91 protein-coding genes, 3 tRNA genes and 2 pseudogenes (2 of these 96 only partly in view) are annotated in these 115,343 nt (G+C 65.0%); 59 read left to right on the top strand and 37 right to left on the bottom strand.

The genetic code is table 11. From position 1 onward, the window contains the following. The 3 genes in view from KF833_03095 to KF833_03085 are tightly spaced (at most 17 nt apart) and all read right to left on the bottom strand, a layout consistent with a single transcriptional unit that may run on beyond the window. A protein-coding gene (locus KF833_03095; GenBank protein ID MBX3744270.1) for a hypothetical protein crosses the window boundary here: on the bottom strand, positions 1-168 show its 5' portion. 123 nt of this gene lie to the left of the window's left edge; the window shows 168 of its 291 coding nt (coding positions 1-168); the start codon lies at positions 166-168; the stop codon falls past the left edge of the window. A gap of 17 nt (positions 169-185) precedes the next feature. After that, entirely contained in the window at positions 186-581 is a 396-nt protein-coding gene (locus tag KF833_03090; GenBank protein ID MBX3744269.1) for a phage holin family protein, read from the bottom strand. Beyond that, positions 578-886, bottom strand: a complete 309-nt coding sequence (locus tag KF833_03085) for a DUF883 family protein (GenBank protein ID MBX3744268.1) — start codon at positions 884-886, stop codon at positions 578-580. Before KF833_03085 ends, KF833_03090 begins: the two co-directional genes overlap by 4 nt. On the opposite strand from KF833_03085, the gene KF833_03080 reads away from it, so the two are divergent. From KF833_03080 to KF833_03060, 5 genes and pseudogenes are all read left to right on the top strand, one after another. Next, positions 885-2,582 (top strand): sugar ABC transporter ATP-binding protein, encoded by a 1,698-nt coding sequence (locus KF833_03080; GenBank protein ID MBX3744267.1) that lies wholly within the window; start codon positions 885-887, stop codon positions 2,580-2,582. The genes KF833_03085 and KF833_03080 overlap by 2 nt on opposite strands. Then, positions 2,582-3,511, top strand: coding sequence for an ABC transporter permease (locus KF833_03075; GenBank protein ID MBX3744266.1), 930 nt, complete (start codon positions 2,582-2,584; stop codon positions 3,509-3,511). Before KF833_03080 ends, KF833_03075 begins: the two co-directional genes overlap by 1 nt. Positions 3,512-3,513: 2 nt before the next feature. Next, positions 3,514-5,543 (top strand): annotated as a pseudogene (locus KF833_03070) (substrate-binding domain-containing protein). A 103-nt stretch (positions 5,544-5,646) separates the two neighbouring features. Next, complete coding sequence (locus KF833_03065) at positions 5,647-7,059, top strand: TonB-dependent receptor (protein ID MBX3744265.1); 1,413 nt, start codon at positions 5,647-5,649, stop codon at positions 7,057-7,059. A gap of 405 nt (positions 7,060-7,464) precedes the next feature. Beyond that, positions 7,465-8,289, top strand: coding sequence for an alpha/beta hydrolase (locus tag KF833_03060; GenBank protein MBX3744264.1), 825 nt, complete (start codon positions 7,465-7,467; stop codon positions 8,287-8,289). Between the two features lie 309 nt (positions 8,290-8,598). Here the strand turns inward: KF833_03060 and KF833_03055 are convergent, their stop codons facing one another. Continuing rightward, positions 8,599-9,774, bottom strand: a complete 1,176-nt coding sequence (locus KF833_03055) for a hypothetical protein (GenBank protein MBX3744263.1) — start codon at positions 9,772-9,774, stop codon at positions 8,599-8,601. Between the two features lie 841 nt (positions 9,775-10,615). Continuing rightward, positions 10,616-10,690 (bottom strand) — tRNA-Val (locus tag KF833_03050). Between the two features lie 455 nt (positions 10,691-11,145). On the opposite strand from KF833_03050, the gene KF833_03045 reads away from it, so the two are divergent. Beyond that, positions 11,146-11,382: a hypothetical protein gene (locus KF833_03045; protein MBX3744262.1), complete on the top strand. Its 237-nt coding sequence runs from the start codon at positions 11,146-11,148 to the stop codon at positions 11,380-11,382. A 63-nt stretch (positions 11,383-11,445) separates the two neighbouring features. Here KF833_03045 and KF833_03040 read toward each other — a convergent pair whose 3' ends face one another. Beyond that, the gene (locus tag KF833_03040; protein MBX3744261.1) at positions 11,446-15,018 is read right to left on the bottom strand and encodes a c-type cytochrome; all 3,573 of its coding nucleotides are present in this window, start codon (positions 15,016-15,018) and stop codon (positions 11,446-11,448) included. Positions 15,019-15,036: 18 nt separating this feature from the next. Beyond that, positions 15,037-15,744, bottom strand: coding sequence for a hypothetical protein (locus KF833_03035; protein MBX3744260.1), 708 nt, complete (start codon positions 15,742-15,744; stop codon positions 15,037-15,039). A 700-nt stretch (positions 15,745-16,444) separates the two neighbouring features. Here KF833_03035 and KF833_03030 point away from each other — a divergent pair. The 3 genes from KF833_03030 to KF833_03020 all read left to right on the top strand — a co-directional run bounded on the left by KF833_03030 (position 16,445) and on the right by KF833_03020 (position 18,586). Then, positions 16,445-16,750, top strand: a complete 306-nt coding sequence (locus KF833_03030; GenBank protein MBX3744259.1) for an antibiotic biosynthesis monooxygenase — start codon at positions 16,445-16,447, stop codon at positions 16,748-16,750. Continuing rightward, on the top strand, positions 16,734-17,927 hold the full coding sequence (locus tag KF833_03025; protein MBX3744258.1) for an iron-containing alcohol dehydrogenase: 1,194 nt from the start codon (positions 16,734-16,736) through the stop codon (positions 17,925-17,927). The genes KF833_03030 and KF833_03025 overlap by 17 nt, the downstream gene beginning before the upstream one ends. A gap of 146 nt (positions 17,928-18,073) precedes the next feature. After that, positions 18,074-18,586: an N-acetyltransferase gene (locus KF833_03020; protein MBX3744257.1), complete on the top strand. Its 513-nt coding sequence runs from the start codon at positions 18,074-18,076 to the stop codon at positions 18,584-18,586. Between the two features lie 22 nt (positions 18,587-18,608). Here KF833_03020 and KF833_03015 read toward each other — a convergent pair whose 3' ends face one another. Next, complete coding sequence (locus tag KF833_03015; GenBank protein MBX3744256.1) at positions 18,609-21,254, bottom strand: S8 family serine peptidase; 2,646 nt, start codon at positions 21,252-21,254, stop codon at positions 18,609-18,611. A gap of 83 nt (positions 21,255-21,337) precedes the next feature. On the opposite strand from KF833_03015, the gene KF833_03010 reads away from it, so the two are divergent. The 5 genes from KF833_03010 (at position 21,338) to KF833_02990 (ending at position 24,852) form a co-directional block, all read left to right on the top strand. Next, positions 21,338-22,024 (top strand): hypothetical protein, encoded by a 687-nt coding sequence (locus KF833_03010; GenBank protein MBX3744255.1) that lies wholly within the window; start codon positions 21,338-21,340, stop codon positions 22,022-22,024. 24 nt (positions 22,025-22,048) lie between these two features. After that, positions 22,049-22,540 carry a hypothetical protein gene (locus tag KF833_03005; GenBank protein ID MBX3744254.1) on the top strand — a complete coding sequence of 164 codons (492 nt, stop codon included), beginning with the start codon at positions 22,049-22,051 and terminating at the stop codon, positions 22,538-22,540. 1 nt (position 22,541) lies between these two features. After that, positions 22,542-23,450, top strand: a complete 909-nt coding sequence (locus KF833_03000) for a diacylglycerol kinase family lipid kinase (GenBank protein ID MBX3744253.1) — start codon at positions 22,542-22,544, stop codon at positions 23,448-23,450. Positions 23,451-23,542: 92 nt separating this feature from the next. After that, complete coding sequence (locus KF833_02995) at positions 23,543-24,286, top strand: RluA family pseudouridine synthase (GenBank protein MBX3744252.1); 744 nt, start codon at positions 23,543-23,545, stop codon at positions 24,284-24,286. Next, positions 24,283-24,852, top strand: coding sequence for a hypothetical protein (locus tag KF833_02990; GenBank protein MBX3744251.1), 570 nt, complete (start codon positions 24,283-24,285; stop codon positions 24,850-24,852). Before KF833_02995 ends, KF833_02990 begins: the two co-directional genes overlap by 4 nt. A gap of 61 nt (positions 24,853-24,913) precedes the next feature. Here KF833_02990 and KF833_02985 read toward each other — a convergent pair whose 3' ends face one another. Together KF833_02985 and KF833_02980 are read right to left on the bottom strand one after the other, a co-directional pair. Beyond that, on the bottom strand, positions 24,914-26,908 hold the full coding sequence (locus KF833_02985) for an AAA family ATPase (GenBank protein MBX3744250.1): 1,995 nt from the start codon (positions 26,906-26,908) through the stop codon (positions 24,914-24,916). A gap of 70 nt (positions 26,909-26,978) precedes the next feature. Then, positions 26,979-28,271: an L-rhamnose isomerase gene (locus KF833_02980; protein MBX3744249.1), complete on the bottom strand. Its 1,293-nt coding sequence runs from the start codon at positions 28,269-28,271 to the stop codon at positions 26,979-26,981. Positions 28,272-28,767: 496 nt separating this feature from the next. Between KF833_02980 and KF833_02975 the strand changes: the two genes are divergently transcribed. Then, entirely contained in the window at positions 28,768-31,218 is a 2,451-nt protein-coding gene (locus KF833_02975; protein ID MBX3744248.1) for a peptide-binding protein, read from the top strand. A 28-nt stretch (positions 31,219-31,246) separates the two neighbouring features. Here KF833_02975 and KF833_02970 read toward each other — a convergent pair whose 3' ends face one another. Next, positions 31,247-31,996 carry an exopolysaccharide biosynthesis protein gene (locus KF833_02970; GenBank protein MBX3744247.1) on the bottom strand — a complete coding sequence of 250 codons (750 nt, stop codon included), beginning with the start codon at positions 31,994-31,996 and terminating at the stop codon, positions 31,247-31,249. 127 nt (positions 31,997-32,123) lie between these two features. Next, complete coding sequence (locus KF833_02965; GenBank protein ID MBX3744246.1) at positions 32,124-32,357, bottom strand: ferredoxin; 234 nt, start codon at positions 32,355-32,357, stop codon at positions 32,124-32,126. A gap of 187 nt (positions 32,358-32,544) precedes the next feature. On the opposite strand from KF833_02965, the gene KF833_02960 reads away from it, so the two are divergent. The 5 genes from KF833_02960 to nadD all read left to right on the top strand — a co-directional run bounded on the left by KF833_02960 (position 32,545) and on the right by nadD (position 43,040). Beyond that, entirely contained in the window at positions 32,545-34,617 is a 2,073-nt protein-coding gene (locus tag KF833_02960; protein ID MBX3744245.1) for a transketolase, read from the top strand. Positions 34,618-34,629: 12 nt separating this feature from the next. Next, positions 34,630-35,655: a response regulator gene (locus KF833_02955; protein ID MBX3744244.1), complete on the top strand. Its 1,026-nt coding sequence runs from the start codon at positions 34,630-34,632 to the stop codon at positions 35,653-35,655. Positions 35,656-35,671: 16 nt separating this feature from the next. Then, positions 35,672-40,102, top strand: coding sequence for a PAS domain S-box protein (locus KF833_02950; GenBank protein MBX3744243.1), 4,431 nt, complete (start codon positions 35,672-35,674; stop codon positions 40,100-40,102). A 176-nt stretch (positions 40,103-40,278) separates the two neighbouring features. Continuing rightward, positions 40,279-42,444, top strand: a complete 2,166-nt coding sequence (gene ppk1, locus KF833_02945) for a polyphosphate kinase 1 (GenBank protein ID MBX3744242.1) — start codon at positions 40,279-40,281, stop codon at positions 42,442-42,444. Further along, the gene (gene nadD, locus KF833_02940; protein MBX3744241.1) at positions 42,441-43,040 is read left to right on the top strand and encodes a nicotinate (nicotinamide) nucleotide adenylyltransferase; all 600 of its coding nucleotides are present in this window, start codon (positions 42,441-42,443) and stop codon (positions 43,038-43,040) included. Before ppk1 ends, nadD begins: the two co-directional genes overlap by 4 nt. A gap of 149 nt (positions 43,041-43,189) precedes the next feature. Here the strand turns inward: nadD and KF833_02935 are convergent, their stop codons facing one another. The 3 genes from KF833_02935 to lepA form a co-directional block, all read right to left on the bottom strand. Beyond that, entirely contained in the window at positions 43,190-43,648 is a 459-nt protein-coding gene (locus tag KF833_02935) for an acetolactate synthase (GenBank protein ID MBX3744240.1), read from the bottom strand. A 740-nt stretch (positions 43,649-44,388) separates the two neighbouring features. Then, positions 44,389-45,735, bottom strand: a complete 1,347-nt coding sequence (lepB, locus tag KF833_02930; GenBank protein ID MBX3744239.1) for a signal peptidase I — start codon at positions 45,733-45,735, stop codon at positions 44,389-44,391. 13 nt (positions 45,736-45,748) lie between these two features. Then, the gene (gene lepA, locus KF833_02925) at positions 45,749-47,539 is read right to left on the bottom strand and encodes a translation elongation factor 4 (GenBank protein MBX3744238.1); all 1,791 of its coding nucleotides are present in this window, start codon (positions 47,537-47,539) and stop codon (positions 45,749-45,751) included. A gap of 247 nt (positions 47,540-47,786) precedes the next feature. Between lepA and KF833_02920 the strand changes: the two genes are divergently transcribed. Next, positions 47,787-48,563 carry a type II secretion system protein gene (locus KF833_02920; GenBank protein ID MBX3744237.1) on the top strand — a complete coding sequence of 259 codons (777 nt, stop codon included), beginning with the start codon at positions 47,787-47,789 and terminating at the stop codon, positions 48,561-48,563. 24 nt (positions 48,564-48,587) lie between these two features. Here KF833_02920 and KF833_02915 read toward each other — a convergent pair whose 3' ends face one another. Further along, the gene (locus KF833_02915; GenBank protein ID MBX3744236.1) at positions 48,588-49,433 is read right to left on the bottom strand and encodes a type II secretion system protein; all 846 of its coding nucleotides are present in this window, start codon (positions 49,431-49,433) and stop codon (positions 48,588-48,590) included. 298 nt (positions 49,434-49,731) lie between these two features. Between KF833_02915 and KF833_02910 the strand changes: the two genes are divergently transcribed. From KF833_02910 to ispH, 3 genes are all read left to right on the top strand, one after another. Then, positions 49,732-50,367, top strand: coding sequence for a hypothetical protein (locus tag KF833_02910; GenBank protein ID MBX3744235.1), 636 nt, complete (start codon positions 49,732-49,734; stop codon positions 50,365-50,367). Continuing rightward, the gene (locus KF833_02905; protein MBX3744234.1) at positions 50,364-50,678 is read left to right on the top strand and encodes a transcriptional regulator; all 315 of its coding nucleotides are present in this window, start codon (positions 50,364-50,366) and stop codon (positions 50,676-50,678) included. Before KF833_02910 ends, KF833_02905 begins: the two co-directional genes overlap by 4 nt. A gap of 83 nt (positions 50,679-50,761) precedes the next feature. Beyond that, positions 50,762-51,661 (top strand): 4-hydroxy-3-methylbut-2-enyl diphosphate reductase, encoded by a 900-nt coding sequence (gene ispH / locus KF833_02900; protein MBX3744233.1) that lies wholly within the window; start codon positions 50,762-50,764, stop codon positions 51,659-51,661. A 590-nt stretch (positions 51,662-52,251) separates the two neighbouring features. Here ispH and KF833_02895 read toward each other — a convergent pair. Further along, positions 52,252-54,066 (bottom strand): ABC transporter ATP-binding protein, encoded by a 1,815-nt coding sequence (locus tag KF833_02895; protein MBX3744232.1) that lies wholly within the window; start codon positions 54,064-54,066, stop codon positions 52,252-52,254. A gap of 110 nt (positions 54,067-54,176) precedes the next feature. Here KF833_02895 and KF833_02890 point away from each other — a divergent pair, with 110 nt between their 5' ends. Together KF833_02890 and KF833_02885 are read left to right on the top strand one after the other, a co-directional pair. Next, entirely contained in the window at positions 54,177-56,726 is a 2,550-nt protein-coding gene (locus tag KF833_02890) for a HEAT repeat domain-containing protein (GenBank protein ID MBX3744231.1), read from the top strand. A gap of 31 nt (positions 56,727-56,757) precedes the next feature. Beyond that, positions 56,758-57,357 carry a hypothetical protein gene (locus tag KF833_02885; protein ID MBX3744230.1) on the top strand — a complete coding sequence of 200 codons (600 nt, stop codon included), beginning with the start codon at positions 56,758-56,760 and terminating at the stop codon, positions 57,355-57,357. A gap of 159 nt (positions 57,358-57,516) precedes the next feature. Here KF833_02885 and KF833_02880 read toward each other — a convergent pair whose 3' ends face one another. From KF833_02880 to KF833_02865, 4 genes are all read right to left on the bottom strand, one after another. After that, entirely contained in the window at positions 57,517-59,265 is a 1,749-nt protein-coding gene (locus KF833_02880; GenBank protein ID MBX3744229.1) for an RDD family protein, read from the bottom strand. 16 nt (positions 59,266-59,281) lie between these two features. Continuing rightward, positions 59,282-59,773, bottom strand: a complete 492-nt coding sequence (locus KF833_02875) for a hypothetical protein (GenBank protein ID MBX3744228.1) — start codon at positions 59,771-59,773, stop codon at positions 59,282-59,284. Between the two features lie 11 nt (positions 59,774-59,784). Further along, a complete protein-coding gene (locus KF833_02870) occupies positions 59,785-60,324 on the bottom strand; it encodes a sigma-70 family RNA polymerase sigma factor (protein MBX3744227.1) in 540 nt (179 codons plus the stop codon). Positions 60,325-60,450: 126 nt separating this feature from the next. Continuing rightward, positions 60,451-63,078 (bottom strand): hypothetical protein, encoded by a 2,628-nt coding sequence (locus KF833_02865; GenBank protein ID MBX3744226.1) that lies wholly within the window; start codon positions 63,076-63,078, stop codon positions 60,451-60,453. A 467-nt stretch (positions 63,079-63,545) separates the two neighbouring features. Between KF833_02865 and KF833_02860 the strand changes: the two are divergent. The 7 genes and pseudogenes from KF833_02860 (at position 63,546) to KF833_02830 (ending at position 66,640) form a co-directional block, all read left to right on the top strand. Further along, a pseudogene (locus KF833_02860) lies at positions 63,546-63,632 on the top strand (LysM domain-containing protein). 762 nt (positions 63,633-64,394) lie between these two features. Beyond that, positions 64,395-64,964: a HipA domain-containing protein gene (locus KF833_02855; GenBank protein ID MBX3744225.1), complete on the top strand. Its 570-nt coding sequence runs from the start codon at positions 64,395-64,397 to the stop codon at positions 64,962-64,964. A 90-nt stretch (positions 64,965-65,054) separates the two neighbouring features. Then, positions 65,055-65,131: transfer RNA gene (locus KF833_02850), tRNA-Met, on the top strand. Between the two features lie 54 nt (positions 65,132-65,185). Continuing rightward, a complete protein-coding gene (locus KF833_02845) occupies positions 65,186-65,725 on the top strand; it encodes a zeta toxin family protein (protein MBX3744224.1) in 540 nt (179 codons plus the stop codon). A gap of 341 nt (positions 65,726-66,066) precedes the next feature. Beyond that, entirely contained in the window at positions 66,067-66,303 is a 237-nt protein-coding gene (locus KF833_02840) for a hypothetical protein (protein ID MBX3744223.1), read from the top strand. 9 nt (positions 66,304-66,312) lie between these two features. Further along, positions 66,313-66,573 carry a hypothetical protein gene (locus KF833_02835; GenBank protein MBX3744222.1) on the top strand — a complete coding sequence of 87 codons (261 nt, stop codon included), beginning with the start codon at positions 66,313-66,315 and terminating at the stop codon, positions 66,571-66,573. Next, positions 66,564-66,640, top strand: a tRNA-Leu gene (locus KF833_02830). Before KF833_02835 ends, KF833_02830 begins: the two co-directional genes overlap by 10 nt. A 317-nt stretch (positions 66,641-66,957) precedes the next feature. Here KF833_02830 and KF833_02825 read toward each other — a convergent pair. Together KF833_02825 and KF833_02820 are read right to left on the bottom strand one after the other, a co-directional pair. After that, a complete protein-coding gene (locus KF833_02825) occupies positions 66,958-67,740 on the bottom strand; it encodes a hypothetical protein (GenBank protein ID MBX3744221.1) in 783 nt (260 codons plus the stop codon). A gap of 476 nt (positions 67,741-68,216) precedes the next feature. Then, positions 68,217-68,768: a sigma-70 family RNA polymerase sigma factor gene (locus KF833_02820; GenBank protein MBX3744220.1), complete on the bottom strand. Its 552-nt coding sequence runs from the start codon at positions 68,766-68,768 to the stop codon at positions 68,217-68,219. A 358-nt stretch (positions 68,769-69,126) separates the two neighbouring features. On the opposite strand from KF833_02820, the gene cadA (KF833_02815) reads away from it, so the two are divergent. The 9 genes from cadA (KF833_02815) to KF833_02775 all read left to right on the top strand — a co-directional run bounded on the left by cadA (KF833_02815) (position 69,127) and on the right by KF833_02775 (position 79,690). Beyond that, complete coding sequence (cadA, locus tag KF833_02815; GenBank protein MBX3744219.1) at positions 69,127-71,286, top strand: cadmium-translocating P-type ATPase; 2,160 nt, start codon at positions 69,127-69,129, stop codon at positions 71,284-71,286. A gap of 198 nt (positions 71,287-71,484) precedes the next feature. Then, complete coding sequence (locus tag KF833_02810; GenBank protein ID MBX3744218.1) at positions 71,485-72,462, top strand: LamG domain-containing protein; 978 nt, start codon at positions 71,485-71,487, stop codon at positions 72,460-72,462. 233 nt (positions 72,463-72,695) lie between these two features. Beyond that, positions 72,696-74,138 carry a multicopper oxidase domain-containing protein gene (locus tag KF833_02805; protein MBX3744217.1) on the top strand — a complete coding sequence of 481 codons (1,443 nt, stop codon included), beginning with the start codon at positions 72,696-72,698 and terminating at the stop codon, positions 74,136-74,138. Positions 74,139-74,293: 155 nt separating this feature from the next. Then, positions 74,294-74,713: a hypothetical protein gene (locus KF833_02800; protein MBX3744216.1), complete on the top strand. Its 420-nt coding sequence runs from the start codon at positions 74,294-74,296 to the stop codon at positions 74,711-74,713. A 299-nt stretch (positions 74,714-75,012) separates the two neighbouring features. Then, positions 75,013-75,840 carry an aspartyl protease family protein gene (locus KF833_02795; GenBank protein MBX3744215.1) on the top strand — a complete coding sequence of 276 codons (828 nt, stop codon included), beginning with the start codon at positions 75,013-75,015 and terminating at the stop codon, positions 75,838-75,840. 936 nt (positions 75,841-76,776) lie between these two features. After that, on the top strand, positions 76,777-77,271 hold the full coding sequence (locus KF833_02790) for a hypothetical protein (protein MBX3744214.1): 495 nt from the start codon (positions 76,777-76,779) through the stop codon (positions 77,269-77,271). A 13-nt stretch (positions 77,272-77,284) separates the two neighbouring features. Next, entirely contained in the window at positions 77,285-77,878 is a 594-nt protein-coding gene (locus KF833_02785; protein ID MBX3744213.1) for an RNA polymerase sigma factor, read from the top strand. 110 nt (positions 77,879-77,988) lie between these two features. After that, positions 77,989-78,519: a hypothetical protein gene (locus KF833_02780; protein ID MBX3744212.1), complete on the top strand. Its 531-nt coding sequence runs from the start codon at positions 77,989-77,991 to the stop codon at positions 78,517-78,519. A 574-nt stretch (positions 78,520-79,093) separates the two neighbouring features. Next, positions 79,094-79,690, top strand: a complete 597-nt coding sequence (locus tag KF833_02775) for a DUF3347 domain-containing protein (GenBank protein ID MBX3744211.1) — start codon at positions 79,094-79,096, stop codon at positions 79,688-79,690. Positions 79,691-79,865: 175 nt separating this feature from the next. Here KF833_02775 and KF833_02770 read toward each other — a convergent pair whose 3' ends face one another. After that, positions 79,866-80,198: a hypothetical protein gene (locus KF833_02770; protein MBX3744210.1), complete on the bottom strand. Its 333-nt coding sequence runs from the start codon at positions 80,196-80,198 to the stop codon at positions 79,866-79,868. A gap of 640 nt (positions 80,199-80,838) precedes the next feature. Here KF833_02770 and KF833_02765 point away from each other — a divergent pair. The 7 genes from KF833_02765 to KF833_02735 all read left to right on the top strand — a co-directional run bounded on the left by KF833_02765 (position 80,839) and on the right by KF833_02735 (position 92,256). Then, complete coding sequence (locus KF833_02765; GenBank protein MBX3744209.1) at positions 80,839-81,141, top strand: glycogen-binding domain-containing protein; 303 nt, start codon at positions 80,839-80,841, stop codon at positions 81,139-81,141. Between the two features lie 1,594 nt (positions 81,142-82,735). Then, on the top strand, positions 82,736-83,971 hold the full coding sequence (locus KF833_02760) for a redoxin domain-containing protein (GenBank protein ID MBX3744208.1): 1,236 nt from the start codon (positions 82,736-82,738) through the stop codon (positions 83,969-83,971). A 630-nt stretch (positions 83,972-84,601) separates the two neighbouring features. Then, positions 84,602-85,777, top strand: coding sequence for a TolC family protein (locus tag KF833_02755; GenBank protein MBX3744207.1), 1,176 nt, complete (start codon positions 84,602-84,604; stop codon positions 85,775-85,777). 47 nt (positions 85,778-85,824) lie between these two features. Next, positions 85,825-87,270, top strand: a complete 1,446-nt coding sequence (locus KF833_02750; protein ID MBX3744206.1) for an efflux RND transporter periplasmic adaptor subunit — start codon at positions 85,825-85,827, stop codon at positions 87,268-87,270. Positions 87,271-87,341: 71 nt separating this feature from the next. Beyond that, positions 87,342-90,755 (top strand): efflux RND transporter permease subunit, encoded by a 3,414-nt coding sequence (locus tag KF833_02745; protein ID MBX3744205.1) that lies wholly within the window; start codon positions 87,342-87,344, stop codon positions 90,753-90,755. A 438-nt stretch (positions 90,756-91,193) separates the two neighbouring features. After that, the gene (locus KF833_02740; GenBank protein MBX3744204.1) at positions 91,194-91,733 is read left to right on the top strand and encodes an RNA polymerase sigma factor; all 540 of its coding nucleotides are present in this window, start codon (positions 91,194-91,196) and stop codon (positions 91,731-91,733) included. Positions 91,734-92,013: 280 nt separating this feature from the next. Further along, positions 92,014-92,256: a hypothetical protein gene (locus tag KF833_02735; protein ID MBX3744203.1), complete on the top strand. Its 243-nt coding sequence runs from the start codon at positions 92,014-92,016 to the stop codon at positions 92,254-92,256. Positions 92,257-92,287: 31 nt separating this feature from the next. Here KF833_02735 and KF833_02730 read toward each other — a convergent pair whose 3' ends face one another. The 10 genes from KF833_02730 to KF833_02685 all read right to left on the bottom strand — a co-directional run bounded on the left by KF833_02730 (position 92,288) and on the right by KF833_02685 (position 99,957). After that, positions 92,288-92,743 (bottom strand): hypothetical protein, encoded by a 456-nt coding sequence (locus KF833_02730; protein ID MBX3744202.1) that lies wholly within the window; start codon positions 92,741-92,743, stop codon positions 92,288-92,290. 414 nt (positions 92,744-93,157) lie between these two features. Continuing rightward, positions 93,158-93,571, bottom strand: coding sequence for a hypothetical protein (locus KF833_02725; protein ID MBX3744201.1), 414 nt, complete (start codon positions 93,569-93,571; stop codon positions 93,158-93,160). A 111-nt stretch (positions 93,572-93,682) separates the two neighbouring features. Continuing rightward, entirely contained in the window at positions 93,683-94,381 is a 699-nt protein-coding gene (locus tag KF833_02720) for a JAB domain-containing protein (protein ID MBX3744200.1), read from the bottom strand. A gap of 282 nt (positions 94,382-94,663) precedes the next feature. Continuing rightward, on the bottom strand, positions 94,664-95,305 hold the full coding sequence (locus KF833_02715; protein MBX3744199.1) for a hypothetical protein: 642 nt from the start codon (positions 95,303-95,305) through the stop codon (positions 94,664-94,666). A 385-nt stretch (positions 95,306-95,690) separates the two neighbouring features. Beyond that, positions 95,691-96,041 (bottom strand): hypothetical protein, encoded by a 351-nt coding sequence (locus KF833_02710; GenBank protein MBX3744198.1) that lies wholly within the window; start codon positions 96,039-96,041, stop codon positions 95,691-95,693. A gap of 110 nt (positions 96,042-96,151) precedes the next feature. Then, on the bottom strand, positions 96,152-96,355 hold the full coding sequence (locus KF833_02705) for a hypothetical protein (protein ID MBX3744197.1): 204 nt from the start codon (positions 96,353-96,355) through the stop codon (positions 96,152-96,154). After that, a complete protein-coding gene (locus KF833_02700) occupies positions 96,352-96,786 on the bottom strand; it encodes a primase C-terminal domain-containing protein (protein ID MBX3744196.1) in 435 nt (144 codons plus the stop codon). Before KF833_02700 ends, KF833_02705 begins: the two co-directional genes overlap by 4 nt. Before the next feature lie 136 nt (positions 96,787-96,922). Then, entirely contained in the window at positions 96,923-98,851 is a 1,929-nt protein-coding gene (locus KF833_02695; protein MBX3744195.1) for a hypothetical protein, read from the bottom strand. A 301-nt stretch (positions 98,852-99,152) separates the two neighbouring features. Further along, a complete protein-coding gene (locus tag KF833_02690) occupies positions 99,153-99,449 on the bottom strand; it encodes a hypothetical protein (protein MBX3744194.1) in 297 nt (98 codons plus the stop codon). A 157-nt stretch (positions 99,450-99,606) separates the two neighbouring features. After that, the gene (locus KF833_02685; protein MBX3744193.1) at positions 99,607-99,957 is read right to left on the bottom strand and encodes a helix-turn-helix domain-containing protein; all 351 of its coding nucleotides are present in this window, start codon (positions 99,955-99,957) and stop codon (positions 99,607-99,609) included. Between the two features lie 746 nt (positions 99,958-100,703). Here KF833_02685 and KF833_02680 point away from each other — a divergent pair. The 10 genes from KF833_02680 (at position 100,704) to cadA (KF833_02635) (ending at position 111,148) form a co-directional block, all read left to right on the top strand. Beyond that, positions 100,704-101,024, top strand: a complete 321-nt coding sequence (locus KF833_02680) for a hypothetical protein (protein ID MBX3744192.1) — start codon at positions 100,704-100,706, stop codon at positions 101,022-101,024. Positions 101,025-101,596: 572 nt separating this feature from the next. Further along, entirely contained in the window at positions 101,597-102,937 is a 1,341-nt protein-coding gene (locus tag KF833_02675) for a TolC family protein (GenBank protein ID MBX3744191.1), read from the top strand. Beyond that, the gene (locus KF833_02670; protein ID MBX3744190.1) at positions 102,934-103,740 is read left to right on the top strand and encodes an efflux RND transporter periplasmic adaptor subunit; all 807 of its coding nucleotides are present in this window, start codon (positions 102,934-102,936) and stop codon (positions 103,738-103,740) included. The genes KF833_02675 and KF833_02670 overlap by 4 nt, the downstream gene beginning before the upstream one ends. Positions 103,741-103,953: 213 nt before the next feature. After that, complete coding sequence (locus KF833_02665) at positions 103,954-104,193, top strand: hypothetical protein (GenBank protein ID MBX3744189.1); 240 nt, start codon at positions 103,954-103,956, stop codon at positions 104,191-104,193. A gap of 7 nt (positions 104,194-104,200) precedes the next feature. Further along, on the top strand, positions 104,201-107,407 hold the full coding sequence (locus tag KF833_02660) for an efflux RND transporter permease subunit (protein MBX3744188.1): 3,207 nt from the start codon (positions 104,201-104,203) through the stop codon (positions 107,405-107,407). Between the two features lie 7 nt (positions 107,408-107,414). Further along, positions 107,415-107,762, top strand: a complete 348-nt coding sequence (locus tag KF833_02655) for a YnfA family protein (protein ID MBX3744187.1) — start codon at positions 107,415-107,417, stop codon at positions 107,760-107,762. Between the two features lie 15 nt (positions 107,763-107,777). Further along, positions 107,778-108,233, top strand: coding sequence for a hypothetical protein (locus KF833_02650; protein ID MBX3744186.1), 456 nt, complete (start codon positions 107,778-107,780; stop codon positions 108,231-108,233). Between the two features lie 156 nt (positions 108,234-108,389). Continuing rightward, positions 108,390-108,638 carry a hypothetical protein gene (locus tag KF833_02645; GenBank protein MBX3744185.1) on the top strand — a complete coding sequence of 83 codons (249 nt, stop codon included), beginning with the start codon at positions 108,390-108,392 and terminating at the stop codon, positions 108,636-108,638. Positions 108,639-108,654: 16 nt separating this feature from the next. Beyond that, the gene (locus KF833_02640) at positions 108,655-108,927 is read left to right on the top strand and encodes a hypothetical protein (protein ID MBX3744184.1); all 273 of its coding nucleotides are present in this window, start codon (positions 108,655-108,657) and stop codon (positions 108,925-108,927) included. Continuing rightward, a complete protein-coding gene (gene cadA, locus KF833_02635) occupies positions 108,920-111,148 on the top strand; it encodes a cadmium-translocating P-type ATPase (protein MBX3744183.1) in 2,229 nt (742 codons plus the stop codon). Before KF833_02640 ends, cadA (KF833_02635) begins: the two co-directional genes overlap by 8 nt. Positions 111,149-111,388: 240 nt before the next feature. Here the strand turns inward: cadA (KF833_02635) and KF833_02630 are convergent, their stop codons facing one another. The 3 genes from KF833_02630 to KF833_02620 form a co-directional block, all read right to left on the bottom strand. Continuing rightward, positions 111,389-113,116 (bottom strand): hypothetical protein, encoded by a 1,728-nt coding sequence (locus tag KF833_02630; protein MBX3744182.1) that lies wholly within the window; start codon positions 113,114-113,116, stop codon positions 111,389-111,391. A gap of 254 nt (positions 113,117-113,370) precedes the next feature. Then, positions 113,371-113,817 carry a hypothetical protein gene (locus KF833_02625; protein MBX3744181.1) on the bottom strand — a complete coding sequence of 149 codons (447 nt, stop codon included), beginning with the start codon at positions 113,815-113,817 and terminating at the stop codon, positions 113,371-113,373. Next, on the bottom strand, positions 113,814-115,343 hold the 3' portion of the coding sequence (locus KF833_02620) for an efflux RND transporter permease subunit (GenBank protein ID MBX3744180.1). 1,659 nt of this gene lie beyond the right edge of the window; the window shows 1,530 of its 3,189 coding nt (coding positions 1,660-3,189); its start codon lies off the right edge, out of view; its stop codon occupies positions 113,814-113,816. The genes KF833_02625 and KF833_02620 overlap by 4 nt, the downstream gene beginning before the upstream one ends.

The raw sequence follows: 115,343 nt of genomic DNA, 5'->3' as shown, positions 1-115,343 counted from the left end.
CCGCAGCGCCCTCACAAGCGCCACCCCGACCAGCGGCGCCGCCAGCACCATCCACGGCACCGCCCGTCGCACCCCCTCGACGCGCCCGTGCCAACGCTCGCGGCATCGCCCCACCTCCGCCCCCAACTCGCGCCGGTCGAGTTCGCAGCGCGCCCTCAGCAGGTTCATCTCCAGTTCCCGCGGTCTCACTTCAACCCCTCCAGCCATTCCTTGTCCCGCTTCAGTTCCGACACCGTCGCCGCAAAGGGCGCCGATCGCCCCCGCAACAGGCGGCGCACCCTGAGAAAGGCCCATCCCGCCACGCCCCCATAACCCACTCCCGTCGCCAGCGCCCCCCAGGGCCGCCATTCCGGCGGTAATGCCAGCACCAGTCCCACCGTCAGGATCACCACCGCCAGCGCCCCGAAAACCGCCCCCACCGACAGCAGCACAATCAACTCCGTCGCCGCCCTCCGTTCCTCCGCCAACTCAAATCCCAAAAGCTCCAGGCGGGTGGCGACCAGTTGCGCCACCCGCTTCGCGATGAGCCGCCACGTACCGTCTTCCGGTCCGCCGGCTGAACCTGCAGGCCGGGGATTCACCGCCGGTTGTTCAACAGCACCCCCAGCAGCACCCCCACCCCAAACGCCGCCCCAACGCTGGTCAACGGATGCTCCCGGATCGCGCTCTCCACCTCCCGCGCCGCGTCTCCCGCCCGACCCTCGAACTGTTCGCAGGTCGATTTCGCCCGCCGCAAGGCATCCTCCAGCCGGGCCCGGGCTTCCTTCCCCTTCTCGTTCAAATCGTCGGCCCCCGCCCGCAACACTTCCTGTCCGTCTCGTATGACCGTCCGGAGATCCTCCAACAGACGCTCCGCCGCTTCCCGGGTAAGTGATGATGGTGTCATGGTTCTATCCTCTCCTCTCTCATGTGCGATTGTCGGGCTCACCGCAAGTCCCTGTCCCCGACTATCGAGCCTGCCCCAACCCTGTCAATCGACCTCGGTCAAAGGACTGGCCACTTCCGCCCCGCCCCCGCTTTACTCCCCCCGCCGCCCGCCCGACGTGAGCGCACCCATCCTCCAACTCGACGCCATCACCAAGTCCTTCGGCGCCGTCCGCGCCCTCCAGGGCGTCTCCTTCGATCTCCTGCCCGGCGAAGTCCATGCCCTCCTCGGCGAAAATGGCGCGGGCAAGTCCACCCTCATCAAAATCGTCACCGGTGCCCACGCCCCGGACCAGGGCTCCCTCACCGTCCTGGGCCACGCCGTCCGCCACCTCTCCCCCGCCGCCGCCCACCGCCTCGGCATCGCCTGCATCTATCAGCAACCCGCCCTCTTCGCCGACCTCACCGTCGCCGAAAACATCGCCCTCCGCCTCGAACCCGTCCGCCCCTTCCACCGCGTCCGCTGGTCCGCTCACCGTCACCGCGCCCGGGCCCTCCTCGACCGCATCGGGGCCCACATCCCCCCGGAGGCCGAGGTCCGCACCCTCTCCATGCCCGAACAGCAGCTCGTCGAGATGGCCTGCGTCGTCGGCTCCAATGCCCGTATCGTCATCATGGACGAACCCAGCGCCTGCCTCACCCGCCGTGAACAGGACCGCCTCTTCGCCATCGTCCGCCAACTCCGCTCCGACGGCGTCGGCATCGTCTATATCTCCCATCGCCTCGAGGAAATCTTCGCCCTCGCCAACCGCGTCACCGTCCTCCGCGATGGCCGCTCGGTCGGCACCCGCCCCATCCCGCGACCCGACCTCCCCGCCCCCGCCCCCGAAACCCCGCCCGTATCCGAATCCGAACTGATCGGCCTCATGGTCGGACGCGAATGGTCCCACCTCTTCCCCCCGCCGGAAGGCGTCCCCGGTGACGTCGTGCTCAGCCTCCGCAAGGTCTCCTGCCCCGCCGCCGGCCTCCACGACATCGACCTCGATCTCCGCGCCGGCGAAATCCTCGGCCTCGCCGGCCTCATCGGCGCCGGCCGCACCGAACTCGCCCGCACCCTCTTCGGCCTCACCCCGGTCGGGTCCGGTCGGATCCTCCTCCAGGGTCAGCCCGTCCGCCTTCGTTCCCCCATCGATGCCGTGGCCCACGGCATCGCCTGCGTCCCCGAAGACCGCCGCCGCCACGGAGTCATCCTCGACCTCCCCGTCGCCCACAACCTCACCCTCGCCATCCATCCCCGCATCTTCCCCGGCACCTGGATCCGTCGCACCGCCGAACGTCACCTCGCCCTCGAGTCCATCCGCCATCTCGCCATCCGCACCTCCGGTCCCGATGCCCCGGTCGCCACCCTCAGCGGCGGCAACCAGCAGAAGGTCGCCCTCGGACGCTGGCTCGCCACCCGCCCGAAAATCCTCATCCTCGACGAACCCACCCAGGGCGTGGACGTCGGAGCCAAGTCCGAAATCCACCGCCTCATCCGCCAGCTCGCCCGTGACGGTCTCGCCGTCCTCATGATCTCCAGCGATCTCCCCGAAATCCTCGGCATGAGCGACCGCATCGCCGTCATGCGCGCCGGCCGCCTCGTCGCCAACCTCCCCGCGCAATCCTCCGCCCACGACGTCATGGCGGCCGCGCTCGGCCAGACCGGAGGCAACCCGTGATCCAGCGTCACTTCCGCGAACTCTCCGTCGCCGCCGCGCTCCTCGCCCTCCTGAGCGCCCTCGCCATCTGGGCCCCGAACTTCTTCGAACCCCAGCCCCTCCTCTCCCGCCTCGCCGCCGCCGCCCCACGCCTCCTCATCGCCTGCGGGGTCGCCCTCGTCCTCATCACCCGCCAGATCGACATCTCCGTCGGCTCCCTCTTCGCCGTCTGCGGCACCGTCGCCGCCCTCGCCGCCGCCGCCGGCTCGCCCCTCCCCTTCGCTATCCTCGCCGCCCTCGCCGTCGGTGCCCTCGGCGGCGCTCTCAACGGCCTCCTCGTCGCCGCCCTCGGCCTTCCCTCGATCGTGGTCACCCTCGCCATGATGGTCACCCTCCGCGAAGCCCTTCGCCTCGGCCGCCAGGGCGTCTTCATCAATCTCCCCGACGGCGCCCAGTGGTTCGGCCTCCCCATGGTCCACGGCCAGATCCTCATCGGCACCCTCGCCCTCGCCGTCCTCGTCGCCCTCGCCCTCGCCCTCCGTCACCTCGCCGCCGGGCGCCACCTCTATGCCGTCGGCTCCGATGCCGAAGCCGCCCGCCTCGCAGGGCTCCGCCCGCGCCTCGTCACCTTCACCACCTTCGTCCTCCTCGGCACCCTCACCGGCCTCGCCGCCGTCCTCCACGCCGTCCAGTCCCCCCAGGTCGATCCCGCCGCCGGACGCGGACTCGAACTCGAAGCCATCGCCGCCGCCGTCGTCGGCGGCGTCGCCGTCACCGGCGGACGCGGGAACCTCTGGGGCGTCCTCGCCGGCCTCCTCCTCCTCACCTGCGTCACCCCCGCCCTCACCTACCTCGGGGTCAAACCCCACTGGGACCGCGCCAGCCAGGGCGCCATCATTCTCCTCGCCGTCGCCGCCGACGGACTCCGCCAACGCCGTTCCCGCCCCTGACCATGGCCCCCCGCATCCGCCTCCCCGGCCTCCGCCTCCTGGGCTCCCATGAAGCCATCCTGCTCGGCGTGCTCCTCCTCGAAGTGCTCTTCTTCTCCTCCTTCGGCCGCAACTTCGCCACCCCCGACAACACCGCCAACATCGTCCGCCATTCGGTCGAAATCGGACTCCTCGCCCTCGTGGTCATGCCCATCATCCTCACCGGCGGCATCGACCTCTCCCTCGGCTCCCTCCTCGGCCTCTCCGCCGTCATCTTCGGCAAACTCTGGCGCGATGCCGGGCTCGACTGGCCCGTCGCCGCCGTCTGCACCATCGGCTTCGGCGCCCTCGCCGGCGCCTTCAATGCCACCCTCATCACCGCCCTCCGACTCCCGCCCCTCATCGTCACCCTCGGCACCTTCTCCCTCTTCCGCGGTCTCGCCGAAGCCCTCACCCGCGGCACCGACGCCTTCACCAACTTCCCGGAATCGTTTCTCTTCCTCGGCACCGGCCGCATCGCCGGCGTTCCCGTCCAGGCCTGGATCTTCCTCGCCGTCGCCGTCGCCATCACCCTCCTCGTCCACCAGACCACCCTCGGCCGGTCCTTCCGCGCCATCGGCTTCGCCCCCGAAGGCGCCCGCTGCGCCGGCCTCCCCGTCCGACGTCACCTCGTCCTCGCCTATACCCTCGCCGGCGCGGTCGCCGCCCTCGCCGCCATCACCTACACCGCCCGCCTCGGCACCGCCAAGGCCGACGCCGGCACCGGCTACGAACTCGCCGCCATCACCGCCGTCGTCCTCGGCGGCACCAGCATCTTCGGCGGAACCGGCTCCGTCCCCGGCACCCTCCTCGGCGTCGCCGCCATCGCCGTCCTCGGCAACGGCCTCTCCCGCCTCCCCGCCACCATGAGCCATGCCAGCGAACTCGCCGGCCTCTGCACCGGACTCCTCCTCCTCCTCGCCCTCGGCCTCCCGGCCCTCCGTCGCATCCCGGCCTTGCGCCGGCGCCCGCCCTCCGCCCAAGCTCCCTCCAGTTCCCCGTCATGAGCTCCCGACTCCTGCCCTTCCTTCTCACCCTCCCGTTCCTCGCCTGGCTGACCGCCGGCTGCGGCCCCTCCGACACCCCGGCCACCTCCTCCGGACAACCCCGCCTCACCGTCGCCCTCATGCCCAAATCCAAGGGCAATGCCTACTTCGTCTCCTGCCGCCAGGGCGCCGAACGCGCCGCCCGCGAACTCGGGGTCGAACTCATCTTCGATGGCCCCGTCAATCCCGACCCCGCCAAACAAAACGAAATCATCGAAAACTGGATCACGCTCGGCGTCGATGTCATCGCCGCCGCCTGCGAAAACCGCGACGGCATCTCCACCGCCCTCCGCAAAGCCCGCGCCCGCGGCATCCACGTCGTCACCTACGACTCCGACGCCCAGCCCGACGCCCGCTCCTTCTTCGTCAACCAGGCCACCCCCGAAGGCATCGCCCACACCCTCATGGACGAAGCCGCCCGCCTGATCGGTCCTTCCGGCGAATTCGCCATCATCACCGCCTCCCTCACCGCCGCCAACATGAACGAGTGGCAGAAACACATCGAGGCCCGCCGCGCCGACCGCTATCCCGATCTCAAAATGGTCGCCCTCCGTCCCTGCGACGACCTCAAGGACAAGGCCCAGGCCGAGGCCACCACCCTCCTCTCCGCCTACCCCAACCTCAACCTCATCATGGCCATCTGCTCCCCCGCCGTCCCCGGCGCCGCCGAGGCCGTCAAACAGGCCGGCAAGGCCGGACGCGTCAAGGTCATCGGCCTCGGCCTCCCCAGCGAAAACCGCCGCTACGTCAAGGAAGGCGTCACCGACGCCGTCATCCTCTGGAAAACCCAGGACCTCGGCTACCTCACCGTCCATGCCGCCGTCGCCCTCGCCCGCGGCACCCTCCAGCCCGGCGCCTCCTCCTTCCAGGCCGGCAACCTCGGAGAATTCACCGTCGCCGGCGACCAGATCCTCCTCGGCACCCCCTTCATCTTCCACCGCGATAACATCGATCAATTCGATTTCTGATCCGCCTCTTCCGCCCGATCCCCCCCCCGTTTCACCTTTCCCACCCCCGCATCCCGGCCGGATAATCCGCGCCGTGGAGAAGCTGCTCGACTCGATCGTCTGCCTGTCCGAACCCGGCTCCGGTGAGGCCCTCGGCGCCCACCAGAAGGCCCTCCAGATCAATCTCGACCCCACCAAGTACGGCGCCTTCGCGGAAATCGGCGCCGGCCAGGAGGTCGCCCGCTGGTTCTTCCGCGTCGGCGGCGCCTCCGGCACCATCGCCAAAAGCATCTCCGCCTACGACATGACGGTCAGCGATGCCATCTACGGCCCCACCGACCGCTACGTCTCCCGCTCCCGCCTCCAGCAGATGCTCGACCACGAGTACGCCCTCCTCGTGGAACGGCTCCGCCACAAACGCGGCGATTCCACCCGCTTCTTCGTCTTCGCCGACACCGTCGCCGCCCAAAGCTACCGGCACCGCGACGAATGCCACGGCTGGCTCGGTGTCCGCTTCCAGCATGCCCCCGGCAGCGACCCCTCCGACGTCATCGTCCACATCCGCCTCCTCGACCGCGAAAACCTTCCCCAGCAGGAAGCCCTCGGCAGCATCGGCGTCAACCTCATCTACGCCGCCCTCAACCTCCATCACGACCTCGAATCCTTCCTCCGCTCCCTCGCCGACGATCTCGGCCACCAGCGGGTCGAAGTGGACATGGCCAAGTTCGCCGGCCCGGCCTTCCCCGGCTTCGACAACCGCCTCGTCAGCCTCAAGCTCGTCCAGCTCGGCCTCACCCACGCCGCCATGTTCACCGCCGCCGGCGACGTCGTGCAGGCCTCCGAAGTCCTCTACAAAAAGAACATCCTCGTCGAACGCGGCTCCTTCCGCCCCCCCACCCTCGCCACCCTCGACATGCTGCGCTGCGCCCAGGCCCAGTTCGTCCAGGAACCCGGCGTCGATGGCACCGACCTCCTCGTCCTCATGGAGATGACCCTCCACAACCTCATCGACGACGGCACCATCCATCCCCGCGACTTCCTCGACCGCGTCGATCTCCTCGGCACCCTCGGCAAAACCGTCCTCATCTCCAACTACGGCGAATTTCATCGCCTCGCCTCCTATCTCTTCCGCTACACCAAACGCCGCATCGGCATCGTCATGGGCCTCCCCAGCCTCCGCGAAATCTTCGACGAGAAATACTACCAGGACCTCGAAGGCGGCATCCTCGAATCCTTCGGCCGCCTCTTCAAAAACGAACTCAAACTCTACGTCTATCCCTTCCAGGACCCCGCCACCCGCTCCGTCATCACCGCCGGCAATCTCCGCGTCGAACCCCACCTCCGCCATCTCTACGCCTATCTCCTCGAAAACCATTTCATCCAGAGCCTCCGCGAATTCCGTCCCGAATGCCTCCCCGTCTTCTCCCGCGACGTCCTCGCCCGCCTCCGCGCCAACCACCCCGGCTGGGAGGATCTCCTCCCCCCCCAGGTCGCCGAACTCATCAAGGAACGCCGCCTTCTTGGCTACGCTCCCTGATCCCAGGACCCTCCTCCCATCCCCCTCGTACCCGTCCCCAGCCCCAAGGGCGGGACTCGTCCTCTCGAACCCAACACCGACACACCTCAGCCGCCCCAGACGCCCTTGAGCCCCAACCCCGTTCAACCACGCATGGAGACCCAGGACCGGTTGGACACCCTGCGCCAGGCCGATCCCGCCGGCCGGGTCAACTCCCTGAAGGCACCCGGAGCATGGAACGAGGATTGAACGTCACACGCCATGGACGCTGTTGACATCATCGTGTTACCCAACCTCCCGATGCTTGCGCTCATCATGGCCGCGCTTCAGCTTCTCCTCGCGGCGTTGTGTCGTGAATGGGTCAAGGCGGACCTCCCGCGGAGGCTTTCCTGACGACAACAAACCCTGCAAAACCAATACATTCCAATGAGCACATTCACCACCAGGGACGGCACTGAAATCTACTACAAGGACTGGGGTTCAGGTCAGCCGGTCGTATTCAGTCACGGCTGGCCCCTGAGTTCCGACAGTTGGGATTCGCAGATGTACTTCCTCGCATCGAGTGGCTATCGGTGCATCGCCCATGATCGCCGCGGGCACGGCAGGTCGGGCCAGCCCTGGGAAGGCAACGACATGGACACCTACGCTGACGACCTGGCCGAACTGGTGGAACGACTGGGCTTGCAGGAGGCGGTGCACGTCGGCTTCTCAACCGGAGGCGGCGAAGTCGCCCGCTACATCGGCCGTCACGGCACCAAGCGCGTGGCAAAAGCCGTGCTCGTGAGCGCCGTGACACCGATCATGGTCAGGACGGAGTCCAACCCTGACGGGGTTCCCATGGAGGTCTTCGACGGCTTGCGCAGCGCCCATCTCAAGGATCGCTCCCAATTCTTCAAGGATGTTCCCAGCGGTCCGTTCTTCGGATTCAACCGCGACGGGGCCAAGGTCTCCCAAGGCATGATCGACAGTTGGTGGATGCAGGGCATGATGGGGGGCTTCAAGAACACCTACGACTGTATCAAGGCGTTCTCGGAGACGGATCTCACCGGGGACTTGAGGAAGTTTGACGTGCCGACGCTGATCATCCATGGCACAGACGACCAGATCGTCCCCATTGAGACGACCGGCCGCGCGGCCGCGAAACTGATTTCCAACGCCAGGTTCATCGAGTATTCCGGCGCTCCTCACGGCATCACGGATACCCACAAGGATCAGCTCAACCGGGACCTCCTGGAATTTCTCAGGGCCTGACAGCACTCGATCACACCAGTTCTACGAAACGCCTGCCAATCAGCGCAGGTACCGGCAAGAAGCTCCGAATCCCTACGGTGCCTCCCGGAGTTGTGGGTGGGGAGGCCGTGAATCGGAGGGACAAGCTCCGCCAGTCCTCAACCCAACGCTCCACACCGTTGCGGGCCGGTGGATCTTCGGGACCCTGCCGGACACCCGACGACGCAAGCCGCTTACCAGGAGAGTATTGGAGCTCAACCAAGCCCCATTCATACCAGACAGCGTTTGCCCTCAAGATCTCCCCCGCATAGGCCTCCTCGATCAGGCCCATCACCGGACGGATTCGGCGCTTGGGCCCTTCCATGCACCTTCAACAAATTCGAGATCGGAAGTGAGCCGCAAGGAAAGCCGTCCATACGGATGCGTTGTTTCCATCTCCAGGCCAAGCTGCCCATCCTCCAGACACTTGACGCTGATCGGGCCCACATCTCCCGGCTTCTTCTCGATACCGACAGGCATCGGACCTACGACATCCCAAATATCAACCACCCGGGTGCGTTCCAGAGTGCCGGTCAACGCATCGTTCTCGATCCGCGTCATCCACTCGCGAAACACGTGGACGACGTCCCGTGTCAGAGGAACGCGCATGCTGCTGTGGCAGGCGAGCAAAATCCCGGAGTCGTCCACCATGAACCCAACCAATTGGTCGTCGTGGAGCACGATGTCCGTACCTGACGGTCCGCACCAAATCCGTCCTCCTTCAGTGGAGACCAACATGAACTGCCGTTCCCGACCGTCCTTGCACCTCTCGAAAATCTTGTTGGCGTGTCTCACGTTCCCCTTGATCGCACCTTTTTCCGACTTCACCGCCAAGACAGCAGGTGGCCCCCAGGTTGATGCTCTGCGCCCTCTTGGTTTACCCGCATCCACGCCAAGAACGACTGCCTCCACTCCGTCGATCGAAACCTTCCATAAACGCCATTCCTTGTCGAAGGTGACGCTCAACGGTACTTTTGTCACCGGCTCCAGCGCCACGGAGACATCCGTCTCATTCGCCTTGATCGATGTTATCGATGCCAGCGCCGGGAAGAATGGACGGGCATCGAGTCCCACCAAGACTTCCCTTCCAAATAGCAACGATAAATCCACACCGACATCGTCATGGCTATCGTCGGGCAGCAGCGACTTGACGGAAGCCGCGAATCGGTCGGCAATCGTATCGAGGTCGGAACCTGTCGACACAGCATCACCGCTGAATCGTACACCGAGTGCCCGGCCGAGAGTACGGAAGCCGACGATACGCTCTCCGATGACGTAATAGGCATGGTAATCAGGACCTATCCACACTGCTCCGGTTCTCGGATTCCAGATCCGCCGGACTTGAACGGCAGGACGACCGGAACCTTCCAGCGCCAGGGACGCACTTTGAGATACCAGATCCTCCCAAGGCCGCTCCGCGCCGACGGATGGCACACGAATTTGCATTGCATCCGTCCAGGGCGTCATCACGGGCCGGGTGTCGCTGTATCCGCTGGAACACCAACTCACAATGCCCAGGCACGCGCTCCAGTAAAGGCAGGTCAATCTTGACGTCTTCACGATTTCAATCTGTGTTTTTGCCAATCATCCAACCGGAGTGCCCCTGCGACAGTGGCAACCCTTCCGTCTGTGGCTCCACCCCATCGTTGAGAAAGAGCCGGAAGTTGAAACCACCGCATGCTGGCACGATGCATGGCGTACGCCGCCCTAAAACCATTGTCAAGAACTGCCTGCCTTACCCTTGCGTGCACGGTGCATCCCCAAGTTGTCGGTACCGAGCCAGCGAACCGGAGGGACGAGCTCCGCGAGTCCACAACCCGGCGCTCCACACCGTTGCGGCCTCGTGGAACTCGCCCCTCCGAGGCGACGCTGCGCGAAGTTCGCACCTCTCCCCCAAGCTCGATTCGAGACGGAACACCGAACCCGGCTGCCATCGGAACTGGAGCCCATCGGACGTGCGGGTGACGCTGGGTCGGGGCGCAACATCACCTTGCTCGTCGATCACTGCCTTGAGGGCCGGCGACGGGCCACTGGTTTGGATCTCCCGGCCATCGTACGCCCGCAAGAGATCCCAGCAGTCCAGGCCGCGAGCGCCACAAGCCTGGTGGAAGCGGACCAACTCATCGCGGGTGGAGGTTGGGAGCGACAACCAGACCGCGCCTGCCGTTTCGACCTGCTCCCGCAACCGCGCCGCCTCGACTTCCGCCTCCTTCCGGGTGGCAAAGAACGTCCACACCCCAAGGAAACGACTGCAGCTACAAGTCGTTGATGGTAAGGTGGATCTGACTGACCAGGAAGACCTTGAGGATGGTGCGCGCTTAAGGATTCGAACCTTAGACCCCTTCCGTGTGAAGGAAGTGCTCTACCACTGAGCTAAGCGCGCAGAACCCCTCGTTAGGCACCTGCATCCCATTTGGTGCCAGCGCCTTTGGAGCGACCGGGCGCCTAAACTCGCCGTCCAGCGGCCGGGCTGCAAGCGCAAAGTCGCCCCTTGGTTTCAAGGTTTCAATCCGTGCATCCCGGAGTTGTGGGTGCGGGGGCCGCGAATCGGAGGGACGAGCTCCGCGAGTCCTCAACCCAACGCTCCACACTGTTGAGGCTTCATGGAACTCGGCACTCCGAAGCGACGCTTCGCGACGTTCGCACCTCTCCCCACGACTCCGGGATGCACCGCGTTTCAAGCCCGGTTGGGTACACGCTTCAGCGTGAGCCTCCCAAACCACCCGAACACACTAAAGCGTGCACACCAAACGAAGTGCCGCCAACCCTGTGCCCCCGAGTCCCCGGTTTCACGCCTTAATGGCTTTCGCTGTCGATAGCCCGGACTATGCTGACCCCATGGAATCGCCCGCCACCCCGGATGAGCTTGTTCCCTCGGCCAGTTTTGCCCTGCGTCACGAAGCCGAACGCGCCCAGCAGGTCCTCGCCGCCTGCGGCATCCCGAGTGAAATCCGCGGGGATGATGCCGCCGGGTGGGCTCCACACATCGGCCTGGCCACAGGAGGCATCGGCCTGTGGGTGCAACGAGGCCGATTGGAGGAAGCCCGGCGCGTTCTGGCCACGGCAGCTGAGTAAGTCCAGGAACCGGATCTCCGGGCTGTCCTGCATAAAGCCCTCCGAACCACCGGTCGCTGTGCGCTAGGGTTGGCCGCGCTGCGCAAGCAGGTAGGCCAGCAGATGATGGAAATCCTCCTCGGACAACGCCTCGGCATAATTCGACGGCATCAAAGACACTCCGGACTCCCGCCGTTCCGTGACCTCCGCCTTCGGCATCGTGAACTCCAGGCCCGCCGAATTGGCCAGCACCAGCAGCGCTCCCTCCTCCCGTCGGAACAATCCCGTCACCACGTCCCCGTCCCGCAAGGTCAGCGACGTCGTCCAGAAGGCGTGATCGACGTTCCGGTTCGGCGCCAGGATGTCCTCGATCAATCGTTCCACTCCGCGCGTTCCAATCCCGGACAATTGCGGTCCGACGAGGCCGCCCTGCCCCTCGAGCTGGTGGCACGCCGCACAGGCCATGCCGTACACATCCCGACCCCGCGACAGATCCGTCCGGGCACGCAGGAATTCCGCCCGCCGCGCCTCAAGAAGGCGATCCACTTCGGCATCCTCGTCCGGGAGTTCCGACAACAACCGGTCCATGGTCCGTTGCACGTCGCCGCTGGCGACCCGGCGCAACCGGTCCCGCAGGCGGTTGTCCTGGAGCAGACCGGCGGGGGCCAGGCCATCCTCCATCCAGGCCACCAACCGGGCTGTCGCGGAGGCCTCGACCGCAGCCACTCCCGCAATCGCCAACTGAAATCGGCGCGGCGCATCCTTCCAAACCGAAAGTACAAACGCCTCCCGTGCGGCCCCATCCCCGCTCAAAACCGCATCAGCCAATCCTGCCCGCCAGTCGTAAGGCTGGGTGCCGTCGGCCATCAGATCGAGTGCCGCCCGTTCCAGCGGGCCGGAGAGGAAACGCCGCGCCGCCGCCGCCCGCGCCGCAGGGTCGGAATTGCGATCCCGCATGAGCGCCCCAATGGGACCATCAAGCGCCCCGGCCTCGACCACGTTGGCCAGCTCGGCGGCAGCCACCTGCCGGGATACCACCTGAGCCGGCGCCACCTCCGGCCACGGCACCGTCGCTGGCTCCAACCGTCCCCACGCCAGCCAGGCAAACGCGCCTCCGTTGTCGCCATCCACCACTTCGAGGACCACCGGCTTCCCGGCGTGCGCTGTCAGGTTCCACTCGATCCGGCGCGCCGTGTCGTTCCGTGGCGGGGCGGCCTCGGCCAGAATCTCCCCGCTCCCCGCGGCCACAAGTCGCACCCGGTTCCGTCCCCGCGCCGGTTCACCGGGCGGACCGTCATGCCCGGCGAGGTAAAATGACAGACGCGCGGGCGCCGCGAACGGCCGGGAACGCAGCACCCCGGTCAGCGCCTCGCCCCGCGGGTGGCTGGAAAGCAACCGTGCGGTCTGCCCGTCGTCGCAGGGACGCTCCTGAAAATCCCACGGGTTCGCCGACGGCAGGGCGCCCTCGACCGGGACGTTCACCCAACCGCCCGAGCCACGCACCGAATCCAGCAACTGCCCCGCGAGTTCCTCTCCCCATGCCCGCATGGTCGGCCCCAGTGGACCCCCGCGCTGCGCCAACCCCTGTTGCACCGAGCGGAACAACCCCAGCCGGTAATCCACATCGTCCCCCATCCGCCGCCGCACCAGGGTGACCAACGCTTCCCCGTCCTCCGCCCCCGCATGCCGTGCCGCATGGGTCAGCGCCGTCCGCACCCAGGCCGCGTCGCCACCCGCAAAATCGCCACGGCGGATCAGGAACCGGGCCGCCAGTTCGGACGGGACCGCCACGCTGACATCCAGCAACGCCGCCCGATCCGCCTCCGACCATTCGGCATCCAGGACGCGCGTCATCACCTCGTCCCGGGCTAGCAATTCGCGAAGCGTCCGCCGCACTGTGTACAACAGGTGCGGATCGTCCGTTCCCACCCGGTGCCGAAGATCCAGAATGGGACGCACCAGCCGGAACCGCGGACGCCAGCCCAGGGCTTCCGCCGCCACGCGCTGCACCACCGGACTCGGATCCCCCAGCGCGGCAATCGTCAGGTCCACCACCGCCCGCGTCACCGGATGCGCCAGCGGTGGGTTCGGAGGCGTCGCCGCCATCCATCGCGCGCGCTCCGACACGATCCGGAAGGCGTGGATCCGGACAGCCTCCTCCGCGTGCCGGCCCGCCTGGATCAGCGCCTCGTTGTCGAGTCCGCCCAACCGGTGCAACAGCCACAGCACATGGCTAAGCTGATGCCCATCCGCCGGATTCCGCCGCGCCGCCTCCAACCGGGCCAGCGCCCGATGCCCGAACCGGTCCTCCACTTCGTGCATCGCCAGCAACCGCCGGGTCAGGCTGGACGACGCCATCTCCCGGAGGAGGCCCTCGATCGAATCCTCCAACGCCGGAGACCGCAATGGCACTCCGGTCGGCACCACCCGCCAGATCCTGCCCCGCTCGCGGTCCCGTCCCGGATGATCCAGCGGCACCTCGTAGTGCCCGATGATCCGGTTGTAGAAATCGGCGATGTACATCGCCCCGTCCGGTCCAAACGTGGTGTCCACCGGCCGGAACCAGGGGTCGCGGCTGATTACGAAATCCGGCTCCGGCCGCGCCACCCGCGCGGAACCCCGCGGCACCGCCTTGTCCCGGTACACCCGGCTGGTCATGACGTCCCCGATGAACAGACTGTCCCGGTACGCCTCGGGCCAGAGCCCTTCCGCGGAGTACGACACCCCGTCGATGGCCGTCGATCCACGGATCCGCTCCATCATGCTGGGGGCGAAGCCAAGACCGTCATGGGGCTTGCCGAAGCTCGGGTAATAGGCGCCCGGGAGCAGCATGTAGATGGGCTCACTGTGGCAATCGCTCGAGTAAAGATTCCCTTCCGGATCCCACGCCATGCCGAAGGGATTCACCTGGCCCCACGAGAAGCCCTCGATCCGCGACCCGTCCAGCCGGACTCGATAGGTGTTGCCGGACTGCATCCGGATCGTGTGCCCGTCGCGCCCCGCGACGCGCGAGTCGTTGTTGAATCCGTGGGTCGCATACATCCACCCATCGAATCCCCGTCGAAAGCTCGCCTGGTTCCCGTGCGTGTCCCGGGTGTAATCGAACGGTCCGTACAACCGCTCACGCCGGTCCGCCTTCCCATCCCCGTCCACATCTTCGAACAGCCATACGTGCGGAATCGACCACACCACCGCCTTCCACGTCATCCGCCCATCCGCCCCCGCCGACCGGTACGGATACACCCCGATCGGGATGTTCAAACCCGACGCAAACTCGGTGACCTTCCGCGCCCGCCCGTCCGGCCCGAAATCCTCGAAGATCGTCACCCGGTCCCGGCCCGGCCGGTCCGGCGGCGCGGGCCGCGGATATTCCCGGCTGGACGTCACCCAAAGCCGGCCCGCCGCATCGAACGCGAGGTTCATCGGCTTGTGGATGTCCGGCTCCGCCCCCACCAACTGCACCGCGAATCCCTCCGGCACCTCGAACTGGCGCAACTGTTCCTCGGGCGTCAGCGGATCGCTGGACCGCACATTCGCTGCAAACGGGTCCTCCGCCGCCAGCGCGGCGGCCACCAGCCCGGATGCCAGCCCGATCAGGGTTCCACAGGTCCAGCGACGGGACTTCCTCCGGATGAGTTCGGTTTCACAGTTCGACATGGTGCGTGGCGCCAGACCCTACCCGTCGCCCCGCCCATGAAAAGCCTGCGCACGCCGCCAGCCGGCCAGCACTCCAAACGCGGCAAGCCCGGCCCCCAGGGTGCCTAGGCCCTCAGGAACCGGCGACGTCCCGACAGAAGCCCCGTCGAACACCCCCGCCACCGGGTACTCTCCCACTCCATGGCAACCGAACGTCAGCGTGTAGATGCCGGTGACCTCCGCGTCGTAGGTCCAGCCGTCCCACCCCTTGCCCTGCCAGTACCTGTCAATCTCGTCGAACTGCTCCCAGTACACCCCGCCCCATTCGGCCACCGCCTCCCACAGGACGGTGCGGGTGCCGTCCGGCGCATCCATCCAAACGTACGCACCCGCCTCCGGCGGATACCACGGCTGGAGGCAGAAACCCGCCATGCCGCGAACCCTGCTCCCTCCAGACAGCTCGAACGTCTGCGATAGCGTCGCCTCCACGCCGTCCGTGCCCGGGTGTAGCACCGCCATCGCCCTGCCCTCGTACCCGCCGTACCGATACAAAACGGGGGCCATGCTCATGTGCGTGTAGAACGTTGGTTGGGCGACATAGGCCCAGCCCGTCCCGGGATCCACGTCCCAACCCGAAAAATCCCCGCTCTCAAAACCGAAGTTGATGATGCCAGCCGCGACTCCGACGGAAGCCATCATGCCTCCCAACACCCCTCCCCGAACCCCATTCTCGATGATCGATTTCATGCTCGTCCTCGCGTTCAGTCGATTGCCGATGGTCCCACCCCACCCCAATCCCACCCCCTCCAGCCCGTTCTCAGGATCGCGAGCCTGGCGCCGCCGTCCTTCGCTCGGGAACGATACTGTGGCGAAATGGAGATGGTGCCCTCCTGTCGCCCGCCCGCCGATACCTCTCGCCACGGAGTCCGGAGTCAATAGTAGGCCTGACAATATGCTGTTGACTTACCGGGCTTACTAAGGAGGCCCATGGATTGTTGACGCAGATGGCGCCCGCCTGCCGATACCTCCGGCCCAATTCAATTAATTATTAGACCTGACTTAATTCCGTTGACGTCCCAAGCTTAGTAAGACCGGCACTATCTTGTTGACGCTGCGCCCACCGTGGAAGGTGGAGTCTGGGACGGGTAGGCGGGACGTGCGGAGAGCGCGTCAATCTTAAACAGCCTGTTTCAATATATTGGGCTCTTCAACGTCCCAACGCCGATTCGCCCTCTCTCTCGCTGATCTCTGATGGCCTTTTCCTCCGAACCCCCTCGGATCCTGCCAAGCTTCCCCATACCTGCGGCCCTTCGAACCCCCCGGGTCACCCGGAAAGTCCCAACAATATTGGGCCGAGCATGCTCGCTTGGGATTCTGGCGAAATCGCGCACCCCGAAATCACGCTCGCGACCGCCGCCACTGCCCCTCTACCCTCCCCGCCAGCATCATGCTCGTCGTCCATGTCCATGTGCAGGTGAAACCCGACGCCGTGGCCGCCTTCCTCGCCGCCACCCTCGACAACGCCCAGCACAGCCTCCAGGAACCTGGCATCGCCCGCTTCGATGTCGTCCAGAACCAGGACGATCCGACCCGCTTCGTCCTCGTCGAGGCCTACCGGACTGCGGACGCCCCGGCCGCCCACAAGGCCACCGCCCATTACCTCCGCTGGCGCGACACGGTCGAATCGCTCATGGCCGAACCCCGCCGCAGCACCCGCTACCATTCCTTGTTCCCCCATGACGACGGCTGGTGATCCTTCCCCGATCCCGGGCCTGGCTCCCTTCGACTTCGCTTCCCCCACCCGCATCGTCTTTGGTCCAGGCACGGTCCGCCATGTCGGCGGGATCGCCCGCCAGTTCGGCAAACGCGCCCTTGTCGTCACCGGTTCCCAACCGGCCCGCGCCCGGCCCGTCCTCGAATCCCTGGCCGCCGAGGGTATCACCTCCGACACCTTCGCCGTCCCCGGCGAACCCACCACCCTTCATGTCGCCTCCGGCGTAGCACGGGCCCGACTCCGCGGCTTCGACGTCATCGTCGGTTTCGGCGGCGGCAGCGCCCTCGATGCCGCCAAGGCCATCGCCGGTCTCCTTACCAATGAGCGCGACCTCTACGACTATCTGGAAGTGGTCGGACGCGCCCAACCCCTCGCCCGCCCGTCCGCTCCCTGGATCGCCATTCCCACCACTGCCGGGGCCGGCGCCGAAGTCACCCGCAATGCCGTCCTTACCGCCCGCGAACACCGCGTCAAAGCCAGCCTCCGCAGCCCCTTCCTCCTCGCGCATGCCGCACTCGTCGATCCGGAACTCACCCTCCCCCTCCCCCCGGCCATCACCGCCCAAACCGGCCTCGACGCCCTCACCCAACTGATCGAGCCGTTCGTCTCCCTCCGCGCCAACCCCTTCACCGATGCCCTTTGCCAGGACGGACTCCCCCGCGTGGCCGCCTCGCTGCTCCGCGCCTGTCAGGACGGCGGTGATCTCCCGGCGCGCTCCAACATGGCCCTCGCCGCGCTCTTTGGAGGCTTCGCCCTCGCCAACGCCGGACTCGGAGTTGTCCATGGCCTCGCCGCTCCCATCGGCGGCGCCCACCCCGCCCCCCACGGCGCCGTCTGCGCCGCCCTTCTCCCCCATGCCATGGCGGTCAACCTCGCCGCCCTCCGCCAACGCCATCCCAACTCACCCGCCCTCGACCGCTACGACACCGTCGCCCGCACCCTGCTCCAGGACCCGGGCGCCCGCGCGGATGACGCCGTCGCATGGGTCCTCCACCTCACCCGATCCCTGGCGATCCCCCCCCTCCGCCAATACGGAATCGAACCGGACCATTTCGGGACACTCGCCGATCAGGCCGCCCAGGCCAGCAGCATGAAGACCAATCCGGTGTCCCTCACCCGCGAGGAAGGGGTCGCCCTCCTGACGGCCGCCTGGTAGCCCGGGCGGATGGCGAATCGGGAATGTGTCCGGACAAAGGCGCGGCGGAGAAAGCAAGGAATCGAAGCGACGGCTTCGGCCCGGCCCGATGGGTTCGATCCTGCCCGGACCTCCCGCTCAATGCTGAACAAAACCGTCACCGCCCCATGAACCCGGTCCTCATCCGGCCTGCCGCCTTCGACGACTGCCCCGCCATCCTCGCGATCTACAATGACGCGGTCCTGCACACGACCGCCTCCTACGATTTCGAGCCGCGTTCCCTCGACCACCGCCAGGCGTGGTTCCTCGACCACCAACGGACCGGCTTCCCGATCTATGTGGCCGAGCACGACGGGACAGTCCTGGGATGGAGTTCCCTCAGCCGGTTCCACGACCGTGCCGGGTTCCGGTTCACCGCCGAGGTGTCGGTGTACATCGCGGCGCCCCATCGCGGCCGGGGCCTCGGTTCCCTCCTGCTCCCGCCGCTCATCGAGTCCGCCCGTGCCATCGGCCTCCATGTCCTCGTCGCCGCCATCGACGCCTCCAACGAGCCCAGCCTCCGGCTTCACCGCCGCTTCGGCTTCCAGCCCGCCGGCCAGCTCCGCGAAGTGGGTCACAAGTTCGGACGCTGGCTCGACGTGGCTTACCTCCAGCTCATCCTCCCCCTCCCGGACCCCTGAACCGCCTCCAACAAGCCCGCCCCTACTCCAGCGGCCGCGCTTCGATCAGAAAGAAGCGGTTCTCCTCCCGCCCCACCGGAACAATCCATTCCCCCTCCGGAAACGCCCCGCTCACCCGCCCAACCTCGGTCGCCAGCAACCCCGCGCCCTCGCCCACCAGCACCCCGTATTCCGCGTGGGGTGTGGCGGGCCAACTCAACCGCAAGGACTGCTCGTCGTAGGGTGCCACCACCACCCGGAACTCGCGCTCCTCCCGCGTCGGATCCGTCCCCAACGCCTGTTCCCGCGCGTTCGAAGAACCGTCCCGGTCCGGATCCTCCGCAGGCCCCGCGTCGAGATTCCCAAACCACCGCATTTCCCACGCATCGTCCAGCCCGTCCCCATCGGTGTCCGCGATCGGCACGCCCCGGATGATCAGCTCCACCTCAAGGATCTCCCCGGCGACCCCTTCCGCCTGATCCGAAAACGTCACCACCCAGTTCCCCGCTGACGGCTCATAAAAGTGCTGGGTGGACCAATAGGTCCAGTTCTGCGGACCGGCCTCCTCGTCATAGTTCAACCGCTGCATAACACTGCGTGTCCCGCTCGGCGACAGCAGCGTGATCCGCATATCCCCACGCCGGCCGTGCCGGGCGCGCACCCGCAACCCCACATGCTCGCAGATCAGCGTGTCGGTCACCACCAGGGTCCGCTCGACGCTCTCCAGCCTCAGTTGGGCCTCCACCGCCTCCCCGGCCTCCAACCGCGCCACCAGGGCACGCCCCTCGTTCTCCGAAACGAACGCCGCCGGGATCGGCGAGAATTCCGTTCCCCCGGGAATGATCAGCGCGTCGCCGTCCACGTTGTTGTAAATCACCGCGAATGCCGCGCCCGCCCGCGCCACATGGTCAATTTTCTCCCGGAAAAAGATCTCCCCCCGCTCGATCAGCGCCGCCCGCCCCCCCAGATCCTCTCCAATCGGACCCAGCGCCCGCCCCACATACGCCAGCGGCAACCGCTCCGTCGGTGCGTCCGGGTGCGGCCCCAATGCGTACTGCGCCGCCACCCGCCGCTCCGCGGCGCTCCCCTCCCGGATCCACACCGAGGGCCCGTCCCCAGGCACCGCCAGCACGCCGCTCACCCGTTCGGTGACCCGCATCACCGGAGGGCGCGGCTCCCACGTCAGGGCCAGCCGCACCGCCTCCGTGGCGTCGGGCACCCCGAACCCCTGGTTGTGGCTCACCCGGTACCCCGCGCCGTTGGTCCGCACCGAAGGGTCCGCCAAGTCCCAGTGCCGCGCCGAATGCAGCAGGATCTGCTGCACGTCCCGGTATCCCAACTCCGGCCGGGCCGACAAAATCAAGGCTGCCAGCCCCGCCACCTGCGGCGCCGACCCCGAGGTCCCGAAAAAGCCCGTGTCACCAAACGCATAGTTCGCCCGGTCATCCGCATAGGCGCGCGTGTTGTACCCCCGTGCCCCCACCCGATCCGTCGTGAACAGGTTGTCGGAAGGCCCCTCGTCGTCGTCGTCCCCGCTCAACGCCCCCACCAGCAGACACGCCCCCGGACTGCTGTAGCTCGTCACCCGTCCGTCCCGCCGCACCGCCGCCACCGCAATCGCCCGCGGATCGTTCGGGTACCCGTCATCATTCACGTCCATTCCCCAGGCCCGCCCGTTCCCCCCCGACCGCACCAGGATCACCCCCCGTCCCTCGCGCCCGCGATCCACCGCATTCCCGATCGCCGCCGCCTCGAGCGCGCTGGGCGCGTACAGCGCCGTGTCCGCATTGCCCCAACTGTGGTTCTGCACCGCCACCTCCTGGATCCGGTGCTCGAACATGTCCATCAACCGCTCGTCACTCGCAATGTCCCCGAACCGGTCGAAGATCGCCCAACTCGCCAGCCCCGCCGCCGGTGCCACCCCGGAAACCCCCACCCGGTTGTCCCCCGTCGCCCCGGCCAGTCCCGCCACACAGGTCCCATGCCCCCCGTACACCGCCGCCGTCGCCGAACCACGCGTGAAGTCGTAATGCAGCCCGGTCGCCAACGCCGCCGCCGCCGCCAGATCGGGATGATCCGTCTCGAACCCGTCGTCCGCGATCCCAATCACCACCCCCGTCCCACGCGTCGCCGTCCACGCCCCGCGCGGATTCAGATCCGGTCCCACCCGCGTCCCGTCCGCCTCCCGGTTCTCCAAATGCCATTGGCTGGTGAAATACGGATCGTTCAGTCTCGGCCCGAACGGCAGATGCTGCGCCAGCGACCGTCGCATCACCGGCACCGCCACCTCCACCCCGGACCTCCCCGCCAGTGCCGCAGCCGCTTCCGCCGCTGCCCGCACGTCCCGCGCCTGCAGGATCCACAGCCGCTCCCCCACCGTCCGATCCACCCGCAACCCCCACCGCACCACCTCCTCCCCCGGAAACGCCACCCCCTCCCCGACCCCCAGCACCACCCGGCTTCCCATCCGGCCCCGGCGCGTCCCCTCCCGCGTCGTCACCTCCTGCCAACCCAGGGCTTCCGGTGCGTGCCGCAACGCCACCGTCTGCGTCAGGTGCCAGCGCCGCTCCTCCGGATGCGCAAATCGATACTCCACGCTGGTCTCGATCGTCCGGACATACGCCGCCCCTTCCGGGATGATCCCGGCCACTCCCAGGATCCCCAGGACGAGCCCTGCAACACGCTTCATTCGGGGACGACGCTACCAGACACATCCCGGCTGGAAAGTCCTCGCCGCTTTACTTCCCAGGGTCCGTTCTTAGCATCCCTCCCATGGGCGGCGACCTTGATCACTCCGACTTCGTGGACCCCGATTTCCAGCCCGGACGGCGCCCCGCCGCGCCGGCGGTCTCGGCCATTGGCGCGCCCCACTCCCCACGCCCCCCCACCCGCGAGGAAATCGGGCACCAGGTCACCGCCACCCAGCAGGCCCTCGCCGAACTCAAACGGCGCCAGGAGGAACTCGAACGCGAACGCACCCAGCTCGAGGAGGCCCGCCGCCGCCGCATCGAGTTCGAACAGGGACGCGAGGAGATGATGACCCACCTGACCCGCGGCATCGGACTCCTCGAAGAGTCCGAACAAACCGTCCGTCGCGAAGCCGAACAACTCACCCGCTCCCTCACCGACCTCCGCACCGCCTTCGAAAAGGTCTCCGCCATTCGCGAGGATTCCTGGTCCGCCGAGCATTACAGCACCGAACTCGCCCGCGCCCTCGCCACCCTCGAAAACGCCCGCATGGAGTGGAATTCCGCCCAGCTCAAATGGCCCGTCCTCAGTGGCACCCCCGACGCCCCCGGCAGCCACTCCTCCCCGCTCGCCGCCGATGAACGCGCCCGGCTCGTCGATGGCAGGTCCCCCGCCGAACTCGCCCGCCTCGGCCTCGCCCTCACCTGGCCCGTCGCCGTCGCCATCCTCGCCGTCGGCATCCTCCTCGCCCTGGTCATGGGCCGGAGCTGATCCCCGCCCGCGGTTCGCTGTGCCATGGGACTCTTCCGCCGAAAACAGAACCCGCTGGACCAGCGCGCCCAGTCCCTCAATCGCCGCATCGCCGAACTCCAGGCCGAGATCGCCAAGCTCAATCGCAACCTCGCCCCCGAAAAGGACCCCAAGGGCTCCGCCAAGTCCTCTGCGCCCCCCCAACGCCCCGCCAACCCCTCCCACGATCCCGTCTTCGAGCGTATCCCGCCCCGCCCCCTCGAACCCCGCCCCGCCGACGCCCCCGGCCGCGAGGCTGTCGAACTCGGACTCCGCCGCCCCGTCTGGGGCCAGTGGTGGCGCCGCTTCAAAGGCCAGATCGTCGATCCCCCACCCTCCAACGAAAAACTCGTCAGCTACCTCGCCGCCGGCAGCATCCAGGGCCTCCGCCCCCTCCGCTACGAACGCCGCGTCGCCCGCAACCGCATCATCTTCGTCTGCGTCGTCCTCGGCCTCCTCCTCTGGGGTCTCCTCATCGTCTTCTGGCAGACGCGTTAGCATGCGCGCCTGCGTCATTTTCAACCCCGCCGCCGGCGGAAATCGCGCCCGCCCCTTCCGCCAGTTTCTCCACACCCTCCCAGCCCCCGCCGAACTCCGCCCCACCACCGGCCCCGGCTCCGCCAGACTCCTCGCCCGCCTCGCCCTCGACGCCGGCTTCACCACCCTCGTCGCCGCCGGCGGCGATGGCACCGTCTTCGAGGTCCTCAACGGCATCGCCGATGTCCCCGACGGCCTCGCCCGTGCCACCCTCGGCATCCTCCCCCTCGGCACCGCCAACATCCTCGCCCACGAACTCCGCCTCCCCCTCCACCCGGCCCGCGCCTGGAACCTCCTCCAGCAGGGCACCCCCCGCCCCGTCGATGTCGGCCTCGCCGAATTCCAGGACCCCGGCCTCCAGCCGGCCCGCGCCCATTTCCTGGCCGTCGCCGGCGCCGGTCTCGATGCCCGCGCCGTTCTCGAAGTCGATCCCCGCCTCAAACGGCGCCTCGGCAAACTCGCCTACGTCGCCGCCGCCTGGCGCGCCTGGCGCCGCCACTCCGACCTCGTCGAATGCCCTTCCTGGAACCCGCCCGCCCGCGGCCCCCTCCTCCTCGCCGGCAACGGACGCCACTACGCCGGTGCCATCCCGGTTTTCGAGGACGGCGCCCTCGACAGCGGCTTCCTCCACGCACGCCTCGTCCCCGCCATCACTCCCGGCCTGCTCCTTCGCGCCCTCGTTGCCTACCTCACCCGGCGCTGGCTTCCATCCCCTCACCTCCTCGCCGCCCGCATCCGCCACCTCGAACTCCAGGCCCCACGCCCCACCCCGCTCCAACTCGACGGCGAATGGGTCGGCTGGCTCCCCGCCACACTCCACCTCCTCCCCGCCGCCCTCCGCCTCCTTCACCCCCCATCGAAACAGCCCTAAACTTCGTGCATATGCACGAAGTTTAGGGCCATTTACCTGCTCTCACTCCTTCCGAACCCCGTTCCGCCCTCCGCCCTCCGCCCTCCGCCCCCATGCCCAAGCCGCCTCACGTCGAACTCGGTCGCGGTCGCGACGCCGTCCGCATCCCGATCCTTTACGAAGACCGCGCCGTGCTGGCCATCGACAAACCCGCCGGCTGGATGCTGGTGCCCTTCGGATGGCAGAAGACGGACCGCAATCTCCAGGCCGCCATCCAGTCTTCCATCGGTGCCGGCGCCTTCTGGGCCCGGTCCCGGCACCTTCGGTTCCTTCGCTACATCCACCGCCTCGACGCCCCGACCACCGGCATTCTCCTCTTCGGCAAGACCCAGGGCGCGGTCGAAAGCCTGGGACGCCTGTTCGAATCCCGCCAGATGGAGAAGCGCTACCTCGCCGTCGTCCAGGGCATCCCCCGGCACGACACCTGGATCTGCCAGCTCCCCCTGGGAACCGACCCGAACGACGTCTCCCGGCGCCGTGTGGATCGCCGACACGGCAAGCCCGCGGAAACCGCTTTCCGCGTCCTCGCCACCGCCCACGACCGCGCCCTCATCGAAGCCCGCCCCGTCACCGGACGCACCCACCAGATCCGCCTCCACCTGGCCGCCGACGGCTGGCCCGTCCTGGGCGACGACCTCTACGGCCGCGCAGGCGGCGGCCTGGCCCTGCGCGCAATCGAACTCCGCTATCGCGACCCGTTCACCCGTCGGCCCGTCCGCATCGCCGCCCCGGAAGAACATTTCCTCGCCACCTTCGGATTCGGCCAGCCGCCGGAACGAAGCCTTCCCTTGGTTTGACAATTCCGCCTCCGTCCACACCCTACGCCCTCATGTTCCGCACCCTCCTTCGTTCCCTCCCGGCGCTGGCCACCGTTCTCCTCGCCTTTCAAGCCCACGCGGCAAACGACACCTTCAAGGTCAGCACCCTCACCTTCGCACGTCCCGCGGCCTGGGAATGGGTCCCCACGCAGTCCTCGATGCGCCAGGCCCAGCTCAAGGTCCCCAACCCCTCCGGCGAGGCCGGTGAAATTGTCTTCTTCCACTTCGGACCCGGCGGCGCCGGCGGCACCGCCGCCAACATCGAACGCTGGTTCCGCCAGTTCGAGGGAGGCAGGGCCGCCAGCAAGGGCCGCACCGAGGAAACCAACGTCTCCAATACCAAGGTCACCTACGTCCACGCCGAAGGCACCTACCTCAGCGGCATGCCCGGCGGGCCCCAAACCCCCAAGCCCGGCTTCGCCATGCTCGCCGCCATCGTCGAAGACCCCGCCGGCCATGTCTTCGTCCGGTTCACCGGTCCCAAGGCCGTCGTCGAGAAGGCCACCGAGGACTTCAAAGGCATGATCACCGGCTTCAAACGTTGATCTCCCGACGCCCCGTTCCCGCCCTCCCACCGGCATCGATCCGGGCGAATACCTTCCTCCCTTACCGGGCACCGCCCGAACCCTCCGTGCAGGGCGGCGCCGGCGCGGTCGCCTCCATCGCCACATCCCCGAACGACGCGTCGTAAATCCCCTGGCAACGGGTGCATTGCGCGTCGGTCAGGTTCAATTCCGGCGTCCACCCGTACACCTCCCCGCAGTGCGGACAATGGACCCGGTACCGCCGCGTCTCCTGGGGCGGCAATGCATCCACCACCCCGTCGGGCCACACCAGGTCCGCCGCCACCAACTGGGATAGCGCCTCCGCATCCGGCGCCGGTCCGTCCACCAAACGCGACGCCTGCGCCGTCACCATCCCCTCGAACAGATTCCGGACCAGGCGCGCGTTCCCAAAATGGTAATCCCGCTGGACATGCAGCGCATGGAACAGCGCGATCAGCCGCGCCTTCAACTCCGGGGCCAGCCGCAACCCGCTTCGACGGCACAGCAGCGACAGGATCCGGCACAGCTCGATCGGCGGGTAATCCGCGAACTCGACGAAACGGTTGAACCGCGACCGCAGACCCGGGTTCGAGTGCACGAACCGCTCCATCTCCCGCGGATACCCGGCCACCACCACCACCAGCCGGTCCCGGTTGTCCTCCATCCGCTTCAGCAGCGTTTCGATGGATTCCTGGCCGAAATCCTCCCGCTCCCGGGACAGGGTGTACGCCTCGTCGATGAACAGGATTCCATCCAGCGCCCCGTCCACCACCGCGTTGGTCTTGGGGGCCGTCTGACCCACGTACTCCCCCACCAGCGCCGCCCGGTCGCATTCGACCAGGTGCCCCTTCCGCAACACCCCGAGCGCCTTGTAGATCCGCCCCAGCAACCGGGCCACCGTGGTCTTCCCCGTCCCCGGATTCCCCGTGAACACCGCATGATAGCTCGTCGCGATCGGCGGCAATCCCTGCGCCGAGCGCATCTGCTGCAACCGCGCCACGTTGGCCACCTCCCGGATCTTCCGCTTCACCTCCGCCATCCCCACCAGCCCGTCCAGCTCCGCCAGAATCGCCGTCACGCTGTCCGGCGACAAATCCGGACGCGTCCCCGAATGCGCCCCGTACTCCTCGATCGCCCGCGCCGTCTGCTGCAGCAAGTACTGGAGAAACCGGTTCTCCCGCGCCGTCAGCCTCCCGTCGAGACCCGCCAGCGCGTCGCACGACTCCCGCACCAGGTGATGGCAGAAGTGCATCACCACCAGCGGCAGCTCGAGCTTCCCCGCCAGCCGCGTCATCTCCCCGAACAACCGTTCCGGTCCCTCCTTCACCCCGTCCGCCACCGCCTCGTGCAGCTTCCTCAACCGGTCGCTCGCCGTCTCCACATGCTCGCTGATCACGTCCCGCACCCGGAGGCTCCGGTCCGGCACAAACCCCGAATTCAACACCCGGAACCGGTCCGCATGGGGCCGCCGGAAATACCCGACGAACCCGTTGCCCATCTCCTCCGGCCGCAGGTGATGCAGGCACGCCACCCAGAACTGCGCCGACGCATCCGCCACCTGCGACAGCTCGCCCGGCGGAAACAGCACCGACCACGTCGCCCCGATCAGCCGCCGGAACGTCTGCGTGAACAGCGCCAGCAGATCCACGGTCCCCTGCGGACCCCGCTCATACGTCAGGTGCGGTGGCGTCAGAATCTCCAGGTAGTCCCCCAGCAACCGGAAGGCAAAAAGCGACCGGGCCAGCCGTTCCACACTCAACAAATGGCAGCCGGTCACCTCTGCCACCTCCGGCAGCGACCGCTTCAAGTCCTCGAACCGCCGCACGTACTCGCAATCGTCGTCGATCAGGCGCGTCACCTGATCCTCCGTCACCCCGCCCGCCGTCTGGAACTCCTGCACCACCTCCAGCCACGGACGTCGCCCGTATCCCTCCGCCTCCGCCGGCAACGCCGGCGCAATCGCCCGGGCAGGGCCCCGCGCCAGCAACGCGGCCAGCACCGGCACCGGCACCAGCGGATGCTGCGAGGTATCGGCAAAAACGCGTGTGAACGGCATCGAAGTCCCCATGTCACGCCAACTCCCGCCTCCAGCGCAACTGCCGTTCTCAACCCCTCCTCAGCCCCTCTCATCCCCGCCGGCTCAACTCGCCCCGTTCGTACTCCCGCACACGCTCCCACCACGCGAAGTCATCCGGCACCCCCGACACCTCGCAATGCCTCGACCACACCGCCCCAGCCGGAAGCAGCCTTGCCTCCTCCAGCAACGCCAGACGACGTCCATAATCCCCCGCGCGTTCGGCCTCCCGCATGGCCTCCACCGGCGACAACAAGGCCAGCAGCAACGCCTTCAACAGACTCCGCGACCCGATCACCCACGCCGCCACCCGGTTGATGCTCGCATCGAAATAATCCAGCCCCAGCCGCACCCGGTCCAGGTACCCCCCCCACACCACCTCCTGCGCAATCGCCTGCAGATCGTCCGTCAGCGTCACCACGTGATCGCTGTCCCAGCGCACGCCTCGACTCACATGCAATGCCAGCCGCGGCAGATGACACAGCACCGCCGAGATCTTGTCCGCGATCCCCTCGGTCGGATGGTAATGCCCCGAATCCAAGGTCAGCAGCAACCCCCGGCTCGCCGCGTATCCCAGGTAAAACTCATGCGACCCCGCCGTGTAACTCTCCGAACCGATCCCGAACAGCTTCGGTTCCACCGAGTCCTCGTTCCATCGCGGATCGCACGGCTCGCGGTAGATGGCCTCCAGGGATTCCCGCAGCCGCTCCCTCGGACCCCTCCGGTCCGCCGGCGTATCCTTCATCCCGTCCGGAATCCACAGATTCGTCAGGCAAGGCGTCCCCAGCGCCCGCCCGAACGCCTCCCCGATCGCCCGGCATCGCCTCCCATGTTCCACCCAGAACTCCCGGATCCCCGCGTCCGGATGCGTCAGCGTCCAGCCCCGCTCCACCCGCGGATGCCCGAAGAACGTCGGGTTGAAATCGAGCCCGATCCCCACCCCCTTCGCCCAGTCGATCCACGATGCGAAATGCCCTGGCTCCAGCGCATCCCGATCCACCCGGACCCCGCCCGTGTCCGCATAACTGGCGTGCAGATTGAACCGGTGCCGTCCCGGCACCCAGGCCAGCACCCGCTCGAAGTCCATCCGAAGTTCATCCGGCGTCCGCGCCTTCCCGGGATAGTCCCCCGTCACCGCCAACCCATCCCCCAGCGCCCCGCCCCGGGCCTCGAAACCTCCCACATCGTCCCCCTGCCAGCAGTGGATCGACACCGACACCCCGGCCAGCACCGACAACGCCGCCTCGGTATCCACCCCGACCGCCGCATACCGCTCCTGCGCGAGAACGTAGGCGGCATCCACATCCTTTGGGGCGATCGTCGCGGGCAGGGTGAAGGGTTCCATGAGCGTCTCCGGGTTGCCCAATCCTGCCTCCCCACGCCCTGCAGGCAAGGCTACTGACAAAGTCGGGGAGGGTGGGCGGTGGTGGGGAGGGGTGTGGGGCGGCTTGGAAGGCTGTGGCCTTGACCGTATCGACCCGCTAAACCGTATCCACGCAGTACGGAGGAAGGCGAAAGCGATGGCGCCGCAGATCTTCGGGCAAAAAGAGGAGTGAGCGAGGCGAATCCAAATAGAAGGTCAGGCAAACTTTTATTGACTGAAATCCAATTAGTAGGTCGGGCACATTTTTGTTGACTGAGGAGAGAATTAATAGGCCAGGCGCAATTGCGTGTTGACGATTGACGACTGGAAAAGGGCCATGCGCTTTTTGGTTGCCTAAATCCAATAGAATAGTAGGTCAGGCATTTTAATTGTTGACTCCGCAGCTCAGGATTCGAGACCGCAATCCGATCATCCCGAACCCGTTTACAGCCCGGCCCGAAGCCCCTAGAACACTCTTGTGACCCACCCCCTCCGCGGCCTCCGCCCGCACCCCATCTTCCCAGGTCTCCTCGCCGCCGTGCTGGTCCCGCTCGCTGCGTTCACCGCCGACTTCTATGTCAGCCCCAGCGGTCATGACCGCGCCGCCGGCACCCTCGCGGACCCGTTCCCATCGCCCAACCATGCCCGACTCGCGGCCCGCAGCATCGCCGGACGACAGCCCGTCACAGTCCATCTCCTCGCAGGCACCCACTACCTCGCCGACACCCTGGTGTTGACGGCGGCCGATTCCGGAACCCGCGACGCCCCGGTCGTCTGGCAGGCGGCCGAAGGCCAGACAGCCGTGCTCAGCGGCGGCACACCGCTCAACCCGCGTTGGGAGCCGTTTCGCGACGGCATCCTGCGGACAGCCGTCCCCAAAGGCATCGCCATGGACCAACTCTTCGCGGACGGCCAGCGCCTGCCCATGGCCCGTTACCCGAACTTCCACGCCGATACCCGTCCCTTCCATGGGTTCGACCCCGACGCCATCGCCCCTGAACGCGTCGCCCGCTGGGCAGATCCCTCCGGCGGCTTCCTCCATGCCTTGCACCGCCATGAATGGGGCGGATTCCACTTCCGCATCCTCGGCCGCAACCCCGACGACACCCTCCGCCTCGAAGGCGGCTGGCAGAATAACCGGCGGCTCGGCCTCCACCCTCGCTTCCGCATGGTCGAGAACATCTTCGAGGAACTCGACGCCCCCGGCGAATGGTTCCACGACCCCGCCGCAGATCTCCTTTACCTCCGCCCGCCCACCCGCCTCGATCCCCACCAGACCCGGTTCGAAACGGCCCGGCTCGCCCACCTGGTCGAACTGCGCGGCACCCCGGAACGTCCCGTCCGCTTCATCACCCTGCGCAACCTCACCTTCCGCCACACCGCCCGCACGTTCATGGAGACCCGGGAACCCCTTCTGCGCAGCGACTGGACCATCTATCGTGGCGGCGCACTCCTCTTCGAGGGCACTGAGGACTGCGCCGTCGAAGACGCCTTCTTCGACACCGTCGGAGGCAATGCCGTCTTCGTCAGTCGCTACAACCGCCGCACGGTCGTCCGTGGATGTCACATCGCCAACGCCGGCGCCAACGGCGTCGCCTTCGTCGGCGATCCCCGGGCCGTCTGCAACCCCCTCTTCGAATACGGCGAACGCCAGCGCTTCGCCGACCTCGACCTCACCCCGGGGCCCTTGACCCCGGACTACCCCGCCGATGGCCTTGTCGAAGACTGTCTGATCTACCGCACCGGCCAGATCGAAAAACAAACCGCCCCCATCCAGATCGCCATGGCCCGGGATATCACCGTCCGTCACTGCTCCCTCTACGATGTCCCTCGCGCCGGCATCAACATCGGCGACGGCTGCTGGGGCGGCCATGTCATCGAGTTCTGCGACGTCTTCAACACCGTCCTCGAAACCGGGGACCACGGCTCCTTCAATTCCTGGGGACGCGACCGCTACTGGGAACTCGAGGACCTCGACGCCAACACCCTCGCCGCCAGTCCCCATCCCCAACTGCCGTTCCTCGACGCCGTCCGGCCCGTCATCCTTCGCAACAACCGCTGGCGCTGCGACCACGGCTGGGACATCGACCTCGACGACGGTTCCTCCAACTACCAGATCCGCGACAACCTCTGTCTGAGCGGCGGCATCAAGCTCCGCGAAGGCTTTGGCCGCCTCTGCGAAAACAACGTGATGGTCGCCAACTCCTTCCATCCCCACGTCTGGTACCGCGGCAGCGGCGACATCTTCCGGCGCAATATCGTGTTCGACACCTACAAACCCATCCGCGTCCCCACTCCCTGGGGCGACGAATCGGATTTCAACCTCCTCCACACCCCCGGCCGGAACACCCCGCTGCCCGCCACCAATCTCCAGGCCCAAAGCGGACGCGACGCCTCCTCGATCCTCGCCGATGCCCGCTTCCTCGATCCCGAACGTGGCGATTACCGCGTCCACCCCGATTCCCCCGCCCTCACCCTCGGCTTCCGCAATTTCCCCATGGACCGGTTCGGCGTCCGCCGCCCCAACCTCCGGGCCATTGCCAGCACCCCCGAACTCCCCGCCGCCCGCGCCGCCCAATTCGCCGCCGCTCCCGAGGCCGCCCTCCGACACGTCTGGATGGGCGCCACCCTGAAATCCCTCGCCGGCCCCGAGGAAGCCTCCAGCGTCGGCGTCAGCGTCGAGGTCGGCGGCGTGATCGTCCTCGAAGTCCCGCCCGACTCCCCCGCCGCCAGGGCCGGATTCCTACCCTTCGACCTCATCCAGTCCTTTCGGTGGAAGCCCGTCCGCACCCTCGAAGAACTCGCCACCCTCCTTCGCCAGGCCACCGGCGCTGCCGAAGTCGGCGTCCGCCGCCGGCAACGCGGCCTCTCCCTCCACCTCGACAGCCCCATCACCCCGTCCGTACCCCTGCCCCAGGCCCAGCCCTGACCCTGCCTCCCGCCATTGGCAGGTCTCCCTATAACTCCAGCGGTTCCTCGTACTGCGGGTCCAGCAACCCTCCCCCAAACCGATCCTCCAACCACTGGATCACCTCCGCACCCCCCCACACGATCGCCGCAAAGAACCCCAGCGTGAGCAGAAAGAATGCCCCCCCTCCCAGCGCCGCAAGCCCGTCCTCCTCCAGCATCGCGCACGCCAGCAACACGATCGTCATGGCCGGCAGAAAGTTGCTGAACGGGATCGGCAGCGGCAGCAACAGCAGCAGCCCCGACACCAGGATCATCAACCCCATCCCCCGCCGCAGCGCCCACCACCGCACAAGCCACATCTGCCGCGGCCTCAGCAGCACCTCCAGCATCCGCACCAGCCGCCGCGTCGCCGCCAGGAACATCGGGAAGAATCTCGCCGGCAGCCGCCGGTCCAGCAGCCGCGCCGGCAGCCACGGCTTCTGACCCGTCGCCAGCCGGAACCCAATCAGCGCGATCACCACCCCGAATGGCGTTGAAAACAGCGGCAACGGAATCGGCGTGCAGAACGGGATCGCCAGCAGAATCAACAGCATGTCGTACCCGCGCCCGTGCATCACCTCCAGCACCTCCCGCAGCGACACCGACCGCTCCTCGAACGCCCGGATCAACCGCTGCAGCTCGTCCGACAACCGTCGCCCCGGCGCCAGGGGCACCGGCGGTCGAAACCCGCCCAGCTCCCCTGCCGGGCCCGGTCTCTGAGCCTCCTCCTTGCCACCCTCCTCCGCGCCCGTCTTCATGCGACACCTCGCCAACCGCCCTCGGCCTCCCTGGGCCTCTCTCGAAACCCCGCCCGCACCGCCGCAAAAAAAGGCCCGCGAGCCGACGCCCGCGAGCCTCCTGAAATCCCTCCCCTCACCGGCGCCCCTACGAACCGTCGTCCCCAATCGCCTCCACCGGGCATCCTTCCTTCGCCTCCTTGCACTGCGCCTCCTCCTCAGCCGACTCCGGCTGCTTGTAAACGTACGAGTACCCCCCGTCGTCATTCCGCTGGAAGTTGCTCGGCGCCGTCTCCCGGCACAGGTCGCAGTCGATGCACTGGTTATCCACGTAGTACTTCCCGCCGGTGTTCTCGGGATAGCGGTTCGCAAGATCGGCCATAAGTCAAAAAAACCGGGGAAAGGGTGCCCAGCCCGCCCCCGTCAGTTCAAGCCTCAATCCGGCAACCGCCAGCCTCCCGTCCCCCCTCCCCAGACTCCGCCCGTTTCCGCCTTTTCCCCGGGCGCCACCCCCATCATGCTCCCCGCCGGTACGCGCCGCAGAGGCCCAACCATCACCAAGCATCGCCATGGCCGCCGACAACTCCGTTGCCCAATCCGTTTCCGCTCCGCCCCTGTCCCCGCTCGAACTGCCAACCCGGCTCGCCCCTGCCCCAACCGACCCGCCCCGCTATGCCGTCACCGTCCGAAACGCCGCCGGCGCCGAGGTGACCGTTGCGGACCCGCGCGCCACAAGGGCCCTGGTCGCCCTCATGAACATCCATGCCGTCCAGGGTGGCGCCGCCTGTCATTGGGGAGGCCCCGCCGCCTTCGCGGAAATCAATGCCGCCATCCACGCCCTCATGTTCGCCACCCCAGGCCACCCGTGGCATGAGGCCTTCAATTACGTCAACGACGCCGGCCACGCCGAAAACGGCCTCTATGCCCTCCGCGCCAATTACGGCTTCGATGGCCTCACCTTCGCCGACCTCCGCCTCTTCCGCAGCATCGACAGCAAACTCACCGGCCACGGCGAATCCCACCTCAACCCCGAGGGCGTCCTCCTCTCCAATGGACCCCTCGGCTCATCCGTCGGACAGGCCCAGGGTCTCGCCCTCGCCGATCACGCCGCCGGTCGCCAGCGCGTCACCCTCCTCGTCGTTTCCGATGGCGCCGCCATGGAAGGCGAATCCCGCGAGGCCTTCGCCGCCATCCCCGGCCTCGCCGCCAGGGGCCGCCTCAACCCCTTCGTCCTCGTCCTCTCCGACAACGATACCAAACTCTCCGGGCGCATCACCCAGGACGCCTTCTCCATGCAGCCCACCTTCGAGGCCATGAACGACCTCGGCTGGAATGTCCTCCGCGTCCCCGACGGACATCACCTCGAATCCGTGTACCAGGCCCTCGAAAAGGCGGTTGATGAGGCCCGGGCCCATCCCCAACGCCCCGTCTGCCTCTGGGTCAAAACCATCAAGGGCTACGGCATCCGCGCCACCCAGGAAAACAGCGCCGGCGGTCACGGCTTCCCCCTCGGCAATGCCGAGAAAATCCGCGACTGGATCGCCGAAATCTACGCCGGCGACACCCCCCCCGCCGAACTCACCCATTGGGCCGCCGAACTTCACGACGCCTGGCAGCGCGCCGAGGAGGCCAGGAAGTCCAAGCCCCCCTCCCCGTCCCCGGCTCCCGCCGTCAAGAAGGACAAGGTCCAGTCCGGCCTCGCCCGCGCCGCCATCCGCGCCGCCGTCGATGGCTACCCCGTCTTTTCCATCAGTTCCGATGTCCAGGGTTCCACCGGCATCAGCCCCTTCCAGAAAACCTTCCCCGGTCGCTTCCTCGAGGTCGGCGTCGCCGAGGCCAACATGATCAGTGTCGGCGCCGGCTTCGCCAAAATGGGCTTCCTCCCCATCGTCGATACCTTCGGCCAGTTCGGGGTCACCAAGGGCAACCTCCCCCTCACCATGGCCGCCCTCTCCCAGGCCCCCGTCATCGCCCTCTTCTCCCACGTCGGGTTCCAGGACGCCGCCGACGGCGCCAGCCACCAGGCCACCACCTACTTCGCCGCCGTCAGCGCCATCCCTCACACCGTGGTCATCGCCCCCAGTTGCGCCGATGAGGCCGAGGCCCTCATGTACGCCGCCATCCAGCGCCAGGCCGACGACCGCAAGGCCGGGCGCGACGGCGATTCCTATGTCTTCTTCGTCGGCCGCGAAAACTACCCCCTCCACTGGCTCCCCGAAGCCTCCTACCCCTGGGGCCGCGCCCAGGTCCTCCAGACCGGCGACGACGTCGTCCTCGTCGGCACCGGCGTCCTGCTCGCCAAGGCCATCGAGGCCGCCCAGATCCTCGCCCAGCAGGGCGTCCGGGCCACCGTCATCAACAACCCCTTCGTCAACCGCCCCGACCTCGACACCCTCGGCGACGCCGTCCGGCGTTGTGGCGGACGCCTCGTGACCATCGAGGATCACCAGGTCGTGGGCGGCATGGGCGCCCAACTCTCCGCCGCCCTCAGCGGCGCCGGCATCCCCCATCGCCTCCGTTGCCTCGGCATCCCCGGCGAGTTCGGCCAGAGCGCCTACCTCGCCGATCATCTCTACCGCAAACACGGCCTCACCGGTCCCGGCATGGCCGAGGCCGCCGCCCAACTCCTCTCGCCCGGCTGATCCCCTCCCCCCGTGAGCACCCCGGTGCCGGCTCGCATCCTGGTGATCGACGACACGGCCGAAAATCTCCAGGTCGTCGCCACCATCCTTCAGGCCGCAGGATACCGGGTCCATGTCGCCCGCTCCGGCCGTCAGGGGATCGACCTCGCAGGCCGCGCCCAACCGGATCTCGTGCTCCTCGATGTGGTCATGCCCGACCTCGACGGCTTCGCCACCTGCCGGGCCTTCCAGGCCCATCCTGACCTCCGCGACATCCCCATCATCTTCCTCACCGCCAACCGCGAGTCCGAGGACGTCGTCAAGGGCTTCGAGGTCGGCGCCGTCGATTACGTGACCAAACCCTTTCACGCCGCCGAACTCCTCTCCCGCGTCAATACTCACCTCCAGCTTCGCGCCGCCCGCGAAAAACTCGGCCGCCTCGCCACCCAGCTCGCCCGTTACCTCTCCCCACAGGTCCACGCCGCCATCTTCTCCGGCGAACGCGCCGTCCGCCGCGAAACCCGGCGCCGCTACCTCACCGTCTTCTTCTCCGATATCGTCGGCTTCACCGCCCGCACCGAGGCCACCGGCGACGCCGAACTCGCCGCCTGGCTCAACGATTACCTCGATCGCATGGCCCAGATCGCCCAACGCCACCGCGGTACCCTCGACAAGTTCATCGGCGACTCCGTCATGGTCTTCTTCGGCGACCCCGACTCCTCCGGCCCCGACGAGGATGCCCGCCGCTGCCTCCGCATGGCCCGTGACATGGTCCGTGCCGCGCGCGATCTCGGCACCTGCATCCGTGTCGGCATCCACTCCGGCGAATGCGTGGTCGGCAACTTCGGCAGCGAGGTGCAACTCAACTACACCATTATCGGTACCGTCGTGAACGTCGCCGCCCGCCTCCAGACCGCCTCCCAACCCGATCGTATCCTGATCACCGAAACCACCCGCTCCCTCCTCGGTCCCGGCTTCCCCTGCACCCCCAACGGCCCCGTCGAACTCCGCGGCATCGCCCACCCCATCCCCACCCTCTGGGCCGAAATCCCACCCTGACGCTGCCCCCACCCCCATGCTCGCCTCCCGGATCACCCTCTCCCGGCGCATCTCGATCCTCCTCACCAGCCTGGGCGTCATCCTCATCGCCACCGCCCTCGTCGCCTTCGCCCAGTTGCGCCGCCTCGAAGGCACCTACGCCCGCCTCCTCGACCAGGATGGCCGCGCCCTCGGCGTCATCCCCCAAATCACCGTCGTCCTCCACGATGCCGCACGCCTCGTCAGCGCCCGGCTCGCCGCCACCCCCCCCCCCGAAGCCCCCCGCTGGACCGCCGAATGGGATGCCCTCCGCCAGATCCTCCGCCATAAGACCGGCGAACTCCGCAGCATCGTCCCCGATTTCTCCCAGCCCATCTCCGACTTCGAACGCGCCTTCGACTCCCTGCATCAGGTCGGACAAACCCTCGATGATGCCGCCCGCAGCGGCCGGCAGGATTGGGCCCTCCACCTCGCTCACCGCGAATTCACCCCCCGCTTCGACCGCCTCCGCACCTACCTCCCCGCCCTCGGCGACCAAATCCGCATCCATACCCTCGACCAGGCCCACGCCACCGAACTCCGCTCCCAACGCCTCATCCGCCGTACCCTCGCCTTCAGCGTCCTCGTCCTCGTCGCTGCCCTCGCCGCCGCCCAAGTCTGGGTCTGGACCTCCGTCGCCCGCCCCCTCCACGCCCTCGTCCATGCCGTCCGCCGCCTCGTCGCCGGCGATACCAACCTCCGAATCCCCGGCGGCGAACGCTCCGACGAAATCGGCCTCCTCGCCTCCGCCCTCGGTGTCTTCCGCTCCAACCTCGTCCGCCAACGCCAGCTCGAGGACGAGGAACGCGACAACGTCGAACGCCTCCGCCGTAGCGAGGCCGGCTTCCGCAGCCTCATCGAGGCCGCCCCCGATGCCCTCGTCATCACCGACGGCAATCGCACCATCGTCAGCCTCAACCGACAGGCCGAACGCCTCCTCGGCTGGTCCCGCGACGAACTCGTCGGCCGCTCCGCCGACCTTCTCGTCCCCGAACGCCTCGCCGAGGAACACGCCAGCAGCGTCGCCCATCTCCTCGACCTCCATGACCGCCTCCCCGGAGCCGCCATCGAACTCACCGGCCGCCGCAAGGACGGCTCCGAATTCCCCATCGAACTCACCATCTCCCCGTTCGAAAGCGCCGACGGCATCCGCCTCTGCTGCTCCGCCATCCGCGATGTCTCCGAACGCCGCCGCACCGAGTCCGAACTCGCCAATCAGGTCGCCTTCCAGCGCGCCCTCATCGACCGCATCCCCTACCCCATCTTCATCAAGGACGCCTCCGCCCGCTTCCTCGGCTGCAATCGCGCCTACGAACAGGCCTTCGGCATCGCCTCCCGATCCCTCCGCGGCAAAACCGTCCTCGACCTCCCCTACATCCCCCCCGACGCCCGTCGCCACTTCCACGAGGAGGACCTCACCGCCATCCGCGAACAACGCCGCTTCTCCTACGAACTCCCCATCACCTACGCCGATGGCATCACCCACGTCACTCTCTACAGCGTCGATGGCTTCTGCCTCGCCGACGGCTGCGTCGGCGGGCTCATCGGCCTCCTCGTGGACATCTCCGACCGCAAGGCCGCCGAGGAGGAACTCCGACGCAGCCAGCAACTCCTCCAGAGCGTCATCGACAACGCCGCCGCCTACATCTTCGTCAAGGACCTCGAAGGCCGCTACCTCCTCGTCAACCAGCCCTACGTCGATCTCCTCGGCCGCCCCGCCGCCGAAATCCTCGGCCGGTCCGCCAGCGACGTCTTCCCCCCCGAAACCGCGGATACCTTCGCCAAGGTCGAACGCGACGTGATCCTGCATCGCCAATCCCATGCCCGGGAGGCCACCATCCCCATCCACGGCCAACCCCGCCACTTCCTCGCCCACCGCTTCCCGCTCCTCGATGCCTCGGGCCGCCTCTTCGGTCTCGGGGGCGTCTCCACCGACATCACCGACATCAAACGCGCCCAGGAGGAGATCGCCCGGGCTCGCGATGCCGCCGAAGCCGCCAACCGCGCCAAGTCCGCCTTCGTGGCCACCATGAGCCACGAAATCCGGACCCCCATGAACGCCGTCATCAATCTCACCGCCCTCGCCCTCGAGACCCCCCTCTCCCAACGCCAGCGACAGTACCTCTCCGTCGCCCATTCCTCCGCCCGCGGCCTCCTCGCCCTCCTCAATGACATCCTCGACTTCTCCAAAATCGAGGCCGGCCGACTCGAACTCGAACACGCCCCCTTCACCCTCCGCCTCCTCCTCGAGGAGGTCGCCGACTCCTTCCGCGGTCGTGTCCTCGAAACCCGCATCGAATTCGGTGTCCTCGTCGCCGACGACGTCCCCGATGCCCTCGTCGGCGATACCCTCCGCCTCCGCCAGGTGCTCACCAACCTCCTCGGCAACGCCTTCAAGTTCACCGAACACGGCGAAATCGCCGTCCGCGTCGCCTCCGCCCCGGACAACCCTTCCCATCCGGACTCCCACGCTCCCCGCCCCGCCCCCTCCGACACCGTCCGCCTCCGCTTCACCGTGGCCGATTCCGGCATCGGCATCGCCCCGGACAAACTCGAACGCCTCTTCGAGGCCTTCAGCCAGGCCGATTCCTCCACGTCCCGCCGCTACGGCGGCAGCGGACTCGGCCTCGCCATCTGCCGGCGTCTCGTCGAACTCATGCACGGGCGCATCGAGGTCCGCAGCCAGCCCGGTCAGGGCAGCGAATTCTCCTTCACCGCCCAATTCAGCCTCGCCTCCGAAACCGCCCCATCCCACCCCTCCCCTCCGCTCCCCAACAGCCTCCTCAACACCCCCGCCCTCGTCATCGAAAACGCCAGCCTCAGCCGCGAACTCCTCGTCACCATGCTCCGCCGCTTCGGCCTTCAGGCCGACGGCGTCGCCACCGCCGACGAAGGACTCCGCCTCCTGAACCCTCCGGACATCCCCGCCACAGCCCCCCCCTATCGCCTCGTCATCCTCGACTGGTTCCTCCCCGACCTCCCCGGACTCGAAGTCGCCCGTCGCCTCCGCCAGCTCCCCGTCGGTCCCGATCTCGCCATCATCCTCGTCGGCTCCCACGCCACCGACGACGACGAACGCGCCGCCCGCGATGCCGGCGTCTCCGCCTTCCTCCCCAAACCCATCACCGGCTCCCTCCTCCTCGACGCCATCACGCGGGCCACCGGTCTCCGCCCGGAAATCTCCGCCTACCCCCCTCCCGATGCCCCGCCCCCCTCCTTCCTCCAGCAACGCCGAATCCTCGTCGCCGAGGACAACGAGGCCAACCAGTTCGTCGTCCGCGAAATCCTCGAACAGGCCGGCGCCTCCGTGGACCTCGCCGCCAACGGGCACGCCGCTCTCGAACGGGTCCTCGCCCATCCCTATGACCTCGTCCTCATGGACATGCAGATGCCCGGTATGGACGGCCTCGAAGCCACCCGCCGCATCCGCGAACAATTCCCCCCCTCCACCCTCCCCGTCGTCGCCCTCACCGCCAATGCCCTTCGCTCCGATGTCGATGCCTGCCTCGACGCCGGCATGAACGACTACGTCGCCAAACCCATCGAGCGCTCCACCCTCTTCGCCACCCTCGCCCGCTGGCTCCCCACCCCCGCTCCCCCCGAATCAACATCAGAATCCCCATCGGAGTCGCAGTCGGAGTCGGAGTCGGAATCGGAATCGCCATCGCCATCGCAGTCCACCCCCGACCCCGACCCCGATCCCTCCGCCATCCCCCAACCCCCTCCCAAACCACGCACCCCGCGCCGCCCCCGCGCCCCGACTCATCCCGAATTGGAACTGGGCCTGCCCAACCCTCCTTCCCCCCAACCGCCCCCACCCTCCGAACGCCTCCCCGGCGTGGACCTCGCCGACGCCGCCCAGCGCCTCGGCCTCCCCCAGGATGCCATCGAGTCCCTTCTCCTCCGCTTCGCCGATGGCCAGCGTACCGTCGTGGACGACCTCCGCCGTGCCATCGCCGCCCGCCAACCCGACGAAGCCCGCCGCCTCGCCCATTCCCTCGCCGGCGCCGCCGGCAACCTCTCCATCCTGGAACTCCGGCGCCTCGCCAAGACCATCGAACTCGCCCTCCGCTTCGAACAGGGCAACCTCCCCGCCATGCTCGACGAACTCGACCGCGAAGCGGCCCGCGTCTTCGCCGGACTCGACGCCCTCGCCCATGAGCGCACCCACCCCCCCGAAGCCCACCCGCCCCTCCCTGCCATCCCGTCCACCTCCACCGACTCCATCCTCCTCACCCTCGCCGACCACCTCGACTCCGGCGATCTCGCCGCCATCGACGACACCGCCAAAACCCTCCGCCAGGCCCCCTTCCCCGCCGAACACCATCCCGACCTCGACCGCCTCCACGAACTCATCGCCTCCTTCCTCCACGACGACGCCGCCCGCCTCGCCCGCGATCTCGCCGCCCGCCTCGGGCCTCCCTCATAGGCGCCGACGTCTTGATGCGAATCGGGAATCCCGAATCGGGAATCAACCTCGCCCCCCCATTCGCCACTCGCCACTCGCCACTCGCCACTCGCCACTCGCCACTCACCACTCGCCATCCCCCCACCCCGAAACCGCTCGCCCGTCCGCAGCCCGCCGGTATCCTCTCCGCCGGATTCATGAGCCGCCCTTCCGAACCGCACGCCGCGCCCAGGTTCCTCAACCGCGAACTGAGCTGGCTCGAATTCAATCATCGCGTCCTCGAAGAAGCCCGGGACCCCTCCAATCCCCTCTTCGAGCGGGTCAAGTTCTTCTGCATCGCCAGCTCCAACCTCGATGAATTCTTCGAGGTCCGTGTCGCCGGCCTCCGCCAGCAGGTCGCCGCCGGCGTCCAGGAACGATCCCCCGACGGTCTCCTCCCCATCGACACCCTCGAATCCGTCCGCCTCCGCATCCGCCGCCAGGTCGAGGACCTCTACCGATGCTGGCGCGACGATCTCGTCCCCGAACTCGCCCGCCAGAACATCCACTTCCTCGCCATCGAAGACCTCTCCCCCTCCGATCTCGCCTGGCTCGACACCTTCTACCGGGAACAGGTTCATCCCGTCCTCAGCCCGCTCGGGATCGATCAATCCCACCCGTTCCCCCACCTCGTGAACAAAATGCTCAACGTGGTGGTCAGGCTCCTCGATCCCACAGGCCCCGCCCCCGTCGAGAAACTCGGCGTCGTCCAGGTCCCCGGCAACCTCCCCCGCCTCGTCCGTCTCCCCCGTACCGACGGCCGCCACGACTTCGTCCTCCTCGGGCGCGTCATCGGCCACTTCCTCGGCCGGCTCTTCACCGGCATGCGCATCCTCGGCCACTGGAACATCCGGGTCACCCGCAACGGCGAACTCTACATCGACAGCGAAAGCCGCCTCAGCGTCCTCCGTGCCGTCGAAAACGAACTCCAACACCGATTCCAGGGCGAAGCGGTCCGGCTCGAAGTGGACCACGAATGTCCGCCGGACGTCTGCCAGACCCTCCTCGACCACCTCCACCTCGGACCGGAGGACCTCTACCGCATCGACGGCCCCCTTCACCCCGGCCGCATCGCCGCCATCGGCGACGGCGTCCATCGCCCCGACCTCAAGGATGCCCCTCACATCGCTCCCCTCCCCGCCGGATGGCGCGGCGATGCCGACCTCTTCGCTGCCATCCGCGAACGGGACATCCTGGTCCACCATCCCTACGAAAGCTTCGAAACGGTCATCGCCTTCCTCCAGCAGGCCGCCAGCGACCCCCAGGTCCTCGCCATCAAACAGACCCTCTACCGCACCGGAGGCGATCCCCGCATCTTCAACGCCCTCACCACCGCCGCCCGCCTCGGCAAACAGGTCACCGCCATCGTCGAACTCCAGGCCCGCTTCGACGAACGGAACAACATCGACTCCGCCCGCAAACTCGAGGAAGCCGGTGTCCACGTCGTCTATGGCCTCCTCGGCTACAAAATCCATGCCAAGGTCGCCCTCGTCGTCCGCGCCGAACCCGAGGGCATCCGACGCTACCTCCACCTCAGCACCGGCAACTACAACGCCACCACCTCCCGCATCTACACCGACCTCGGCCTCTTCACCTGCCGCCGCGACTTCGGCGAGGATGCCACCGCCCTCTTCAATCTCCTCACCGGCATCTGCCAGTTCCAGCCGATGCGCCGTTTCCTCGTCGCTCCCTTCGAACTCCACCGCCGCGTCCTCGAGTTCATCCAGCAGGAGGCCCGCAATGCCCAAAACGGCCTCCCCGCCCGCATCGTCGCCAAAATGAATTCCCTCGTGGACCCCGCCATCATCGAGGCCCTCTACGAAGCCTCCCGCCTCGGCGTGTCCATCGACCTCGTCGTCCGCGGCATCTGCTGCCTGCGCGCCGGCGTCCCCGGCCTCAGCGACAACATCCGCGTCCGCAGCATCGTCGATCGCTTCCTCGAACACAGCCGCATGTACTACTTCGAAAATGCCGCCAACCCCCGGCTCTGGATCGGCAGCGCCGACTGGATGCCCCGCAATTTCTTCCGCCGCATCGAGGTCTTCTTCCCCATCCTCGACGGCACCCTGCGCGACCGCCTCATCCACGAAATCCTCGCCGCCAATCTCCAGGACAACGCCAGGGCCCGCCTCCTCCGTCCCGACGGCACCTACTCCCGCACCACACCCGGCCAGGCCGATCCCCCGCCGTTCCGCTGCCAGCAGGCCCTCCTCCTCGCCGCCCAGCAGCGCCACTCCCCCTCCGACCCCGCCGCCACAGGCCCGACCGCCTCCCGCCGACGGCCCCCGCGCGTCACCGTCCGCCGCCGACCCGATCCGGAATGATCCCGGCCCGGCGCATCGGCCTCTACGGAGGCTCATTCGATCCTGTGCACCTCGGCCACCTCCTGGTCGCCCAGAGCGCCGTCGAGGAACTCGCCCTCGATCGCCTTGTGCTCATCCCCGCCGCCCAGTCCCCCTTCAAACCCGGCTCCCAACCCGCCCCCGGACCGCTCCGCACCCGGCTCCTCCGCCTCGCCTTCGCCGGATTCCCCCGCACCGAAGTGGACACCCAGGAACTCGACCGGGGCGGCATTTCCTACAGCATCGACACCGCCCGCACCTGGAGGGACCGCTTCCCCGAAGCCACCCTCTTCTGGCTCATCGGCGAGGATCATGTTGCCGCCCTGCCCCGCTGGCGCGACGCCCCGCTCCTCGCCCAATGGCTCGAATTCGTCGTCATCCCCCGCCCCGGCGCACCTCCCGCCCCGGACCTCCCCCCCCCCTTCCGACTCACCCGCCTCCGCGGCTTCCCCCTCGCCCTCTCCTCCTCCCAGATACGGACCCGAACCGCCGCCGGCCAACCCATCCACCACCTCGTCCCCCCCGCCGTCGCCGAAGCCCTCCTCCAGGAACGCCCCTACCCCCCATCCAATCCCTAACCCCATTCCTCAGCCCTCAGCCCTCAGTTTTCAGGTCTCAGGCTTCAGGTTTCAGGCTTCAGGTCTCAGGTTTCAGGCTTCAGGTCTCAGGCTTCAGGTCTCAGGTCTCAGGCTTCAGGTCTCAGGCTTCAGGCTTCAGGTCTCAGGTTTCACCTCGCCAAATCCCCCTGTCCCAGCACCCGGATCTGATGACGCCTCAACGCCTCGGCCGCCACGTCCATGTCCTCGATGTTCAACGCCAGCAGCGGACGACCATTCGGCAGGGCCAGGAAGGCGTACATGTAATGAATGTTGATCTCCGCCTCCAGCAGCGCCGCCAGACACACCTCCACCCGGCTCTCCACATCCACCTCCACCACCAGAATCGTCGCCTCCGTGTAGGGGAACCCGTGCTCCTCGAACAACGCCCGCGCCCGCTCCGGATCATCCACCACCAGCCTCAGAATGGCGCTGTCCGTCGTGTCCAGCACCGTCACCGCCAGGATGTGCACCTCATGCTGCTTCAACAGGCTGCTCAGGTCATGGATCCGCCCCAGCTTGTTCGCCACGAACACTGAAAACTGCCGCACCGGCTCGTTCCCCGGACATGTCAACGTGGAGGAAGACATGGTCGCGGAGAGTGCCCCCCGCCCCCCGTTTTGCACGCCCAATCTCCAAAGCAAACCCACCACCCGTGCATCCCCGAAGCTATCGGTGAGAACCCAGCGATTCGGAGGGACGAGCTCCGCGAGTCCCCATCCCATCGCTCCACTCCCTTGCGGCCTCGTGGAACTCGGCCCTCCGATTTCACCACCCCGCTTCACCCTTCGGAGGGACGAGCTCCGCGAGTCCCCATCCCATCGCTCCACACCCATTCTCCCCCCTCGGTCCTCGTACTCAGCCCGAAGGGCGGTACTCGTTCTCGTCCTCGTCCTCGATCCCGCAGGCGCACCCCTTCGAACCTCACCTCACGGCTGCCCCGATGCGTTCAGCCTTGCCCGGACCTCCCATTCCATAGGGCAACCGGGAAGGGCGAAGGGAAAGGGACGATTACGATTACGAGTACGAGTACGAGGCCTGCTGCATGAACCCGAGGTGCATCCTCTCGAAGGGGGGTTGGTGGTGCCCACCAAGGCGGATCACCGCGAAACTCCCCGTGATCCCAATGATCCTGGAAGCTTCACCTTCGATCGGGTCCCAGAAACGCGGAGGGTTTCCAGACATTAGCCGGGGGTCCAGCCCGGCTCCGCGGGTTCGACCCCCGGTGAGAAGTCCCACCCCGCTCACGACCCCGACAGGGGTCGCAGATCCCATCCCTCAATCCCGCAGGCACACCCTTTCGAACCTCACCTCACCGCCGCCCCACGGCTTAGTCCACCCTCGATCCCCAGCGGGAGGTGAACGGCCACCACACAAAGCAGTATTTCCCCACCACGTTGGTCTTCGGAAAATCCCCCCATCCCCGCGAATCGAAACTGTTCATGGTGTTGTCCCCCATCACCATGTACCGGTCCGGCCCCACCTGGATCTCGGAACTCCCGTTCGGGAAATACGACGCCACATCCTGAAACGGCCGCCCCATCGCCCGGAACACCGTCCCGTTCAGGTGCCCCGAATACTCGCTCTCCGCCGGCGGCCCGGAAAATCCGTACACCTTCCCGAAATGCGGCGTCGTCGCATCCAGCGGCTGCCCGTCAATCACCAGCCGCCGGTCGTCGCCCAGACGCACCCGCTCCCCACCCAGCGCCACCAGACGCTTGATGTAAAACTGGTCGGGTGGCAGCCGGTGAATGCCCCGTGTCTCGAACACGATGATCTCCCCCCGCTGCGGCGGACGGAAGTTATAGGTCAGCCGGTCCACAAAAAGGTGATCCCCCGCCGAATCCCGCAACCGCAGCAGCACTTCGCCCTTCCGGAAGGTCTGGCCCGGCCTCAGCGGCTGAAACGGCTCCGGCCGTTCCCACCCCAGCACCCCACGCAATCCCGTCAGATCCCCGTTGTGCCCGTCCACCGGCGAAAACCAGATCCGATGCGACTTGTCCCACGTCCGCCCCCCCTCCGCGTACCGCACCACGATGTCCTGGTACTTCACCATGAACCGCGAACCCCGCGGCTGGATCCCCAGCACCTGTCCGTCCGCCTCCGCAATCAACTCGTGGTGAAACGTTCCCCGCAACACCCCCGAAAACACCCGCCTCACCATCCCCGGCGTCGCCACATCGGGCCGGTCCCGCAGATCCTCGAAATGCACCCCGTACAAGGTCGGCTGCATCGATCCGGTCGGGATCTTGAACGGCTGCAGAAAGAATGTCCGGATGGCCATGGCCACCCCGATCGCCACCAGAAACACCTCGACGTTCTCCCGGATCGAGGCGTGAGCGTACGGCCGCAGCCACTTCTGCGCACTCTCCTCCAACTTCACCATCCCCGCCTCCAACTGCGCCCGGTCCGGCCCCGACCGCAGCACCCGGTCGAACGCCCGGATCCCCTCGTCGATCCCCGCCACCGCCGCCGCCGACAACTCGTCCCGCTGAAAATTGCGGATCTTCCAAACGTGCTTCCGCACCTCCACCGCATGACGAAACCGCCTCGAAAGGAACCAGCGACACAGCATCGACGGATGCCGGAAACACTGCCGCAACCCCCCGGAAGGCAGGGAAGGTGTCGTTGCGCCCAACGATGTGGCGGCCCCGGGCAAGGTCTCGGCAGTGCTCATGTTCGAATTCGGCTCAGGCCTTGAGCACCTCGATGAAGGCTTCCTGCGGGATGTTCACCGACCCGATCGACTTCATCCGCTTCTTTCCCTCCTTCTGCTTCTCCAACAGCTTCCGCTTCCGCGAAATGTCGCCCCCGTAACACTTCGCGGTGACGTCCTTGCGCAGCGCACTGATGGACTCCCGTGCGATGATCTTCCCGCCGATCGCCCCCTGGATCGCCACCTGGTACTGCTGCCGCGGAATGACGTCCTTCAACTTGGCCGCCAGCGCCCGCCCCCGCCCTTCCGCCTTCGACCGGTGAACAATGCACGAAAAGGCATCCACCGACTCCCCGTTCACCAGCATGTCCAGCTTCACCATGTCCGACACCTCGTACCCGGCCGTCTCGTAATCCATCGACCCGTACCCCCGGGTGATCGATTTGATGCGGTCATGGAAGTCGATCAGGATCTCGTTCAGCGGAATCCGACCCGTCAGCATCACCCGCCTCGTATCCAGCGTCTCCGTGTGCGCAATCACACCCCGCTTCTCCGAAATCAGGTTCATCAGGTCCCCGATGTACTCGTTCGGCGTGATCACAAACGACTTCACCATCGGCTCCTCAATGGCCTCGATGTACGTCACCTCGGGCATGAACGCCGGGTTGTCCACCTCCTTGATCTCCCCGTCCGTCATCATCACCCGGTACACCACCGACGGATACGTCGCGATGATGTCCATCCCGTACTCCCGCCGCAGCCGCTCCTGCACAATCTCCATGTGCAGCAACCCCAGAAACCCGCAGCGAAACCCAAACCCCAGCGCCACCGACGACTCCGTCTGAAATACAAAGGCCGAGTCGTTGAGCTGCAACTTCTCCAGCGCCGCCTTCAAATGCCCGAAATCCGCCGGGTTGATCGGGTAAATCCCCGAAAACACCATCGGATGCACCTCCTGAAACCCCGGCAACGGAGGCGACGGATGACGCGGATCCGTCAGCGTGTCCCCCATCTTCACGTCCTTCGGGCTCTTGATGTTCGCCGTCATGTACCCGGTCTCGCCCGTCGTCAGGCAGTCCCGCACATACGGCTTCGGATTGAAGCTGCCCACCTCCTTGATCTCCACCGTCCGGCCCGAATGCAGCAGCTTCAACTGCGTCCCCGCCCGCAGCTCGCCGTTGAACACCCGCACATGGGAGACCACCCCCTTGTACGTGTCGAAATAGCTGTCGAACACCAGTGTCTGCAACGACGGCGCCCCGGTCGGCTTCGGCGGCGGAACCCGCGCCACAATCGCCTCGAGAATGTCGTCAATCCCGATCCCCTGCTTCGCACTCGCCGCAATCGCCGTGTCCGCCGGAATCGCCAGAATCTCCTCGAGCTGCTGACGCGCCTGCGCCACGTCCGCATGCGGCAGGTCGATCTTGTTGATCACCGGGATGATCGTCAGGTTCTGCTTCATCGCCAGGTGCACGTTCGCCACCGTCTGCGCCTCCACCCCCTGGGCCGCATCGATGATCAGCAACGCCCCCTCGCACGCGCTCAAACTCCGCGACACCTCGTACGCAAAATCCACGTGCCCCGGCGTGTCGATCAGGTTCAGCTCGTACTCCTCCCCGTCCCGCGCCCGGTAATACATCGTCACCGGATGCGCCTTGATCGTGATCCCACGTTCCCGCTCCAGATCCATCGCGTCCAGCAACTGCGCCTGCATGTCCCGCTCCGCCACCGTCCCCGTCCGCTGCAGCAGCCGGTCCGACAACGTCGTCTTCCCGTGGTCGATGTGCGCGATGATCGAAAAATTACGAATATGAGCTGTGTCCATGGGCCTGCAGGCACCGCCGTCCGCCCGACATCCCCACGGAATGCCGCACCCCGACCCCCGGCGACAGGAAGCAAGGTCCCGCGAAGGTAATCGGCGGGCCCCACCAGCCAAGGCAAATCCCTCGATCCTCAGATAGAGGTCCTCAGATTGAGGTTGCACGCATCCCCCTCCATCCAGCACAAACATCCCGATTCCCCGTGCGACTCCGCCCCAAGCCAATCCTTTCCTGCCCTTCCAACAACCCGTCATGAATCGTTCCCCACGTCTTCCAGCCTCGGCCCGCCGCGGGTTCACCCTCATCGAACTGCTGGTGGTCATCGCCATCATTGCCATCCTCGCCAGCATGCTCCTGCCCGCCCTCGCCCGCGCCAAGACCAAGGCCGTCCAGGTCAAGTGCATGAGCAATATCCGCCAGCTCGGCCTCGCCATCCGCATGTACGCCGACGAAGACCCCCGCGAACGCTTCCCCAATTGCACCGGCGCCGCCTGGCCCTGGGACCTCCCCGCCGCCGCCGCCAACGCCTTCGTCCGCAACGGCGGCACCCGCAACATCCTCTACTGCCCCGGCTTCTCGAAGCAGAACAACGACGAACTCTGGGCCTTCACCACCGGCAACCTCGGCGAAGTCGCCGCCGACAACGCCACCGGCTATCGCGTGGTCGGCTACGCCGTGGCCTTCCAGGGATCGGGCCGGGTCCGCGCCACCAATATCACCGAATCCATGCAGCCCGCCCCCTGGCGCATGTCCGACGGAACGATGTATGACCCCGGCCCTTCCGCCCGCGTGGTCGCCGCCGATGCCACCCTGTCCAATGGCGAGAACGAACAGGAGCGCACCCGCAACAGCTACGTCCGCGTCGATGGCGGCTGGCGCGGCCACCAGGCCGCCCACCTCAACAGCACCGGCAAACTCCCCGAAGGCGGCAACCTCCTCATGCTCGACGGCCACGTCGAATGGCGGAAGTTCAACCTCATGCGCGTCCGGACATCCCCCAACCAGTCATCCCCAGCGTTCTGGTGGTAGCCCCCCCGGCCCGGCCTGCCGCGCCTACTGCTGCCCCGCCCGCTGCAGCGGATCCCAGTAGCGCGAGTTGATCAGGCCCCGGGCGCCCCCGGTCAACGGGTCCACCGGCGGATTGATCGAGGTGCTCTTTCGCACCTCGGCATGCCCGTCGTTGAAGACCACAACGCCGTTGTTGCCATGCCGGGTGTTGTCGATGCCCTCCAGAAACGAATTCCCCGTGCCATCCCGCATCCCCGACGTCGGCCACCACAGGCTGCTGCTCCACTGCAGACTCGGCGTCGGCATGGAGTCGCCCACACAGACGTTCTCGGCCGGGCTGACAATGCTGGTCCGCTTGAACCACGGCGCTGAACTGAACTGGAAGCCCCCCACACTCACGCTCTGCGGGGTGTAGGGGTGCAACCCCAGGAAATAGGCGTTCATCCCGTACCCCACCCGGTGGGCATCGAACGCCCAGTCCCAGCGCAGATTGTGGTCCAGACGCCGCCCCTTGATGCTCGGGCACCGGAAGTAGTTGCTGGCGCTGGTGTCCCCGTACCCGACAATCGTCCGCCCCCACCAGTTGGTCAGGGACGGCCCGGCTGCGTCGGTGGTGAGGTTGTGGTTCCGATGCCCCGGAAACGTGTCGTTCCCGTCGTCGGTGTACAACTGCATGAACAACCCGATCTGCTTCAGGTTGTTCATGCACTTGATCCGGTCCGCCTTCATCTTCGCCTTCGCCAGCGCCGGCAACAGCATGCTGGCCAGGATCGCAATGATGGCGATCACCACCAGCAATTCGATCAGCGTGAATCCCGGACGGCGGCATCCAGGACGGCAAAACTCCAGGCGGCTCGTGCGCGCCGGAACGGTTGTCGGATGTGAAATCATGCTCCTCCCTCCTTGGCTTCGATCGATCATGGGCGTGAATGATTTCAATAATGATCCCACCGGGATAGGCAAGCCCCGTTTCACACCCTCGTTGACGTCCGGTGCATCCCGGAGTTGTGGGTGAGAAGGCAGCGAATCGGAGGGACGAGCTCCGCGAGTCCTCAACCCAACGCTCCACACCCTTGCGGCCTCGTGGAACCCGGCCGGCCGCGGCGACCCTCCGCGACGTTCGCACCTCTCCCCACGACTCCGGGATGCACCGGTTGACGTCCTGACTTTGCCATGCAAAGTTTGCGCGGTGAAAGACGCCTGGGCGGCCGACACTCTCCAAGTCATCCGCAACCTGATGGAGCGCTCCGCCGTGTACCGGCGCACCCTCGCCCCCATCTGCCTCGCCGTCGGAATTCTCGGCCTCGCCGCCGGCGCCTTCGGCTGGTTCCAGGACATCGACACCGCCCGCGGCTTCGCCGCCTACTGGATGGTCGTCGCCGGGGTCGCCCTCGCCCTCGCCCTCGGGGTCGTCCGCCAGCAGGCCCTCCGGGATGCCGAACCATTCTGGTCCCCCCCCGCCCGCCGCGTCGCCCAGGCCATGCTCCCTTCCCTCTTCGCCGGTGTCCTCGCCGGTCTCGTCATCCTCCTGCCCGCCTGGCGCGATCCCCTCCACGCCTGGTGGCTCCCCGGCGCCTGGATGCTCACCTTCGGCACCGCCACCCACGCCGCCGGATTCTTCATGCCCCGCGGCATCAAACTCTTCGCCTGGCTCTTCGCCACCCTCGGCGCCGCCCTCCTCCTCTACGTCAACGCCCGCTCCTACGCCGCCGGCATGCCCTCCCTCCGACACGCCCACGCGGTCATGGGCCTCGCCTTCGGCGGACTTCACTTCGCCTACGGTCTCTACCTGGCGGTGACGGAACGACGGGCCCGCCGCGCGTGAACCCAGAACCCTTCCTGCAGCTCGACCGGGTCATCCACGAGAAGGGACGCCTCGCCATCATGTCCCTCCTCGCCGCCTCCCCTTCCCTGCTCTTCACCGAGATCCGCGACACCCTCCGCATGACCGACGGCAACGCCACCACCCACCTCCGCACCCTTCACGAGGCCGGGTATGTCGCCGTCACCAAGTCCCTCGAAGGCGGCCGCTCCGCAACCAGCTACTCCCTCACCCCAACCGGCCGCCAGGCCTTCGCCGGGTACCTCCTGCTCCTCGAGGAGATCGTCGCCCAAACCCGGCCCCGACAACCCTGATCTCCGCCACTCCAGTCCACCCCGGACCTCCACCCCATCACTTTGCCAAACAAAGCCCTCAACCCCCAGCCCCCGCATCGCCCATGAAGATCCTCCGCGCCGCCCATCTCGGCATGTGCTTCGGCGTCCGCGACGCCATCACCCTCGCCCGCCAGGAGGCTGCCGCCGGCCCCGTCACCGTGCTCGGCGACCTCGTCCACAACGAAACCGTCCTCTCCCAGCTCCGCCATCAGGGCGTCCGCTTCGAACCCCGGCTCGACACCGTGCAGACCCCCACCGTCGTCATCACCGCCCACGGCGCCTCGGAACGGCGCCTCGCCGAAGTTCGCGATCGCGGACACCGCCTCATCGAGGCCACCTGCCCCCTCGTCCGCTTCGCCCACGAACGCCTCGCCGCCCTCGTGCGACAAGGTTTCCATCCCGTGATCGTCGGACAACGAAACCACGTCGAGGTGCGTGGCATGACCGAAGACCTCGCGGCCTTCGACGTCGTCCTCGATGACGCCGATGTCGCCTCCGTGGCGTCCCACCAAAAATTCGGCGTGGTGGCCCAGACCACCCAGCCGCTCTCCCGCGTTCGCCATCTCCTCGCCCTCCTTCAAACCCGGTTCCCCGACAGCCAGATCCAGTTCGCCGACACCGTCTGCCTGCCCACCAAGCGACGGCAGCAAGCCGCCGAAGACATCGCCGCCCAAAGCGATGTGGTGGTCGTCGTCGGCGGCGCCCACAGCAACAACACCCGCGAACTGGTCGCCACCTGCCGCCGCTTCGGTGCCCGTGCCCATCACGTTCAAACCGCCGGCGATCTCCAGCCCGAATGGTTCCAACCCGGCGACTCCGTCGGCATCACCGCCGGCACCTCAACCCCCGACGAAACCATCGACGCCGTCGAAGCCCGGCTTCTCGAGTGGGCCGGCACCCATTCCCAACCCGCCCTCGCCCCCTCTCCACGCGAAATCGTCCCCGTCAGCCTCCGATCCTGACCCAGCAGCCCAGCAGGGCGACTCGGGATTGGCGATTCGGGCCCGTGCACCCGTGCACCCGTGCATCCGTGCATCCCGGAGTCGTGGGGAGAACGGCGAACCTCGCGCAGCGCGCAGCGTTGCCTCGGAGGGCCGCGTTCCACGAGGCCACAATGGCGCGAAGCGTTGGGTCGCACCTAGTTATATGGTCAGGCACTTTTTATTGACGTCACATTCCGAAGCACGTCAACATAAAGTCAGGCTCAGTATTATTGACGCTCTCAAACATAAAGTCAGACTCTCTATTATTGACGCCACATTCCCTTTCCCTCCCTCCCGGCAACCCCGGAAAACCCACTCGACCGCCCACTCTGACCCACTCGCAGATCGTCAACAACGATCTGCCAGACTGGTTAAATGCGAGCGGTCAATTTCATTTCGACTGTCTTATTAAACACGTCCCGTCCGCACCTGCGCAGCGCAGAAAGGCGAATCGAAGCAGCCCCACCCTTCTCCGCCCCGTAAGCGTCGCCGCGAACAGACGTTCCGCACAGGAAGCGCACACCTTTCCTCCCCCCCCAACGATTCCCCATTCCCCATTCGCCCCCCCATCACCCCGCGAACTGAAGATCATGCAACCGCCGGTACAGCCCCCCGCGCGCCAGCAATTCCTCATGGGTGCCCGTGTCCACAATCCGACCCGCCTCCATCACCACGATCCGGTCCGCCTTCTGAATCGTCGATAGCCGGTGCGCGATGCACAAGGTGGTCCGCCCCTGGGTCAATTCCTCCAAGGCCGCCTGAACCCATCGTTCCGACTCCGAATCCAGCGCGCTGGTGGCCTCGTCCAGCACCAGGATGGGCGCGTCCCGCAGCAGCGCCCGAGCGATCGCCAGGCGCTGGCGCTGGCCCCCCGACAACGCCGTCCCCCTTTCCCCGATCGGCGCGTCGTACCCCTGCGGTCGCGCCCGGATGAACTCCTCCGCGTGCGCGTGTCGCGCCGCCGCCTCGATCTCCGCGTCGGTCGCCCCCAACCGCCCCATCCGGATGTTGGCCCGGATGGTGTCGTTGAAGAGCAGCGTCTCCTGGGTGACAATCGCCATCCGGTCCCTCAAGTCCCGCAGCCGCACATCCCGCAGGTCCACCCCGCCAATCCGCACGCTCCCCCGGTTCGGATCGATGAACCGCAACAGCAGGTTGGTCACCGTCGTCTTCCCCGACCCGCTCGGCCCCACCAGCGCCACCAACTGCCCCGGCGCCACCGTGAGATTGAAATCGCGCAACACGGGCTCGTCGTCGTACCGCACCTCGACATCCCGAAACTCGATCGCGGCGTCCCGGACCTCGAACGGCACCGGATCGGGCCGCTCCTCGATCCCGGGCGGCGTGGCCAGGATCGGAAACAGCCGCTCGCCCGCCGCCCGCCCCTGTTCGAGCAACCCCCACAACCGGCTCACGTTCTTCACCGGCTGGTAAAGGAGGAAAAGGGCCCCCACGAATGACGAGAAGTCCCCCGCCGATGGGCGTTCCCCCTCGGGCGAACGCATCACGTAGTAGAGCATGAGGCTCACCCCCACCGCACCGAACGCCTCGATCGCCGGCCCCGGCAGTTCGGCCGCCCGGAACAGCCTTCGCAACTGGCTGGTGATTCGGCGTGACGTCTCGGCAAACCGCTCCGTCATCAGCGTCTCGAGATTGAACGCCTTCACCACCCGTGCCCCGGTGAAGTTCTCCTGCATCTGATCGCTCAACTCGGCCGTATGCGTCTGGGCCGCCTTCCAGGACCGCCGCACCTTCCGCCCGTAAACCACGATCGGCACCACCACCAGCGGGAACACCACCAGCGCCACCGATGTCAGCCGCGGCTGCATCACCACCAGGTACGCCACCAGCGACACGATCGTCGCCGGATCCTTCGCCAGCGTCGAAAACCCCAGCGACACCGCCTGCTGCACGGCCACCGTATCGTTGATCAACCGCGACAGCAGATCCCCCGTGCGCGCCCCGTGGAAGTACCCGAGCGACAACCGCTGCAAATGCCCGAAGATCGCCACTCGCACGTCATGCACCGTGGCCGTCCCCGCCCAATGCATGCAGTACAGGCTCAGAAACGCCCCCATCCCCCGCATCAACATCGCCACCGGCACGCTCGCAATCACCGCGATCAACGCCCACGAATCCGCCTCGAGCCGCAAATGCGCCATCGCCCCCTCGAGCGTCTCCCGCAGAAACCCCGGAACCCGCGCCAGCGAATCCGACAACGTCCGCGCCCCCTCCGTCGGAAAGATCGCGTCGAACACCAGCTTCACCGACAGCAGCAGCAGCGCGCTGCCCAGGGCATGAATCAGCCCGCACCCCAACCCCAGCCACAACCGGCGCTGATGGGGACGCGCAAACCGCCAGAGCTGTCGCAGAAATGCCGCCATGAACTTCCGCAGGCCCGACTCTGACCGGCCCACCCTGCCTTGGGAAATCGCAATCCTTCCCGGACACAAATCCCCTTTCCTCCCTCTCCGCACCCTCGCAAACTCCCCCCATGCCCATCGCCGGCCGACCGCTTTTCCGCGCCGCCACCCTCCTGGCCGCCTGCCTCGCCGCTGCCACCCTCCCCGCCGCCGAATCCATCCGCCCGACCGATTCCTCGGGCCGCCCCCTCAACCTCGATTTCGAAACCGGCGATCTCCGCGACTGGAAGGCCCAGGGCGACGCCTTCCTCGGCCAGCCAATCCGTGGCGACACCGTCAAGCCCCGCCGCGGCGACATGGAAAGCGGTCACCAGGGCGAATACTGGATCGGCGGGTTCGAGAAGGTCGGTGACGATCCCCAGGGCACCCTGACCTCGGTCGCCTTTCCCGTCACCCAGCCCTGGGCCAGCTTCCTCGTCGCCGGCGGCGCTCACGCCAACACCCGTGTCGAACTGGTCCGCGCCGACACCGACGAAGTGTTCTTCCGCTCCACCGGCTACGAACACGAAACCCTCCGCCCCGTGGTGGTGGACCTCCGCGAACTCCAGGGCCGCTCGATCTTCATCCGCCTCGTGGATCGCCAGAGCGGTCACTGGGGCCACCTCAACTTCGACGATTTCCGCTTCCATGCCGCCCGGCCCCGGTTCGCCAATGCCCTCGATCCCCGCCAGATCGCCGAGGAACCCCCCGCCGACATCGTCCCCTTCGCCGGTCTTTCCCCCGAGGAAGCCGTCCGCGCCATCTCCCTCCCCGAAGGCTTCCAGGCCCACCTCTTCGCCGGCGAACCCGACATCCGCCAGCCCATCGCCTTCTGCCTCGACGACCGCGGCCGCGTGTGGGTCGCCGAAGGCCATTCCTATCCCCGCCGGCGCAGCCATCCCCCCCGCGAGGATCGCCCCCCCACCGACGACCTCTCCCAACCCACCGAGGCCCAACTCAAGGACATCTTCGGCGGACTCGACCGCATCCTCGTCTTCGAGGACACCAACGGCGATCACCGCTTCGACCGCCGCACCGTCTTCCTCGAAAACCTCAACCTCGTCAGCGGTCTCGAAATCGGCTTCGGCGCCCTCTGGATCGGCGCCGCCCCCTACCTGATGGTGGTGCCCATCGCCGATGGCGACGCACCCCGCCCGGCCGGACCGCCTCGCATCCTCCTCGATGGGTGGGATTACGTGGCCGACACCCACGAAACCCTCAACACCTTCACCTGGGGACCCGATGGCTGGCTCTACGGCTGCCACGGCGTCTTCTGCCCGTCCCACGTCGGCAAGCCCGGCACCCCGGCCGAACGCCGTCAGCGCGTCGATTGCGCCGTCTGGCGCTACCACCCCGTCCGGCACGACTTCGAGGTGTTCGCCGAAGGCACCAGCAACCCCTGGGGCATCGACTTCGATGAGGACGGTCAGCTCTTCCTCGAAGCCTGCGTGATCCCGCACTTCTGGCACATCATCCAGGGCGCCCGCTACCAGCGCCAGGGCGGCCAGCACTACTCGATCACCCTCGAGGAAAAGGAACGCTGCCTCCCCCACCTGCCCCGCAACGCCCCGCGCCACCTCAATCCCTTCATCTACCAGGATATCCAGTCGCACGGGGACCACGTCCACTGGGCCGGCTCCCGCGGACCCCACGCCGCAAACGCCCGCAGCGACGCCGTCGGCGGCGGCCATGCCCATGCCGGCCTCATGGTCTATCTCGGCGGCACCTGGCCCGACAAATACCGGCACCAGATCCTCATCGGCAACATTCACGGCCAGCGCCTCAACACCGACTTCGCCGAACGCCAGGGCTCCGGCTACGTCGGCCGCCATGCCCCCGACTTCCTCAACTTCAACGACACCTGGAGCCAGACCCTCAACCAGCTCTACGATCAGGACGGCTCCATGTACATCATCGACTGGTACGACCGGAACCAGTGCCATCACAACCGCGAGGACGGCCACGACCGCTCCAACGGCCGCATCTACAAGGTCGTTTACAACAATCAGCCGGTCTCGCGCGTGGACTTCGCCCGCCTCTCCGATCTCGAACTCGTCGCCAACATGGCCGAACTCCGCGAGTTCGCCGTCCGCCATTCCCGCCGCGTCCTCCAGGAACGCGCCGCCCGCGGCGACTTGTCCCCCGCCGTCCACCCCGCCCTCCTCGACCAGTTGCGCTCACGACCCGAACGCCGCGTCCGGCTCCGCGCCCTCTGGGCTCTCCACGTCACCGACGGCGCCCCCGAACCCCTCCTCCTCGCCCTCCTCCGCGATGCCGACGAATACCTCCGCGCCTGGGCCATCCAGTTCCTCGCCGAACACCGCCGCCCCAGCCCGACCGCCCTCGCCGAATTCGCCCGCCTCGCCCGCGAAGACGCCTCGCCCTTCGTCCGCCTCTACCTCGCCGCCGCCCTCCAGCGCACCCCGGTCCCCCAGCGCCACCCCATCCTCGAACCCCTCATCGCCCGCGCCGAGGACGCCACCGACCATAACCTCCCCCTCATGTACTGGTTCGCCATGGAACCGGTCGTGGGCGCCAACCCCAACCTGGGACTCGCCTGGCTTTCCCACGCCCGCATCCCCCTGCTGCGCCAGTTCATCACCCGCCGCCTGGCCAGCGAGGCCCTCCTCGCCACCCACTAACCCCACCACCCCCCCCCGTCTCCCGCCCGCCATGCCCGGGCTCCTCGCCAGACTCCGTCGCGGCACCTCGGACTTCCTCCGGCTGACCCGCTTCTTCCAGTCGCAGGCGGATCCCTGGGAACGACTCGCCATCCGCGTCGCCGCCCGCGCCTTCGGACTGGCCAGCGAACGCCAGTTCCTCGATTACCTCGACGGCCCCAGCCGCGTCCCCATCGCCTCCCTCGAAGACCTCTGCAACTGGCTCCGCGACTGCGAGGCGCTCGATGACCAGACCCTCTTCTTCCAGGCCGACTTCTGGCAGCACCCCGTCACCTTCGAACACCTCCGCAAAGGGGATTGCGAAGACCATGCCCTCTGGGCCTGGCGCCAGCTCCATCGCCTCGGCTTCCACCCTCTCTTCATGGCCGGCCTCTGGAACGACACCGCCCATGCCTGGGTCACCTTCGAAGACCGCGGCGCCCCGATCCTTCTCGAATCCACCGCCAAGTCCGGTCCCCTGACCCAGCCCCTCCCGTCCGTCCGCGATCGTTACTGCCCCGCCCTCGCCGTCGATGTCTCCGGCCGAACCTTCGTGTACCAGGGCTACCCGCGCTTCCTCGCCGCCGCCCGCCCCACCCTGCCCCCGCGCTGAACCCCGCCGCCCGGTGTCCACGCTTCCGCGTGCCCGAATCCCCCCTCCGTTCGGTGTACACGCTTCAGCGTGTAAGAGTCCCCCCCCGTTCGGTGTCCACGCCTCAGCGTGCCCGAGTCCCCCTCCGTTCGGTGTACACGCTTCAGCGTGCCTTCCCCCTCAGATCAACGCCTTGGTATGATCCACCTTCACAATCGTCGTCCCCGCAATCCGGTCGTGCCACGATTGGAACTGGTCGTCCCACACCACCCAGAAAAATCCAAACCCCAGCGGCAACAGCGACACCAGACTCCCCAGCATCCGAACTGCCGACACCGACCAGTCCACCCTCCGTCCGTCCAGCCGCACAATCCGCATCCCCAGCACCGCCCCTCCCAGGGTCGTCCCCTTCCACGCCCACATCACCAGGTGGTACGCCCCCAGCAACAGCCAGAAGGACCGCACCTCCCCGAACGTGATCGCGTTCACAAAGCCCACCACCAGGCCGTCGATCAGCGCCGCTCCCAGCCGTGGCCAGAACCCCACCCGCACCGCCAGCACCGGATCCATTTCATTCAGGGAAACGATGGGCGCAGCCATCCTGGGCAGCGGCGGCGGGGCAGTCGCCCCCGGGGCCGATCGTGCCGGTTCCGCCTCCCCAAATCCCGTACCCGGTTCCACACCCGGTTCCACCGCCGGTGCCACCCCCTGCTTCGCATCGTGCGGGCCCGCTCCCGACTCCACCCCAGGCGTCCCGGGAACCCCCACCATCGCCTGCGTCGCCGGCCCCGTCGCACCCGCCATCAACCCGGACGCCGCCCGCGCCGCCTCGGGCGACAGCGAAGCCGGACGCGTCGGCCCCGGGAACGTCGGACGCCGCTCCCGTCGCAGCGCCTCGAACATCTGGATCAACGCCGCCCCCACACCCCACGGCACCACCAGCCAGTACACCGCAAAACCCACCACCGGGATCATGTACGACAAATAGAAAAGCACCGAGCCCACCAGCACCGCCACCACCGGCGCCTGCATCCCCGCCCAACCCACCCCCCGTCCCAGCGCAACCCCCGTCGCCCCGTACACCGCCACCCGCCCGAACACGCAGACCGCAAAGAACGCCAGCAGGATGAGCGGCGTCGCCACCATCGTGAAACTCAGCAGAATCGACACCGGCCCCACCAGCACGCACGCCAGCAACCCCACCAGGAACGACCGCGCCGGCTGCTCCCGCAGGATCTCCATGCACCCCTGCAGCGGCCGCGCAAACACCGCCGCAATCACCAGGTGAAACAACAGGAACAGTCCCGTCACCACCCACACCCAACCCAGCCGCGGCGGAAACGGCCGCAACAGAAACACTCCCTGGACCAGATACTCCTTCCCCCAATCGAGATACCGCATGATCGGCCCCAGCGACACAATCTCCGGACGCCCCCGGATCTCCGCCAGCGGATCCACCTCCGGCGGTGTCCCCACCGCCACCATCCCGCCCCGCACCCGCGCCTCGGGCCCCAGCTTCCCCCGGGTCAAAATGAGCACCACATCGCCATCGACCTGCCCGTTCAACTCCACCTCGCCCAGCACCACCACCAGATCCCCGCGCACCCGCCCCGTGATCCGCGCCTTGCCCAGCACCACCACCGCGTCGCTGTCCACATCCCCCTCGATCACTGCCGAACCCCGCACCACCACCACCTGCTCGGCCACCTGGTTCGTCCGCACCACCGCATCGCCGCCGATGCTCACCACCTGGTGCAGTCGATGCCGCTGCCCCGCCGGCGCTTCCGCACGTCGTTCCACCGGTGCCGCATTGGCGTTCGCCTCCTGGCCCCCTGGCTCGATGGGCTGACCCGCGGCCAGCATCCATCCCAAAACGGCGACGCCCGGCAGAACCCTCCAGGCCGTCGCAATGGGTCGATCCAACTTCATAAGCCGTCTCCTTTTTTCAAATCCGTTGCGACACCAGGCGATAACAGAACGTCCCCAGCCCCAGCGTCGTGAGATAACAGGCCCCCGCCACCGCGGCCGCCCCCCAGATCCATGCCGGCCCCAGCGTTCCCGCCACCGCCAGCCCCGCGTTCGTCAGCGTTCCCAGCACGCCCGCCGCCACCTCCAGGTACCCCGCCACCGCCAGCGCCTCCTGCGCCATCCATCGATAGCCCGCCCCGTCCGATCCGCCCCAGCCCGCTGACAACACCAGCACGGCCAGCGCCGTGGTCAGTCCCAGAAACATCCAGCGCGCCGGCCCGGGCCAGTGTTGAAACGACTTGCGCCACCACGGCAGTCGCTGGCGCTCGGCGATCGCCTGCCGCACCCGGGGCATCAGCGTCGCCGGGGCGCTCCGCTCGGGCAGCGCCCGCAGGGCACGATCCACCGCCTGCTCCAGTTCCTGCTCCGGACTCGGCCGCATCAAGAGGGGATGTCGAATGATCTTCATGGCTCAGTGGCTCAGTGGGCGGTGCGCGCCTCGTCGGCGAATTCGGCGCGGTTCGCCCCGATCTGCAGTTTGCGTCGCAGGGCCTCCCGGCCCCGATGGATATCCGTCTTCAGTTTGCTCAGGGAAATCTTCAACTGCGCGGCGATCTCCTCGTAACTCAGGTCCTCAAAGTGAAACAGCACCAGCGGCACCCGCTGGCTCGCCGGCAACGTCTGCAACACCTGCTCCAGCATCTCCCGCCGATCCCCCGTCCCCGCCTCCATCACCGCCCGATCCTCCACCGGCACATCCCACGCCCGCTCGTCCCGGTCGTCGTCCCCGCTCCCCATCTCCGAAAAAAACCGCCATCGCGCCCGGTACCGCTGCAAATGATTCAGGCACAGGTTCCGCGTCACCGTCTTCAACCACCCGCCCGCCGTCACACTCTGTCCCAGATCGTCGAACCGCTCGTAGGCCCGCACAAAAACCTCCTGCGCCACGTCCTGCGCTTCCGCGTCGTTCCCAAGCAGCCGCGACGCGGTCGAAAAGACCATGTTCTGGTAGGACCTCATAAAGTCCTCGAAGTTGTCCTGGTTTGTGATCACCTGGCCCGAGCCCTGTTTGGCGCCTGGCAACAGCACACAGCCGGGACCCGGAAGTTGCGCCGAACTGCCATCCCAACGCAATGAGGGCCGCCCTCACGGCCCCAACCGCCGCAGCATCTCCCCCGCCAGCCGTTCCTCCGGTCGGGCCAGCATCAGTCTCTCAAGAATCGTCCGGGCCCACACCGGATCCTCCGCCGCATACGCCGACGCCACCAGAATCGCCTGCGCATACCCCCCGGTGTAGTCCCGACTCCCCGCCGCACTCGCCAGGTACTCCTCCACCGCCTCCCGCAACATCCCCCCGCTCTCCCGCACCAGGCCCGCCAGATGACGGTCCCGCGCCCGCCGGAACGCTTCCAATCGTCCCCGCCATAACCCCGCATCCTCCCCCGCCAGCCACCCCTCGAAGTCCGCTTCACCCGCCTCGATCAACGCCCCCAATCGCTGCGCCGGACTCGCCTCGGGCCGGTACGCCGCCGCCGGCGCCCGGAACAACACCAGCGGCCGGTCGTCCGTCGCCACCTCCGCCCCGTCCGCAAACGCCCGCAACCGCGCATTCCCCATCACCTGGCACCCGAGCACGCGCGGCACCGTCTGCATCGCCACGGCTGCCAACGCCTCAGACAGCGACGCACCCGCCAGCCGACGGCCAAGCGCCTCCGGATCCACCGGCCCCAGGTCGCGCCCCCCCACCAATCCCACCACCGGCGCATCCACATTGAAACGCAACAACCACAGCGTCGCCTCCGGAAACACCTCCAGAAACGTCCGCGCCACCACCCGCAGCGACGCCCCGTCCATCTGGTGCACCGGCAGCCACTGGCAGACCAGCCCCCCCGGCGCCAATCGACGTCGCAGCGCCGCAAAATGCTCCCGCGTGTACAGGAACCCCGCCCCGTCCTCCGCCGGATGGAACAGGTCCGCCACGATCACATCGTACTCGCCGGCGGCCGCCCTCACGAAACGCCGCGCATCCGCCACCCACCAGCGGAACCGGTCCCGATCCCGCAAGGCCGCGTTCTCCGGCTCGAATTCAGGCAGACACGCCACCACTTCCGGCAGCAGTTCCACCCCGTCCGCCCGCAACCCCGGGTGCGCCGCAGCGGCCGCCAGGCTGATCCCCGTGCCCATTCCCAGAAACAACGCCCGTTCCGGTCCCGGATGCAGCAGCAATGGCAGATGCGCGTGCCGTCGCGCCGCCCCAGCCGTGGCCGTGCCCCCCTGCTGAAACCGGTTGTTCACCCGCAACACCCGGTGCCCGTCCGCCGTCCGCACCACCGTCACCGTCGCCAGCGGCCCCTCCTCGTGCCGCACCACCGTGGCCCCCGGCGGCAGATCCAGCCACCGCACCCGCCCCGGCAGAAACGGCACCAGCATCGCCGCCAAGACCGGCCCCACCCAACGCCATCCCCCCCACGGCCGCGGCACCAGAATCCCGTAGCCCAGCGCCAACGCCACCAGCGTCCATTTCCAGCCCAGCAACGGCAGCATCCACCCCAGGAACACCGGGCCCGACAGCGCCGCCCCCAGCGTGTTCCACGCCACCACCCGCCCCACCCCGCCCCGCTCCGTCCGCGCCGCCTGCGCAAGGGACGCAAACAACGCCCCCATCAGCACCGTCGGCACCAGGAACACCGCCAGCGCCAGGACCACTTCCCCCCCCACCGGCCCCGCCCAACCCGTTCCCCAGGCCAGCCACCACGCCCCGTTCACCATCACCCACACCTCCGCCACGCAGACCACCGCCAGCCCCGAAACCCAGCCGCCCAATCCCGGAACCCAGCCCCGACGCTCCAACCCCCGCAGCAATCCCGCCCCCAACGCCGTCCCCGCCAGAAACACCGACAACGCCGCCGCAAACGTCACCACCGTGTTCTCCGTCACCTGCGCCAGCACCCGTACCCCAAGCAGTTCGTAGCCGATCCCGAGCATCCCGGTCAGCCAGGCCGTCACCCAAAGACGCCTTCGCCCGGTGACCTCGGAACCGGCGGCCCCTGAACCGGCAAATCGCCCATCGCCCATCGCCAATCCGGACGACCGCTTTCCATCCGCATTCCCAGGCTCCGCCATCCCCGACTCCGCATCCCGCCCACTCCCGTCTGGAACCCGCCCCCCCCAGACCCAGGCCACCACCCCGCAGACCCCCTGCACCCCCGCCGCCATCCACAACGTCGCGCCAAACCCGAACGTCGGCATCGCCCAGCCCACGGCCGCCACCACGCCCACCACCGCACCGGCCGTATTGAACGCGTACAACCGCGCCACCGCCCTGCCATCCCTCACCCAGGGCGCCACCGCCCGATCCATCGCCGGCAACGTCCCCCCAAGCGCCGCCGCCGCCGGACCCACCACCGCCAGCGGAACCCACCACGCCACCGCCGCCTGCCGCATCCACGACCCCTCCAACCCGATCCATTCCAGTGCCAACCCGTTCACCCAGCCCAGCAACGGCGTCGTCAACGCAATCCAACCGGCACAAAAAAACTCCAGCCCCGCATACCACCGCGCCGGACATCGGCTCGCGCTCACCCGCCGGTCCAACGCCCAGGCCCCCACCGACAACCCCGCAAAATACGCCGCCACCACCCCCATCAACGAAGGCAACTCATGCCCCAATCCCGCGCTGAACACCCGCACCCAGGCCAGTTGCGCCGCCAACCCCGGCGCCCCGGACACCAGGAACAACCATGGCAATCCCCAGCGCTGGAAGCTGGGCCGCATCAACCCGCCTCTCTCACATCCAGAAAGCCCCTTCATCCGCGTCAAGAACGCCATCGAAATCCAAATCCGAATCGGAATCGAAATCGAAATCGCGATCGACACCGCAGGCTCCATCAAGCCTGCACACCCAACGAAAGACGCCCAAACCCCGTGCCCCCACGTCCCCGCCCAGCCAGAACCGCTGGGTGTCCACGCTTCAGCGTGAGCCTCCCAATCCACCCCACGATGCCTGCCTCACAATTCGGTGAACAATCTCCGGCGTCAGGCCAATGCCCAAGTCGAATGCCCTCTCCACGTGCGATTCCATCGCATCGTTACGGCTGAGAGGCGCAGCCTCCCCATTCCCCATTCGCTATTCGCCATTCGCCTCCCCTCCCACTACCGTGCCGCCATGCGCCCATCGCATGCCGTCCTCGGAATGCTCCTTGCCGCCATGGCCGCCCTCGTCGGCGGCTGCGGTTCGGATCCCGGCGCCGGTGCCTCCGCCACCCCTTCCACCCTCTCCACTCCACCTGCCCCCACCACGGCCACCGAACCTCCCACCCCGCCCGCGCTGACCGCCCAGGTTACCAGCACCGGGGAAGACCCCGGGGATTTCGAGGAAATCGACAGCCTCGACGACCTGCTCCGCAGCGACGCCGACCGCGCCATGGATCTCATGGAAACGGGCGATGCCGCCCTGGAAGCAGGGCGCCTCGGCGAGGCCATTGCGTCGTACCGGGAAAGCCTCCGTCTCGCTGCCGATTCCGAATCCGTCCACTTCAACCTCGCCATCGCCCTCGCCGCCACCGGCCAGACCAACGAAGCCGTCCGCCACTACGGAGACGCCATCCGGCTCGCCCCGGACTACGCCGAAGCCCACAACAACCTGGGCAATCTGCTGGTTCGCATGGGGCGCCCCGAGCAGGCCATCCCCCATTTCGAACAGGCCGTCCGCATCAATCCCGACCACGCCATCAACCACAACAACCTCGGCACCGCCCTTGGCCGGCTCCGACGCACCCTCGAAGCCGCCGCCGCCTTCGAGCGGGCCCTCTCCCTCCAACCCGACTACCCCGAAGCCCGCTGCAATTTCGGCAACGCCCTCCTCGTGCTGGGAGATCCCGACGGTGCCACCCTTCAGTTCGAGGAAGTCCTGCGACTCCGCCCCGATTTCGCCCCGGCCCGCGCCGGACTCCAGCGCGTTGCCGCCCTCCGGAGCAACCGCTGACTCCAACGGTGCCTGGAGTTTGGCCATTTCTCGGGCGCTGGCGCCGCGAAATCCCAGGCGGCGGCCGTGATGATCATCCAGTCGCGGCGGAACGTGCGGACCGAACATCCCATCCGCGAAGGCATGCCATGGGCGTAGATCGAGACCGGGTCAGCCTGAGCGCGTCAAGTCCAGGTGTGAGCGTCATGGGGGCGGAGATGGTGCCTGCCGCCAACGGCCGGTCCGTGGGCAGCTGGCCGACGGCATTCGGCAGTTCGGTGACGACGTTCGCGGTGACCTTCGGGAGCTCTGGAGACGCCTCGTCTTTTCGCTGCTGGCAGGCAACGACGACGACCATCTCCGCAACCACGGGTTCCTGATGCGAAGATCCGGGCATCGGTCGCTCTCACCGGCCTACGATCTCAACCCGGTTCCGCAGATGGACCGGGCGCAAACGCCGAAGACCGCGGTGACGGAGGAACAGGAAGCCCCGAGCGTCGCCGTCGCTCTGGACGCGGCCCCGCGATTCGGCCTCCGTCCGGCCGAGGCGAAGCCGATATTGCGCGAGGTCTTGGCCGCGGTGGTGGATTGGCGCCAGACGGCCCGTCGGCTGCGGCTGTCCAAAGGCTCGGTGGCAGCGTATGCGAGCGCCTTCGAGCACTCGTTTCTGGAGGAGGCCACGGGGTTGGTCGGATAGGTGGGGACGATCTTCAGTCTTACGACGTGCTCTTCGAAACCCCTTGCCAGCCCCCCACCCCCCGGGGCACTCTCTCCCTGTCGACCGCGACGCGGGGTGGAGCAGCCCGGTAGCTCGTCAGGCTCATAACCTGAAGGTCCTAGGTTCAAATCCTAGCCCCGCAACCAATTTACGAAGGATCCGGGCCCCCATCAGGTCCGGATTCTTCATTTCGGCGGGTCATGGTAACCGTGTCGAAAAGGGACAAGCGACCGCCCGTTTGCCTCGTCATTGCCGGTCCGAATGGCGCCGGCAAGACCACTTTCGCCCGGGAATTCCTTTCCCAGGAGCTCGGGATCCTGCACTTCGTCAACGCCGACCTCATTGCCGCTGGACTCTCCCCATTGAAACCCGAGTTGGCTGCCCTCGCCGCGGGTCGGCTCCTGCTTGCTGAACTGGATCGCCTCGCTGCCGCCCGGCTGGACTTCGCCTTCGAAAGCACCTTGAGCGGGCGGACCTATGCCACGCGTCTGCGGCAGTGGAAGGCGGAGGGTTATCGGGTCGAACTCGTCTTTCTTCGACTGGCCTCCGTTCGTCTTGCGCTCCGCCGCATCGCCGCGCGTGTTCGGCAGGGCGGACATTCGGTTCCGGAGGCGGACGTTCGGCGTCGCTGGGATCGCGGCTGGCGGAACTTCCTGACGACCTATCGGCCGTTGGCGGATGCGTGGGCCGTCTACGACAACTCCACCGAGCACCATCAACTCATCGATGAAGGACCATGAAACCCAGCCTGAAGCCCCGAACCGTCCTCGCCAAGGCGGCGGCACGGGCACTGAGACGGGCCGCGAGGCAGGCACGCGTCGTCGCCCGCCGGTACGGCACCCCCATCCACGTTCAATCCAACGGAAAAGTCTTGGCCCTAAAGCCTTAGGATGCCTCCCGGCGCCCCTGCCTTGCCCTGATTTCCAGCCCAATCCGTGTCCGCTCGGTTACGGAAAGTGCCACTCAATGCCGGAAGCCAGACCATTGCCAAACCTCGAACCCCGGAGTCCCGAAGGGCTCACGTCCACGTGCCTTCGCGAGATTGTCGAGACCCGGACGGCGAGGTAGAAGTCTGCCGCCAATGGGCACGCGCGCCCAAAATGAACGCAGGTTTCAGCGCTGGGTAGAACTCCCTGGAGGAGGGAGGCGGTACCTGTTGGATGTCCCCGGGCGACACGGTTGGCTGGCGCGATACGTGAAGGACGTTGACGCCGGGGAGAGGACGATCCGCTTCTGTCAGGAAATTTACGACGACCTGGGCGTGCTGATCGAGATTCACGAGAAGTACCCCGTGGATCGCGGGCACAGGAAGGCCTAGAATATCGCCATGACGATCACGAAGGACACCATCGCCGACCGGATCGCTGCCTACCTGCATCACCGCATCGGATTGGACGACCTGGTGGGCTGGGCGGAAAACGCGGTGATGGACGGCGAGTTCGATCCGGCCGACGCCGCGAACCTGACCGAGGTTGTTGCCCGAATCGGTGTTGCCGACGTCCGGGCTTTTGGGCTCTCGTGGGAAGATTGCGAAGCCTTGTTGGGCCGGCTCGGCTACTCGGCTCGAGTCGAGGTCGTCGCAGGGTGAATCGACACGACACACCGTCAGGCTCATAACCTGAAGGTCCTAGGTTCAAATCCTAGCCCCGCAACCAATTTCCATTGCACCGCAACGACTTAAGCCGCTGGCCTCCAGCGGCTTCGTCGTTTTCTAGAGGCCAAACCCGCCCGAACCCGGTCTCCGTGAAATCCCCTGCAATTCCGTGCCTACGCGGGCGGAGTTGTGGAACAAAGGTACCGTAAAACCGGGCCGGAACGGCGGCAGGTTCAAGTCGTACTGATAGCCGAGGACGAATCGGCCAGCGCGTGGCGGAGAATATTGGACTTCGGGCGACCGGTCGGCTCCGGTGCGTAGGGCAACGAGGGACGCCTGACGCCGTTTCCTCAGTGCCACTCATGCAGCCTCATCTGCTCAATAGACGATGACATATCCGTCCGTTGGGGAGGCCGCTGCCGCGGCCATGCTCCACGAAGGCAACCCGGTGACGTGCCCTCTATCGCCGACGGGCTTCCCTGCCGAATCGAACCGCTGCCATGCGACGTCGCCCCCTCTCGCCCAGCCAGTCCCCTCGGTCCAAGCCAGAAGAACCTCTCCACGGGCGGTTCCGACCGCTACCGGATGCTTGGGGTTTTTGCCCACCACGGTAGGCGCCACGGGCAGCGACGGCTGCTGACCTTGGAGACTGAGGGCCGACCAGTAGACCCGGCCAGCGGTTTCCCACGCTGCAAGGACCGAAGTCCCTGCTCTGGTAAACGAAGTGCTGCTCATCGGGCAGGCAGCGACTTTCCATGGATGGGTGAGCGCGATCTGGAAATCCAGACCGCCATCTCGCGCGACGAGCAGGAGTTGGTCGCGAAATCCAGTCTCCGAGGCTCCACGGTAAGAGATGAAGAGGCTCCCCCGCCCGTCGGCGAAGGCTTTCATGCCACAGCATCCGCACGCGCCGGTGGCCTGCTCGGTCGCCAGGCGTTCCGGAGCAAAGGATCGGCCACCATCCGGGGAATGCGCGACGAAGACGGCCCGACCCGTCTCGCCTTGTGTGTTTCCCGGTTTGGGCGCGTGCCAGGTGACGTAGACGTTTCCCCGGCCATCGGCTGCCACGGAACCACCACCGTCCAGTCCTCGCGCGTTCGTGATGACATCGCGTTCGGCTTCGAACGCGGTGCCGTCATCGTTCAGGCGCGTGTAAAGCATGGGCGCCAGCATGTGGTCGCCCCCCTTGGGGGGAGGTCCGTTCCACGCCACATGAACGCGCCCGTTCTCACCAATCGCCAGTTGGCCGCCTCGAATCGTCCCCACCGCCATGGCGCTTGCAGCCCGACCGTTGACGCGGAGCGACCTGCCGAAACCCGCATCACCGCGAGATTGGCGGGCGTAGAAGAGATCCCCGGCTGATGCGTTCCCCTTGAAATAGAGGAGATGGAGGGTGCCCTGAGCATCGGAGGCGATTTGGGGCTGGATTCCTCCGTCCGGGACGCGGACGAGGGCGATCTCGCTTTCCGCACGGGCCCGGGCCGCCGATGCGTGGATCAGAATCAGGATTACGGCGCAGATGACTGCCCGTTCGGGCCGACGGGACGCGGAGTGATTCATGGTCTTCGCCTGGGAGTGATGGGGATTATGCACGGGACGTGGGTGCCCGACCTTGTTCCCCGAACATGCTACGCGCGTCAGCCGCTATGCGAGCCATCCCCGACGTCTCCGCATGTACAATCGAGGCAGCCGTGCTTGCTGCAGGCTTGGCAATTCCTGGACAGCGCATCGCGAAGGTGGCGGCGCGCTCGGTGCAGGCGGACGGTTAGGTTGTTTCGGGTCAATCTCAGATCCTGGGCGACAAGGCTGGGCTCCTCGCCCCGAAGATCAATCCGTTCGACGAGTTCGCGGTACGTCTCCGGCAGGGCGGGAAGCAGCCGCTTGAAGCAGGCACACAGAACCCGTGCGTCGCTCGGGCTCGGTGATTCCGCAAGCCCTTGTTCGAACTGATTCAACGCCCGCGACCCCGCGGCGCGCCGTCGGTACAGGTCGATGATCGTCCGGCGCAGGATGCGATAGAACCACGCTACCGTGTGCTCGCCGGCAGCCGGCTTCTTGTCTGCCCCCAACGCCTTCAATAGGCTTTCCTGCACGAGATCCTCGGCCAGGTGGGGATCGCCGACCCGCTTCCGGGTGAATGCGACGAACGTCTCCAGGTTCTTCAGGATCACCTCGTTCATCGAATCCATGATGCCGAACCTCGCAGAATGAACGCGTTACGCCAAGGAGGTCGCGGTTCAGCGAACGTGTGTAATGATTCAACGTCGGCTGCGTTAGCCGGTGTGCATGTTGAAAACCGAACCCACCCACCGGGAAACCGAGAAGCCGTCGTGCTGCGGCGGCTACTCCCAGCCTCGGCCGCAGGCCTCCCACCCGCACTCCGCCGAAGGCCATGACCACGATCATCCTCGGGCGCAGGACCACAGACATGACCCGAGCCACGCCTATGAAGTCCCCGGCGTCACGCCTTCCCCAACCGCCAAGTATTACTGCCCGATGTGCCCAGGCGTGGAGTCGGACGAGCCTGGCTCGTGCCCCAAGTGCGGCATGGCCCTCGAACGCAATCCCGCTTGGAAGCCCGTTGGCAAGGTCGTCTACACCTGCCCGATGCATCCTGAGGTGGTGCAGGATCACCCTGGAGCCTGCCCCAAGTGCGGCATGGCGCTGGAGCCGCAGACGTTGGTTCCGGAGGCCGAGGAGGACGACTCCGAGCTCCGCGACATGACGCGTCGGTTTCGCTGGGGTGCGGTCCTGACGCTGCCCGTGTTCGTGGTGGCGATGGCCCATCTCGTCCCCGCGTGGCGGCACGCCGAGTGGGCCGTTGGGGAGGTATCGCGTTGGGGCCAGTTCCTCCTGACGACACCCGTCGTGGCTTGGGCGGGATGGCCGTTCTTCGTGCGAGCCTGGCGCTCGCTGGTTCACCGAAGCCTGAACATGTTCACCCTCATCGCCCTGGGAGTCGGCGCGGCTTACCTGTTCAGCGCCGCGGCGATGCTCTTTCCGCAGTGGTTTCCTCCCGGCACCGGGCACCCCGGCAAACCCGCGCTCTACTTTGAGGCCGCCGCGGTCGTCACTGTGCTGGTGCTGCTGGGCCAGGTGCTTGAGCTTCGCGCCCGGCAGCGAACGGGAAGCGCCCTCAAGGCGTTGATTGGCCTGTCACCAAAGACCGCGAGGCGCGTCACACCCGAGGGCGACGAGGAAGTGCCGCTGGATGCCGTGAAGCCGGGCGATCTGTTGCGCGTGCGACCGGGGGAGAAGGTTCCGGTGGATGGAATCGTGGTCGAGGGGCGCACGTCCATCGATGAATCCATGCTGACGGGCGAACCCCTGCCGGTAGAGAAGGAGCCGGAGGCCAAGGTCTCTGGGGGCACACTCAATACGACGGGCGGCATCGTGATGCGTGCCGAACGCGTGGGCGCGGAAACGTTGCTCGCGCGCATCGTGGACCTCGTGGCCCAGGCGCAGCGCAGCCGGGCCCCGATTCAGTCGCTGGCCGACAAGGTGGCGGCTTGGTTCGTCCCAGCAGTGCTGGTAGTGGCTGCTGCCACGTTCGTTGCATGGATGGCTTGGGGACCGGAACCTCGACTGGGGTTCGCCATCACCAACGCGGTGGCCGTGCTCATCATCGCCTGCCCATGCGCGCTCGGCCTCGCCACTCCGATGAGCGTGATGGTGGGTGTGGGACGCGGGGCCCAGGCGGGGGTGCTCATCCGCAACGCGGAGGCGATCGAAAAACTGGCCCGCATCACCACCCTCGCGGTCGACAAGACCGGCACGCTGACCGAAGGAAAGCCACGACTGGCGCAGGTACTACCCGCCGACGGCTTCTCCGCAGACGAGGTTCTCGGCCTGGCGGCATCGCTGGAGCAGGCGAGCGAGCATCCGCTGGCTCACGCCGTCACCCTGGCCGCGAAGGAATCAAACATCCCGCTGAGCGCCCCGACGGGGTTTCAGTCCCTGACCGGGGGCGGCGTGTCCGGCACGGTCGATGGGCGTCGGGTGATGGTGGGCAAGCCAGAGTTCCTTCGGGACAGCGGGGTTTCCGGAGTCGATTCACTGGAATCCGTTGCCGCCCCTCTTCAGGCCGGCGGTGCGATCGCCTTGTTCGTGGCGGTGGATGACCATGCGGCCGGCACCTTGATCGTCGGTGATTCGATCAAGCCGTCCACGCCCCGTGCGCTCGATGAATTGCGGCAACTGGGCGTTCGCGTGGTGATGCTGACCGGCGATCATCCACGCACCGCGGGTGCGGTGGCGGACAGCCTGGGCATCGCCAGTTACCACGCGGGCATGACGCCGCAGCAGAAGCACGAACAGGTACTGGCCCTCAAGGCCACCGGCCAAGTCGTCGGAATGGCGGGTGACGGCATCAACGATGCGCCGGCCCTGGCTGCGGCAGACGTCGGCATTGCCATGGGAACCGGCACCGACATCGCCATGGAGAGCGCCGGCGTGACTCTCGTGAAAGGAGACCTTCGAGGCCTTGTGCGCGCCATTCGGCTCGGACGGGCGATGATGTCCAACATCCGCCAAAACCTGTTCTTTGCTTTCCTCTACAACGCACTGGGGATTCCCATCGCGGCGGGCGTGCTGTTCCCGATCGTGGGGGTGCTGATGAGCCCGATGCTCGCCGGCGTCGCCATGAGCTTCAGTTCGGTCTCCGTGATCGCCAACTCGCTCCGACTGCGGAATGCCAGGTTGGGATGACCGTTGTTTCACTGCCGCCCGGTGGGAGGCGTTCCTGTCGGCCAACAGATGCGCCAGTACGGAGATGGTCGAACAAGTCACCCGAGGGATTTTGCGGCGACAGACGTATGCGTTACCAGAGAACGGGAGTCCTGCCATCAACTCTTTCGCCTTCGGGGCTCCCGCCTCGCGTCGCCAAATCCGAACCCAACCATCTCGATGATCCTCAGATCAGCAATCCGTCTCGTTGCAGTCATTTTAGGCGTAGCCGGCTCCGGTATCTCTCAAGCCCAGCCCGCCATAGGCCGGATGGCGAATGGCCTGGTGGCCTATTACCCGATGCACGGGGACGCCACGGAAGCCACAGGCCGTGGGATGAATGGGATGCTCATGGGCAGCCCGCAGATGGCGACCAACCGTTTCGGGCAGCCGATGCAGGCCATGGCATTCAACGGAGGGATGGATGGGATGATGTTGACGAATCTGGACGTCAGCACGATGACCAACATGCAGAACTCGGTCTCCTTCTGGATGAACTGGAACGGGCAGATGGGGAGCTCGACGGTTTCAATGCCGTTCGGATGGGGCGACGCCGACAAGCCTTCCTGCCTGCTCTTCGACAGTTCCGACGGCGGTCGGTTTGGATTCAGCGGGGGCATGGGTGACGTGTATGGGATGGGCTCTGGCATGATGCCCACCAACAGTTGGATGCACATCGCCGCGGTCTTCAAGAACGGGGCGAGTTCCGAATCCCAACTGTACGTTAATGGCCAGCCCATGGCGGGGATGATGTCGATGTCCGGAATGCAGGGGGGAATGATGATGTCGGGTTTTGCCAGTTCGATGGCTTTTGTTGGGGGCTCCAATGGGCAAACGGCCACGGCCTATCCATTCTTCGGCATGATGAGCGACCTGCGCATGTATGACCGAGCGCTGAGCCCGGACGAGGTCAAGGCACTCTACCAGATGGAATCCGGCGCGCAGATGCGGTTGGTCCCGGGACCCGTCACAGGGAGCGCCACAATGGAGATTGCCTCCATGATGATGGGATGGATGTTCCAGTTACAGTCGTCCACCGACCTTGTCCGTTGGGTTGATCAGGGAACCATGATCATGCCTGGCAATGGGGGCATGGCGACGATGAACATGAGCGTGAGCGGACCGGCGATGTTCTGGCGAACCGTGGGGCAGCCGTAGTGCCTGCGTGTCTCAACTTCCATCTCTTGCCGCCTCCTGCAATGAACAGACGCCGTTTCCTCGGGCGCGGATTGAAGCTTACGGGGCTCTTGGCTGGCACCGGCCCTTTGTTGACCAGACGACTACGCGCCGCGGTGTCACCTCGCTCGGGCAACGCCTTGCGGATGCCCCCCTTGTGGGCAGGCGATTCCCTTTCGGTGGCCCGAGCCCAGGCTGCGATCTGGCCGGGCTCGTTGACCGACGTTCTCGCGATCAACGGATTGGTTCCGGGGCCGACGATCCGTGTCCGGCGCGGTGAGGACTTCTCGGCGCGCATCCTGAACAACCTGGACCAACCGCTGGTGCTGCACTGGCATGGTATTTTGGCCCCAGAACGGATGGACGGGCATCCGCGGGATCAGGTCGCCGCCGGGAGGAGCTATCAGGTGGGCTTCCCGGTGACCCAACGCGGCGCCACCTGCTGGTACCACTCGCACACCGACGGTCTGACCGGGAAACAGGCGTATGCGGGCGTTGCGGGTCTGTTCGTCATCGAGGATCCGGCCGAGGAATCCCTGGGCCTGCCGGCCGGCGATCACGATGTCCCGCTCGTTCTGACCGACAAGCGGGTCAGCGCCGAGAAGCAGATCGTCTACGCGCCCTCCATGATGGATCTGATGTCCGGATACTTGGGCGACGTGATGCTCGTCAACGGAACGCCTGACGCCTGGCTTTCGGTAGATCGTGGGCTCTACCGCTTTCGGCTGTTGAACGGTTCCAACGCTCGAATCTGCAAGGTGGGATTTGCCGACGGCCATCCCTTCCAGGTCATCGGCACCGACGGCGGGTTGCTCCCGGCCCCGGCGGACGTCGCTTCGGTGATGCTCGCGCCCGGACAGCGGATCGAAATCCTCGTCGATTTCTCCGGATACACGGTCGGCTCCTCGTCGGTGCTCCGGAGCCTGCCTTTCGCCGCAGGCGGCGGAATGTCGATGGGGGGGCCAGCACAAGGTTCTGCGCTGGACCTTATCCGGGTATTCGTCGACCGGCTTTCTACGGGCAACGCGCAGGTTCCGAAATCGCTGGGGCCGTTTGCGGCGCTGTCCGCCGCCGATGCGAAGCGCACGCGAGTCTTCACGCTGGCGATGTCGGGAATGGTTCACACAATCAACGGCCAACTCTTCGATATGCAGCGGGTGGACTTCAGCGTGCCGTTCGGTGACGTCGAGATCTGGGAGTACCGCAACCTCGGTGACGAGCCGCACCCGATGCACGCCCACGCCGGTCAGTGCCAAGTGTTGAGCCGGAGCACGACGGCGGTCCTGGCTCCGGAGGACGCCGGATGGAAGGACACGGTGTTGGTGAACGCGGGCGAAACGGTGCGCATCCTGACGCGCTTCGACTCGCACGCGGGGGTCTTCGTTCACCACTGTCACAACCTGGAGCATGAGGACTCCGGGATGATGCAGAATTTCGAAGTTCTTAGCGCGCCCAGCCTAAAGATCGAGCGGCAAGGCACAGAGGTCCGGCTGTCGTGGCCGGAGGCGGCGACAGGTTGGGGTCTGGAAAGCTCTGCTAAGGCGTCAGGGGCACCGTGGGAATCCTTGACCGCAACACCCGGGATCGTCTCTGGCCGTTGGACCGTCAACGTTAACGAAGTGGCGGGCGTTCGATTTTATCGACTTGCGAAGTCATGAATTCTGCAGCGGAAATTGAAGGCGGATGTCGCCTGCTTCCATCGCGGTGGGCAGCGGCGAAGGTTAATCCGAGGGGTCGGTGTACCGCCGGCGTATGCTTGAAAGGACGCCGGATGCATCGCACCATATTCCCTCTGACGAACCTGAAACACCACATGAACATCTCTCGCAAAACCATCCTCCAAATCTGGGCGGCGGCGCTTCTCGTCCTCGGCCTCTCGGCGATCAACGCCACGGCGGCTGAGAAAGGCGCGGAGCGCCTTCAGAGCCTGACAAAGGTGTCGACCTATGGCGACTTGGAGAACCTGAAGCCCGGTGACAAGTTCGTCATGGTGTGCGGCAAGTGCCAGACCGTGATGATGCACACGGTCAGCAAGAGCAAGGGACGCGACATCCCAACCATGACCGCGAAGCACCTCTGCTCTGGCTGCAACTCAACCATCGAAACGGTCGGCCACGGCAAGGGCAAGACCGACAAGATCAAACACACGTGCTCAGGTTGCGGCGATGGCTCCGTTTTCTGCTGCTCGACCTCAAAGGGGGGAAAGGCCACCGAGGGGATGGAGAAGCACTGAGGCACCGAACCCGGGTTCAAGTTGGGACCGGGAGCCGATGTTCCCCTGAGGGCGTCGGCTCCTTTTTTCTATCGACCCCGATACCGCTGATCGTCGGGGCGGTTTACCGTGCCAGAGGCGGAATAAGGGCAATGCTCATGTTCCGGGATGTTCAGCGTGATCAAGAAGCGCCAACTTCTCCCGATGCCGGGACTGAGAGCGAGGTCGCTGGGGCCGAACCTCCCCAGTTTTTTGGCGAGCGAACGCCCTGGTGCGGATTTTGCTTCCTGGGTTAGGTGTGTCGATTGTTCTGCGCCGCCTTGGTGCTTCTCGCCCGATGGTCGCAGGCTGACCACCGTCCGATCGGGGATTTTGAGGTTCCGATACATTTTCGCGAGGGGCTCATTTGGCTGGCGGTAGATCTGCCTCTGAGCGGGGGAAAACTGAATTTCCTTCTCGATTCCGGATCGAGTGCGAACGTCGTCAGCATCGAAACCGTCCGCCGTCTGGGATTGCCGCTGGGGGGAAGGGTCAATGTCGCCGGAGTCGGGAAAACGGTGACCGGGTATTGGCCTATGCAGATGACGACATCGCTTGGCGGCCTCAGACTGCCCGGAGACTTCCTGGCACTTGATCTGAAGAAGCTATCGAAGGCATGCCAGCGCCCCGTGGATGGGCTGGTCGGGGCCGATTTCTTCCGCGGTCGCGTTGTGGAGATTGATTACGAGGAGCAAAGGCTACGGATCCTTAACGGGCTTTCTCCCAGTGATAAGAACCATTTCATCCCGTTGGAATCAGGTCCCTGTGGCTTCTGTGTGGCGGTCAGCGTAAATGGAGGCCGTCGACAACCGGTCCGTGTCGACACGGGCTGTGCCACGACGCTTCAATGGGTCATCCAGGGGGCGCAAACTCGGCCACGACACGGCACCCAGGCTGTCGGCCTTTCAGACCTTTTAATACCGCAGACGATGACCAGCGTCCGCGTTGGCGACCGCTGCTTCGATACCGTACCCACGGGGCTTCACTCCAAATCCATCTTCCCGGGCGAGGCGGGCCTCCTCGGGAACGGGTTTCTCGCGCAATTCGGAGCCGTTGCTTTCGACGCGGGCTCCGGGCGTCTATGCCTCGGTCGCGTCCGAACGCCCTAATCTCCAAGTTCTTGGGCTTCGGCTGATCTCCCCATGTTCGAGGGGATCCCATGACTTGTCCCAGCGGTCTTCCCGCGCCTCGCCGGCCCTGAGGGATTGGGGAGTTCGTGTCGTACTTAAGGTAGGAACTCGAACTGCGATTCATCGCACACTGAAACAAAGTCACCGACATGAAGAGCACCCTCGTCCTTGCTGCCGTTCTCATTGCTCTTGCCATCACCACTGCCACCGCTGCGGACGAGGTCTTTCTTTCCCCAAGGGCAAGGGCTCAGGCGGACTCCCTCCGGAGGGTCCCGGTCACTCGCACCGAACCAGACCTGCTCAAGGACCGTCCGGTTGGAAACGCCAAACTGTGGGCGTTGCGGCAATCGCTTCGCAAAGCGCCCAGCAACGGTCCGAGCGTAGACCTCGTCCATGGGCCGCGCCCCCTCATGTCGCCCAAGGACCCGCGTTACGAGGCAGCGCTTCGTGAACTCAGTCGACGACAATTCCAGGTTGCTCCCTTGAAGTAGGTACACCGAGATAGTAGATCCCGAAAAGGCTAGCGAACTGAGGACAGCCCCAATCAACCCCGTCACGATTGCTCCCATGAACTCCCGCATTCCGCCCGAGAACGACGCCGCAATGCGCGCGCTCCTTCAAGAGTGGCAGCCCAGATGCCAACTGCCACCGCGCTTCCAGGAAGACGTGTGGCGACGTATCGCGCACGCGGAAGCCAGATCCTCATGGGCCTCCAGGATCAATCAGGTGCTCACGACATGGCTGACGGACAGGCTGCCACGCCCGGCATCCGCCATCGTGTACGTGGCCATCCTCCTCGTAGTTGGCGCAGGTGCAGGTCTTAGCGAGGCGCGACAGGAGACTGCCCGCGTCCACGACATTCTTGGTGCGCGCTATGCCCAGGCGGTAGATCCGTACCAACTCCTCCCCTGAACTATGCGACGCGGGATCCTCACTATCATGATGGGGTTGGCTGCGGCGTTGGTGGCGTACTGTTGCGTCTATGCCCTCGGGACGGCTACTCCACGAAGAATGATGCGCAGTGGTCTGCCGGAGCTTGCCTGGCTTAGGCAGGAATTCAACCTGACACAGGAGGAGTATTCACGCGTCACCCAGCTGCACGCAAACTACCTTGGCAAGTGCAGGGAGCGGTGCATGCAGATTGAGAAGCTGGGTGTCAGGCTCTCGAAAGCTCTGACTGAAACAAGAGAGGTGACGCAGGAGATCGAGAGCATTCTTCAGGAGCGCGCCCAGACCCGCGCCCTCTGCCAGGTTGAAATGCTCAGACATTTTTTCGATGTGAGCCGGACCATGCCGCCGGATCAGGGCGATCGGTATCTGGCATGGGTTCGTGAAAACACATGCCTCCGGGAGCAGCCAATGGATCACGGCGACGGGCCCTCCGCCGCAGCGGTGCCGCCCGTCCATTGACCATGGTCCCCCGATGAAACGCCCAGACTCGGACGATCTCGACATTGCTGATATGCAACTTCTTGCGAGTGGTCGGGAGGGTGCGCTCGACAATCTCATGGATCGCCACGCCGAAAAACTTCATCTGTATCTGTTTCGCTGCCTGCAGGATGAGGAGGATGCGGCGGACTTGGCGCAGGAAACATTTTTGAGAGTTTATCAACACCGTGGCCGCTATGACTCGGCGCGGCGGTTTTCCACGTGGCTGTTCGCCATCGCCGCCAATCTCGTCAAGGATCGCTTCCGTTGGCGCGTGCGCCATCCTGTCGACTCGATGGACGCGGACCACGAAGCGACGGGCGAGGGCTTCGCGCAGAACCTACCGATCGAGGGCCCGTCCCCGTCTGAGGACCTGCAGCACCAGGAGCGAAGTCGTGCGGTCCTCCGCGCCATCAGCAATTTGCCGGACGAACTGCGCCAGCCGCTGATTCTGGCCGAATACGCGGAGCATTCGCAGGCCGAGATCGCCGTAATCCTCGGTTGCACCGTGAAGGCAGTCGAGACGCGCATCTACCGAGCACGCCGGCGGCTTCGTGCCGACCTCATAGACCTGCTGCCTGTGCTATAGTCCTCCACTCGAGCCCCCGGTAGCATTGAGGGATTGTTCCGCAGACGGCGTAAACAGATGTGGGGCCACTGCCGAGGCCGCCCAAGCCGATCGTCAAATTATCGCAGCCTATGACAACCATCCTCCGATCCAACCTCATCACAAGCCTCACCATGGCGCTGGCATTTCAACTGCTTCGCGCCTCGGTCGCGGCCGAGGCGCCTGCATCTGCTAAGACCAAGCCCTACCCGCTCGCTACATGCGTTGTCTCCGGGGAAAAGCTTGGCGGTGCGATGGGGGAGCCGCACGTGTTCACCTACCAAGGCCGGGAGATAAAGCTTTGCTGCAAGAGCTGTCTCAAGGACTTCGAGGCAGAGCCAGCTAAATTCGTCGCTAAGGTCGATGAGGCCACAAAAAGGGTGAAGCCCTACCCATTGGCCATCTGCCTTGTGTCGAACGAGAAGCTGGGCGGCGACATGGGGGAGCCACTGAGTCTGGTCTTCGAGGGGCGGGAGATCAAGCTGTGCTGCAAGGACTGCATCAAGGACTTTAACAAGGAGCCGGCAAAGTTCTTGAGGAAGCTGGATCAGGCTCTCAAGAAGCAGCCTAAAGCGGGAGTGTCCGGCATCCCCGCCGCAGGTCAAAGCCCTCACTATCACTGAGGCGCGGTTGGGCGTTGCTGAGGCCGCGGCCTTCGTTTCTGAATCATGAACCCCGACTATTCAACGGGTGCCGACCGGGGTGAGGAGGTGTGTGTCGTTTGCGGGAAGTGCCTACGCCCAGGCGAGGCCCTTGCCAAACTGCCGTCAGGCACAAGCAAGTTGCCGATCTGCTGCCCCTTATGTTTGGAGGCGTATCAACAGGAGCCGACACGGTACCTCGAACAGCTTGCGAGACAGACCCTACTCCAGGAACTACGCCGGTCGATGCAAACCCCACAGCGCGGGGGCTCTTGTGAGCAGTAGAATTACGCGGCAAAGCGCTACCGAGATCCTAGAGTTCTCCCTCCTCTCGGCCGGCAAAAGGATCTTAAGAGCCTCGTTTCTCGATCAGGAGCGGGCTTTGGCGGACTCCTGAAAGCCAATTGGCAGCACCCGCAAACGAAACGCTGCCAACTCCGGTCAACAATGGGGGTGTGTGCGGTGCCGGCAGAGGGATTTCAGTTTTCGAGACGTACTGGAAGAGGGATGGGGCAAACCCCATTTCGTATCAAGAGGGGGCGCAGCAATGCGCCTCATGAAAGAAATCCGCATGACGACATTTCAAAGCTCGACGAAGACGATCCTCGCGACAGTAACCGTGGTGCTCTTGACAGCGCATCCCCTGATGGGCGAATCCTGCGGGGGTTCTTGTTGTGGGAGCCGTCCTGCCTCGCCTTCGGGTGAATCCGGAGTCCACCTGGGCCACTCTGTGACGCCATCCCTGGCGGTCGCCTCGGTCCCGGCCAATCTGGAGGGAGCGGCCAAGGCCGTGTTCAGCAACTACCTCACGATCCAGGCAGCTCTGGCGAACGATTCCTTGGACAAGGTCGGCACCAGCGCCGAGTCGCTCGCTAAGGCAATCGGGAGCGAGGGTGGAAGGGCCTTTCCCAAGGAAATTGCCGAGCAGGCTGAACGGCTTGCCCGAGCAAGGGATTTGGGAGCCGCTCGCAAGGCCTTCCAGATCTTGAGCGAGTCCTTGGTGCGAGAGGTCAAGGCAGGGAAGGTTCCGGCGGGAACCTTCGTTGAAGTCTACTGCCCGATGGCCAAGTCAAGTTGGCTACAGATGGACACAGTGGTTCGGAATCCATATTTTGGCCGGGCGATGCTGGATTGTGGTAGGGTTAAGACTTGAGGAGCCCAAGGGATTTCGGCATGCGGACCATCACCCGCGGCACCTCGACGTGTTGCCCAGCACACGGACGGCCTCGCGACTCCAGGCACAACAGGTCTGGTCAGTCTCAAAGAGTAATTGACGAACGCTCGGATGCCTCGTCGCAGGCGGTTTATCCTCAGCACCACTCTGCGCGTCAATGGAAGCTATCATAACGCATGCCTCTTTCACTCCAAAAAAGATACGAGGCTCCGTGTGTTTGTAAGTACCGCTTTGGTAGTGGTTCCCGCATGTAATCCAGCGTGATCTCCTGGTCTGCATCGATTGCCACGCTAGCAACCACTTGTCTGCTTTGGATATCAACCAAGGCATTCGGTCGCAAATCATGGTTGATGAAATAGTAGAGCGTTCGCCGCTGCCGCACCAGCAACTCATGCTCAGAGATGGCATTCCACTCGCTTGCTGCCAGGCCTTCCGGATCGTAATGAAAGCTGGTGACAGGTATGATCTCGCCGTCTTCCAGACTCATGAAAGGCTCACCGGCCTCGATTCTCGTACCTGCAAACAACCCCGTCCCATGAATGGCACTGAGTCGCGTCTTACACTTGGGAGCATTGTTGAGGACAGGCCCGTATCTTTGCATGCGGGAGTCTTATCGGCAGGGCAGGCGAAGAACTGAACTGAACGTCCTGCGATCCGCCATTCCCCGGGTCTTGATTACTCAATTCACTGGGGTATCTAGCTTTCTGCGCGTGCCTCCATCGCTGTGCGTCCGATCTGCCGAGCGGCGCGGCGGCCCATGCGATTGCTGCATGCTACCGCTGTGGTCATCCGCCTGCACGTCCATCACATGGGCGGAAACGAACACTCGATGCTGAGACGGGACTGAAGTCCGTGCGTTTTGGACGACTGGGCCGGTTCCCAGGGCCACGCTCGGTGGCAGGACCATCTTGTGCAGGATTCTGTGGCACAAGGGCCATGGCCCACTAATCGCTTCGCAGCAGCGTCATGGATCCGGCCCGAGAGGGTTTGTCTACTGTTGGTCGTACTAAGGAATGGAGCGCGCGTCATGATCTACCGGATCGCAATTGATGTGTTTAGGGAAATCCGGTTCGAGGTTCCAGTGTGTCTCCACAAAACAGAACTAGCCCACGGAAAGTCCTTGAACTATGAGAAAAAGCGACAAGCCGAAGAGAGGTCTCGGGAACACGCGACAGGTGCGCTTGGAACTGTATCGTCCCGAATCTCGCGAAGTGTTCATCGCAGGTTCATTCAACGACTGGCAGGTGGCCGCCTCGCCCCTGAATCATTTGGGCGAGTCGATCTGGGTTGTGGATCTGTGCCTGGCGCCAGGGCGCCACGAATACCGCTTTATAGCGGACGGCGAGTGGATTGACGACCCCAACGCGAAGGAGATCGTGTCGAATCCGCATGGGGGATTCAACTCGATCCTGATTGTCGAGCCTGTGTAAGGTGAGAGCAAGAGGGTTGCGGCCGTTGCCGCTATGCTGTTCCCGTTCCGCAATGGGCGTCGAATTCAGGTCCTCTCTCCCCGCGTCGCGGTGCTGTTCGTAGCAAATTTTTCGCACTTCCCGTCCGCCTTCGAGGCGCTGTCTGCTGAGTCGGCGCAGGCCAATCCAAGATGAACACAGAGCAAGGGATGGTGAGTCGTTGACAAAAAGTGGCCGAGGAGCTGGCGGGTGCGCTGACGTATCACGAATAGACACCAGTCAAAGCCGGTGAATCGCACAGAAACCATCAACACTCAGGAAACATGAATGCATCCATTACTCAAATCGGAGCGCTCGCAGGCCTCCTTTCTTCGCTCCTGCTGCTGCCCTTGAATAATGCATTGGGTCAGGTGCCGGAGACGCGCTCAGGAAAAGGCGGCGCCATGCTGCTCATGAGGCCATGGAAGCCAGTTTCAAGATCGGACTTCCAACGAATGACTTGCCCCAAGTGCACGGACACCTTGGTCGCGCTGAAACGGAACGAACCGACGAAGGGAGCGGGTGCCAAGGCTCTGATGGCAGGAGGGGTTCCGACATCGTTTGTCCCAAGGCACAATTGCGACGGTTGCAGTGTCGTCTGGTCCACAACCGGGCACGGCAAAGCCAAGCTCAGTGTGGCTGAACACAAGTGCGAGTCGTGCGGCTCGGAAATGGCCGATTGCTGTAACACTCGGAAGAGCAGTGCAGTCGCCACGAAGGGAATGGAGAAACCGATTCAGGTTGCTCCATTGAAGTAGCTGTGACGTCCGAGCCCAAATGAGATTTGAAAGGCCTATACATGCTCGGCGGTCTTATTGCAGCGATCTGACTCCCACTGGCGGTCCTCGTTTGTCTGGGAGTGTGCGCCGCCACGGCGCGACCGACGCCCGAATCCAAGGGGATGGAGGCGCCGCGGTGTCAATCCCGGGGCCGCGCGGAGTCTCGATGCAGAGGGGCGCTCGCGAATGGGGACGATTCAGGTTTTGTGTAGCACTCGTTCTGGTTTCCTTTGCGGTTTCGTGCGCTTCAACGGTCGCGAGTCACCCCAATGGTTACGGTGAGACGGTCAAAGGGGGCCAGAAATTGATCGAGCTGATTTAGGGAAGGTGAGCAGACCTTTGGAGATATCTATGCGCGACACACCGATACGCACGAGACAACGGCTCAAGTGGTTGGGCTGCACATTGTTGTTTGGGCTGGTGTTCGCCACCCCGGGGTTTGCGCTGCCGCCACTACAGCACGCCGTCCGTGGCGTGATCCAAAGTGTGGGCTTCGCAGAGGGGATTTTGGTGCTGGCGGACCCGAGCATGCGGGAGGAACGGATCTATGTTTGGAACTCGCGCACGAGGTTCAAGATTAGCGGAACGAGGTGCACGGCGTCCGGGTTGGCTCCTGGAATCTCCATAAGAGGCTATTATCGGATGGAAAGTGGCCGGTTCGTCTTGCGCGAAGTGCGGTGGGAGGGGCAGCGGAAAGAGGATCAACTTGGGGATCGCTCGCCATGATGAAGGTAGGTATCAACGAGAGTGCAGACGTTGGGACGGTCTTGGCTCGACGTAACCGGAGGGCTGCACTCGTGCTGGCCGTCGTCGCCGTCCTGGCGGCCCTGTTGGGTGGCCGCGTGCAGCGGTGGGTAGTGTCGGTTCTTGTCTTGCGTTCGGATGCTCCATCTGATGCGGCAATCGCGGCAATTGCCGAGGCGGAAGGGTATTCGACAGCTGTGCTTGGCCGGATCTGGCTGTCCGGGGCCACTTCGTCACGGTTGTTTGTAATGGACTACCTGAGCCACTCAGCGACACGAGCGCCAGCAACGCCCGAAGGTCTTCAGCCGCTAATTCTTGAGGCCGTCCGCGATTTCGATCCAGGGGTACGGGAGATGGGCTTTACTCTCTTGGGGTCGCACAAGTACCCGGATCTGCGGCGCCTTCTCCACGAACAACTCGCGGACCCGGATGCGGCCCTTCGCGTCCTCGGCCTTCAGCACCTTCTTCCGATGGCGAATTCCAATGATGTGGCGATCGTGTGGCCCCTGTTGAATGACGAGGATCCGAGAGTCGTCGTGTGTGCGGCCACAGTCCTGCGCCGGGTGACCGGGCAGGACTTCGGGATTCGCCTGAGCCAGGCGTTGCCCCGCTTCGCCGCCTTCGGGGATGCCCCGCTGCCAAATCCGGATTGGGCTGCTATTCAGCCTGGCCGGGACGCTCTTGACGCCTGGTTGCGTGGCCATCGGGCGGAGTTCCCCAGCAGCAGCTTGGCCCTGCCCGCCGGACCGTTGCCGGTCCGCCAGCCGCCGTTCGACTTCTCGTTGGAAGACCTGGCTGGCAGGCGCATACGTCTCTCGGCGTTACGCGGCAAGACGGTAGTGCTGGCCTTCTGGAATGCTACCAATCAGATTACGTTTAACGATGCAGCTACGCTTCGATCGATCTTGGCGAGACGCGGAGATCGCCTGGCGGTTGTGGCGACTGACGTGAGTTCGCTGGCGGACCATCACCATGAGGACGGCGACGATCATGCAGCCGACGAGATCGAACCGAAAACCAGCACGAGGTGCCACGACGGCCCAAGCGCCGCGGCGAGCCCGAGCATCCAGGTGAAGACGGTTTTGCCCGATGCTGCGAGTCAACTCGTGCCTGGCCTGAACATGGTTTTCGACCGCGAGGGCCGACTGGCTTCTCGCTTCTCGGTGAACGAGCTTCCCAGTTATGTGATCTTCGACGCCGAAGGGCGCCCTGTCCGGCGCGTCACGGGGAGCCGTACCAGGAAGGCGTTCGAACGGATGATCGGCGACGCCACGATTTCACGCCATTAGCCAGGGGCTGCCGGTTCCACCAACGGACGGTGAGGGGTTTTGGGCCTCGCGGCGTATCAAGGAGGGGAAGCCCTTGGCTTGTCCTCCCGACCGGGGACCGGCAACACAAACGCGGCGGCTAGAAGGCCACAAGCCGCAAACCTTAAATCCCTCAACGACTGTTATGAAGATCATGAAGGTATTTGGCACATTCACCACGATTGCTGCCCTGTTCGTCGCCCTCCTCGCTCTCGCGGGATGCGAATCGTCGGACTCCTCGTCTTCCTCGCACGAAGCGCCGACCCATTCCGGCCATCAACACTGAGCCCTGTCCGGAAGCGCCGTGGAAGGCGGGATCGAGTGGGGGGCTACGGCGAAGACCAAAGATGGCTTCGCCACTGATCCAGGCAACATCGTCGGAACGGAATGAACACACGGAATCCATTTTATCGAGTGGCCATGTCGGGAAGTGCAGCTCTGCTGGCGTCGGCGTTCCTAGCGGCGGGTTGCCGGGGAATCCCGACCCGTGACGAGCGTGCTGCCCGCCAGCACCTGGAAGTGCTCCGCGGGCAGTACCGTCCAGGGGACCAGAGGCCACAACTTCCGAATCTTGACGCAAGCGCGGGCCTCGAAACCCTGCTGACGTACGCCATGCTCAACCATCCGCGCGTTGAGGCGGCCTACTTTGACTATGCCGCGGCCGTCCAGCGCATTACGCTGGAGCGCTCGCTGCCCGATCCTCGCCTCACCCTGGAGTTGGACATACAGGACGTGGTGATGACGGTGATGCCCGGGCTGATGAGTGATCTGCCATGGGTCAGGAAGTTGAGGATTCGCGCGGATGTGGCCACGGCAGAGAGCGAGGCCATGTACTACATTTTCGCCTCCCAGGTTTTGCAGGCCGCGTACGACGTCAAGCGGCCCTATTACCAGCTTCATTTTCTCGACAGCCGCATCCGCATCAACGGGGCCACGCTGGCGTTGATGGAGGAATTGGAGCAAATCGCACGGGCCCAGAACGAAGCTGGCAAGGTCACGCTCCAGGACGTGCTTCGCGCACAAATCGAGCAGGAGCGCCTTCGCACCGAGATCACCAATCTCGATGATTCGCGGAATTCCTTGCTTGCTCAGCTCAAGGGCGCACTCGGGCTTCGAGCCAGCGAACCCAACCCCCCCGTGCCTGCAGAGTTCGTCTCGACACCGCTTGACCTGACTTCGGAGCGATTGTTCGCCACGGCAATCGAAAGAAATCCACGCCTGAGGCAGATGGAGGCCGAAGTGCGGATGGCGGAATCCGGCATCCAGCTTGCGCACCAGAGCCGGCTCCCGGACTTCAACGTCGGCGTGGAGGCGGATGTAAAAGCATCGCCCGTCATGTGGCGCCCCACGCTGGGAGTCACTCTGCCAATCTGGCGCGACAAGATCGCGGCCGAAATCGGCTCGGCACAGGCAGGCAAGCGGGCTGCGGAAGCCCGCCTTTCGGCGGAGGAAATCCAGCTCGCAGTGGAATTTGCGGACAGATCGTTCATGTATCGGGAGGCTACGCGGAATCTGAGACTGCTGACGGAAACCTTGCTTCCAAAAGCTCGCCAATCACTCGAAGTCGCACGAATGAGTTACAGCTCCGGCCGCACGGATTTCATCAACTTCCAAGAGGCCCAGCGATCACTGCTCGAATTCGAGCTTGCGGAGGTGGACGCTCGTACCCGCCGCGAGCTCGCGCTTGCGGAAATCTCTCTCCTGATTGTCGGACTCCAGCCTCCCGGCGCTCCGGCAACCACGTTGCCGGCCCTGTCCCCGCCGTCGTCCAGACGCGCCGCCAAGTAATCCCCGACCACCGCTTCGTCTTCTCACTCCACATAAGAAAGCCATTTATGCGATTTCGACTGAGTTTAATTCTGGCTGCGGTCGTTACCTTTGCCTTCGGCGCTGTCCTGACGGGCTGCGGCGATCCCTCCGGCGGCCACGAGCAGTCTGGCGCGGCCGGCAAGCAGAAGTACCACTGCCCGATGCATCCCACCTACGTGAGCGACCGGCCCGGGGACTGTCCCATCTGCAATATGAAGCTGGTCCCGATCAAGGGCGACAAGCCGGCCGCTGCTTCGACGACGACGGCCGATTCCAAGACGGCGCATATCAACCCCGGTCAGTTTTACTGTCCCATGCATTTGAATGTGGTGAGCAATGCCCCAGGGACTTGCCCGGAGTGCAACATGAAGCTGGTAGAGAAGAAGGCTCCGCCAACGGGGCACGAGGGCCATTCGGAGAGCGCGGCAGGAACCACGGTGCCAGGCAGAATCTCCATTAGCCTTTCACCCGACAAACGGCAATTGATCGGACTAACAATGTCCAAGGTGGAGAAGCGAAATCTCACACGGACGCTGAGGACGGCCGCATTGGTGGAACACGATGAGCGACGCTACGCCAAGATCGCCCCCCGATTCGCCGGTTGGGTGCGGAAGCTGCACGTGAACTTCACCGGAGCTCCCGTCGAGAAGGGTGAACCGCTCTTCACCGTCTACAGCCCGGAGCTCTTCTCAACCGAAAGCGAATACCTCATCGCGTGGCGAGGCTCACAGCAAAGTATGAACTCGGCCAATAGCCAGCAACGGGATTCGGCCGAGGCCCTGCTGGAGTCCGCCCGATTGCGCCTCGCGCTCTTCGAGATCGGGGAGGAGGAGATTCGTGAACTGGAGAAGCGGGGAAGGCCCAGTTCCGAGTTGTTGTTCCGAGCGCCGCTCTCCGGCCACGTCTTGGTGAAGAATGCCATCGACGGGAAGGCATTCATGGCCGGGGAATCCTTGTTCGAGATTGCCGACCTGTCGCACGTCTGGCTGCGTGCCTATGTGTACGAATCCGAGCTTCCCCTCATCGAGCTCGGCCAGGAGGCCACCATCAACTTCCCCTATCTGAACGATGAGTCCTTCCCCGCTTCGGTCACATTCATCTATCCCCATATCGAGCCCCAGTCGCGCCGTGGGGAGGTGCGGCTGGAAATCGACAATCCGCACCACAGACTGCGGCCGGACATGTGGGCTAATGTGGATCTGGAGATCAAGGTCGGCGAGCGATTGACGGCCCCTGCCAGCGCGTTGATCGACACCGGAAAGCGATATGTGGCTTTCGTCGATGGGCCGGAAGAGCGTCTGGAACCACGGGAGGTCAAGATCGGCACCAAGACCGATGATTTCTACGAAGTGGTGTCCGGCCTCCGCGAGGGCGAGCGAGTGGTGACCCGCGCCCTCTTTCTTGTGGACTCGGAGAGCCAACTAAAGGCTGCCATCGCCGGCATGGGTGCAGCGGGTGGACATCAGCACTGAGTCTAACTCCACCCCGAAAAGCTATGTCCGACATGGTTCAATCTGCCAACTCTGCGCCTCTTAAGGAGTCCCTGATCGAGCGCATGATCGAGTGGAGTGCCCGCAACAAATTCATGGTGTTCATGCTGGTGGGAGCGTTGACGCTGGCCGGTGTGTTCACGATGCGCAACACCCCCCTCGACGCCCTTCCTGATTTGTCGGACGTCCAGGTCATCGTGTTCTCCCAATGGGAAGGTCGGAGCCCGAATTTGGTCGAGGATCAGATCACCTATCCGATCGTCACCAAGTTGATCTCCGCGCCCAAAGTGAAGGTCGTGCGCGGGTATTCGTTCTTCGGTTACTCGTTCGTCTATGCAGTATTCGACGACGGAACTGACATATATTGGGCCCGGTCCCGCGTGTTGGAGTACATGCAGGGCCTTACGGAAAGCCTGCCTCCGGGGGTTACCCCGTCCCTCGGCCCGGATGCGACGGGTGTCGGCTGGGGCTTCCAGTACGCCCTTGTGGACAAGAGCGGAAAGCACGACCTGGCGGAATTGCGCTCCTTCCAGGACTGGCACTTGCGCTACTGGATTCAAAGTGTTGAGGGTGTAGCCGAGGTGGCGACCTATGGAGGCTTCCAGAAGCAATACCAGATCGACATCGATCCCAACAAGCTTCTGGCGTACGGGATTCCAATCACGAAGATCTTCTCGGCGGTCCGCGCCGCAAACAACGACGTGGGCGGACGCGAACTGGAGCGCTTCGGCACCACTTATCTGATTCGTGGCCATGGGTACATCAAATCGTTGGAGGATCTCCGACTCGTGGTCGTGGGCGCCGACTTCAAGGGTACTCCGGTCTTGCTGCGCGATGTAGCCCGCAAGATTGAACTGGGGCCCGAGATGCGCCGTGGTGCGGGGGAATTGAACGGCGAGGGAGAAACCGTGGGAGGTATCGTCGTGGTCCGCTTCGGGCAGAACGTCCTCCAAGTCATCGAGAGCATCAAAGCGAAACTGGAAGAGGTCAAACCTTCACTCCCGCCGGGGGTGGAGATCGTGACGACCTATGATCGCTCCGATCTGATCAACCGGTCGATCCAGACCCTGACGCGGACCATCATCGAAGAGTCCATCATTGTCTCGATTATTGTCATTGTCTTCCTGTTAGATTTTGGAGGCGCCCTTCGCGCGATCATCACTCTGCCAGTTGCGGTCGCCCTGGCCTTCATTCCCATGTACTATATGGGACTCACCGCCAATATCATGTCCCTCGCTGGCATCGCGATCGCCATTGGCGCAATCTGCGACGAAGCCGTGGTGATGGTGGAAAATGTCCACAAGCACCTGGAGCACGCGCCGCCCGGGCTAAACCGCAAGGAGAAGCAGGAAATCATTATCAAAGCCTGCAAGCAGCTGGGGAAACCGCTGTTCTTCGCGCTCCTGGTCATCACCGTGAGTTTCATGCCGGTGTTTACTCTCGAATCCCAGGAGGGCCGACTCTTCAAGCCCCTGGCGTTCACGAAGACATTCACCATGGCCTGGGCGGCCTTCCTTTCGGTGACCATTGGTCCGGCCCTCATCGTCCTCATGACCGGTGCCAAAGTCATCCCCGAACACAAGCACCCCATCAGCCGTATTCTGCACCGGATCTACTATCCATGGGTCAGCATGTTAATGACCCGTCGGATTCTCTCGATCGTTCTTGCCCTGATCGCCGTCGGCTCGGCTGTACCCATCTACAAGAAGCTGGGCTCAGAATTTATGCCGCCCATCGATGAGGGCACAATTCTGTATATGCCCACTACATTGCCGACGATTTCGATCACCGAGGCGACTCGCTTGATGCAGATTCAGGATCGCATTATCAAGCAGTTCCCCGAGGTCGTCAGCGTCCACGGAAAGGCCGGACGCGCCGAAACCGCCACCGATCCCGCGCCGCTCGAAATGTTTGAGAGTGTTGTTCAACTCAAGCCTGAGAAGGAATGGCGAACAGTCCCTGTGCAGCGGTGGTACTCCCGTTGGGCACCCGATTGGGCGAAGTCCGGCCTGCGCCTGGTCTGGCCGGAACTGCGCAGCATCACGAAGGATGAACTCGTGACCGAGTTGGATGATGCGCTGCAGATTCCCGGTCAAGTGAATGCCTGGACCATGCCCATTAAGGCCCGCATCGACATGCTGACGACAGGCATTCGAACACCGATCGGTATCAAGATCTTCGGCCCCGATCTGGGTGAAATTGGCAAACTCGGGGAGCACTTGGAGTCGGTGATCCGCCAGGTGCCCGGCACACGGAGCGTCTATGCCGAGCGAACTACGGGGGGATACTACCTGGACATCATCCCGAAACGGGATGCCATCGCACGCTATGGCCTGAACGTCGAGGACGTGCTCATGCTGGTGGAAACCGCCATCGGGGGAATGGCGTTCGAGCGCACCATCGAAGGCCGGGAAAGATACTCCATCAGTGTGCGTTACAGCCGGGAGCTTCGCGACGACGTCGACAAGTTGGGGCGTGTCCTGGTGCCAGTCGATTCTGCAATGGCGGATGTGAACTCGCGCGGATCCCAGGAGGGAATGTCGACCTCACCCGGAGGCAGCGCATCGCGCGCTGTTCGCCAGATACCGCTAGGGCAACTGGTTGAAATGAAGACCACAAGCGGAGCGCCGGTCATCCGTAACGAGGATGGAGCTCTGACCGGATGGGTCTATGTGGACATGGCCGGCCGGGACATCGGCAGTTATGTGGTCGATGCGAAGAAGGCGGTGGAGGAAAAAATCGAGAAACCAGGACTCCTGCCATCGGGCTATCGGTTCGAATGGTCGGGCCAGTACGAACACATGCTCCGCGTGCGGGATCGGCTGAAGGTGGTAGTTCCGGTGACTCTCGCCCTGATCTTCGTCCTCCTCTACATGAACTTCAAGAGCGTCGCCGAGACGTTCATCATCCTGCTATCCATCCCGTTCGCCATGACGGGGAGCATATGGTTGCTCTGGTTCCTTGGCTACAATCTCAGCATCGCCGTATGGGTGGGAATTATTGCCTTGGCGGGCCTGGCAGCACAGACCGGAACGGTCATGATCATCTACTTGGACGAGGCCTTTCACGCTTACCAGAAGGCCGGTCGAATGAAGACACAACATGACCTTTTTGAGGCGATCACTTATGGCGCGGTTCAGCGGGTACGGCCGAAGCTCATGACGGTTGCCATGGTCACGATGGGCTTGGTGCCCGCGCTTTGGGCGCACGGCGCAGGCGCGGAGGCAATTCAGCGAATCGCCGCGCCTATGATTGGAGGACTCATCACCAGCACGATCCTAACCCTGGAAATCGTGCCGGCGATCTATTCGCTCTGGCGCGGTCGCCAGGTAGAGTGGATCAAGGGGCCTCGCCCGCCACGCAAGAAATGGGAGGAATTGAGCATGCAATTCGTTCAATGGGAAAGACTGGCTCACCAAGTCGCCGATGCACCGCCCGCAGCCGGCGCAAGCTCTGCCTCGTCATGAGAGTCGATAGGAATGGAAACCCAAGTCAGGCATTACTACCCAGACACAAGCGGTTGCGCAGTGAGATCCTTTAGTCGGGTCCGAAGCCACAGTCTTCGGGATTATGGAAGGGCATAGTATCCCTGCCGTGCGAGAGGGAACCTTATGGAGCACACGCGATGTATGATCGACTCAGGTCAAGGCCGAAGCCATCAGCCACACGCGGGCACACCCCTAAATCACTAATTGAGACTGCGTACACCCGTTGTGAGACCCGGAGCACCCGTCACAATTGGGGCATCCGAGCGAAACCGGGCCGATTTAGTACCGAGCGGCCTACCAGAAATTATGAGTGTCTCCAAGTGTGCGCATCGTCGCTTCGCTCGCTCGGATGCGACGCCCAGGTCCCCGGGAGCAACCACGGTGCAAGCAGCCGATGTCAGAGATATGAGGCGATTGATGGCCGGCGACGAGGATGCGCTCGGCGCACTGATGAGAAGGCATTCCCGTGACCTATATCAATACCTCAACCGTATCCTCAAGAACGCTTCCGATGCAACCGAGCTTGTTACCGAGGTGTTTTACCGTGTCTACAGACACCGGCTTGCCTTCAGCGTTCGCTCTTCGTTCAGGGGATGGCTTTCTTTGATTGCATTTCGGATGGCTCAGACACGACTTCGTTGGCGGGAGAGGCATCCAGAGTTCTGGCAGTCCACGAGCCTCGCCCTCAGCTCGAAGCCGGCACGTCCGCGCGCTGTCTCGGATCCTCACGCGACGCCCGCGGAGCAAGCGGCAACTGATGAGTGGCTGGGTACCCTTCAAAAGGCCCTACAACGGATCCCGGCTTCGTCGCGGGAGGCAATTGCATTGGTCTGCTTTGACGGGTGTTGCCACAAGGAGGCAGCCGCGCGGCTTAGGTGTACCGTCAAGGCCGTCGAGACGCGATTGTACCACGGCCGGAATCGGCTGAAGGGTGAGCTGAAAAGGATGGTTGGCTGACAGAAGTGGCTGCCTGGCAACGCGGAGTGGCGTAGGGCTTCCAAAGTGGCGGTGAAACTTGCGGGACCTTGATTCTCGGCGATGCTCATGGTTGCGGCGGTCGCGTTTGGACTCTGGTTGGAGGGACGGGCGCACTTCGGAGGGCAGCAGCATACCCACCCCCCGGGGGGCGGGTGCAAAGGAATGACCTTGCTTCAATTAGTTTGGCCAGACGGTGACCGATTGCGTCGGGCCGTTGGGAGCGTGCAGCCGAATCTCTTTGGGCTCACGGGCTTTGGCCATGGGGATCTTCGGAGCCTTTGGAATTGCCGCGCTCGGCACCCAGATGGTCACCGATGGAGTGGCGCTGTTCGGCGCGTGTAGTTCAAGTACCTTGGGCACAAGGACCCTGTCGTTCGGGTTCTCAGCAGCGGTAGCGATGCTCAAGCTAGTGCTCGTGGTCAACAACGAGGCGGCCATGTTCAAGCCCGCGATTGTGGTGAGGTATTTGGCTTTCATGGGTCGTAACGCCTGCCTGGATTGAAATCTCCGGATCAAAGTACGTCCCTATCGCGCTACTTGATCGGCGCTACTTGGAACGTTTGCGTAGCGGGTTCAGCCTTGTAGCCCCGCGAGAGCCAGGGGAATTGCTCCAACGCGCGAGGGCTCGCCGCAAGCGCGCGGTTTCGGATTACATCAGAGAATTGACTGCCTCCGGTGTCTGGGGTGGCAACTGGCGATTTCAGAAGTTGCTCGGCCCGAGCCAATTCAGGATACTCCTCCAACATCCTCGGGCTGGCCGCGAGCGCCCGGTGCTTTCTGATGATCGAGACAGCGCTCTCCGTGGGCGTAGAGCGAACCGTCGATGTTGTCCGTGACAGCCAAGGGAACTGCTCCAGGGCGCGTGGACTTGCAGCCACCGCCTTGTTCGCCAAATCGCGGAGGAAGAAATCCTCGGCCGGAACGCTCGAAGTAGTTGCAATGATTGTGGCGATGACTGCGCCGACGAGATATGCCTTTTGCGTTTTCATGTTCAGATCCCTCGATGGTGCTCGGTTCGGGGCGTACGCCCCTCCTCCTATTATTACGCGGCTACTGCATCGGGGCCCTTGGCCATTTCTTGGCAAATCATGAGCATTGCTTGACTTCCGTGTGGTGAGATCTTCGGAGGGAATGCCAAGGGGTCCGGCGGTCGGTGGGTTTGCAGGCGCCGCAGAAGCCTTCGATCATGGGGTGTCGAGCATTTCGCACACCCCAGGCGGGAACGTTGTCCTTTGGCGCCTCGCTGGTTTTCCTGCCGGAAGGCCGGTGGACCTACGTGCCGCGGCCGGAAAACCGCTCCTACCCCGGTCCTCGGCCTGCCTCGCGGCAGTCTCGCCTGCCCGTCTGGACGCCAAAAAGCCCCGCGGGGTCGTCCGAGGGGCGTCGTGGCGCTGTGCTGGGGGCTACTTCTTCGCCGGCACGAGTTCGAACACCCGGGCGTAGAGGCGGACGCGGCCGGTGATGCGGCGGACGATCTTGGCGGCCTGCGCTTCGCCGAGCTTGAAGGCGGCGGCAAGGTCCTTGGCGATGGCATCCCGGTCCTTGCCGGTGAGGAACTGGTAGGCGACGAACCCGCCCTTGGTCTCCTTCAACTCGTCGAGGGTGGTGGGGAGCCGGTCGGTGGTTTCGCCGTCGGCGTCGGACTTCGCCGCCTTGGCAGGCTTCGTACACTTTTCGACCTTCGCCGGAGCGGCGGTGGGCTGGGTTGCGGGCTGCTCGGTCGCCGGGGCCGGCGTCGCCTTCTTGGCCTTGGCGGCCTTCGGCTCGGGCGTGGTCGTGGTCTTCGGGGTCTGGGTGGCTTCGGTGGTCTTCTTCATGTTGGTCTTTGGCGGGGCGGGGGTTTTGGTTGATCCGCTCCGAACGTGAGTCTCGCTACGGTGAGGCGGTGAGAGTGTCCAAGGGTTCTCCGAGGATTCCATGGGGCCGGCTCAGTAGAAGAGGCCCATCTCCCGTAATGACGCCCACGGGCGCGGGTGATCGGGACCGGACTGTCCGATCACGACATGATCGAGGACCTCGATGCGGATGATCCGGCCCGCCTGAACGAGTTCCCGGGTCGCCCTGATGTCGGATTCGGAGGGCCGCGGGTCACCGCTGGGGTGAGAATGGGCGACCACGATGGCCGAGGCGTTTCTCAGGATCGCCGTCCGGAAGACCTCACGCGGGGACATGAGGACGGTGTCGAGCGTGCCGATGCCCGCGAGGTGGAAGCCGGTTGCCCGCCGCCGGGTGTTGAGGTGGATCACGCAGAGGCTTTCCACTTCTTGGCTGTACCAGACGGCGGTCGCGATGTTCGCCATCCAGTAGTCGTAGATGCGGTCCGGGGAATCGCAGCAGGCTATGGGCACCGGCAGTTCACGAAGGCGGACGACGCCGAACTCGTGGTTGTCCTTCGAACGACGGCGACGGGGAGGTGTCTCGCTCATGGTCAGCCCAAGGGGATGAAGCCGCCATTGTGCTCGGTGATGGCGCGGTCGTAGGCCTCCTCGATCACGGACTGCAATGTGTCGCAGTACACGTCGAGGACGCAGGCCAACACCATGGATTCGGCCTTCCGTCGGGCGTGCCCCTCGACGAGCCACACCGTGTAAGTGTCGTCGGGTTCGTAGACGATGATGAGCGTCCATGCCCGGCCGGGCTTCCCGTTCACCCGCGCCTGCAACCCAACGTCGAACTCGACGCGGGGCGGACCACCTTCCGAGGTGAGTCGGGATCGAAAGCCGGAACGGTATTCGCCCTCGGCTTGGGCGCAGCGGTAGAGGAACTCTTGCGCGCCGATGTAGGTGAAGGCCCCGCGGAGGCCGAGGCCTCCAGCTTGGGTGATGATGGTGCGGATGGTTTCAGGGATCGAGGCAAGGTCCATACAGCGAGCCTCGTAAGCGGCGCGCCCGGCAATGAACCAGTGTCGTTTACTCTGCCTGCCGCCAGGTGCTCACCCGGTCATCGACGATCCGCAGTTGGGCGACGATGTCGGCTTCCTCGTCCTGAAGCCGTTTCTCGATGGTCGCGACGTCGTGGCCTGCCAGCGAGGGAGCCATCCGGTGGATGCGCGTTACGAGTTTTCGGATTGCCGCCCCGAGTTCGGCGCCGAGGTGGGAGACCTCACGTGCCGAAACCAACTCGCGCTTCATCCGCCGGATGATCACCCGCAGCTTCTCGTTCTGGAGCAGGACCTGGGCGGCCCGCTCGACCTCGTAGCTGATCGCCTGGGGCTGATCGGTGACGTGCCACCAGCGCAGGAACGCGGCCAATCGGACCTTTCCGTCCCGGACAGCCGAGCAACGCCGCCGCTTGGCGCGCCGGAGTGCCGCCATCGGGATGCCCGTGGCGGCTTCGCAGGCCGAGAAGCAGTCGTACTCGTCATGCAATTCCGACGTGCGCTCGCGCTCTTGGTAGTAGCGCAGGAGGCCCTGGATGGCCGGAACGAGCAGGTACTCGTTCTTGACGGGCCGGGGAAACCAACCGTCGTCGGCGTGGCGTCGGAGCTGGCGTTCGGAGAGGCCGGACAGCTTGGCGAGTTGGGCAGCGGAAATGGTTCCGGGTGTTGGCATCGGTCAGGGGGCTGGGGTGGCAGTGCAAGGTCTGGAAGTCCCGGGGTCCTGTCGGACGCCGGTCGAGAACGCTGGCCGATTTTGGGCCACCGCGCTCGCGCGTTGACCTGGTTTCATTGGGTTTTTCGAGCGATTCCGTGACATGGTGCGCGTTTTTTCGAATTTCGTTCGTTCGCGTGCGCATTCGGGGCTGACGCCACACCTCCACCCCACCGGGGGTAGGAAAAAGATTCCTTCCATCCCTGACACTCCTGACGAGGACCGGTGCCTCCCCCGCGAGAAGGCGGTCCTCGCCGGCCGTAGGCGGCAGGCAAGTAGACCACCGCCAACGAACGCGGCGGCGCGTCTCGCAGGCAGAGGCAGGCGGTACCGGGGCGGAGTCCGGTCAGCCTACGACGGCAGGAACGGGACTGGGGCCGTAGCTGATCTCGGTGAACCGGGCGGCATCCCAGTCAACGTGCTGTGGGCGTCCGCTCGGGCAGTAGACTTGTTGCGCCGGGCGGCCGAACTCCGACCGGCTGGCGGTTTCCAAGGCCGCCAGCATCTCGCCGGCCAAGGCGCGGTCGCACCAGGGCTTGGTCGAGACGTGGAGGACCAAGTGGAGCAGCCGGGCTGGATCGGTGCAGCGTTCAAGGTCGATCTCGCAGGGCGTCGGGCCTTTGACGACGAGCGCGAGCCGACCGAAGTCGACCTCGACGCGGGGGTGTTGGTGGTTGGGGGATGGATTCGGGGTCATGGTGGTTCTTGGCTTCGGGTTCGGTTCACCGCGGACAGTCAGGCACGAGCCGGGAATGTCCGCCGCCCGTCGGCAACCCGGGGCCGGGGCGGAAATGGGCCAAGGAATGGTCACCAGCGTTCGACGACAGCGAGTTGCCTTCCGGTTCTCTTCGCGAAGTCCTCGAAGATGAATTGCCGCCATCGGCGGTATTCCGGGAGAAGATTCCTCGATCCTGGGCCATCCCACTCGACCTCGTACCGGACCGGATCGGTGCCGATGGTGGCGGTGGCCTTGGTCCCGTTGGCGAAGACGTGATGGTAGGTGTGGGTCACAGGAGGTGCGATTGATGGTTGGGGTTGGTGGCGGGTTCGGAATCCGAGGCACTCGCCACGGATTCGATTCCAGCCGCCTTTGAAGAGAGGAATTCCGAGGTCGCTGGGGTGGGCATCAGATGAGCCAGCCAGCGGTGGTAAGGTTCGAGGCTCCAGGTCTCTCGAACGGCCGGAGCGGCGCCAAGGGGACGGGGGAGGGTCGGTCCGACGATCTTCCTGGCATCGTCGAGTTTGTGAGCCAGTTCTTTCTCGGTCCATGGCGGCTGGCAGCGTTCATTGAAGTCCCGCAGCAACGCCATCGCGTCCCGGTCGCGAAGTCCGAACCGGACGAGCCAGCACGCGGCGGTGAACGTGGTGTCGTGGCCACGGCTGCCGGAGACGGCTGGGGGTAACTGGGCCAGGTAATCCCGGGCTCGGCGTTTCAGGTCCATGACGACCTCCAGACCGTGCTCCACCCGGGAAACCCCAGCTCCACCCAACCCCTATAACTCCCTACATATTGATGATTCCAATTTGTAAGAAAGTTATAGGGGTTGGGTGGACTAGGGTGGTTGGGTGGAGCTGCGTTCATTTTGGCGTCCGGTCGAAGGTGTAGGTCCGCATCGTGTCGGCGTCGCCGGATGGCTTCCGGTACGTCTGTTGGGATCGGCGGACATCGAATCCGTCCACCTGGACCAGGTCGGCGTCCTGGAACACTCGCCGCAGGAGGGAGCCGACCTGTCGCTTGGCCATGTCGCCGTCTGCCTTTTCCTTCAGCCCTGGGATCTCGATGTCGTGCATTGCGCAGATCTCGGCGAGGCCGGTGGCGTTGAGCGACTCCCCGAGCCGTTTCTCGCCTTCCAGCGCCAGAGCGATCGATCGGACCCAGACAAGGGCTGGATTGGCGACCCGCTCTTGCGCCGCCGGGTGACCTTCCATGACCGGAGCCCCGCCCATCAGGTTCTGCACGATCCAGTCGACGACCTGACACCATTCGCGGAAGTCGTGGCGGGTCTCGTCCGTCCGAGGCTTCCCGGCGGCGATCCAGGCCGTGACCAGCGAGAACACCGCCCCCAGGAACGTGGGCTGGAGCCGCTGAAGCTCGCCGAGGGTGTCGCGGTAGCGAAAGCCTGGCCGCTTGCGAATCCGGCAGATGCTGGCGCGGTTGGCGAGGTCGCGGGTGGTTTCCAGCCCGTTGCTCGACATCTGGAGGAGGAACCGCTTGGGGTCGATCATGACTTCCCCACGGTGGGGAACTCGCGCTGGGAACAGGGTTGGGCACGTCAGGAACGCCTCGAGGTGCTGCGAGTCGAGCCGGCCGCGGAAATTGTCGAGGCAGATGAAGGGGCGACCGGAGATGATGGCGGCGGCGAAGGACTCGTCCACGCTGCCGACACCGCCTTGGCGGGCGGTGACGAAATAAGCGCTCTCGCCGTACAGGGCCGCGACGAGGTGGTGGCGGTAGCCTTTGCCGCTCTGGCTCTGGTCGGCCTCAGCGCAGTCGATGGGCACCGAGCCCTTCAGATGCCCGCCCATGCGGAGCGCGGGGGTCAGGAATGCCGCCAGGGCGCGACTCCGGTCGCCGGGCGACTGGAAGTCGAATTCAGCGATGAGCGAGTTCAGGAGCAGGGAGGCGTGCTCAGGCGGGAACTGCGGCGGAGCGTCTCCGGCGACAATCAGCAGGCCTCCGAGTTCCGCGTGGTAGCCCTCGCCGAGAACCGCGACCTCGTTTGCGTTCTTTTCAATCAGCACGGGGCAGCGCAGGACGCTGGCGATTGGGGGGAGAAGTTCCCGGGCTTCGGTGGTCGCCATCAGTGCCGTGGCGTCGTCCCGGGGCAACCGGGTTGGCTTGAGGGTTGGCTGACCGTCGTCGCCGACGCGCCAGGCCATCAGACGGCCGATCTTCTCGACGCGGCTCCGGAAGGCCTCGGGGCGGAGGATTTCCAGGCCGGCAATACCATCGTAATCCACCCGCTCAACCAGGGCGCCACCGCGCCAGAAAATCGTTCGGGCCGGGGCGAGCCGAGAGAAGATCTCCTGGGCTGCCTCGCTGAACGAAACCCCGCCAGATGGCAGGATCACGATGTTGCCCGGCTCTCCCTCGGCCGTGGGCGTGGCGGCTGCCTTGGCAACGGGTGGACTGGTGCGCGGAGGGGCCTCGGGCTTCGGCTCCGGGATCGGAAGCGGAATAGCGTCCTCGCGAACCCAGAGGTCCGGATCGTGGCTGACGAAGCAGAGCCGGAGGCGGTCCTTGACCTTCTTGTCGATGTCTCGGCCATAGCATTCGCGGAAGTAGACCTCGGCGGCCGCGAAGCTTTCCTCGTGGCGGTCAGGATCGATGCGCAGGCCCAGTTTCAGTCCCTCGCCGGAGGGAGACACGTACCCGAAGGCGATGTGCGGATCGGCTTTGACCAGTTCTCGGACGGTCGCCAGATCGCCGCCGAGGTGGTCCATGTCGACTTGGATAAGCCCCGTATGGCTTTGTTGCCCCTTGCGCGTCTCCGCGGTCCCCGACATCGCAAAGGCTGGGAGGGCTCGTTTTTCGCGGTCGTAGGCCGCCCGATCGCGAGCCAAGAGCACACGAAGCTCTCCAATCCGCTTTGCCCAGCGTCCATTGCGAATGGCCACGAGGATTTTCCCCAGCGCGACATCCTGCGGCTCCTTGCTGAAGGCGTTCCCATACATCGAGACCGGGCGGCCAAGGAGCGGCGTGGGTTCCTCGGACGTCGGCTCCCGCTCCATGATGGGCGGGGACTCAACGACGGCTTCGGGATCTGGTGCAAGGATGGCCATGGGAGGGCTTCTCCGTTTCCCGCGATCACGCGGGCGATTGATCGCTGCCGGCCTGGGCCTCCATCTTCGCGATGTAGTCGAGCATGCTTTGGAGGTTGAAGAGGCGGCAGCCCTTGACCTTGCCGGGTTCGCGCAACGAGACCGAACGGATGTGCCCCTTTCCGGCCAGTTCGTAGAGCTTGGCGCGGGTCAGCCCGGTGAAGTGCTCGTGGCCGTCGGTGGGGGCGCGGACCCAGACCGGCATTCCTTTGGCCTCCTCCTGGAGGAGTTGCTTGGCGAGTTCGCGGGCGGGGACGGGTGGGTTGGTAGAGTTAGCGGTCATGAGGGGAGAGTATCAAAATGGCGTGGACGGTGGTTTGGGTCTCAGTGGGTCGCACTGTGCAACACTGTGGAGCGTTCCTGGTCCCACTTTGAAACGCTGTGCAACGCGTTCTTGCCGCCACCCCGGTCAAGCAAGTTGTTGAACATTTCGGCTTCGATCAGGCCTTGGGATCGCCACCGCGTTTGGCGTGGTGTTTCCGGTCGGCCCGCAGCGCTGCCGCCCGACGTTCGAAGGCCTCGGTTTTCAGGTAGGCCTCGACCTCGGACAGCCGGAACCGTCGGCGACCGCCGAGGGAATGGCCGGGCACCTGCCACCGCCAGAGCGTTGCGGCGCTGATGCCGAGGCGTTGCCCGACCTCGCGAAGGGTCAGGTAGGGTTCATGGGTGGGCGCGGTCTTCGCGGGATCGATCGCTGCCAGTTGGCCGCGCAGGACGGCGAGGGCGTCGTCCCGGCGGTTCGGGGCGGCCGCCAGGGCGGCGTGCATCAGTTCTTCGAGGGCGGTGCTCATCGGGTCATCTCCTTCGGTTTCATGTCGGACATTTTCATCGCGTACACATAAGGGGGAACGTTCGACCCACGTGTGCGCGTCGCCCAAGTGCGGAACGTTGTCCCTCAAATCTCCAATGCCCCTCGATTGGCAGCGCAAGTTGCTCGCGTGCAACGCGATGCGCGGAGAGGCAACGTTGTCCTTTGCGGCCCCTGAGGCTTCGCGGAAACATTCGAGGTTGTCGGGCTGACAAGGTGGATTTGCGGCTCATCAACCAAGGGCGGAACGTTACGCTTCATCGTGCCGGTCCATGCCGAGGAGCCGGCCCCGCGACCGCCCCTTCGGGAGGCGCCACCGGCTCCTGAACCTGCGCCTTGAGGGGGCCGGCGCCTATTCGCGCCAGCAGCGCCGGCAAGCGCCGCACTGTTCGAGGGATTGATCCTGCCGTGCTCTGTCGCCGTCATGCCGGTGCCGAGCGGCGGCGCTCAATGCCATGCCGCCCTACACCAGTGCGGAACGTTACGCTTCAACACCGGGAAGGGGCGGATTTCAGGACGCTGAATGGCTCGTCGCCCGAGGGGCTCTAGGCACCCAGCTTCGTCCCACTGTCCAAACACAACTGGGTCATCGCCTGCGAGGAACCGTTCGCCATAGTCCCCACCTACCATAAGGGCACCCCGAACACGCTGAACGGCCCGCCATCCTCCGGGGCGTGGAACGTCGGCGATTTCTGGCGGGACCAGAACCGAGCGGAGTTCGTCTGCACCGTGGCCGGCACGCCGGGCACCTGGCAGCAGACGGCGCCGGCAACCGTCAGCGCCGACCCGGCCAGCGGGACGTTCCCGACCGGGTACCTGATCCTGAATGTCGCTGACGGCGGTCTAAAGCGCCATGCCGGAGCGTTCTCGTGGGAGGTTCAGATGGGGGCGGGAACGTCCTCGAAGGTCGGATTTCACGGGGCAGCGCCGAGCGCGCAACGGGCTAACGCGGATCAGGCCGCCGCCACCGACCTCGCCAGCGTCATCACCCTCACCAATGAACTCCGAGCGGCGCTGGTCGAGAAAGGGTTGATTAAAGGGAGCGCCTGAAACGTCCGACGATGGGTGCAAGGCTCTTTCGGTGTTCAGGAGTTGAACATCGGTTGATCTGGTGCTACCAATTTTTGTTGTGCAGTCGCTCAGTCGAGTAATGTGCCTTGTGATGGCCCTGGTTTGGGTGCCATTGACCGCCCATTGTCGGCTCGCTTCCGTGCCAGGACTTGAATTTCTCCGCTGCGCGGACCACGAACACTCGGGGCACAGCGACAACAAGTCCTGCGAGGATTGCGGTTGCTGTGTTCAGGAATCCGGCAAGTACCAGTCTTCTCGCTGGGAGGATCGCGTCGCCGATGTCCGCCCGGAGTTCGTGCCCCCGATCGATGTCGGGGTTCTCGCTGTCGGACTTCCCTCCGAGGAGTCTGAAGGTGTACTGGTTGCGGCACCCCCGCCGCCTTTGTCGACCTCCTGGGCATTTGCCCTCCGTCTCGCCCTCCCTGTCCGCGCTCCCTCCGCAGCTTCCTGAACGGCTCACGCTCTCGGCGTGAGTCTTCACATTTTCGGGTACGCATGCGTCCGCATGCCGTGCTGGCTCATTTTCATGTATTCAACCATTCACCTAGCTCATGCTTTCAATACCATTATCTGTTGCACCCATTTTCTGCGGCGCCGGAAGGGGCGCCGCGATTCTCCTCGTCCTCAATCTGATGGCCCACCAAGCCATTGCTTCGACGAATACCCCACCCACTGAACTTGCTTCCGCCACGTTGGAGGCCGTGGTCGACGAAGCTCTCGCCAAGAATCCGGAACTCAGGTTCTACGAAGCCGAAATCGCGGCAGCGACCGCCGGCCGAAGAACGGCGGGCGCGTGGCGCAACCCGGAACTAACCGGAACCATCGGCCATAAAACGGCGGACGGTGGCGGTTTGAGTGCGGAAGGAGTCGCTTGGTCGGTGTCGGTTCTCCAGCCCTTCGAGTGGCCCGGCCGCATCGGACTCCGCAAAGCCATCGCCAATCAGGACGTCGAGTTGGCCAACCTGGGCCTAGCCCGATTCAAGACCGCGCTGGCTGGTCGCGTTCGAGCCCTCGCCTTCAGTCTCTTCGCTGCCGAGGAAAAATCAGCCGCCGCCTCGGAAGTGGCTGATCGATTCAAGGCGCTCAGGGAGGTCCTGGTCCAGCGCGACCCGGCAGGTCTCACGCCACTGCTGGAGATTCGGGTCATCGAGGCAACGGAACTCAACGCCCAGCGCAAGGCAAGCGAAGCGCTCCTGGTTACGCAATCGGCTCTCCTGGAACTTAACCAGCTCAGGGGGGCACCGCCCCAAATCTCGTTGAAGATCGCCGATAGCTCCCTGGCGTTTCGACCACCCGAGGACCGCGACGAACTGCTGGCCATGGCCCGCACGAACAACTTCGAGTTAAAGGTTCGAGCCGTCGAACTCGCCCAACAGGGCTTCCGGGTCGATCTCGCGCGCAACGAGCGCTACCCGGCGGTTGCGCTTGGTCCCACTTTCGCCGAGGAGAACGCTGGATCGGATCGCGAACGCATTCTCGGCGTTGTTGTCTCGCTGCCGCTGCCCTTCTGGAACCGGAACCGCGGGAATGTCGAGGCGGCTTCGGCGCGACAGACCCAGGCCGCGGTGTCCTACGAACTCGCGCAGAGGGACGTTACCCGTCGAGTGCTCGAAACGGCTCTTACGTATGAGACGAAGCTCCGGGAGATGGCCAAATGGCGGCCGGACTCGGTGGCGCACTTCCGGGAGGCGGCCGAGGTCGCCGATCGCCACTACCGCCTCGGAGCCGTTCCCATATCCACGTACGTGGAGCTCCAGAAGCAGTATCTGGATGCGGTCGAGGGTCTCTTGGACACCAAAAGGGAGGCGCTGGAAGCTGCGGTCCAATTAGAGCTGCTTACCGGGGTTTCCATGCCGTTATCCCGTGCCACCCCAAGGAAGGAGGGCAAGTGAAGCACTTCACCAACTGCTGGCTGCCTGTGGCTGCGGCGCTCGCGACTGTCGTGTCGACAGGCTGTGGCCCGAACAATTCAGGCGCACCAGACGCACACGCTACGGAAAGCCACGAGGAAGGCGATGGGCACGCTCATGGCGAGGAAGGTGAATCGGCCGCAGGAGCCACGTTCAAACCTGGGAAGGGCGTGATCGTCACCGAGGAGACCAAGAAAATTCTGGGTCTCGAAGTCGCCGACGTCTTGGAGGAACGGCTCCCCGCCGAGACGCGATTCACCGCCCAGATATTTGGCGAAAGACACCATCACCTCCCCAATCCCGCCGACCACTCCGGGTGCGACGTCCATGGCTCGGGGCTCGTTTCCCAGGAAGTCGCGTCCAATCTCAAGCAAGGTGACCCCGTCCTGATCCAACTCCCCACCCGCGATTCATTGCATGGGGTCATTCTCGCCATTCAGAAGGCGGTGGCGCTGGGAGAATCCGAGGTCATTGTCGGCATCTCCAACGCCATCTCTGTTCTGCAAGCCGGAGAGTTCGTTCCCGCCTCGATCATCCATCCCGTGGAACAGCCTACGGCCACCGTGCCTCGATCGGCACTGCTTCGGACCTCGGAGGGCACCTTTGTCTATACGGTCAACGGCGATGCGTACTTTCGCACGCCGGTTCGCACGGGTGCCGAGAGCGGCGGCCGGATCGGCATCACGGATGGCTTGCTACCCGGCGACCAGGTCGTCCTGAAGCCAGTGCAGACGCTCTGGTTGATCGAACTCCGTGCCACCAAGGGAGGCGGACACTCCCACTAAACAGGCCTCCGAGGTTCTCACTCCATGAATACGATCTCCGCTCGAAAATTCTCCATCGGATCAATCCTGCTGGCTCTCCTCTTCTTGGCCGACGGCTGCGCGACTCCGCCAACACGCCCCGGACTGAGTACCACCGTGAAATCTAGATCCGGCGTTCGGGTTACCAGTGTCCGCGTGTTGGATACCTCCAAGGGTGTCCAAATCTCGGGCACCGTGAGCAGCACGTTTGGGTACTACCAATCCCCACGACGACACCTCGACATCGAGGTCCTCGGTCCTGATGGCCGGCTTTCCAGCCGTACTCCGGTCAGGTTCTTCCCGAATCCGATCCGGCATTCCCGCTTCGGGCATCCCCATTCCAGTTTCGCCATCACGCTGCCCGAGCCTCCGCCTGTCGGCAGCACGGTCCGCGTCGCCGTTCACGCCACCTCCATCGCGGACTGCCGCACCTGACACCCAAATGTTGCACCGTCTCCTCGAATTCTCCGTCCGCCAGCGCGTGTTCGTGCTGCTCGCCACCGTGGTCATGGTCGGCATCGGTGTTTACTCCGCGTTGCGGCTGCCGATTGACGCCGTGCCGGACATCACCAACGTCCAGGTGCAGATCAACACCGCCGTCCCAGCGTATGCGCCGGAAGAGATCGAAAAGCTCGTCACGTTCCCCATCGAGAACGAGATGGCCGGCATCCCCGGTCTGACGGAGTTGCGCTCGCTTTCCAAGTTCGGACTCTCGCAGGTCAACCTCATCTTCGAGGACGGCACGGACCTCTACCGCTCGCGCCAGCTCGTCAGCGAACGGGTGCAGACCGTGATTGATGAACTGCCGCCGGGCCTGACACCCAAGCTCGCACCCATCAGCACCGGCCTCGGGGAGATTTATTACTACGTGGTCGAATACGCCGCCGACGCGACCAAGAAGCCGCCCACGCGCGTCGAGCAGTTGATGGAGTTGAAGCTCATCCACGATTACGTCATCAAGCCGCGTCTGCGCTCGACGCCCGGCGTGGCGGAGGTTAACTCACAGGGCGGTTACGAAAAGCAAATCATCATCCAGCCGAACCCCGACAAGCTCAAGAGCGTCGGCATGTCATTCAGCGAAATCGCCGAAGCCGTTGGCGAGAACGTCGAGAACGCGGGTGGCAGTATCATTCAACTCGGTGGCGAAACCTTGACAATCCGCACGGCAGGCCGCGTCCAGACACCCGAAGAAATCGAGATGCTGCCGCTGAAGTTCGGTTCGCGCGCCACGCCGCTGCGCGTCAAGGACGTGGCGGACGTCGTCATCGGCAAGGCCGTCCGCACCGGCACGGCCACCTACAAGGGCGAGGAGGCGCTGCTCGGAGTGGCGCTGATGCTCGCGGGAGAAAACAGCCGCCTCGTCGCCAAGGCCGTGGACGCGAAGCTCAAGGAAATCCAGCCCAAGCTGCCGTCGGGCGTGGAGATCATCCCGGTCTATGATCGCACGGTGCTCGTGGACCGGACCATCCGCACGGTCGAGACCAGCCTGTTCGAGGGCGCGATTCTCGTCGTCGTGGTGCTGCTTATCATGCTTGGCAACTGGCGTGCGGCACTGATCGTGGCACTGGCGATCCCGCTCTCCCTGCTGTTTGCCATGACGGGCATGGTGCAGGGCAAGGTGAGCGGCAACCTGATGAGCCTGGGTGCGATTGACTTCGGCCTCATCATTGATGGCGCAGTCGTGATGGTGGAGAACATCATCCGTCACCTCGCGGAGAAACAGCACAAGCTCGGGCGCAGGCTCACGGCGGTCGAACGCGCGCACGAAGTCCTCGTCAGTGCCAAGGAAGTCGCCAGCCCGATGTTTTTCGGCGTCATCATCATCACCGTGGTCTATTTCCCGATCCTCGCGCTGACCGGCATCGAGGGGAAGATGTTCAAGCCGATGGCCATGACCGTCATCTTCGCGCTCGTGGGCGCGCTCGTGCTGGCGCTGACGCTCATGCCCGCGCTTTGTTCCTATCTGCTCGGCGGCAACATCAGCGAAAAGGATTCCTTCCTCGTGAAGTTCGCGAAGAAGATTTACGCGCCCTTCCTCAACTTCTCCCTGCGCGCCCGCTGGCCGGTGGTCGGGGGCGCGGTTGCGCTGCTGGCGCTGGCGGTGTTCATGTTCAGCCGCCTCGGCGCGGAGTTTGTGCCGCAGTTGGACGAAGGCTCGTTTGCCACGCACATGATTCGCACCACCAGCATCGGCATTGACGCCAGCGTGGAGATGCAGAAGCAGGGCGAGAAGCTGCTCATCGAGAAGTTCCCCGAAGTGGCCTACACCTTCAGTCGCCTGGGCACGGCGGAAATCGCCAGCGACCCGATGGGCGTGAACGTCGCGGACACCTACATCATGTTCAACCCGCCGGAAAAATGGCGGAAGGTGAACGGGAAAATCATAAGCAAGGAGGAACTGGCGGCGCTCATGACGGAGGAACTGGGGAAACACCTGCCCGGCGAAGGTCACCTGTTCAGCCAGCCCATCGAGATGCGCTTCAACGAAATTCTCGAAGGCACGCGCGCCGACATCGCGGTGAAAGTCTTCGGCGAGGACTTCGCGGTGATCGAAAAAGTGGCCAGCGAGGCGAGAGAGATTCTGGAGCAGATTCGCGGCGCATCCGACGTGGAGTTCGACGCGCTCGGCAAATCGCCGTTGCTCGAAATCGTTCCCAAGCGCGAGGCCATGAGCAAATACAAGATTCACGCGGCGGAGTTGAACAATGTCGTTCACGCCGCGCTGGCCGGGCAGGAAGTCGGCAAGCTGATCGAAGGCAACCGCCGCTTCGACATCGTCGTGCGGTTGAGCGAAGAGCAGCGCGAGCAAATCGATGACCTCAAACGCCTGCCCGTGCGCGTGGACGACGGCGGGTTGCTCACGCTTGGCCAGGTCGCCGACTTCCGCGTGGTGGAACAAGTCGCCGCCATTGCGCGCGAATACAGCCAGCGCCGCGCCGCCATCATGGTGAACCTGCGCGGGCGCGATGTGGAGAGCTTCGTCCTTGAAGCGCAGAAGAAAGTCGCCGAACAAATCAAACTGCCGGACGGCTACACCATCGAGTTCGGCGGCCAATTCAAGAACTTGCAGGAAGCCCGCGCCCGGCTGGCCATCGTTGTGCCGGTCGCGCTAGGACTCATCTTCGTGCTTGTGTTCATGGCGCTCGGCAGCCTGCGGCAGACCTTGCTCGTCTATACCGGCATCCCGCTTGCCGTGACCGGCGGCGTGTTCGCGCTTTGGTTGCGCGACCTGCCTTTCAGTATCTCAGCCGGTGTCGGCTTCATTGCCCTCTCCGGCGTGGCGGTGCTCAACGGGTTGATGATGATTTCCTACTTCAACCTCCTGCGCGAGCAAGGCCACAAGCACAGCCTTACCGAGTGCGTCCGCGAAGGAGCGATGACGCGCTTGCGCCCGGTGCTGATGACGGCGCTCGTGGCCTCACTCGGTTTCGTCCCAATGGCCATTGCCAGCGGCGCAGGCGCGGAAGTGCAACGCCCGCTCGCCACTGTCGTCATTGGCGGCATCCTGAGTTCCACCTTCCTAACGCTCGTGTTGCTGCCGACGCTCTACGAGTGGCTGGAAAGGCGAAAACCAACTGCGGAGGACGCGCCTGGGGAATCCCCTTCGAGTGAAGGCGGACCGTCTCCCGACGCTGCGCCCGTTTCGTGAACAGCCTATGAAGATCTACTTCACCGCCATCGGATTGTTCGCCATCACGGCGCTGGCCGAAATCTTCGGCTGCTACACCTTCTATCTCTGGCTGACGCTGAAGAAGTCCCCGCTCTGGATCTTGCCCGGCGTGGCGAGCCTCGCGCTGTTTGCGTGGCTGCTCACACTCCATCCCACAGCGGCGGGCCGGACCTATGCAGCGTACGGCGGGGTGTATATCGCGGCTTCGCTGGCGTGGCTCAAGTTCGTGGACGGGCTGTCACCCGATCGCTGGGATTTTCTCGGCGCGCTGGTTTGTCTGACCGGCGCGGCCATCATTTTGTTCCCTCACGTTGAAACCATAACCTCAAACTAAAAGACAGACACAAACATGAAAACAAACCTCCGTATCCTCACCCTGGCCACCGCCTTGTGCGTCGGGTTATTCACCGCCACCGCCGCCGACAAGGACGGCCACAACCACAAGGCCACGCCCAAGGGCGGACGTCTGCTCGATAAAACCGAACCCCATGCTGAGTTCGTTGTCGAGAAGGACCGCAGCGTCAGCATCAACTTCTACAGCGAGGACATGAAGCCCGTTGCCGCAACGACGCAAACCGTGACCGTCATCGCCGACGCCAAGAGCGGGAAGGAGACGCTTCAGTTCGAGAAGAAGGGCGACTCGCTCGTCAGCAAGACCAAGCTGCCCGATGGCGAAGGCTACAACGTCGTCGTGCAGTTCAAGCAGACCGCCGAGGCGAAGCCGTTGAACCTCCGCTTCAAGCTGGATATGCACACCTGCGGCGAGTGCAAGCGCGCGGAATACGCCTGCACCTGCGACCATTGATCAACCGACGGGACGCCCGCCGCGTGGCCGCCTTTCGCCGTGCGGCGGGCCAACTGGAAGGAGAAGTTTATGAAACGTTCATGCAAACCAGGACTCATCGCCGCGGCACTGATGCTCGCGGCCGTCGTTCCAGCGACACCCGCGGCCGCGCATACCGTGCGTTCGCGCACGGCCAGCGGCACGGTCGAGTCGCTGGATGTGGACACGCGCACGGTGAAGTTCTCACCGACGCGCGGCAATGCACCGACCGAACTCGCCCTGACCCGCCAGACGAGGTTCATTCACAACTGGCACTTCGCCCCGGCGGACGAACTCAAGGACGGCACGAGGGCGGTGGTCTATTATCGCACGCCGTTTTTCGGAAAGCCGTTCGTGACAAAAGTGGTTTGGGTCAACGGGAGCTGACACCGGAGACGGAATCGTGAGCCGATGGTTGTCACCCGAAAAAGCCGGCCGCCGTGCCGAACGCGCCGCCAAGGATGCGGAGCAGCTCCGCTGCGACAAGCGTCGAAGCCTGATGCTGATCATCGGCGTTGCCGTCGTGTCCGTGGGACTGGTAGTCGCCGATTACTTCTGGCTGCTGCATCAGGCGAAGCAGAAGCACGAGCGGCGCTACCATCGCGGCGCGAGAACCAACGCTCAAGCCTCCGCAGAGCCGGTAGTCGGGCAGAATCCAACCGCGAATCATGAGTGAAGAATCCAGCAGTTGCGGTTGCGGATCGAAAGCCGGCGCTCCCACCGCGTCGGTTCCCGCGCCCGTGTCGGCCGGAGGACCGGGAACGACCTTGCGCGTGGCGGGGATGGACTGCCCCGATGAAATCGCCGCGATTGAGCGTGTGTTGAAACCGATCGCAGGAGTGGGCGAAATCAAGGTGAACCTGATGGCGGGGACGGCGACGATTGCCCACGACCAGCGCGTCACGCCGGAACAATTGATTCAAGCCATTGGCACGGCAGGATTGAAGGCTTCAACGATGGATGGAAGCGAAGCCGGGGAGGAACACAGCGGCGATGCGAGCCGAGTGCATCTGATCTTGGTGATTATCTCCGGCATCTTCACCGGAGTTTCGCTCCTGCTACAGTGGCAGAATCTTTTTGCGCCTTACGGAAAGGCAGTTGCCGCTGCCGTCGCCATACTCGCGGGGGGCTGGTTCATTTTTCCGAAAGCGATTCGCGCACTGCGCCATGCCTCGCTCGACATGAATGTGCTGATGAGCGTCGCAGTGATCGGCGCGGCGTGCATTGGCGAATGGACGGAGGCAGCGGCAGTCGTGTTTCTTTTCGCGTTGTCGGAACTGCTGGAAGGATTCAGCGTCGGTCGCGCTCGCCGGGCGATTCAATCGCTGCTTGAACTCACGCCGGAAACCGCGTTGGTAAAGCGCGGCGACCAGATTCAAGAAGTGCGCGTCGAAGAAGTCAAAGTGGATGAAACCCTCATCATCAAATCGGGAGCGCGCGTCCCGCTCGATGGCGTTGTAACTTCCGGCGAATCGGCAATCAACCAAGCACCCATTACCGGCGAATCCATGCCGGTGGAAAAGAATGCGGGGGACACCGTGTTCGCGGGGACGATCAACGGTGAAGGCTCGCTCGAAGCGAAAGTTACCAAGACTTCGACCGACACCACGCTCGCGAAAATCATCAAGCTCGTGGGCGAAGCGCAGGGACGAAGAGCGCCGTCGCAGCGGTTCGTGGACCGTTTCGCGAAAATTTACACGCCGACGGTTTTCGTCGCCGCCATTCTGATTCTTGTATCCGGCCCGTTGCTTTTCAATGGTTCATGGCTGGATTGGACGTATCGCGCCTTGGTACTGCTGGTCATTGCGTGTCCGTGCGCGTTAGTGATTTCCACGCCGGTTTCAATCGTCTCCGGTCTGACCGCAATGGCGCGGCGCGGCGTGCTCATCAAGGGCGGTGTGTTCCTTGAGGAAATCGGCAAGCTGAAGGCCCTCGCCGTGGACAAGACCGGCACGATCACCGAAGGCAAACCGCGCGTTCAACAGGTGATTCCGTGGAACGGGAAATCCGAGGAGGAAATCCTGCGCATTGCCGCCGCGATTGACACCCACTCGGAACACCCCCTTGCGCAAGCCGTCGTGAAGTATGCGAAGGAAAAGACGGTTCAATTCCCGCGCAGCGAGAATTATCAGTCCAAAACCGGACGAGGAGCGGAAGCGCGGATTGACGGGCATCTCTATTTCGTCGGCAACCATCGCTTCACGCACGAATCCGCCGTCTGCTCGGACGAACTCGAAAGGAAGCTGGGCGAACTGGAAGCCCAGGCGATGTCCGTGGTCATCGTTGGCCACAAACCGCACGAAGACTGCAAAGGCGAAGTGTTGGGCATCCTCGCGGTCGCCGACGCGGTTCGTCCCAACGCCGCCGATGCCATCAAAGCCCTTCACGCTGCCGGTGTCGAAAAAGTCGTCATGTTGAGCGGCGACAATCAACGGACGGTGGACGCGATTTCTAAACAGGTCGGCATAGACGAAGCGAAAGGTGATTTGTTGCCGGACCAGAAGATTGAGCGGGTTCGCGAACTACTCGCGAAGCACAAACACGTCGGCATGATCGGCGACGGCGTGAACGACGCGCCCGCGATGGCAGCAGCGAGCATCGGAATCGCGATGGGCGGCGCGGGCACGGACACCGCAATCGAAACAGCGGACATCGCACTCATGCAGGATGATCTGAGCAAAGTGGCTGAAGCCATCCGTTTGGGGCGTCGAACGGTGGGCGTGATTCAGGCGAACATCATCTTCGCACTCGGCGTGAAAGCCATCTTTCTAGCACTGGCATTGACCGGTCACACTAGCCTGTGGTTGGCAATTCTGGCAGACACCGGGGCGACCATTATCGTCATTGGCAATGCAACTCGATTGCTTCGACGTCCTGGCCAAAGGGTTGTTACATAAAGGCCCGGTGATGCACCCACTGGAGTTCTGATCTGGTGGAGATGGCTATCCACGATGCCGGATGACTTTGGCGATGAAGCGGTTGTTCCCTGGATTGGGGCGAAATCTCGTGGAGGCGCCGCTTGGGCGCCCAAGCCGAACACACTAGAATTTCGGGATTCGATACGGCTGAATGGAAGCCGGCTTACTTTTTCGGACTGCTCGACATGCACCCGGATCCTGCGCGGATGCGCCGGGCATTCAGATGCTTGCGAGAAGTCCGAGGAGACGGACGCGGTCCTTCTTCAGCGTTCGATGGGTCATGCGTTCAATGATGCGGCGCATGTTCACCTTCGCCGGAGCAAGTGCGGTGGCTCCCAGCATGTTCGGCATAGCCTTGAACAGGACCTGCTTGAAGTCCTCTCGCCCCGGACGGAAGTAGTGCTTCAGGACGACGGCCACGGTCCGATGGCCGGTGACGCGCTGGACCAGTTCGAGGGGGACTCCGGCCGCCAGCGCCAGCGTGATCCAGGTCACGCGGAAGCTGTGGAAATCGTGCAGAGAGGCTCGTCGCTGGCCATTCTCGCGGTCCCTTTGCAGGACGTCGACCTTCACCCCCCGCCGGTTCCCTCGGATGATCGAGGCGCCGGTCTCACGTTCCAGTTCGTTCAGGTAGTTGGACACCGTTCCCCGGCTGCAACCCGTCGTGGCCATGACTTGGCCGAGGTTCGCGCCGCCAGCGTAGGCATCGAAGACCGCCCGCATCCTCGACACCCGTGCAGAATCCCCCAGCCGTCCCAGGTACGCCTCGACGCGCGCCCGGACCTCAGCCGGGTCCGTGGCCTCGGGCAGAGCCGGAGTGCCCTTCGGCGACAACGAATCCAGCGCCCTGGCAATGACCTGCTTCACCCGCCAGGTGATCCCGTCCGGATTGCTGCGGTACATCAGGGCAGGGTCCGGGAAGGAGAACTCCGAGGTGCCAGCCTTGGCCTTCGCCCTGGCCAACTCCTCGGCGAGCGTGGGGAAGATCGGGATGTCCACCGTCTCGCCGGTCTTTGCCGTTTTGACGGACAGGAACCCGGCCGCGAGGTCGACGTCCGACCATTTCAGGAGGCAGCAATCGCCCCGGCGCATGGCCGTGCACATCCCGGTGACGATCACGGGGCGGATGAAGTCGTCGTTGGCGCAGGCCTCGATGATGGCCTTTAGTTCCTCGACCGTGAAGGGCTCCCGGTTGACCGTCTCCGTTGCCTTGGTGACGAGGCCGTGGAACGGGTTGCTGCCATCGCTGAGATGGGGATGCAGGTGCTTGAACGTGGCTCGAAGCAACTTGAGCATGTCGTTCCACGTCTTCGGCGAGACCTCCCGCTTCGCCTCGGCTTCCATGAACGCCTTCGCGGTCTCCGGCTTCACGGCCACGAACTCGGTGGCGTCGGATTGGTGTTCCGCCACCCAGGTGGCGAACCGCTTCAGGCGAAGCCGGCACTGGTTCGCGTATTGCCCGTCCGGGGCTTTCCGACGCGGGATCTTGTTCCAGTGGTCTGCCAGATCGGCGAGCTTCGGGAAGGTCACTTCGCGACCTACCTTGAGTTCGGCGAGCCGTTTCAGAGCGCGTTCGCCCGTCCGGTCCTCCTCGAACTTGCGGAGGAGTTGGTCGTGGGCCTCGATGGCCTTGCCTCGGGACCGTTCGAAGGCATCGTCGCCGGTGTCGCCGATCGAGGCCGGGCGGGTGCCCTCGATCCGGACCTTGAGGTTGATCGCCCGCCGACGCCCGTTGGACTTGAACAAGGCGTACCACCAGCTGCTTGTGCGCTTGATAACCAGTGCCATAAGTGTCTCCTGTGCAACGCTATGAAAGCGTTTGAAAGACTCTAAACGGCCGACCGGCAATTGTGGAACAAAGGAACCGTAAAGCCAATGGAATTGTCCTAAGTTGCTGGTAAACAGCAGTGCAGCCTTGGCCTCATAACCTGAAGGTCCTAGGTTCAAATCCTAGCCCCGCAACCAATTTCCGTTGCACCGCAACGACTTAAGCCGCTGGCCTCCAGCGGCTTTCTTCTTTTTCTGGCACGGTTCCTGATTTTCCCTGGCTTTTGGGCGCGCTGGGGCGCACAGGGGTGCACTCGGGCGCGTTTCCAAATATTTGCCAAATAATTTGGCCTGAAAGCCCCGCCAATCATGGGTTCATTTTGAGCCGTGGCCTGAAGGGCTGAGGTTCAAATCGAGCAGACGATGCCCCAGGACTACTCGTCGCAGGTGCAAGCGTACTCCGCCCGTTTGCAACCATTGCACTCGTGCGTTTCCAGCTTGAAGCGAACGTTCTGTGGCTTGCCGTCCGAAGTCTGCCTGAACTGCACTACGAGGTTGTAGCCGTCACCCTCCGGGAGCTTTGATTTGCTCACCAACACGTCTCCCTTTTTCTCAAGCTCGATGGTCCGCTTCCCAGATTTCGCGTCGGCGACCACCGTCACGGACTGTGTGGTGGCAGGAACCGGCTTCAGAGCGGCATCGTAGAACGTGATGGTGACGGTATGATCCTTCTCCAAAAAGAACTCGGCCTTTGGTTCGGTCCTTTCCAGCAGGCGTCCGCCTTTTGGTCCGCCCAAGTGTTTTCTGTCGTCGGCGTTCAGCGTCAGGATTCCAACGCAAAGCGCGGTGGCCAGGGTCAGGAGTGTTCGTGATGCTTTCATTGTATTCGTTCGTTCGTTTCCCGTGAGTGTTCTATGACCTCCGCCTTGGCCAGCGCCGGGCGGACGCTTCGCTCAATCCACTCGTAGAGCACGGGCAGCAATACAAGCGTGAGGAAAGTTGAAGTGATGATGCCGCCAATGACAACGGTCGCGAGCGGACGTTGGACTTCCGCGCCAGCACCGGTCGAAATCGCCATCGGCACAAAACCGAAACTGGCGACCAGCGCCGTCATCAGTTTTGGACGAAGCCGGGTCAGCGTGCCTTCCACGACGGCGTCGCGCAGGTTGCTACCCTGTTCCCGGAGTTGATTGATGAAGCTGATCAGCATTATGCCGTTGAGCACGGCGATTCCGCTCAATGCGATAAAGCCCACGCCCGCGCTAATGGTGAACGGCATCCCACGTAGCCAGAGCGCGACGATGCCTCCGGTCACAGCCAACGGCACACAGACAAAGATCAAAGCTGCCTGCCGCAGACTGCCGAAGCTCAGGAAGATGAGAACGAAGATAAGCGCCAGCGCCAGCGGAACCACAATCGCCAGTCGTTGCCGCGCTTCGACCAAGTTGCGGAACTGGCCGCCGAACTCGAAGTAGTAACCTTCCGGAAACCTCACTTTCCCGCGGATCGACTTTGTCGCCTCCTCAACAAAGCCCGCTGTGTCACGTCCGCGCACATTGACCAAGATGGCCGCACGCCGTTGGGTGTTCTCACGGGCTATGGTGCCGACTTGCTCGATGGTCTTGATGCTCGCGACCTGTCCCAGCGTGAGCAGACCGCCGTCGTCCGTGCGGAGTGGAAGGCCTTGAATGGTATCCACGTCGCCACGCAAAGACTCGGCTAACCGCACGACGATGGGGAACCGGCGGTTGCCGTCAATCAGGGTTCCGACTTGCTCGCCTGCCAGCGCAGTCGCCACCACACGATTCAAATCATCAGCGTGGACGTTGTACCGGCGCAGCGCGTCGCGGTCGGGCGTGATTTCCAGCATCGGCACGCGTCCAATGGCGTCAAACTCGCTCTCTTTCCCGCCGGGCAGAGATTGAAGCACCGTCCGAACTTCACCAGCCAGTCGTTCTAACTCTTCGAATGAGTCGCCGTAAATCTTGCAGACGAGGTCCGCCCGCGCGCCCGCCATGATTTCGTTGAAACGCATCTGAATCGGTTGAGTGATCAGATAGCCCTGACCGGGCACTTTCCCGGCCAGCGAGCGGCGCATCATCTCTCCAAGCTGTTCCTTGGTGGGTCGCTTTCCGTCCAATTTTCGCCACTGCTTCGGTGGGTGCAGCAGGACAAACGTATCGGCCACGTTCGGCCCCATCGGGTCCAGTGCGACCTCGGCCGTGCCCATCTTGGAGAACAATTCGCGGATTTCGGGAAACTCGCGGCGCAAGATTTCTTCCGACTTCTTTTGCAAGTCCAACGAGGCCTCCAGACCCGCGCTGCTGCTGCGGATGAGTTGCAACGTCAGGTCGCCTTCGTCCAACTGGGGGATGAACTCCGCGCCAAGCTTGGTGAACAGCCACAG

This window comes from Verrucomicrobiia bacterium (genome assembly GCA_019634625.1).
Taxonomy (GTDB): domain Bacteria; phylum Verrucomicrobiota; class Verrucomicrobiia; order Limisphaerales; family CAIMTB01; genus CAIMTB01.
The sequence above is the reverse complement of the archived record's forward strand: the minus strand, read 5'-3'. Positions and strand labels throughout refer to the sequence as shown.

Bases quoted from the DNA above. Each gene is read 5' to 3' on its own strand.
- KF833_03080 (MBX3744267.1), top strand. From the start codon at position 885: ATGGTTCTATCCTCTCCTCTCTCATGTGCGATTGTCGGGCTCACCGCA.
- KF833_02650 (MBX3744186.1), top strand. From the start codon at position 107,778: ATGAAAACAAACCTCCGTATCCTCACCCTGGCCACCGCCTTGTGCGTC.
- KF833_02700 (MBX3744196.1), bottom strand. From the start codon at position 96,786: ATGGACCTGAAACGCCGAGCCCGGGATTACCTGGCCCAGTTACCCCCA.
- KF833_03045 (MBX3744262.1), top strand. From the start codon at position 11,146: ATGGAATCGCCCGCCACCCCGGATGAGCTTGTTCCCTCGGCCAGTTTT.
- KF833_02765 (MBX3744209.1), top strand. From the start codon at position 80,839: ATGAGAAAAAGCGACAAGCCGAAGAGAGGTCTCGGGAACACGCGACAG.
- KF833_02865 (MBX3744226.1), bottom strand. From the start codon at position 63,078: ATGCGGCCCAGCTTCCAGCGCTGGGGATTGCCATGGTTGTTCCTGGTG.
- KF833_03005 (MBX3744254.1), top strand. From the start codon at position 22,049: ATGGGACTCTTCCGCCGAAAACAGAACCCGCTGGACCAGCGCGCCCAG.
- KF833_02775 (MBX3744211.1), top strand. From the start codon at position 79,094: ATGAAAGAAATCCGCATGACGACATTTCAAAGCTCGACGAAGACGATC.
- KF833_02880 (MBX3744229.1), bottom strand. From the start codon at position 59,265: ATGAAGTTGGATCGACCCATTGCGACGGCCTGGAGGGTTCTGCCGGGC.
- KF833_02800 (MBX3744216.1), top strand. From the start codon at position 74,294: ATGAACATCTCTCGCAAAACCATCCTCCAAATCTGGGCGGCGGCGCTT.
- nadD (MBX3744241.1), top strand. From the start codon at position 42,441: ATGATCCCGGCCCGGCGCATCGGCCTCTACGGAGGCTCATTCGATCCT.
- KF833_02755 (MBX3744207.1), top strand. From the start codon at position 84,602: ATGCTCAACCATCCGCGCGTTGAGGCGGCCTACTTTGACTATGCCGCG.
- KF833_02875 (MBX3744228.1), bottom strand. From the start codon at position 59,773: ATGAAGATCATTCGACATCCCCTCTTGATGCGGCCGAGTCCGGAGCAG.
- KF833_03040 (MBX3744261.1), bottom strand. From the start codon at position 15,018: ATGTCGAACTGTGAAACCGAACTCATCCGGAGGAAGTCCCGTCGCTGG.
- KF833_02730 (MBX3744202.1), bottom strand. From the start codon at position 92,743: ATGAAAACGCAAAAGGCATATCTCGTCGGCGCAGTCATCGCCACAATC.
- KF833_02915 (MBX3744236.1), bottom strand. From the start codon at position 49,433: ATGATTTCACATCCGACAACCGTTCCGGCGCGCACGAGCCGCCTGGAG.
- KF833_02790 (MBX3744214.1), top strand. From the start codon at position 76,777: ATGCGACGCGGGATCCTCACTATCATGATGGGGTTGGCTGCGGCGTTG.
- KF833_02885 (MBX3744230.1), top strand. From the start codon at position 56,758: ATGCCCGGGCTCCTCGCCAGACTCCGTCGCGGCACCTCGGACTTCCTC.
- ispH (MBX3744233.1), top strand. From the start codon at position 50,762: ATGAAGATCCTCCGCGCCGCCCATCTCGGCATGTGCTTCGGCGTCCGC.
- KF833_02660 (MBX3744188.1), top strand. From the start codon at position 104,201: ATGTTGCACCGTCTCCTCGAATTCTCCGTCCGCCAGCGCGTGTTCGTG.
- KF833_02710 (MBX3744198.1), bottom strand. From the start codon at position 96,041: ATGACCCCGAATCCATCCCCCAACCACCAACACCCCCGCGTCGAGGTC.
- KF833_02965 (MBX3744246.1), bottom strand. From the start codon at position 32,357: ATGGCCGATCTTGCGAACCGCTATCCCGAGAACACCGGCGGGAAGTAC.
- KF833_02980 (MBX3744249.1), bottom strand. From the start codon at position 28,271: ATGGAACCCTTCACCCTGCCCGCGACGATCGCCCCAAAGGATGTGGAT.
- KF833_03085 (MBX3744268.1), bottom strand. From the start codon at position 886: ATGACACCATCATCACTTACCCGGGAAGCGGCGGAGCGTCTGTTGGAG.
- KF833_03060 (MBX3744264.1), top strand. From the start codon at position 7,465: ATGAGCACATTCACCACCAGGGACGGCACTGAAATCTACTACAAGGAC.
- lepB (MBX3744239.1), bottom strand. From the start codon at position 45,735: ATGAGCACTGCCGAGACCTTGCCCGGGGCCGCCACATCGTTGGGCGCA.
- KF833_02835 (MBX3744222.1), top strand. From the start codon at position 66,313: ATGACGATCACGAAGGACACCATCGCCGACCGGATCGCTGCCTACCTG.
- lepA (MBX3744238.1), bottom strand. From the start codon at position 47,539: ATGGACACAGCTCATATTCGTAATTTTTCGATCATCGCGCACATCGAC.
- KF833_02870 (MBX3744227.1), bottom strand. From the start codon at position 60,324: ATGAGGTCCTACCAGAACATGGTCTTTTCGACCGCGTCGCGGCTGCTT.
- KF833_02725 (MBX3744201.1), bottom strand. From the start codon at position 93,571: ATGAAGAAGACCACCGAAGCCACCCAGACCCCGAAGACCACGACCACG.
- KF833_02960 (MBX3744245.1), top strand. From the start codon at position 32,545: ATGGCCGCCGACAACTCCGTTGCCCAATCCGTTTCCGCTCCGCCCCTG.
- KF833_02735 (MBX3744203.1), top strand. From the start codon at position 92,014: ATGGGGATCTTCGGAGCCTTTGGAATTGCCGCGCTCGGCACCCAGATG.
- KF833_02675 (MBX3744191.1), top strand. From the start codon at position 101,597: ATGCTTTCAATACCATTATCTGTTGCACCCATTTTCTGCGGCGCCGGA.
- KF833_02985 (MBX3744250.1), bottom strand. From the start codon at position 26,908: ATGCCGTTCACACGCGTTTTTGCCGATACCTCGCAGCATCCGCTGGTG.
- KF833_03055 (MBX3744263.1), bottom strand. From the start codon at position 9,774: ATGACGCCCTGGACGGATGCAATGCAAATTCGTGTGCCATCCGTCGGC.
- KF833_02625 (MBX3744181.1), bottom strand. From the start codon at position 113,817: ATGAAAGCATCACGAACACTCCTGACCCTGGCCACCGCGCTTTGCGTT.
- KF833_02935 (MBX3744240.1), bottom strand. From the start codon at position 43,648: ATGTCTTCCTCCACGTTGACATGTCCGGGGAACGAGCCGGTGCGGCAG.
- KF833_02685 (MBX3744193.1), bottom strand. From the start codon at position 99,957: ATGAGCACCGCCCTCGAAGAACTGATGCACGCCGCCCTGGCGGCCGCC.
- KF833_02825 (MBX3744221.1), bottom strand. From the start codon at position 67,740: ATGCTTTACACGCGCCTGAACGATGACGGCACCGCGTTCGAAGCCGAA.
- KF833_03000 (MBX3744253.1), top strand. From the start codon at position 22,542: ATGCGCGCCTGCGTCATTTTCAACCCCGCCGCCGGCGGAAATCGCGCC.
- KF833_02820 (MBX3744220.1), bottom strand. From the start codon at position 68,768: ATGGATTCGATGAACGAGGTGATCCTGAAGAACCTGGAGACGTTCGTC.
- cadA (MBX3744183.1), top strand. From the start codon at position 108,920: ATGAGTGAAGAATCCAGCAGTTGCGGTTGCGGATCGAAAGCCGGCGCT.
- KF833_02715 (MBX3744199.1), bottom strand. From the start codon at position 95,305: ATGCCAACACCCGGAACCATTTCCGCTGCCCAACTCGCCAAGCTGTCC.
- KF833_03015 (MBX3744256.1), bottom strand. From the start codon at position 21,254: ATGAAGCGTGTTGCAGGGCTCGTCCTGGGGATCCTGGGAGTGGCCGGG.
- KF833_03030 (MBX3744259.1), top strand. From the start codon at position 16,445: ATGCTCGTCGTCCATGTCCATGTGCAGGTGAAACCCGACGCCGTGGCC.
- KF833_03020 (MBX3744257.1), top strand. From the start codon at position 18,074: ATGAACCCGGTCCTCATCCGGCCTGCCGCCTTCGACGACTGCCCCGCC.
- KF833_02890 (MBX3744231.1), top strand. From the start codon at position 54,177: ATGCCCATCGCCGGCCGACCGCTTTTCCGCGCCGCCACCCTCCTGGCC.
- KF833_03010 (MBX3744255.1), top strand. From the start codon at position 21,338: ATGGGCGGCGACCTTGATCACTCCGACTTCGTGGACCCCGATTTCCAG.
- KF833_02995 (MBX3744252.1), top strand. From the start codon at position 23,543: ATGCCCAAGCCGCCTCACGTCGAACTCGGTCGCGGTCGCGACGCCGTC.
- KF833_02810 (MBX3744218.1), top strand. From the start codon at position 71,485: ATGATCCTCAGATCAGCAATCCGTCTCGTTGCAGTCATTTTAGGCGTA.
- KF833_02780 (MBX3744212.1), top strand. From the start codon at position 77,989: ATGACAACCATCCTCCGATCCAACCTCATCACAAGCCTCACCATGGCG.
- cadA (MBX3744219.1), top strand. From the start codon at position 69,127: ATGGCCCTCGAACGCAATCCCGCTTGGAAGCCCGTTGGCAAGGTCGTC.
- KF833_02655 (MBX3744187.1), top strand. From the start codon at position 107,415: ATGAAGATCTACTTCACCGCCATCGGATTGTTCGCCATCACGGCGCTG.
- ppk1 (MBX3744242.1), top strand. From the start codon at position 40,279: ATGAGCCGCCCTTCCGAACCGCACGCCGCGCCCAGGTTCCTCAACCGC.
- KF833_02690 (MBX3744194.1), bottom strand. From the start codon at position 99,449: ATGACCGCTAACTCTACCAACCCACCCGTCCCCGCCCGCGAACTCGCC.
- KF833_03025 (MBX3744258.1), top strand. From the start codon at position 16,734: ATGACGACGGCTGGTGATCCTTCCCCGATCCCGGGCCTGGCTCCCTTC.
- KF833_02845 (MBX3744224.1), top strand. From the start codon at position 65,186: ATGGTAACCGTGTCGAAAAGGGACAAGCGACCGCCCGTTTGCCTCGTC.
- KF833_02720 (MBX3744200.1), bottom strand. From the start codon at position 94,381: ATGGACGCTCATCATCGTCTACGAACCCGACGACACTTACACGGTGTG.
- KF833_02770 (MBX3744210.1), bottom strand. From the start codon at position 80,198: ATGAGTCTGGAAGACGGCGAGATCATACCTGTCACCAGCTTTCATTAC.
- KF833_02785 (MBX3744213.1), top strand. From the start codon at position 77,285: ATGAAACGCCCAGACTCGGACGATCTCGACATTGCTGATATGCAACTT.
- KF833_02740 (MBX3744204.1), top strand. From the start codon at position 91,194: ATGGCCGGCGACGAGGATGCGCTCGGCGCACTGATGAGAAGGCATTCC.
- KF833_02895 (MBX3744232.1), bottom strand. From the start codon at position 54,066: ATGGCGGCATTTCTGCGACAGCTCTGGCGGTTTGCGCGTCCCCATCAG.
- KF833_02920 (MBX3744237.1), top strand. From the start codon at position 47,787: ATGAATCGTTCCCCACGTCTTCCAGCCTCGGCCCGCCGCGGGTTCACC.
- KF833_02750 (MBX3744206.1), top strand. From the start codon at position 85,825: ATGCGATTTCGACTGAGTTTAATTCTGGCTGCGGTCGTTACCTTTGCC.
- KF833_02695 (MBX3744195.1), bottom strand. From the start codon at position 98,851: ATGTCGGGGACCGCGGAGACGCGCAAGGGGCAACAAAGCCATACGGGG.
- KF833_02950 (MBX3744243.1), top strand. From the start codon at position 35,672: ATGCTCGCCTCCCGGATCACCCTCTCCCGGCGCATCTCGATCCTCCTC.
- KF833_02840 (MBX3744223.1), top strand. From the start codon at position 66,067: ATGGGCACGCGCGCCCAAAATGAACGCAGGTTTCAGCGCTGGGTAGAA.
- KF833_02970 (MBX3744247.1), bottom strand. From the start codon at position 31,996: ATGAAGACGGGCGCGGAGGAGGGTGGCAAGGAGGAGGCTCAGAGACCG.
- KF833_03035 (MBX3744260.1), bottom strand. From the start codon at position 15,744: ATGAAATCGATCATCGAGAATGGGGTTCGGGGAGGGGTGTTGGGAGGC.